The sequence below is a fragment of the Lactococcus cremoris subsp. cremoris KW2 genome, from assembly GCF_000468955.1.
Lineage (GTDB): Bacteria > Bacillota > Bacilli > Lactobacillales > Streptococcaceae > Lactococcus > Lactococcus cremoris.
In genome coordinates, this window is the sequence record NC_022369.1 from 1,153,428 (window position 1) to 1,268,770 (window position 115,343).

Genomic DNA, 115,343 nt, shown 5'->3' on the forward strand with positions numbered 1-115,343 from the left:
TTAAACGGTCATTTTACCCTTAACAATTACATCCTCTATTTCTCTAGTGGAACTTATCTATTGATGACGTGGAATTCTATTCTCTACGCACTGATTATTACTGTGGCAACCCTTGTCATTTCCTACCCTGTGGCCTATGTTTTGACCAAACTAAAAATGAAACAATTTTGGCTCATGCTTATTATTTTACCGACTTGGGTAAACCTTTTGCTCAAAGCCTATGCTTTTATTGGAATTTTTGGTAAATATGGTTCGGTCAATAACTTCTTACAGTTTTTGGGGATTGGACGGACACAAATTTTATTTACTGACCTAAGTTTTATTTTGGTCGCATCATATATCTCAATCCCCTTTATGGTTTTACCAATTTTTAATGCTTTAAATGATTTAGATGATAATTTGGTCAATGCAAGTAGAGATTTAGGTGCTTCAGCTTTCCAAACTTTTACCCAAGTCATCTGGCCTCTTTCACTAAACGGTGTGAGAGCAGGAGTGCAAGCTGTTTTTATCCCAAGCTTGTCACTCTTTATGTTGACCCGTTTAATCGGTGGAAATAAAGTCATCACGCTTGGGACTGCTGTTGAAGAACATTTTTTAACTACCCAAAACTGGGGAATGGGTTCAACTATTGCCGTTGTATTGGTTGTAGCCATGTTGATTGTCATGAGAATGACCAAAGAAAGGAGAGATTGATTTGCAAAAGAAAAATTCACTTGGTAAAGTTTACCTCACCTTTGTCCTCATCCTTTTATATGCTCCTATTTTTTACCTTATTTTTTACTCATTCAACTCTGGAAGTGACATGAGTAAATTCACAGGTTTTACATTAGATAATTTCAAAACATTATTTGCTGACAGCCGTTTGATTCTGATTGTTGTTCAAACTTTCTTTCTCGCCTTTTTAAGCTCATTAGTCGCTACAGTCATTGGGACAATCGGTGCCATAAATCTTGTAAAATTAAAAAGAAGAAGAAAAGAAGTTTTGCTTGGGCTAAATAATGTGCTGATGGTTTCGCCAGATGTTGTCATTGGTGCTTCCTTCTTGATTTTGTTTACAATTGTTGGAATGAAACTTGGCTTTATCTCCGTCTTACTCAGCCATATTGCCTTCTCCATACCTATTGTTGTGCTAATGGTCATGCCCCTTTATCAAGAAATGGACAGCTCACTAATTGATGCTGCCAATGACTTAGGAGCAAATTCAAGTCAAATCATGCGTGAAATCATTTTACCTTATCTGACGCCAGGAATAATTGCTGGTTTCTTTATGGCTTTTACCTATTCTTTAGATGATTTTGCCGTCACTTTCTTTGTTACAGGAAACGATTTTACAACACTGTCAGTAGAAATTTATTCCAGAGCCCGTGCCGGAATTTCTTTAGAAATTAATGCTCTCTCTACCCTTGTATTTCTCTTTTCAATACTGTTGGTTGTAGGGTATTATTATATTATGAAAGATTCAGAAACCGTCGGAAAATCTTCAAATCTGACCTAAATAGTTCTTATAGAAAGGAGAAACTTGAAAAAATTATTATACTTTTTTGTTGGAATTCTAGTCATTACTGCTTCACTAGGACTGATTACCAATAGAATGAAAGCTGCTGACGGAGTCAAAACTCAGAATAATAGCTTGACAATTTTTAACTGGGGTGAATATATCGATCCAGACTTGATTAGTAAATTTCAAAAAGAAACAGGTTATAAAGTTAACTATATGACTTTTGATTCCAATGAAGCCATGTATTCAAAAGTTAAACAAGGAGGAACAGCTTACGACCTGATTGTTCCTTCTGATTACATGATTGAAAAAATGGCCAAAGAAAATCTGCTCCTTAAGCTAGACCACAGCAAAATTAAAGGTTTAAAAGACGATGACCCTAAACTACTTAATCCAGCTTTCGACCAAGGAAATCAATATTCTGTTCCATACTTTTGGGGAACATTAGGTATAGTTTATAACTCAAAAACAGTAAAAACTCCTCCAAAAACGTGGAATGATATCTGGTCACCAACTTACAAAAACTCGATTTTACTGACAGACAGTGTGCGTGACGTCATGGCAATGGTTCTTAGTAAACATGGCTATTCATTAAATACAACCAACCAAAAAGAGTTAGACATAGCCTATCAAGACCTCCTTAAGCTTACGCCAAATGTAAAAGCAATTTTGGGCGATGAAATCATGAATTACATGATTAATAATGAGACACCTTTAGCCGTTGTTTATAGCGGACAAGCAGCAGAGATGACCTCTGAAAATAAAAATTTGAAATATGTCATCCCTGAACGTACAAATATTTGGTATGATAATTTAGCTATTCCGAAAACAGCAAAAAATGTCAAAGCAGCTTACGCTTTTATTAATTTCATGCAGGAACCCAAAAATGCAGCTCAAAATGCAGAGTGGATTGGTTATGCAACTCCGAACTTGAAAGCAAAAGCTCTCTTACCCAAAGAAATTCGTGATAATAAATCGTTTTACCCAGATGAAGCAACTATCAAAGATGATGAAGCTTACAAAAACCTCAATCCATATTGGACTGGAATTTATAATGATTTGTATTTAGAATTTAAGATGAATAAATAATTGGAGAGCGTTGTCCTAATTTGAATGTGTCTGCAGAACTAGTAAAACCACTAAAATTAGCAACTCTATAGTCCAGTTAAGTTCAAAATTAAAAATAAATCCTACATAAAAGTCTACAAAGTTAATTTGTAGACTTTTTCTTTTTTCAATCAATTTTTTCATTTTAAAACTGTTTATTTCGTGTTTTAAATTTTCTATCATACTTTTTATAATAGAAAAAATGTTTTATGTTAATAAAAGACCCTAAAATTGTAGACATAAAAAGTCTATATTCTGAGGGTCTAATTAGTTTGTTTTTTAATTATTTATCTATCTATCGACCATTCTTTTGGAAATGAATGCGATACTCCTTTGGCGACAAATTACTCCATTGTTTAAATTGTCGAGAAAAATGGGACAGATTCTGATATCCAATAGTTTCAGCAATTTCGCTAATTGGAAGATATGGTTGATGAAGAAGAAATTTTGACTCGTTGTAACGGAGTTGATCTAGATAATTTTTAGGACTGATTGAGTAAACTTTTCTAAAGACTTTCAACATGGTACTTTCACTTATATTTAAAGCATATGCTATCTCATGCATTGAGAGGAGTTGCTGGTTTTCTTTGATAGGTTGCTTAGTAAATGTTCGAAAATTTTGTTGTATTGTATCTGCGATTGATTTTGCTAAAATTAGCGATGAATTATCTGATAATGTAGCTATATTTTGCTCTAGTAAGGTGTAATCATATAAACTAAGCATTAATTCAATCAAAAGTTTTTCTGTCATTAATTTCTCCCTAAGAGAAAAAGTATTTGTTTCAATGAGAGTAATATACTTTTGGAGAACTGATTTTATTTTTGTAAAAGCATCATTATTTTTATTTAATTTTACTGAGCAAAGCATAAGTATATTTAATTGAATCTCTGGATCATCAATATCAAAATGGACACAAAAATAATGCATACCAGTAGGCGAAATACAAGAGTTTTCATGTGGCATTCCGGGTGGGATGAGTATGATATCATCTTGATAACAATTAAATGAACATCCATCAAATTTAGTCTGTTGAACACCATCAAGTATAATCATAATCTCGAAAGCAAAATGGGCCTCACGTTCAATTTTCCAGCCTAATGGAACACTTTGTTGGTGCCCTCCAAAAAATTTCATATTCATATTTATTTCGGGTAAGCTGATAATATTTTTTAGCCATTCGGGTTCTTTATTCATTATTGTTCACGACCTTTATTTTTAGAGGTCAGAGCTGAGAATGTGAAAATCAAAGCTATTACGACAAAAATGAAAGCTGCATATTTTATTTGTGATAAAGCGTCAGAAGCTCCAAATATTTTTCCTAAAAAACTGATTATAAAAGGCGAAAAGAAGGATCCTAAGTTACAAGCAATCATAGCTAGTGAAATAACAATATTTTTGGCGGAAGATGTCACACTAGATAAAATTAGACCGTATACATAAGGAATAACTATCATGGAAATGGAGACAAAAACTAAACCAATAAAGAATACAAGCATATTGGTAGCCGCAAGTAGTATTAAATACCCTATGAATCCTAAAACACATGCTAAAACAGGTGTGAAATTTTTAAATAACTTATGAATTTGTCCATAAAAGATGAAGCTGATACTTCCTAAAATACCGGCTACTGCTAAAGCAAGAGACAGAAGTTCAGAGTGAGCCAGTCCTAATTGTTGAATTGCAAGTGCTGATGAAGTTAGCATGACGATTACAGACACGAAGAAGAAAAATAACGTGAAAATACCTAAAAGAACAGCAGGGGATAATTTTTTATTTACATGTGCGACGGTATCGTTTTTAACTTCAACACTCGTTTCTTTCTCAATTCTTTTTGTGTATCCTAGCGAAAAAATAATAATCATAGGAATTATTGCTAAATAAACTAAGAAACTACTATGCCAATTAACTGATAATAATAGACCTGCAATAAAAGTTGCGACGCTGTTTCCTAAGGCAGCAGTAGCTGATTGTAATCCAATTAAATTTTGTTGCTCATCTCCTTCAAAACAATCTCCGATTAAAGAAATCGTTAATGAATTGTATAATCCAGTACCAGCACCGAATAAGAAACGACCTAATAAAATTAAATAAAAATTGGAAGTAAAAGCAGGTAATAGTCCGCCCAAAAGAGCTATGGTCAATCCTATAAGAACTGTATTACGTTTTCCGATGTATTTAATAATTCCAGAGCTTAGAATTATGAATAACATAATAGAGAAAGAGGGGATTGTTAACAGTGATTGAATTTCGGTTGTACTTCGATTGGCAAAGGAATCAATCATCGTCGGTACAGCAGCAGCAACAGCGCCTGCTGTTTGGATTGTTAAGGATATACATAAAATAGCAACTTTTAGTCGAACATTCTGGAAAGAAGTTGATGATTTTAACATGGGTGAAACCTCCTAGATAATAAAATTATGTTTTGTTGCAGTAATGTGATACTCAGGACAGTTTAAACTTTTTCAAAATAAAATGCAAGCGCTTTTCATTCTAAAGATAACGGTTGCATTTTATAAAAATTACCAGTATTAATCTGCTTATTTACTAATATACAAGGGAAAATGCCAAACAAAATAAGTGATTATGTTAGCTTTTTTTCCGATTATTGGTAAAAAATATCTGATTTTTGATATATAATTAATTATAGAAATTAGGTATTCTTATAGCATTGAGAAAGGTGAACAAAATGACAGAAAAAATTAAAGGAATTAATTTAGGTGGATGGCTTGTTTTAGAAAAATGGATGTCTCCTAAACTTTTTGAAGATGTAGCCGCAGAAGATGAATATTATTTGGCACATGACTTATCTGAGAGTGAATATAAGGCACGAATCAAAGTTCATCGCTCAGAGTTTATAACAGAAACCGATTTTTTACGTATTTCCTCAGCCGGATTTAATTTAATACGAATTCCAGTTCCTTATTTTATTTTCGGAGATCGCTTACCATTTATCGGTTGTATTGAGGAATTAGATCGAGCGTTTAACTGGGCAGAAGCCTATGGGGTACGTATTTTATTAGATTTACATACAGCACCTTTTAGTCAAAATGCATTTGATAATGGCGGATTATCCGGAGTTTGTAGATGGGCACAAATGCCAAAAGAAGTTGAATTTGAATTAACAGTATTAACAAGATTAGCAGAACGCTATAAAAATCATGCTGCTTTATGGGGAATCGAAGTGATTAATGAGCCAATTACTGAACGTATTTGGAAAACGATGAATCCTCAAAAACGATATATTCCTCGAGATTTAAAACTGGCTGTTGACAGTGCACCTATATCGTTAGAGTTTCTACAAGAATTTTATAAAGAAGCATATTTCCGCTTAAGAAACATACTTCCAGAAGAGATGGTTATTTCATTTCATGATGGTTTTGAACTACATTCTTGGAAGGAATTTTTTAAAGAAAATGACTTTAAAAATGTCATGTTAGATACCCACCAATATGTGATGATTGCAGAATTAAAAGGAACACCGCAAAGTTTAGAAGCTTATAAAGTGTATCTGGACGATTTAGGAAAGCAAATTGCCGAGGTACAAAAATATGTTCCTGTTTTTGTAGGGGAATGGTCACTTTTTAATTCATATACTGCTGGAGTTGATACAAAAGGAGGAATCAATCCGACTCAAGAAGAATTTTTAGATAAAAAAACAATGTCAAAAAATGAATTAGCAATGACTTATTTAGAACTATGGAATGCTTCAGTGAAAGCTTGGAACCAAGGTGAAGGTCATATTTATTGGACTTATAAATTAAATATTGATACTGTAAATGAACCAGCGTGGTATGGTTGGGATTCATGGGATATGAGCCGTTGCTTAATTAATCAGTGGGTTGATCCAATGAATGATATAAAATATTAGAAATCGAAATAATTAAGAAAGGTTTTCTTTAAATGGTGAAGATAAAAAATCCAATTATTCCTGGAATGGCTCCAGATCCATCTATTATTCGAGTTGAGAATACATATTATCTAGCTACTTCAACGTTTCATTGGATGCCAGGCATTCAATTGTATAAATCTACAGACTTAGTCAACTGGACACTTATTGATAATGTATTAAAAAAAGACAAAATCAATTTACGAGGAACAAATACACCTGGTGGAATTTGGGCTCCTCATTTATCATATGATATAAAAACTAAAAAATATTGGTTAGCCTATTCTCACATGGTAAATATGGCTGGTAGAGAATTTAGTTCAAATTCTTATATGATGTGGTCTGAAAATATTAGTGGACCCTGGTCTGAACCAATTTATTTAACATCAATTGGTTTTGACCCCTCTTTATTCCACGATGAAGATGGTAAGCACTATGCTGCAATATTAGAATGGGAGAGCAGAGAAGGTTACCAAGCTCCAGGACACATTGTCATTGCAGAAATTTCTTTGGAAAATGGAGAAGTTTTAGGTCAGTGGAAAAGAGTAACCCAAGGTTTTACTACTCGGGGATGTGCCGAAGCACCACAAATTTATAAACATGCGGGCTACTATTATTTATTACTGGCCTCAGGTGGGACAGGTTATGCGCATGGAGTCGAAATCGGTCGTTCAAAAAGTATAATGGGTCCTTATGAGCCACATCCGACGGGAGAACCAATCATTACTTCGTCACCTCGGCATCTCTTTTCTTTAGGAGATCCTGATGCAGGACATTTTGAGATGTATAATCCAAATTCTTTAATCCAAAAAGCTGGACATGGCTCCCTAGTAGATACACCAACTGGTGAATGGTATATTACTCATCTTATGTCACGACCGTTGCCAGGAACACTTTTAAATCCATTGGGACGAGAAACTTCAATACAGAAAATGCGTTGGAATGATGATAATTGGCTAGAAATGGAAGATGGTTCAAATCTAGCAAAAATTGAAGTAGAAGGTATTTCTGGTATAGAAGATTTGAAGTTATTAAATCATGATGTACAAGAATATTTTGAAGCCCCAAAGTACAGTAATCAGTTTATGACACCGTATCAAGCACAAACTATTGAATGGGTTAATACTACAGAACGACCGGGCTTTTTACGAATTTATGGTGGAGACTCATTTTTTTCACAAGTAAATCCATCAATAATGGCGACTAGAGCAACATCATTTTTGTATGAAATTGATACAAAAGTAATTTTTAATCCTAATCATTATTCAGAAACGGCAGGTGTCGGGCTCTACTATGATTCAAATAATTGGGTTTATCTCCATATTACCTATTCAGAAATTACGAAAGGCCCCGTATTATCGGTTTTACAGGCAAAATTAGGTGAGAGAAAAGAAATTTTTCAACCAATCGTCGAAGTACCTAGTGGAACTGTAGAATTAAAAATAATTTATAATATGGGCTTTGCTGAAATGTATTTTCGATTAGTGGACCAAGAGGAATGGCAACTTGTTATGGAAAAGATTGATGTGACCTATTTATCTGATGAAGGTGTAAATGGAGAATCGGGTGAAATTGGTGGTTTCACGGGATTGTTCAACTTTATTGGCACGGTAGATGCACATCAACATGATTCGTTTGCTGATTTTCAATTCTATAAAGTGGTGAATTTCGAATAAAGACTAAATATAGTTTATTGGCTTGCCATTAGTAAGGTGAAGCCCATCTATAGTGACAATATATCTGGAAGTTAGGGTCAATGAAAAAATATTTAAAAAGATTCATTATCTAATTACCTACTGATCATGTGGAAATTAAGTTCTTTTTTTAAAAAAGAACTTTTTTCTATGAAAGAATAAACTAAATAAAATCTAAGGGAAATATGATTTATGTCAGAAGAAGAAAATACATGAAAAGAACTTTTTGGAGTTGAAATAAATTCTCTGCCCTTAAGTGACTTTGGACATGTGAACTTGAAACTAGAGAGTTTACATTCGTAAAATAAAAAGGAGAATGAGTGAAATACTTATCGTTTTAGTCCAGTAAAGTTATTTGACGAATTAAGTCAATGTTAAAATAAAAAGCCAAGTAAATTTAATTGGTCAATAAGTTTGAGTCTTGGGTGCACATCAATCAATAAGAATTACTTTATCGGATAAAAATAAGTTTTATTATATATAGAAGTGCAAGCTATATAATTTAAAGTTGAAAAATAGCTAAAATAATGTATAATAAAAGGTACATGAAATATTGTAATTAGATTATAATCAAGAGAAATCATGGATTTAGTTGATTATATAGTTGGTATCATTGACTTTGTAAATATCAAACGATACTTTTTAGCGTTATTATGTAGATTGGAATGCAAAAGACTCCGAAAAATTAAGGTTTTTCGGAGTCTTTTGCATCTTTTTTTCATTAAAAGCAGTCCTTTTGTGTCGCTTGTATTATTAAATAGTAACTTATACTTACTTAAATATATTATTTTAAAAAACAAAATATTTAAAATTTAGCCAAGTATAGGCATTTATAAGTATTTTTATATCAAGAACATCACAGAGCTTTCGAGAAAACCTTAATTTTTCGTAAAACAAAAAATGAATTTTGAAAGGATTTGAGATGGAAAAAATGGACTTTTATGGGAGGATAAAAAATCTTGCAGAAGCTTCGGATAAATCTTTTAATCAAATTGAGAAAGAACTAGGATATTCTAGAAATGCATTGAGTAACTACAAAGGTAAAACGATGCCTTCCGCAATTCGATTATTAGAATTGGCTGAGTACTTTGATGTTACACCGAGATATTTAATGGGATTTGATGAAATATATCTTAAAGAAAAAAGTGAAGATAGTCTTGCCGAGTTTATTTTTGAAAATTTAAATAAGAAACAAAAATTCGAAATGTGTAGATTATCTCAAGGGTGGTTAGTACATGAAATGAAGACTAATTCAGTAGGGGATTAACTAAGAAGTGATAGTTTTTTAAACCTAAATAATATCTACAAATTTAGTTATTATGAAAATGTAAGTTTTGGAGAATTACCGTACCTCTCTGATTCAGACTTAATCAATTGCTTTTCGAATGTAGATTGTAGTTATAAAAATATGTTAAAAATTTTCAAAGCAAAATAATCTTACTTTGCACTAGAACGATACCACTCTAGTATAAATCAACAAATAGGAGATAAATCAATGAAAAAAATAACCTGTGGTTTTGTTTTAAGTACAATGTTACTTGGGACTCTTTCACCGACAATCCGAGTGATTTCAGAAACAAGTTCTGTGATTACAAAAGAAACTTCAACTATAGAATCTTCGGAGAGCACTAATAATTCACTACCCCAATCTAGTCCTCTCTTGACAACTTATAATAGCACAATCAGCGATTCTACTACTAATGAAAATCAAGTGTTACATCAAAGTAAAGAAGATACACAAAAAGAACTTTTAACTACTACCGCTCAAGCACAAAGAGATACAAATACTTTGAGTGAAGAAAGTATCACATCCGATGATATAGCTTCTGGAACCTTTGGTACCTCAGCTTGGCGAATTGATTCAAATGGTACATTATATATTGGTGCTGGTGAGTTTTCTGATACACCCCTTAACCCAAATGGAAGTACGAGTAGTAGTCCTTGGTTTCAGTGGCGATCTCAAATTAAAAGTATACATTTAGATGGACCAATTATAGCAAGCGATAGTTTGAATAATTTATTTGATTATCTAAGTAATGTAACTGATATTGAAGGAATTGAGCAATTAGATACTTCGAAAACTACTAAAATGCAAAGAGTTTTTGGGGAGTGTTCAAGCTTGGCAAGTCTTGACCTAACTTCGTGGGATGTTTCAAAAGTAGTAGATATTTTTTCACTATTTAATGGAGCAACAAATATGCAATCATTGAATGTATCAAATTGGGATACCTCAAGCATGACTAATATTACTTATGCTTTTTCAACCATGTCTAAATTGAAAAATTTAGATTTATCCCGTTGGAGGGTAACACCACTGAATGCTACTCAAGGTGTGTTCATGGGAGATTCTTCTTTAGAAGAGCTTGATCTAACAGGATTTGATATGACCAAATTGCCATCTTCATCTTATAATAAGTACGTAATGACATTGTTTTTCCAAAACACAAATTCCTTAAAGTCGTTGAAATTAAGTGATAAATTTAGGATTTGGGGCACAGATGATACAAATGTAGAACTTCCAGAAATTTTGCCAAATAATGAATACTCAGGGAAATGGGAAAATGTAGGTTCAGGTACTAATGAAAATCCAAATGGTAAAGATATCTGGACAAGTAAGGAATTAACACAAAATTTTAATTTAAATCCTAAAAATGACACTTATGTATGGCAGCCAATATCAAATAAAGCAGCTGATTTGACCGTTAAATATTTAGATACTAATGGTAATAAGATTTCTGCAGATGTTGTAAAATCGGGAGATATTGGAGACACCTATACAACAGAACAAAAGTCCATTGCTGGTTACGTCTTCAAAAACGTTCAAGGAAACGTCACAGGGACTTTAACAGACCAAGCACAAACAGTTACCTACATCTATAAAGTTGATCAATCGACGCTTAATGTAAAAGATTCAACCATTTATACAGGCGATAAATGGAAGTCTCAAGATAATTTTGTTTCTGCTACCGATGTTGATGGGAATGACTTAGATTTTAGTCAAGTTACAGTAGATGCCTCTAATATTGATACAAATAAAGAAGGAACTTATGAAGTCATTTATTCATATGCTGGATTAACTCAGAAGGCAAAAATTACAGTAAAAATAAATCAAACAAATGTAGAATCAGCAAATATCAATCCAATAACATCACAGGATGTTGTGATTACTGGAATTTTACCAGCATATGGTGAAACTAATACAGGTCAAAAAATAGAATTGAGTTATTCTAGTGCAGCAATGTTTTCCCTTAATAATAAGGTTTATAATCAAAATACCGTAAGTGGAAATCAAATGTTCAATTATTCAATAACACGGTTGAATAAGGACTATTATACCTTTACTTTTACATTACCTAATGGAGAAGTTTTTGCCTCTGGTGATAAGTTAGATTGGTTTATTATTCCAGCGACACTGCCAACCGGCTCACCTCAGTTATCACAGAAACTATCAACTGAAATTATAGTTGGAGAACTAAAGGCAGTTGTAAATGTTCATGATTCAAGTATTTACGTAGGAGATACTTGGAAAGCAGAAGATAATTTCGATTCAGCACTTGATAAAGACGGAAACAAAGTCGGCTTCAGTCAAATGACAGTAGACGATTCAAAAGTTGACATAACTACAGCTGGAGTTTATGATGTCACTTATACTTTTGATGGCGTGACAAGTAATGCTAAAGTAACTGTTAAAGATAGGCAAACAGCTGTAAATGTTCATGATTCTACCCTCTATGTAGGAGATACTTGGAAAGCAGAAGAAAACTTCGATTCAGCTTTCGATAAAGATGGCCACAAAGTTGATTTCAGTCAACTCACGGTTGATGATTCAAAACTTGACCCAAATACACCAGGTATCTATGATGTGACCTACACTTATGATGGTGTGGCGAGTACAGCTAAAGTATCTGTTAAAAATAGACAAACAGCTATAAATGTTCATGATTCAAGCATTTACGTAGGTGACAATTGGAAAGCAGAAGAAAACTTTGATTCAGCATTTGATAAAGATGGCCACAAAGTTGATTTCAGTCAACTCACGGTTGATGATTCTAAAGTACATACAAGTAAAGCCGGTGTTTATGATGTGTCTTACACTTATGATGGGGTCACTAGTATAGCTAAAATAACAGTTAAAGATAAAGAGTCAACTATATTACCATCAGAAGATGATAAGAATAAAGAGAAATCTTCGGAAAAAAATATAGAAAAGATCAATACTAAGAAGACTACATCTGAAGGTTCTGTGTCAGAAAATAAATTACCAGAAACTGGGGAGGCACGTTTAGTCGTCGTCGCTACAATGATAGGTGGTTTAGCGATTCTTTTGATTTCGGTCTTGATGGCTAAAAAGCAAGTTAAAAAATAAAAAAGGACTTTGTAAGGAGTCCTTTTTTATGAGCACCTAAAAATTGGAAGAAGAAATATTGTTAAAAAGACTTAACAAACGTTATAACTTGGAAGAATTAAGTCTAGTACAGTTTATATTTGATTTTTGACTACCGTTACGGTAGAATGTAATGGTGTTTGCTTTAAGGTACGTTATCGTAACTTAAAGCAAACACACATAAGTAGACAATTAGTAACAAATAAAAGATATATGACAGCTAGATTAGTATTAGTAGAACATAGACTCAAACAACTTAATAATGAATTTGTCAGCAACAAATCCCCTAGTGAAGAAGTGGCGCCGAAATAGTATTTCAGTTATAAGAGACTTTTGAATAATTAATACTGAAACAATGGCTTATATTAGGGGAGAATTATAGTATGACTTACAGAAAAGAATTTGATATGCCAAACATACACGGTATTGAGCCATCAGTAGTTAGAGTAAAGGGGCGCGGAGGAACTAACTATAATGTAATGCCTAAAGGTTTAGGTAATACAAACAACTTTGAAATGTACGAACGCGAGCAGGTTGTTCAACTCCTACACGAATTGACAGCTCTTAATCTCGGTATCAATGACTTTGAAGAATGTTCTAAAATTGTCGCGAGATTTATCAAAGAATAAAATGATTATTATGATAAAAGTATGATTAATATCCTAAAATATAATAATAATATTATTAGTGAATTGCCCATTTATTTGTGTTAAAATATAATAATATGTTAGAAAAATTAAAAGCAAATCGAAAATGGGAAGCTAAAAACCTTTATAAAACGAAACATGACACTGCTCGCAGACAGTCTCGTAGGTATATCAGAGATTTTGCCAATGATGAAGATATTAAAGAATTAAAAAAATGGCTTACACTTGCCGAAAATGGGATGAACAAAGAAATTAAATGACACTTAAAACTGACCAAAAGCCAAACATGAACATTAAAAAATGCTAGGAATCAGTCCTAGCGTTTTTATTTATAGATAAGCTATAATTTAGCCAATATGAACTTAGCCATCATTTAATGAAATCGTATTTTAGGTATCTATTCTCTACATATTTTTTGCAATATTTCTATGAAATATTGCAAAAAATATTATAAATGGTTCTTAAAATTGAAAGAAAACAAACTGACTTTAACATTCACGATAAAGATGTCCTAGCTTGGCAAGTGAATCCATTTAGTATGATAATGAGAGTTTGATTTGTTGAAGGGTTAACTAATTGGTTTAAAGCACAAATAACGATGTTGAATTAGAATATAACAGATGAAATTATTGATAAAGAAGCACTTAATAAAGAATAGCAAATAGAAGAGATCAAGCGAGACTCTAATTAAAAATTCATATTAGGGATTGATTGAGGGGCGTCTGAGCTTACTAAAATTGAAGTGGGAACTATTACAACACTTGTAAACCTATTATTTTTAATTGCATGTTTTTTTATAGAAAAAAATAAGAAAATCCCAGAATATCTTTTTATGATAGTTTCATTAGTTTGTTTTGGTAGTGTCATAAATTTATTTTTATACCATCTTTTGTTTAAAGTTCAGCTTGGAAGTTATTTTCTTTCAATTATCGTGTTCATTGTTGGGACAATTATTGCTGGTTACGGAACGGGTCGTTCTTTATATTATGGGATACTTAAATTTCCAATTGAAAAATGTTGTATTCTATTAGTGGAAAAGCATAATAAATCATTTTCCTACTATCGCTATGGTGTTGATATTCTTAGTATTTTGATTTCATTATCCATATCATTAGTATTTAAACTCCCTATATATATTGGGGAGGGAACAATATTAAGTTTTATTTTATTAACCTTTGTGATTAATAAAACCAAAAATAATGAATCTATCATTGTGAAAAAACTTTGGGTCACAAAAGGTGAAAAAATGTAAAAGATATAATTTACTATCTTTTTTAAACTACTGAAAATAACTTTATAATGATTCATAAAAATTTATTAGAATAGATTCTGGATATGAGGGCATGAATTTTTTAAGTAAGTTCTTTCTTAAACAAACTATTGAAGTTACATGGTCCGAGCACTAAGTATAGGGGGATTATGAAACTTTAAATATATTGATGAAATAGGATTGCTAAAAATTATAAGATATATCGGTTTTTTGTGAATAAGAATAATGAGTCTATTGACTGATGAACAAGAGAAATGGAGCAGTCAAAAGAAATATTTATAGGCTAACCACCTATCTATTTATCAAATAAAGTGTTACAGTTGGTTAAAGGGTCCCACCTTTCAAAAAAGGATAGATTTGGGGAAGATTGTTATCGAGAGAGACAAGACAAGCTGTAAAGACGCATAACGAATCTTTTGAAACTTTAACAGTTTGCAAAAACCTTGGGAAAAGGAACTAAAAATTCCTATAAAAGAGCTTATTAATGATTTAGAATTAGAAATAAGTTACAAAGAAGAGGTAAGTTACATGATCTTAGGGATACTAAAATCTAATTTTCCAGGAGAGCGACGTGTCCCTCTCTTACCGGAAGATATCAATGATTTTGAAAATGAATTGATATTAGAGGAAGGTTTTGGAGAAATGTTAGATATTGAAGATAATGCTTATAAAGAAGTCGGGTGTCTTATTGCCTCTAGAGCAGAAGTCTTTGCAAAATCCGATGCGATATTTTCGTTGAAATTACTTCAGCCTGTTGATTATCCATCAATCAAAGTTGATCAACTTATAATTGGATGGACTCATCCTTATGGTTCAGGTAAAAACTTTATGAACGACCAAGCTTTTCCTAAAGATTTGGTCGTTGTTGATTTAGATAATAATTTTCCAGGAATTTTTTATAAAAATGAAGTCATTAGTGCAAATATTCCCAAGGGGTTATTTTATAGAAATAGCTTTTATGCAGGACTTGCAGGAGTAATTCATGCCTTTACTTCGTATGGATTTTTACCAGATAATGAAACGAAAATTGCGATTCTTGGTTCTGGAAATGTTTCTCAGGGAGCGTTTAATAGTGCCTCAAAATTTTCATCTAATATTCGAATGTTTTATCGTAACACCATGCCAGTCTTTAAAAAGAATTTTAGGGATTATGATATCATTATTAATGGCATTGAAGTTGGAACTGAGAACGACCCGATCCTATCACTCTTGGAACAGAGTCAATTAAAAAAAGGAACATTAATTATTGACGTGGCTGCTGATGCAGGAAATGCCATTCAAGGGAGCCATTTTACGGATATAGAGCATCCAATTTATAAAGAAAAAGGACTTTATTATTATGTTGTCCCAAATGTTCCTTCTATTTTTCATAGAAATATCAGTCAGTTATTAAGTAAGGTACTGAGTGAACATATTTTTCGAAAAGATGTTGTTGTTTTTAATGAAATAAAAGAAAGAAGAAAATGAAAGTTTTGCGATATTTCAATTGGAAAAATACTTCAGGATGTTTTTTAATACATTTGCGAGAGGATTCCAATTTTATATAGAATCAAATATTCTGATGGACATGGAATAATTTGAGTGGTTTTACAAAAGCAAATACTTTATGTCATTTATTTTATTATGCGGGGAGCCAATTTAAACTTTATTTCTTTAACAAAAAACCTACTAGTTTGTTGCTAGTAGGTTTTTTATATTTAAGTAGAGTGTGGTCAAATATTAGAAATATAGCATAAATAATGAAGGAGGCGGGAATCGAACCCACTAATTAATAATATTCTCCCAACCATTTTGGATTTCCTTCGTAATTGATAGTTTAAGAATACCAATAAAAGATAGCGCTGTCAAAAGAAATGACTTTTTACTATTATTAACTTAAGAAAGCACTTGCAATAATAATGGAAAGTGGTATACTTGCGTTGAGAGGGTCTGATTGAACTCTCTCCTTTCTAAAGTGAGCCACTTTCTAAATTTGGAGTGGCTTTTACGATATTTTTGTAATTAATAAATAATGTGCTATACTTGGCGTAAGGTAGGTTCATCGAAAGTGCCGCCTGTCATCTTTTGCTGCTCAATTGTGAGTGGCTTTTTTTGAATTGTTATAGTTGAAATAACTCAAAATTTGACTTTAGAAACTCGTAGTGTTATGCGCGTGAGACGGGATTGAGCAGCTAGATATCTTATTGGGCACATAACCCGAAAGTCACTGGTTCAAATTCTGTTCCCGCAATATTTAAGCTTGTAATAGTTTAACAAAATGTTATACTGTGTAGAGGAAAGATTAGTTGCTTTCCCTACAGTTCATAAAATCCATGTCTTAAAGATATGGATTTTATTAATATGTGGGTAGTTTGACATTAAGTATAATTAGTGTTACTATGAGTAAGTAGATTTTGTCATGAGTAAAAGTTTTATAGATTCACTTTTCGCAAAATGAGATTTACAATTTTGTCGAAAGGAAATAAATATTATGGCAAATGGAACAGTAAAATGGTTTAACGCTACTAAAGGATTTGGTTTTATTACCTCTGAAGATGGTCAAGATTTGTTCGCACATTTCTCAGCAATCCAATCTGATGGATTCAAATCACTTGACGAAGGTCAAAAAGTAGAATTTGATGTTGAAGAAGGTCAACGTGGACCTCAAGCAGTTAATATCACAAAAGCATAAAAATCTGATAAAACAGATGAAAACCAGAGCTCTTGCTTTGGTTTTTTTATATGCCGTGCATATGATGGAGTAAGCTTGTCCTTCAAGAAGAACCACGCTTTTTATTTGTATATGGTGAACTTATCTTAAATAAATATGCCAGTATTCACTGGCATATTTTTGGTCAGGAAAATGTAGGAAGAAAACCACATATTTCTCTTTATATAAGGGAGAGTTAATTTATAGTCGTATAACTTATATTAAACATATATAAATTAGCAAGATTCACCAATAATTAATTTAGGAATGGGAAAGGCCAGATTTTCAGTATTAATTGGCTCCTTATCTAAGACTTCAAAGAGTAAGTGGATGGCTTTTTCACCTAGTTCTGGAATATTATGGTCAACGGACGTAATTCGGGGGATGTGAAAGTCACTATCTGGGAAATATTCGCAAGAGGCTACACCCTTTAATTGTGGACTGCTTGAAAAGTCTCTTAATGCTCGGAGTGCTCCTTGAGCAACACGGTCGTTGATAGCCACAATTCCATCAAAATCAACTTTTGAATTAATTAAGCGGGTCACCGCTTCATAACCATCTTTAGCATAAAAATTATTATTGATGATTCTTTTTTCATCAATCGGTAAGTGATTTTCAGTCAAAATTTCTCGAAAACTATCTGTTCTCTCCTGAGTCATCCATGTATTGGACGAACCACCAATGAAAGCTAATTTCTGATAGCCTTTTTGAATCATGTGAGAAACAAGCAGTTGAGTGGGAGTGCGTTGGTCTCTTTTTAGAGAAAAAATATTTGCTGACAGATGGGTTAAATCACGCCCAAGTAGAATAAGGGGAATTTCTTTGGCTAAATTGCTAAGAGCAGCTTGGTAGTCAGGATTAATATCAGTTTCATCTAATAATCCTCCTAAAATTAAAACTGCATCAAAGTTATTTTCTTGAATTTGTTTAAAAATACTGACTTCGGTCAGTCTATTTTTTTTGTCCTGAATCCCCTTCGCAGTTTGTGTGTCAAATAAAGAGAGCGTGTAGCCTTTGTCAATAAGTTGACTATCCAATTCGGCAACTAGTTGATTGAAGTATGGATTTGTTATATCTGAAACAAGTATGGCTAACATATTGGTTTTTTTAGAAACCATCCCACGTGCCAACATACTTGGATGATAATTAGTTTCTGAAACAATTTTTTCTATCTTTTTCTTTGTTTTTTCGGAAACTTCGGAATCGTTATTAATAGCTCTGGAAACTGTACTGACAGAAACACCAGCAAGTTTGGCGATATCTTTAATCGTTATTTTTTTCATTTATTTACCAATCTCTTTACCACTTTTACTATCTATCCTCTATTATCAATTATTTTTTTAGAATAGTCAATTCATTAAAATAAAAACGTTTGCAAAAAATCCTTGACATCTTCTTTAGGATAAACTATAATGAATTTATGGAAACGTTACCGAAAATATAAAATTTAAAAAGGAGAGCGATGGTGGAGGAGAATAAACCAACAATGATGACCTATATCAAGGAGGAGCAAGAAGTATTATCCAATATTTTAAAAAACTATCCTAATAATTGTCCAGTTATCAAAGGTAATAACTGGTTGATTCTAGCGACTGGGTCAAGTATTAATGCAGCTTATAGCGCGAAATATTATATTGAGAAAATCCTTGATGTATATTTAACGATAGAAGAACCTTTTAAATTTCATTATTATGAAAAATTAAAAGAAGAAACCGATAACGTTATCGGTATTTCTCAAAGTGGAGAAAGTACTTCAACCATTGACGCTCTTAAAGCCATTAAAAAATTGAAACCAGAACTTACCATGTACGGATTGACAAGTAAAAGGGAAAGTGAGCTTGCCCAAGTAGTCAATGAAGTGATCGAAATTGAAAATGGGATTGAACGTGTTGGTTATGTCACTAAAGGATTCACGGCAACTATTTTTAAATTAATGTTAAGTGGATTAAAAACGGCCAAAAATAAAGGTTTAATTAGTGAACAGGAAGAAGCAAAAGAACTGAGCAGTTTTGAAAAAGCTATCAATAAAATTTCAGATATTATTGAAAAAACGGAAAACTTTTATGAAAAATGGTCAGAGAAATTAGGCCAAGCAGAGCGTTTTACTTCGTTATGCACTGGTGCCTTGATTGGAACAGCAATGGAAATGCAAACAAAATTTTCAGAAACGATTCGGATTCCAAGTCAAGGAATGGATATAGAGGTTTTCATGCACGGTCCTTATTTTGAAGTCAATTCAAAGCACCAACACTTCTATATTGATAGTAATTCGCCAATGAATCAACGACTCTTTAACTTACGAGATTATGAAAAACGATATGTTGGTCAAGTATACACGATAAGTTTAAATAAAAGTCAGAATGATTCTGAACTTGGATTGGAACTGGAGATTGATGAATACAAAGCAGGACTTTTTATGATTATTCCTTTTCAAATTTTGGCACACCATATTGCGGAAGCCAGAGGAAATCATTTAAGTCAGAGGATTTATACAGATTTTGGTCTTGCAATGAAGAGTAAAACTAAGCCTGGCGATTACGCTTAGTTAAAAAGGGGAAATCATGAAAAAAGAAACGGTCTTAGGGGTAGACCTTGGTGGGACTAAGATTCTCATTGGAGAACTTGACCAAGCAGGAAATATTTTGGAAAGTAAATCTTTTCGTTCAAAGGTAACTTCTCAAGTTGAAGCAGTCGAGCAAATAAAAGAAGTGATTGCTTCATATTTAGAAAATGAAAAGCTCCAAGGGCAATTAGTAGCTATCAGTATTGATTTAGTAGGGAGAGTTGACTCTGAAAAAGGAATTTGGCATGAAATTCACCCTGAGAATGCTAAAGAGATTCCATTAGCCCAAGAAATTAGTCAAAGATTCAATTTACCAGTTGTTATTAATAATGATGTTTCTAGTGCTAGTCTTGCAGAAATGGAGTTAGGCATCGGCAAAAAAACCAAGGATTTTATTTATTTGAATATCGGAACAGGAATTGCCGGCCGAATAATTGCTGAGGGTCAATTGCTAAAAGGCGGTCATTCTAATGCTGGAGAAATCGGTCATAGTCTTGTTGGAATAAATAATCATGTAAGATGTGTCTGCGGCCGAATCGCATGTGTAGAAACTTTTGCCTCTGGTTTAGGAATGAGTAATGAGGTTCATCGTTTAAAAAATAAATATCCAACTCAATTAGAAATTACTGACAAACATCGTGTCAGCGGGGAGGAGATAATCAAAGCTTTTCAAAAAAATGACCCACTTGCTAAAGAAGTCATTGAGCAAGCTACTAAGGGAATTGCTGAACTTATCATGAACTTAGTCAGGACGTCAGACCCAGAAGCGGTAATTTTGGGTGGAGGATTAGCAAACAATGATATCTTTTATAAGCTGATGCTTGAAAAGTTAAATGCCAACACCATGCGTTTTGTGACAGAAGGAGTCCATCAAACAGAAATTGATCCGCGTTTTATTGCCTTAAAAGGGTGTGCGGTTCATGCCTTTAAGAAGCTGGCAGGAAAAGAAACTGAATAAATTCATTAACAGGAAAATAATGAGGTAAATATGAAAGAATTTTATCAAGACTTACTAGCGACTAATAATCTCCATAAACCATTGACTGTCCATAAAGAAGAAAGTTTTGAAAGTGAAAGTCTGAAAAAAGAAAAAATAATTCAACAAGTTCCAATTTTAGGGGAATGGGAACAAATCGGAAGGGGAGAGCTTGTTAAAGATGACGCACTGATTCATCTAAAAAGTCCGGCAAGGTTTGAAACTTATCCAGCAGACTGGCCGCAAGATGGGGATTATACATCATTTGGAATGATTGGGGCTAAACGAATTTTTGCCAATGAAAACTGGGAATCCTTTAATCAATTAAAATTAGTGGTGACTAGTAATTGTAAAAACATTATCAATCCTGCAATTACCATCAGTTTCACAAATGATGGCAAAATAAAAGTTCCAGATAAATATGACCGAGAAGGTCATCATGTCATTAATTTGGAAAATAAAAAGACCCAAGAATATCGTCTAAACTTAAGCAATCTTTCAAGAGATGCTATAAGTAAATTAGAAATTACTTTTAATGCTAATGGTTCCTACATGAATTTACCAGCAGAGTGGGATATTGTTGTTGAACAGATTTTCTTAGAGACTAATCAAGAAAAAACAAATGTTAAAGGCTGGCAACTTTTAGAAAATGATTTAAGCTATTCACATATTGGCTACCCGAAGGAATCAACTAAAACAGTTATTGCTCATAATAAACATATCGACGAAAAGTTTAGGCTTGTCAGTAAAGAAAATTCTGAAAATGTTTATGAAGGAACCTTCAAAAAAATTGATAAAACTGTTGGAACTTACGCAATTGCTGATTTTTCAGACTATAAGATAAGCGGTGAATATTATTTCCAAGTTGGTGATTTAAAAACAAAATCATTCAAAATTGCTGATTACGAAAATTTGTTAAAAAGTTCTTTGTGGAAAAGTTTGAATTTTGTATTTTGTGAACGTTGTGGTTGTCCAGTTTCTGGGATTCATGGAACTTGTCATCAAGATGTCTATGCTGAATTTAATGACAGAAAAATAATTTTCAATGGAGGTTGGCATGATGCAGGTGACCTTTCACAACAACTGATCCAGTCAGCAGAAGTGACCTTGGGAATTTTTGAATTAGCAGAAAAAGTAAAAAATAGTGACCCCGTCTTATATGCTCGACTTTTAGAAGAAGGGGACTGGGGATTAGATTTTATTTTTAAAACTAGACTGGGGAATGGCTATCGTATGACAAGTGCTGGTGTCAGTCGTTGGACAGATAATCAAATTGGGTCAATGGATGATGCGAAAGCGCGCGTGCATAATAGTCCTTACGATAATTTTTTGATTACAGGTATTTTATCGAAAATATATTTATCTTTGCCAACAGAATCTGACTTGAGAGAAAAAATTGCCTCAATCTTAGAAATTGATTATGAAGATGCACTGACAGAATTTAAAAAAGCACCTTTCGTGCATGAACCCATCAGCTGGGAACATACCTATTCAACCTCTAAAAGTACCTATTTAGCAACCATGATATGGACGGCTGCATTACTTTATCAAATTACTGACAAAGTTGATTATCAGCTTTTAGTTGAGCAAAAGCTTGTTGAATTACTCGCTTGTCAGGAAACTGACGGAATTTCTCTTTTTGACGGAACTTTACTAAAAGGGATGTTTTACCGGGATGAAAAGAAAAAAGTTTTTCAACATTTTAATCATCAAGCAAGAGAACACCTTTACGCTTATGCCATGACAGAAGCACAAAAGATAATTACTGACGAAGAATTGAAAGTGAAATTATCAACTTCTGTCAGTAATTATGGGTCTTATCTAAAATATTTAATGAATTTTACGGCTCCTTATCCAATGATTGCCAGTGGAATTTATGAAAAAAATGAGTGGGAAGATAAGGAATCTTTTGATAAGCAACATTTATTAGTCGGCCCAGAAGCGAAAATTGAGTTTCAAGAACAATTGGTCGCTGGCGAGCAAATTGCCGAAAATTATTATATTAAGCGATTTCCAGTTTGGTTCTCTTTTAGAGGGAATAGTGCAGTATTATTATCAATGGGTGAAAGTGCAGCTCTTTTGGGGAAACTTTTAGGAGATAAATCACTGACAGAAATCGCCTATCAGCAATTGGAGTGGCTGATAGGAAAAAATCCTTTTGGACAATCCATGATGTTTGGCGAGGGACATCAATTTCCTGAGATGTATACCGTATCATCAGGAGAAATAGTTGGCGAAATGCCTGTAGGAGTACAGACCTTTGAGAATGAAGATGCTCCTTATTGGCCCCAGTTTAATAATGCAACCTATAAGGAAGTTTGGGTTGGTTTAGCTGGGAAATGGTTTACGTTAGTATCAAAATTACTTGAAGAGGAAGAATATGAAAAAGTTATCGGTTGATCAGTTAAGTCAGCTTGCTGGAAAAATTTCAGCAAATCGTTATATTGCAGCGATTCGTGATGCATTTGCTTCTACGATTCCTATTACGATTACCGCCGCAATTTTTGTCCTAATCAATAATCTATTATTGGAAAAAACAACAGGTCTATTGAGGGGAATTCCTGGGAGAGATTTCATCTCAAATGTCTGTATTCAGGGTTACAATGGGACTTTAGGTATATTAGGTTTAATGATAACTTTCCAAATTGGATATCATTTGGCAAAAACTTATGGTACAGATGGGGCTTTAGAAGGAATTGTAGCCATTGCCTGCTATATCACTTTAATTCCAAATACTGTCAGCGTTTTGAGTGTGGGAGGTAAGACTTTTCAGGCTGCTGGGACGCTCACACAAACTTATACAAGTGCGACGACAATGCTTTTGGGAATTATTGCAGCTTTGGTAGGTGTGACCTTACTCTGTAAGTTTTCACAAAATCAAAAATTGAAAATTAAAATGCCTGAAAGTGTTCCTTCAGCAATTGAGAATTCATTTAATAAATTAATTCCGGCAATTTTAGTCATAACTATTTTTGCAATTGTCGAAGAAACTATCAAAAGCTTGAGTGGTTCCTCTGTTCCAGAACTTATTGTGAAATTCTTGCAAGCACCTTTAGTGGGTGGTTTCCAATCACTTCCTGGAATCCTACTCTATGTTTTATTATCAACTTTTGTATTTGTTCTTGGAATTCATGGTGCTTATGTTTTTGGAGCAATTTCTGGTCCGGTTTTATTGACAAGTTTGCAACAAAATATTGATGCGATTCAGGCTGGACATACAGCACCTAATATTGTCACTCAACCTTTCCTTGATGCCTATGTTTATATGGGTGGCGGTGGAACAATGATTTGTCTTGTGATTGCACTTTTCATCTTTTCAAAACGTAAAGATGAACGAACAATGGCAGAAATTGGGGGAGTTGCTAGTATCTTTAATATCAGCGAACCCATGATGTTTGGTTTACCAATTGTGTTTAATCCAGTCTATGCCATTCCATTTTGTCTTGTTCCTTTGTTATCAACAGTGATTGCTTATTTTGCAACAAGTCTGCATTTTGTTTCCCCAACTTATATTTCAATTCCATGGGTGACTCCACCTTTGATATCTGGATATTTAGCAACAGCAGGTGATATCCGTGGTTCAATTGTACAATTTATCATCATTGTTCTTGGTGTCTTAGTTTATATGCCGTTTGTTATCTTTTCAAATAAACTTGCACAAAAAGAAATGGTTGTCACAGAAGACTAAAGACAAAGCGGTAAAAGTTGATTTTTAAAGGAGAAATATGATTCCAAAAATGATTTTTATGGATATTGATGGAACCTTGGTGGATGCAAATATGAAAATATCAGCCCTTGATAAAGACAGTATTTGTCAACTTATTGATCAAGGGACTCATGTATATCTTGCGACAGGTAGAAAATATCAAGCAGCAAAAGCTGTTGCAAAAAATCTGCATTCACAAGTGAAAGTGATTGCTTCAAATGGTTGTGTTTATGATTGTGAGCAAAAATTAATAAAAAATCCATTGAATCTTGAAGCCTTAATTGAAGCTTTTGAAATTTGTCAAAGAAAAGACGTTTCCTTATTTTTCTTTGGTCTGTCAGAAACTTTTTATAGTAAAGACTTGCCGGATTACTTCAAAAATGAGGATAAAGGAAGATTAGTTTCAGAAGGAGAAAGAGAATTTATCAAAATTTCTAACCTATATGATTTACAAAAGTTTTCAAATCTGATAATAAATGGAATCATAATTTCTGAGGATAATTTTGAAATTTTAGAAGAAATAAAAACCGAATTAGAAGCATCAGAGAATTTATCTGTTTCCTCGTCAGCCATAAATAATCTTGAATTGACCCCAAAATCAGTAACTAAGGCGACAGCAATCTCAGCCTTGCAAGATTATTATGGAGTAAATAAAGAAGAGACAGTAGCCTTTGGTGATGGGATGAATGACCTTGAAATGTTTGGGCAAGTTCATTATTCGGTGGCGATGGGAAATGCCTCAGAACTTGTTAAAAAAGAAGCCACTTATGAAACTCTGTCTAATCTTGACAGTGGAATTAGTCATTTCCTCAAATTTTTAAGCAGTCAATAAATTTTGTTTTAAGTCTAGAAATAACATAAAGAATCTATCATAGAACTTTCTATGATAGGTCTTTTTTTGTTTATCATGAATTATAAAAAATTTCCATCATTATATTAAATTGTCAGTAGAACCCGACCTAAAAGTCCGAAAAAAATTGACAATAATATTTAAAAGAGATATACTTAGTTACATAACTAGTTAACCAACAAACGAAAGAGGGATTATGCAATTTGATTTTGAAAGTGATACTCCATTATATTTACAAGTAGCAGAGGAAATCTCGGAAGGAATATTTAATGGTTCTTATCGCGAAGGGGCTCAGATTCCATCAACAACAGAAATTTCCAAAGCTTATAAAATAAATCCAGCCACGATACTTAAGGGAATGAATCAATTAGTTGATGAGGACCTTATAGAGAAAAAAAGAGGTGTGGGAATGTTTGTTATGGCAGGTGCACAGGAAAAGATACTAAATAAAAGAAAAGAGAAATTTATTAATCAGGGTTTGACAAGATTTCTTGGAGAAGCCAGAAAGTTAAATATTTCTCAAGAACAATTAATTCAGTTAATTGAAAAAGGAGAGATGAAATGAGTTTGGATGTGAATCAATTATTTAAGACTTATGGTAAAAAAGTAGTCTTAAATAATGTTTCAATTAGTTTTGACGAACAGAAAATTTATGGATTATTAGGAAATAATGGTGCTGGAAAGAGTACTTTGTTAAATATTATTAACAATAGAATATTTACAACTACAGGAGAGGTTAGACTCTCGGGAGATAAACTTTCTGAAAATGAAAAATTATTAAATAAAGTCCACTTGATGAGTGAAGATAATCTATTTCCTTCAAAAATAAAAATAGAAGCATTATTTAAATTAATAGAAAAATTTTATGGTTCATTTGATTGGGACCTCTCAAATGAGATGGTTAAAGAATTTGAATTAGACGAATCAAAGGCGCTAAATAAACTTTCTACAGGATATCGTAGTATTACCAAACTTATTGTCGCACTATGTGTTCCGAGTGATTACATATTTTTGGACGAGCCAGTTTTGGGATTAGATACAAACCACAGAGAATTGTTCTATAACTTTTTAATTGATACTTATCAAGAGAGACCTCGAACATTCGTTATCTCTACACATTTAATTGATGAAATATCAAATTTATTGGAAAAGGTAGTTATTTTAGATAAAGGGAAAGTTATTAATGATGAAGAAGTAGAATCTCTATTAAAAAATACTCATGTTTTATCTGGGCCAACAAAGGAGGTTGAAGCTCTTCTCGGTACTTGTACGGTATTAAAAAAAGAAAAGCTTGGAGGTTCTACAACAGCCTACACAAAAGGTAAGTTAGTTCAAGAAAATTTGGATAAGGTAAACATAAAACCTATGAGTTTACAGGAGTACTTTATGAAAATCACAAGTAGAAAGACGGTAAAATAAGATGAAGAACATGGCAGCTATTCGATATAGATTGTTAAAACAAGCAACCTTGTTGGCTATCTTTTTTGTATGGTGGGGAATTTTTGGATTTGTTCTGCCACTGATAGCATTATTAATCACAAAGGCTCCTGGCGGGACATCTGCGGACATTACTATTCCTCTTTTGATATTTACTATAATTGCTTCATTTACTGGGATATATTCAGATTTTAAATTTTTTATACAAACTGGAATGAATAGACAAAATATTTTTCTTGTTAATTTAGTAACGACAGTTATCACTTCACTGGGTACTGGATTGCTGATGACCCTTATTTCACAAATATCATTAAAGAAGTTAGATCTTTCTCTAATTTTGACGAGTGATGGCTTCTATGATCATGAAAATCTTATCATCTATTTTATTCTTAATTTTTCGATTCTCCTAGTATTTTCTACTATGGGTCTACTTTTAGGGACTTTTAATGATATGTTCTCTGGTGTAAAAAAAATCATTATTCTTTTATCAGTCATGAGTATACCAATTATCTTATCTATTACCATGCAGCTAGCTCCTCTTGATGTTCAATTGAAATGGAGAGACTTTATCAAAGCGTTTATTGGTTATTCAAGAGAAACTGGCTTCTCTGCTTTACCCTTTATTGGAACTTTGCTCGTTGTATCTATATTTTTCTTCACTTTATTTTATATTTTGAATGGTTCACATCAGATTCGCAGAAGAGGTGCATAACTAAAAAAAGACTCTATTAAGGGTCTTTTTTGTATATTATTTAATAAAAATAAATTTGTATTTTCACAAAAATAAATTATACAAAATCCTTAATTTTAAGATGAGTTCAAACAGAAATTTATTATTAAAAATTTAGTTAAATGAATGAAAAACGGCGAATGGTGTAGTGGATATAATACGCACAAAACCCTTTGTTATAGGGTTGGCATGTTTAGGGTAAAAAATCAATAATTTCATATATTAAATTGTATGGCATACAAAATATTTGTAAAAAATAAATTAAAATCATGTACAATAAAAAGTACGTATTGCTTATCATAATTTATGATTTTTAAAATTATTGAAGTCGAGTGATATGATAAATAACTGAAAAGATGGATTTGAATGAAAAAAACTCAGACAATTGTTAGTGGACTTGTTGCCGTGACGCTTCTTGCATCAAATGTAGCACCTTTAAAAGTATTTGCAGAAGAAAAAAATTTATCATTAATTAGTTCTCAACCTTCTAAGGATATCAATCCGGAGAGTATTCCTAAATTAAATATATCAAATACCTCCACTTCTAAAGCTGATGAACCGATTGATATTTGGATGCCAGATAAAGTTGTTCAAGAAGCAGTTGCAAAAGCTTTAGGAATAGCTGTATCTGAAATAACAAAAGAAAAAATGGCAGAAATTACAGATAATATATCATTTCAAGGTGTAGGGGCTTCTAGCCTTAAGGGACTTGAATATGTTACTAATGCAAGTGGAATAGTTGTTGGGTTTACAGATGGTACTATTAGTGACCTGAGTCCATTATCTGATATTAACGTTGTTCAATTAAATATAAATAATAACAAAGTGAGCGATGTCACTCCGTTAAGAAAACTACAGTTACAAGCATTTTGGGCGGATCATAATGATATTACGGAGTTAGATTCAGTAAATTGTGATAATGTTAATGCTGATTATAACCATATTTCTAACTTATCTAATAAAGTTAGTAGTAATTCAATAGTCGCAAGAAATCAAACCATAACAAATACCCCTATCCCTAAAAATTCTACTATTCAAATCGACAGTGTTAAGCATGCTGGAAATTATCAATTAACTGATAGTGATGTTTATAATATAAGTAACAATGGAAGTTATACTCAAAATAGTAAATTACATTATGGGGAGGTTAAATGGAATAATTTAGATTCATCAGTAACTAGCCTACAATATGATTTTGACCGTCAGTACGATTGGCAAGATTCGATGACGAATCAAATATATTTTAGTGGGACGGTTATTCAACCATTAGAGGATGCACCGGTAGCAACTGGTAGTGTTCAAGTGAAATATAATGATGAGCAAGGAAATGAGATTTCTACAAGTCAAACTATCAGTGGAAATGTGGGCGAGGCTTATGATGTCAGCAGCTCACAATACAAAATAGATATCTCTGGATATACCTTTAAAGAAATTCAAGGAAATGCGACTGGAAACTTTACTGACCAAGCACAAACAGTCACTTACATTTATGAACATTCAGATGCGGCACCAGTAACAGTAAGATACGAGGACAAAACTGGTAATGAAATAGCCCCATCAGAAGAATTGAATGGAAAAATAGGAGATAGTTATCTGGCTCAAGCTAAAAACATCTCGGGCTATGCATTAAAAACAACTCCCGCGAATGCTGGTGGAAGATTTACTGATAAACCTCAATCTGTGACATTTATTTACTCAATAGATCAAACGAAACTTACGACGCATGATTCGACGCTCTATATTGGTGATAAACACTATGCGACTGACAACCTAGATAGTGTGGTTGATGAAGATGGGAATCCAGTTGACTTCAAAAAAGTTAAAGTTATTGGTGGAGACTTAATGGAGCATCAGAGTATGGGTGGCGACCATTTGGATATTGTTGAAACGGGTACATTTGACATTCAGTACGGATATGGCGGAAAGTCAGCAACGGCAATCGTTATTGTAAAAGATAATAAAACTAGTATTGAGGCCATTGATTCCACCATTTATGTCGGGGACACATGGAACGCAAAAGATAACTTTACTTCAGCAAGCGATAAAGAGGGAAATTCCGTTGATTTTAAAAAGATTACAACATCGGGTTCAGTTGATACAACAAAAACTGGTTCCTATGATATTACTTATACAAATGATAATGTGAGCAAAACAATAACCGTAAACGTGGTTGAAAACAACAGTATAACAGTACATTATCAAGATGAAAAAGGCAATCAAATTTCTCCAGATAAAGTTTTAAAAGGTAAAGCAGGTGACTCTTATAGTAGCGATGAATTAAAAATTTCAGGCTATACATTCAAAGAAGTTAAAGGTGATGCTTCTGGTAAATTCACCAATAATGCTCAGACTGTAACATACATTTATACAAAAGACCTCGTTAAAGGTGCGGAAGTTACAGTTCACTATCAGGATGAAAATGGATCAGAAATTGCCCCAGATAAGATTTTGAATGGTAATCTTGGTTCCCCATATATCAGTGAACAATTAAAGATAGATGGCTACACATTTAAAGAAGCCCAGGGAGAAATTTCAGGAAATTTCACTGACAAAGAGCAAATTGTGACTTATGTTTATAGAAAAAATCCAGTAAAAGGTACAGATATTAATGTTCATTACCAAGACGAACAAGGTAATAAATTGGCAAGTGATGACTGTCTAAGTGGTAATATAGGTGACGGCTATACATCAATTAAAAAAGAGATTGCAGGTTATACTTTCAAAGAAGTTCAAGGAAATGTAACCGGAACATTTACTGACAAAACGCAAACAGTAACTTACATTTATTCTAAAAATAAGGTAGCAAGTGTAGTAAATCCGCCGAAATCATCAGAAGGGGACAAGGACAAAGAGATAATTTCTGAAAAAAGCAATGGAAAAGGAACTACTGAAAAGATTCAATCCGTAGATTCTATGTCAGAAAAACAATTACCAGAAACTGGGGAAGCACAGTTATCTGTGATTGCTACAATGCTAACTGGTTTACTGATTCTTTCGTTTTCGATTTTGATGGGTAGAAAGCAAGTTAAAAAATAAAAAAAGGGCTATTTAGTTAGCTCTTTTTTTACTAAAATATTATCAACTACAATTCTAGTTTTGATTTATCATATATTTTAACTGATTAATATAAGCGTTCTTAAGTTCAGTAGGAAATTCGATTGTTAATTCTTTTCCAAAGGAGATTAAATAATGAGCCATTAACTCTAATTCTGTCTCACTATAATAGCCCGTAAGATGGTAAGCATCCCCATCATTTTGAAGAGACATATTAGGATAATGATTTTTTAAAAAATGCTCTTTTCCAGAAGAAGTTAAAGAACAACTAAAAGGAATTTTCCTATACTTCTTGAAATAAACGGTTCGCTCTCTTTTTAGTTGCTCTAGACTCTTGTAATGTTTCCCTAAATCAAAAATATGACAAGAAATAATTTCATCACAACGAAAATCACCCCAATTTTGGCTAACAATATCGTAGGCACTAATCATCCAAATACCATTTCGATAGTATAAAGTGGCAACTTGTAACTCATAATTCTGAAGTCCATATTGCATGGATTGGATTTTGATTCCTTTATTCTCTATGACAGCTTTCATTATTTTTGACAAAAAAATGGGAGCAGATACAGGTGCGGTTCCCCAATATTCGACAATTTCGAGCAGTTTTTCAATTTGTTTTTGTTGACCATCATGAATTATAGTCATCATTTTTTCCCTTATTTGTTTATAAGAAGCTTCAAAGGGAGTACTAGAAAGGCGGGTTAAAGCATTTAAAGCGAAAAAAATTGCTTGAATCTCTTCATAGTTGAAATAGATTGGAACATGAAAGTATTGATTGATTATTTTATAGCCGCCAGCTCTTCCTAATTCAGAATAAAATGGAAGTCCCATAGCTTGTAAGTTGTCCAAATCACGTTGGGCTGTCCGTTTAGAAATCTTAAATTCTGTCATTAAATCATTGAGTTGAAAGGTATGTTTGTTGTTTAAAAAAATTAATTCTTTATTTAAGCGTTCAGCTTTATTCATTTTCACTCCTCAAATTTTTAAGTGGTCAAAACTTGACCACTTTTTAATATATAATCATTATATCAAAAGAAAGAAGAGCCAAGAGGCTTTAGAGGTATGAAAATGAAAATTGCTGTATTAGGCGGGGATGGTACCATTGGACGTAAGATTGTATCTGAAGCTCAAAAAAGAGGGCATGAAGTTCACAGCCTGAGTCTTAGCACGGGTGTTGACGTAATGAATCTTGAATTACTGACAGAATCATTGAAAAATATCGATACGGTCATTGATGTTTTGTCAATATTAACAGCTGATAAAGAAACTGCTACAAAATTTTTTATAAACTCATCTAATAACATAATTTTAGCTGAAAAAGCAAATTCAATTAAACATCATATCACATTGAGTATAGTAAATGCCTTGACCAATGCGGAGGAAGGCGGACATTACAAGGGATATTATGCTGGTAAAAAAGCACAAGAAGAAGTAATTAGTTCAAATACTATTCCATGGACAATTTTTCGGGCAACTCAATTTAATGAGTTTGTTCCACAAAACTTAAATAATGGCTTACCAGAAGAAGCTTTGCTCAATATGATGATGCAACCAGATGATACTTCAGAGGTTGCAAGCGAATTAATCGATTTAGTTGAAAATCCAGTTTTCGGCATTCTACCAGATTTTGCAGGACCAGATAAAATAAGTTTTGCCGAAATGAATTTAATCTATTTAGAAGCAACCAATCAGTTGAATAGTGAAGATGAAATTTATTTACGAAAAATTATTGACAAAAAAGAATTCACTGATGTTTTGACTCCAAAAACAAATTATAAAGCTGGTAAAATAAAATTCACTGACTGGCTTAAAAACGAAACCACAAATAAATAAGGAGAAGAGTCTATGGAAAATAAAGATAAGGTTTTACGTGTATTTGAAACAAGCTCTGAGATGCTTGATGCAAAAGGGATTTCTGAACTTCTTGGATTAGATAAAAAAGAAGTGACAAAAATTATTGCTAAGCTTAAAAAAGAGGGTTCAATAATCTCACCCAAACGTTGTTACTATAGTTTAGCAAATAAATAAGTATTTGCTGGAAAACGTTTGTCCATACTTTTAAATATTTTATCCAATTATAAATCATCCCTAAAATTAGGATGATTACGAAAAAACAGGCGTAAAACCTGTTTTTATTTTGTTTCAATAAGTTAGATAATTACTTCCTTAAATTATTTATAAAATTCATTTTAAAATTTAATTGTTTGGTTTTTGCTCAATCCAATTTTAAAGGCTCAGTGATTATATTATTATTTCTTCTGAATTGTTTAATACTATGCTATAATTTTGTTTACAATGAAGGAGGATTAAATTTGATAATTATAACGAGAAAAAATATAACGATATCCTTAAAAAAATATACTTTGAGGACAGATAAAATATGAAAACACAGAATATATTCTATAAAAGGATTAAATGTCTTTCAATGCAACAATCCTTATCAATAAATCAACTAGAAAAAGAGCTGGGTTATCCCAGAAACTCCTTACATAGTTACAAGGAAAATAGAGAACCTTCAGCGCAACGACTTATTGAAATATCGCTCTTTTTTAAGGTATCACCGTTTTACCTTTTAGGTATTGAGGATATCGATAGTCGTCCTAAAAACTTAGAAAGCGCATTTGAAAGGCTTAGTGAAAAACAAAAGAAACAATTGGCAGAACTTATTTTTCGTTGGATTGAGTCAAAAATATGAAAAATTCCACGAACTCAAGAAACTTATTCTTTAATAAAGGATAGAGGTACTTATTAAATTAAGAAAGTTATTTTACTTGCTATTAGAATTGAAATTTAATGTTCGGAATTTCCTTTATTTCATTTAAATTCATCTTGATATATTGACATTTCATTTTATATATCAAGAATCTCATGGTATAATCTTAGAGATAAAAAATGAATTTAGGGGTCTATGGTGATTAGAATTAGCAAAACTTGGTATTTTATAGGTGGTCTAGGTTTATTTATTGGCATTTTAAGCCATTTTGTTTTTGTTGGATTTATTGATGAGGTATTTGAATTTATTGGTGTATTATTAATAAGCGGTTCCATAATTTGTGCTCTTACAGGTCTTATTATAAAATATATTAGAAAGAAAAAAGATCTACTTTTTTGATTTTGTTTTTCTTTTTTTATTATTAATGCTGTCTACGAATGGAAACAACTTCTACCTCGATTCGTAATAAATTATTTTCTAAAGGCTTGTATATATAATATACAGCTCTTTTTTTGTTGATTGAGATAGAATCATTTCTTGTACTCCCTTAAATAAAATGATTGTATTTTGGGGATTCGTAATATTTATTATACACAAAAAAATAACGTGTATACAATATTATCAAATGCTAATCAAATTATAATATTGCTCTAATTATACTTGGTTTTATGTTATTATATTTTAGGACAAAATTTTGTACTCCAACCCAAAATAGAAAAGAGATTCAAATGATTAAATTGTACTTTACGAAATCCTCATCTACTTGTCGTAAAGCAAGAGAGTGGCTTATAAATAATAAGTTACCCTTTCAGGAAATAAACTTAAATAAAGCTACATTATCGCATAAAGAAATTTATCATATTCTGTCATTAACCGAAGCAGGGACTGATGATATTATTTCTAAAAGAGCAGCATCTTTTCAAGACATAGCATACACTTTTGAAGATCTAAGCTTGACTGATGCAGTTAGTATGATAAAGCAAAATATTTCACTCTTGAGAATCCCTCTCATCGTTGATGAGAGCCATATACAAGTTGGATTCAATGAAGATGATGTAAGAAAATTTGTTCCTCGGCCAGCAAGGAAAGTTAAAAAAAGACTATTAGATAAAAAGTTATATGAAATTCACTTAGAAAAATTACAAGAACAATAAATCTCATCTCAAAATTTCATATTCTAATGTTTTTATAATTTAATTTAATAAAGAAATTAAAACTGATTTATCGGGAGTTACATAATAAATATAAAAATTTGCTTGTGATTTGCTCTGCTAATACGTCTAAATTATTATTGATTATATTGCTTCAAATCCCAGTCAAATTAAGTACAAATGAAAACAAATAACAACTATTAGATTTCATGAAAGTAGCATCATTTCTAGTATTACTAATTGGAAGCATTATACTAGGAATTTTTTAGCAGGTCCAAAACTAATATTGCTGATAGAAATAGATATCTCTAGACCGATTCGGGATAAATCAACTAATGCTGTAAAATAGTTGAGAGTGATGGATTCATTAATAATTTTCAACTGGCTCCTCAGTTATGAGATTACTTCTATAAATTACATTGCCGCTAAGTACATCATCATAGTAATTTTGTTTGTTATCAATATAATCAATTGAAGCTTCAACTGTTTTCAATTGCTCCAGAAGTTCCATTTTTTTCTTATCGAGCATTATTTTTCGTTGGTTAATTGATTCTTGTCCTACAAGACAATACTCTAAGTACTGTTGCATTTCTGCGATTGTCATACCACATTTTTTTAAACAAGTAAGACTCTTAATCCAATCTACATCATGTTTATTAAAAATTCTGTAGTTATTTTTGTCTCTTTTGACATTAGGGATTAGTCCTTTGTTGCAGTAAAATTTAAGCGTATCGTACGAGAAATCACATAAATCACAGACTTCTTTCATAGTGTACATAAAAAAACTCCTAAAATAATATATTTTTCTTGACCGGGTGTTACACCCGAGTGTTATACTTAAATAGTATCAGAAATGATTATTAAAGGCAAGATGAATATATTTTAAAAATTACTATTTTTAATAGTTCGAATGCTTTTATATTTTCAAAAATGATGAAAGAGGATAAAAATGAAAACATTTAAATTAAACAATGATGTCGAAATTCCAGTATTAGGCTTTGGAGTTTTCCAAATTCCGAAAGATCAAACAAAACAAGCTGTTTTAGATGCGATTGAAGTGGGATATAGACACATTGATACGGCCCAATCTTATTTTAATGAGGAAGAAGTCGGTGAAGCAATTGCCGAAACTATCATTCCTCGAGATGATTTATTTATCACCACTAAAGTATGGCTCAGTAACTATGGATATGAGAATACAAAAGCTTCTATTAAAACTTCACTAGAAAAAATGAAACTTGATTACCTTGATTTAGTATTACTTCATCAACCTTTTGGAGATGTATTTGGGAGCTATAAAGCATTAGTTGATTTGCAAAAAGAGGGAAAAATACGAGCCATTGGTGTCTCAAATTTCAATGAGTTACGTTTAGCTGATATTGTCGCTTTCCAAGATACTGTGCCACAAGTTAATCAAATAGAAATTAATCCTTTCCATCAGAGAGAGGATGATTTGCAAAATGCTTTATCCCGTGGTAATGTTCAATTAGAAGCATGGGCACCTTTTGCAGAAGGAAAAAATGGCATTTTTGAAAACGAAATTTTACTGGAAATCGGAAATAAATATGGAAAAAGTTCAGCACAAATCATTTTAAGATGGCTTTATGAACGAGGCATTGTCAGCCTTGCAAAATCCGTCAAAAAAAATCGAATGAAACAAAATATTGATATCTTTGATTTCAGTTTAACAGCAGAAGATAAGGTAAAAATTGCCACTTTACAAACTTCTGGAAGTCAATTTTTTAATCATGATGATCCCAAAACAGTAGATTTTTTTGAAAATTTGCTTAAAGAGCGTGATATTTAATAAGAGAAAACTTATTGAATTAAATATTTAATTTCTTAATTAATAGGTGAAAAATAGGAGCTATCAGTTACTGACAGCTTCTATTTTTATGATTAAAATTAAAGAGGATACTTACAGCTATTAATAGCGTAATTTTTATCAGCTGTCAGCTATAATTATTAAGCTTTGTCAGTAATGATAGATTTTTTGAGTAAAAAAATTAAGGAAATAGAGGTAAAACAAAAAAATATTTAAAAAATCAAGGCTATTATGATATGATATTTAATGTAATTATTTTATGAAGGAGTGCTGTTTCAATGGCAAAGTCAAAAAAGGAAATTGAGAATATTATATTAGAACAAACTAATTTTATTCCAAATAATGAAAAAGGAAGAGAAATTTATATTTCGTTAAAATCCACCAAAAACGCTAAAAAGAATCGAAAAAATAATGAAAAATTTGCAAAGAGTGCAGATTTTGATAAATTAATCAAACTTTTTGGAGAAAATAAAGTAAGACTGGTTAATGGAGCATCTCAACGTGAAGTCGAAATAATCCGTTAAAATACAGCTTCAAATTAGATTTGGAGTAACATTTTCTCTAGAAAAATATAAATAATATAAATTGTATTTGAATAAAGAATTAATAACTAGATAGATAAGAAAGACTACTCACAAATGAGTAGTCTTTCTCATGAAAATAAAATAATCCAAATGATAGACAGCAGCCTTTGCAGGCTTTTTTTATTTTATAGAATTATAAAAAATGAAAGCTGTTGACTCTGCCTGACCAATTATGCTATAAATGATTAATAGAAAAATTGAGAATTTTTGAAATAAAGCTTAAACTTTGTAGATTTATAAAATTTTAACCATTTAAAAAAGATAGTAAATCCTTAATACTTTCAAAAATGTAAGAATAATCATAAATATTTTAGGTATGATAGAAGTATAGATAGTGAAATGTTGTATTATATATATTAGTCTAGGAGGAAAAAGGGATAATGGATAAAGTAAATATGACCAAAGGACTAACAAATACCGAAGTAGAAGAACAGAAAAAACTTGGAAACGTAAATGTAACGACAATTAAAGTCGGTAATTCAAATAAAGATATTATTATAAAAAATTCAATGACCATCTTTAACTTACTCAACCTCATCTTGGCAGTTGTGCTATTTGTTATTGGTTCTTATAAAAATATGTTATTTATTTTTTCAATTATCTCAAATACCTCTATCGGAATATATCAAGAAATCAAGGCCAAGCGAATTATTGAAAAGCTTTCTTTTCTCAAACAAGAAAAAGTAGAAGTAATTAGAGAAGGTGAAAAAGCAAGCATTCATAAAGAGGAACTCGTTTTAAATGATATAATTTGTTTGAAAAAGGGAGACCAGGTTCCAGTTGATGCGATAAGTTTAGAAAATGGAATGGATGTAGATGAATCCATGATTACCGGAGAGTCTGATTTTATTGAAAAGCAGACTGGTGACTTTATCTACTCTGGAAGTTTGGTTATGCAAGGAACAGCAAAGGCACAAGTTCAGGCTGTTGGGAACCATACTTTCATAAGTAAATTGGCCAAAGAAGCTTCTGTTTTAAAGAAAGCAAAGTCAAAAATTCAACAACAAATTGATAAAATCCTAAAAATAATCGTTATTGGTATTATTCCAATTTCTATCTTAGTGCTTTTGAACCAATTTGTATTTTCATCTTTAGATTTGTCTGTGATTCCACAAAGAAAGACAGCAATCATTGGTACAGCAGCAACAATTACTAGTTTGATTCCTGAGGGGTTAGTTCTTTTAACTTCAGTCGCATTAGCTTTAGGTGTCATCAAGCTCTCAAGAATGAATGTTTTGACCCAAGAGTTGTCAGCAATTGAAACATTAGCAAGAGTTGATGTTCTTTGTTTAGATAAAACAGGGACCATTACCGAAGGGCAGATGAATGTTGAGCAAGTCCTCTATTATGCAGAAGAAAAACCAGAAGTTGATAAAATCATGTCATTTATCATTTCCTTGGATGAAGAACAGAATGCATCAATGGAGGCGCTCAAAAAATACTTTGACACGAGTCAAAAAAGTAACTTTGAATTAGAAACTTATCATCCTTTCAGCTCAGAAACTAAGTATCAATCGATTGAATTAAAAGGAGGAAGTACTTATAATCTTGGCGCCTTTGATTTAGTAGCAAAAGAACTTACAACTAAACAAAATGCTGATATTGAAAAAGCACTAGATGAAGGATACCGGATACTTGCTTTATCACAGAGTAAACCAAACGAGAAAGATAGTCTGGTTTGCTTGATTTTGTTAAAAGATAGACCTAAAAAAGAAGCAAAACGAATTCTAGAATATTTTGAAAAACAAGGGACTAAAATAAAAATTATTTCAGGAGACCACCCTAAAACTGTTTCACTCATTGCAAAAGAAGTAGGTTTAGAAGCCGATTATGTTGGCTTATCAGAACTTCCTGATGATGAAAAAGAATTTAAAAAAATTGTTGAGGAAAAAACAATCTTTGGTCGGATAACACCAGAAAGAAAAAGAGATATTATCGCTTCACTTCAAAGTAATGGACATACAGTTGGGATGATTGGAGATGGAATCAATGATATTTTGGCTCTTAAAAAATCAGATTGTCCGATTGCTTTAGGAAGTGGAAATGAAGCAACAAAATCAGTGGCTCAATTTATTCTTTTAAAAAATGATTTCTCTGTCTTGCCTGACATTTTAAAAGAAGGAAGAAAGGTAATCAATAATATTACTCGAGTGGCAAGTATGAATCTTTTACGAGTAATCTATACTTTTACTCTGACCGTTCTTCTATTGATTACACATCATTTATTTCCTTTAGAGTCAATAAATTTGATGATGATGGGGATTTTCACTGTTGGAATTCCTAGTGCCCTACTTGTACTAGAGAAAGATGAGAAGCGAAACGAAGAAGATATTCTTCAAAAAATTAGAAATAATGCGTTGCCGACTGGGATAATTATTGGAGTAGCTATCTTTGCTATGCTAGCCTTAGCCTATAAATTTCCAATCTACACAAGCTTCACAAATGGACACGTCGTAACTCATTACAAAGAGTTTATCAGTGATGTGACTTTAATTATCGGAAGTGTTCAACTTTTCTCTCTTTATCTCTTATGTAGACCCTTAAGTCGATTCAGAGCAATAGTTATTACTGGAATGACGGCACTGTTTTATGGTACTTACTTCATTGAACCCGTAACAAAATTCTTAGGAATCGCTCCCTTCACAAGCTTCAGATTTCTTATTCCGACAAGTATATGTATTTTATTGATTTTGATTATTAGAGCATTCTTTTCAAAAGAAGTAAAAATGAGAAGTAAAAAGCTTATCTTACTCATTTCTTGTTTGCTCTTAGTTTCAGGGTTCTCTTTTACAAAGTTAAGACAGTATAGCGTGAGAGCAATGACTGATAGTCCTCAATACAAAAAAATATTAGTAAATAATTGGGAAAAGTCACAGCTCAATAAAGAAAATACAAACGAGAAATAAATGCAAAAACATTATCAGTTAGATAATGTTTTTTTATTTACTCTAATTTTATATTCTTGCTTTAATGATTTTATAGATAAGTGATTATAGTTTTTCAACTGATTCAACTGCTTGAACAAAACGAGACGCGATTTCAAGAGGTCTAGTAATTGCACCACCAATAACCATTCCGTCTACTCCAATTTTTTGGACATACTGTGCCTGTTCGGGACTGTGAATCCTTCCTTCAGCGATAACGGGAATTTTTGCCTCAACTAACTTTTCAAGTAATTCAAAGTCAGGTCCATCTTGTTTTTTACTTTCTTCTGTATAGCCACTGAGAGTAGTTCCAACAAAGTCTACTCCAGCAGAATAAGCATTTTCACACTCTTTAAAATTTGAGCAGTCAGCCATTAAAAGTTGAGTTGGATATTTTTCTTTGATTTTTTTGATAAATTGATTAATAGTTAGCCCATCATGACGTTCTCTCAGAGTACAATCTAAGGCTATTACCTCACAAGAAGTAGCAACTAATTCATCAATCTCTTTCATAGTCGCTGTAATGAAGGGCTTTTGAGGCAAATAATCTTTTTTAATAATACCTATGATGGGTAAACTTACCGCTTTTTGAATTTCTTTTATATCTCTGACCGAGTTTGCTCTGATAGCGACAGCTCCAGCTTGTTCAGCAGCTTTTGCCATCAAAGGCATAACTCCTCCATTTTCAGAATATAATGGTTCACCGGGTAAGGCTTGACAAGATACGATTATTCCACCCTTTATTTTTTCTAAAAATTGTTCTTTATTCATTCTCCATTTACCCTCCATAAAATCTGTTTTTGGATAATTACTCCATAATTAATATAGCATACGCTTACATTTTTGTCAATTATGATAAAATAAATTTAAGATACAAGAAATTATGAGTTAATTACCAAAGGAAAATTATGAAAATTGAAACAGTCATTAAAGAAAAATATGAATTACTTACTAAATCAGAAAAGAAGATTGCAAATTATGTATTAGCTTCAAAGGAGCGTATTGTTTATGGAACAATGAATGATATCAAAAAAGCAATCAAGGTTGGCGATGCAACCATAGTAAGATTTTGTCAAAAATTGGGTTATTCAGGATTTTCAGATCTTAAAATAGAAGTTGCTAAGGAAAGTTATTCTCAAAAGTCTTCTAATAGAACAGATCTGACCTTATTTTTTGATGAGAATGAAAATAGCATTATTGAGATTCTTCATGAAACAAAATCAAAATTAGATTTAGAACAATTTGAAAAAAGTTCAAAATTAATTTCTGAAGCTTCGGCTATTTATATTTTTGGGGTAGGTTTAAGCGGCAATACTGCGAAAGATTTAGAAGCGATGTTTCTTCGTATTGGGGTTCCAGTTAAAGCAATTAGTGACTCTCATTTTCAATTGCAAACAGCTGCCCTATTAAAAAAGACAGATTTAATCATTGGCATTTCATTATCCGGTAAGACATTAGAATTATTTGAATCCATTAAGATTGCCAAAGAACAAAAAGCTCAGATTATTACAATTACTAGCTCAGACTATTCACCACTTGCCCAACTTTCTGATATTAATTTGCAAACAGTGAATGAAGAGTTTTTTGATGGTGGCTCACTCACTGGAAAAATCTCACAATTATATATTTGTGAAATTTTGGTTAAAAATCACGAGCGACTTTATAAAGATAAAGCAATTCAGAGTAGAGAAGCGATTATCAGAGCAGTTATGGATAAGACAGTTGAGTAACTTCTTTATTATTCAGCTTTTAGTGATGTTTGTTGAACCTTATTGAAATACTATGTTATAATATGGACATGACAAATTTCAAGAAAAACGATATATTTGAAGCAGAAGTCCTTGATTTGACACATGAAGGGCAAGGAGTGGTTAAAGTTGATTCTTACCCATTTTTTGTAGACAATGCCTTACCTGGTGAACGGATAAAAATGCGCGTTCTTAAAGTTGGAAAATCATTTGGTTTTGGGCGTGTGGATGAATTTATAAGCCAAAGTGAGCATCGCACGACTCAGTTAAATCTTGATTATTTAAGAACTGGGATTGCTGATTTTGGTCATCTGACTTATAATGAACAAGTAAAATTTAAACAAAAGCAAGTCGTTGATATTTTAAGAAAAACGGCTGGGAAGGAAGATTTCCCTGTTTCTCCAGTTATTGAATCTATTAAAACGATAAAATATCGAAATAAGGCACAGATTCCTGTTCAAATGGTTAATGGGATTTTAACTACTGGATTTTATAGAAAAAATTCTCACTCATTAATTCCAGTCGAAGATTTTTATATTCAACATCCTGAAATTGATGCAGTTGTCCTTTTTTTGCGTGATGAGTTTCGGAAAATTAATTTACAAGCTTACGATGAAAAAACGCGCAAAGGTTGGCTACGAAATATTGTGGTTAGAAGAGGTTTTCATACAAGTGAAATGATGGTTAGCCTTGTTGTAACCAGTAAAAAACTCCCAGAAAATGTTGATTTGGTAATTGACAAATTAGTGGAGCATTTTACTAATATTAAATCTGTTCAACTCAATATTAATAATGGAACTGGCTCATTTATTTTAGGTAAAGAGTTCGTTTTATTGTATGGAAAAGATTTTATTACAGATTTGATGTTGGACAAAACTTATCAAATTTCTGCACCAGCTTTTTATCAAGTCAACACTCCACAAGCTGAAAAACTTTATGAAACAGCATTTGAATTCGCAGAATTAAAACCAGGAGATATTGTTATCGATGCCTATTCTGGTATTGGAACAATCGGAATCAGCATGGCTGATCGAGTCGCTGAGGTTTATGGGATGGAAGTTGTTCCGGCTGCTGTTGAAAATGCAAAACGTAATGCTCAATTAAATGAACTTGAGAACACACATTATGAAGTAGGAACAGCAGAAAAAATTATGCCCAAGTGGCTTGATGAAGGAATAAAACCTGATGTTATTTTTGTTGACCCACCAAGAAAAGGGCTCGATGAAACTTTTATTAAATCAGCAACAGCAACTAATCCTCGGAGAATCGTTTATATTTCATGTAATCCTGCAACCTTTGCTCGAGATGTTGTACGTTTTGAAAACGAAGGCTATATTTTAGATAAAGTTCAACCAGTTGATTTATTCCCACAAACGCATCATATTGAACTTGTTGCTCGCTTTAATAAAAAATAAAAGAGGATAGTATTTTAGAAAATCCTAACCATAGAAAGAAAATCATGATTCGCATAACACAAATCAAAATTTCAATTGACGAACCTGTCAGTAAAGTTAAAAGTCTTGTTTTAAAAAAATTAAGGCTTCAAGAAGCTGACCTGCTCGATTATCGAATTTATAAAGAATCAATTGATGCAAGACACAAAGGCGAAATTGATTTTATCTATACTGTTGACATTAAACTTAAAGATGAATCCAAAATACTGTCTAAAAAAATTAAAAATGTTTCTTTAGCACCAGAACTAGACTATGTTAATCCGCAACTTGGAACTAAAAAAATGGTAAACCGCCCAGTCGTCATTGGATTTGGCCCTGCTGGAATGTTTGCTGCTTTACTTTTGGCTCAAAATGGTTATCGTCCAATTGTTTTAGAACGAGGCCAAGCAGTTGATGAACGTGTAAAATCAATTGACAAGTTTTGGCTTGAGGGGAAACTTAATCCAAAATCAAATGTTCAATTTGGTGAAGGTGGAGCAGGGACTTTTTCTGATGGAAAATTAACCAGTCGTGTTCGTGATTTACGTGGACGAAAGATTTTAGAAGAGTTTGTTGAAGCTGGTGCCCCAGAAGATATCCTTTATAAGGCACATCCTCATGTCGGGACAGATTTATTACGTGATATCGTTAAAAATATCCGAAAACAAATTATCGAGTTGGGTGGGGAAGTCTATTTTGATGCTCAAGTTGAAGAATTTTTAATTGAAGATGAACAATTACAAGCAGTAAAACTTGCTGACGGAAAAATCGTTAAAACAAATCATGCAATTTTAGCCATTGGTCATTCAGCTCGTGATACTTTTTCAGAACTTTATGATAAAGGGGTAACAATTACCGCTAAACCCTTTGCTGTTGGAGTTAGAATTGAACATCCTCAGTCATTGATTAACAAGGCTCAATATAAAGAATTTGCTGATCATCCACGTTTAGGTGCGGCAGAATATCGTTTAACTCACAAGTCATCATCAGGTCGAGGCGTTTATACTTTCTGTATGTGTCCAGGAGGACTCGTTGTTCCGGCTGCCTCAGAAGAAGGTGGACTTGTCACAAACGGAATGTCTGAACATGCCAGAGACCAAAAAAATGCAAATTCTGGACTTTTAGTCCAAGTCTTCCCTGAAGATTTCCCAAGTAATCATCCTCTTGCTGGAGTTGAATTTCAAAAAGAATTAGAACATAAAGCTTTTGAATTAGGCGGTTCTAATTATCAGGCTCCTGCACAACTTGTTGGAGATTTCCTTGACGGAAAAGCTTCCAAAGCAATGGGTTCGGTTGAACCAAGTTATGCCCTAGGAGTAAAACCAACAAATCTTGAATCATTATTCCCAGACTATGTTACACAATCTATGCGAGAAGCGATTGTTGGTTTAGATAAAAAAATGCACGGTTTTGCACTTTCTGATGCAGTGATGACTGGTGTTGAATCTCGTTCATCTTCACCCGTCAGAATTAACCGTGATGAAGAAAATTTTCAATCAGTTTCAACTAAAGGAATCTATCCTTCAGGAGAAGGAGCAGGCTTTGCCGGTGGAATTGTTTCGGCTGGAATTGATGGTTTAAAATGTGCTGAAGCACTAATTTCTGAGTTTGCAAAACCACTGACGGAGGCGTAAAATGGTTCCTAAATTTCATGATTACGAAAGAGAATCAGAAAATTTTTATGACCGTATTGCTAGCCAATTTGACCATAGTTTTGATGGATTTTTGGCCAGCTTTTTTAAAAGATTTATCCTTAAAAATCTAAAATTTGAACAAAATTCTAAGATTTTGGATGTCGGTTGTGCTAACGGAAAGCTTCTGGCGATGCTAAATGACAAAAAGAAAATTGTCGGTAGTGGCTTGGATATTTCGTCAGAAATGATTAAAGTTGCCAAAGATCAGTACCCATATTTTACTTTTGAACAAGGTTCTGCTCAAGAAATTCCCTTTAATAACGAGAGCTTTGATTTAATTATTTGTTCGGCTAGCTTCCATCATTTCCCAAAACCTGAGCGTTTTTTGATAGAAGCTGAATGCCTGCTCAGACCCAATGGAAGATTAGTGATTGCAGAAATTCACATTCCATTTATCACAAAAATTTATAATTGGTGGATTAACCGTTTCTCGACAGAAGGAGACGTGAAAGTCTATCAGCCAAAAGAACTGACAGAACTTTTCAATCAAAATGGTTGGAAAATTAATAAAAAAAAGATTTTTTTACAGATTCAATATTATGAACTTGAAAAAAATTACTGACAGGCTCCTCTTGGAACTTATTGACAAGTCTGTCAGTAATTCTAAAATAAGAATTAGGAAAAATTATGGAACAAGAACAACACCGCAGTTTTAAAGCCTCTTGGTTTTTCAAGTGGTTCATTAATAATAAAGTCGTTGCAAGTTTAGCGATTGTCCTTCTCTTTTTATTGAATATTTTATTACTCAATAAAGTTGGATTCATTTTTAAACCTGTCGGAGAATTTATTACAGTCATTTCTCTGCCAGTTATTTTAGCAGCAGTATTTTACTATTTACTTAATCCGATAGTTGATTTTTTGGAAAAAAGACGAGTTCCGCGTGTGCTGACAATTATTGTCCTTTTCTTAATTATCGCAGCTTTGATTGCTTGGGGCTTAATTGTTGCTATTCCAAATGTCATCAGTGGAGTAGACAATTTCGCGTCATCGGTCCCTCATTATGTTAACACTGCCCAAAAAGAGATTAATGCTTTAGCAAAAAATCCACACTTTGAGCAATTCCGACCACAAGTTGACCAATTTGCCAAATCAATTGGGAATCAATTGATTGATTGGTCAAAAACTTTCTCTGTTAATGCCGTAACGACTCTTTCACATCTCATCAGTAAAACTACAAGTATTTTGATTTCTTTGATTGTCTTCCCATTTGTTCTTTTTTACTTGTTAAGAGATGGTCAAAGATTAAATGGCTTTGTCACTCATTTATTGCCCAATGATTGGCGTAAAGAAACATCAAAAGTCTTGCATGAAATTAATAGTCAACTTTCAAATTATGTGCGTGGTCAAGTCTTAGTTGCCATTGCTGTTGCCATTATGTTCATGATCGGGTTACCAATTATTGGATTGCGCTATGCAGTAGCCTTGGCAATTACAGCAGGTTTCTTGAACTTAGTTCCATTTTTAGGCTCATTTTTAGCCGCTATTCCAATGGTAATCGTTGGTTTGGCGATTGGTGGACCTTTGATGCTTGTAAAAGTAATCATTGTTCTTATCATTGAGCAAACTCTTGAAGGGCGCTTTATTTCTCCTTTGGTTCTTGGAAAACAAATGTCAATCCATCCGATTACGATTTTATTTGTTTTACTGACAGCTGGTCAAATCTTAGGAGTTTGGGGAGTTCTACTTGCGATTCCATTTTATGCAACACTCAAAGTGATTATTGTTCACGTTTATGAATGGTATCGTGAAATTTCAGTCCTTTATCGTGAAGAAACAGCTACAGAAGAAGCTAAAGAGTAATTAATAGAATAAAAAATAAGGAGAAAAATGTCATATTCAGAAGATACAATTGACTTTTTACATCAGGGAGACCTGATTGGAATGCAAAATTCACTTGCAAAAGCATTAAAAAACGATAATAATGAAATGTTGGCTGACCTTGCCGAATATCTGCAAATGATGGGTTTTATTGATGAAAGTCAAAAAATTTATGACCAAATCATGTCTGAACACCCAGAGTCAACCGATTATCTGATTAATTTAGCAGAGATAGCTGAAGATAATGGTAATTTAGATGAAGCTCTGAACTATCTTTATCAAATTCCAGTAGACGATGAAAACTATATTGCTGCACTCGTTAAAATTGCTGATTTATATCAGTATGAAGGTGATTTTGAAACAGCAATTTCAAAATTAGAAGAAGCACGAGAATTATCAGATTCTCCGCTTATCACCTTTGCTTTGGCTGAATCTTATTTTGAACAAGGTGATTATTCAGCCGCAATTACAGAATATGCCAAACTTTCAGAACGTAAAATTTTGCATGAAACAAAAATATCTATTTACCAAAGAATTGGCGATTCTTATGCTCAATTAGGTAATTTTGAGAATGCCATTTCATTTCTTGAAAAATCATTTGAATTTGATGAAAAACCTGAAACTTTATATAAAATCGCTCTTCTTTATGGAGAAATTCATAACGAAACAAGAGCTATTGCTAATTTCAAACGATTAGAGAAAATGGATGTTGATTTCTTGAACTATGAGTTAGCTTATGCTCAAACATTGGAAGCCAATCAAGAATTTGAAGCTGCACTAGAAATGGCACAGAAAGGTTTGAATAAAAATCCAAATGCCGTTCCTTTACTTCATTTCGCCTCAAAAATTAGTTTCAAATTAAAAGATAAAGCAGCAGCAGAACGTTACCTCATGGATGCCTTGAACTTACCAGAATTACATGATGAAACTGTCTTTCTACTTGCTAACCTATACTTTAATGAAGAAGATTTTGAAGCGGTCATTAATCTTGAAGAACTTTTAGAAGATGAACATTTATTAGCTAAATGGCTTTTTGCAGGAGCACATAAAGCTTTAGAAAATGATTCTGAAGCGGCTGCTTTGTATGAAGAACTCATTCAAACTAATTTGTCAGAGAATCCAGAGTTTTTAGAAGACTATATTGATTTTCTTAAAGAAATTGGTCAAATTTCTAAAACAGAACCAATTATTGAACAATATTTGGAACTTGTTCCAGATGATGAAAATATGAGAAATTTGCTGACAGACTTAAAAAATAATTACTGACAAAGCTGTCAGTAATTATTTTTATTGTAAGCTAGAAAATTCACAAACTTGCGTCAAAATAATTGTAAAAGGGTCTATTATCTGATAAAATGATTGTGAAGTAATCCAAGAGATTATGAAATATGAATTAGAACAAATAGAGGTAAAATAAAAAATGTCTGAGAAACAATTTGGGGCGAACTTGGTTGTCGATAGTTTGATTAACCATAAAGTGAAGTATGTATTTGGGATTCCAGGAGCAAAAATTGACCGGGTTTTTGATTTATTAGAAAATGAAGAAGGCCCTCAAATGGTCGTGACTCGTCATGAGCAAGGAGCTGCTTTCATGGCTCAAGCTGTTGGACGTTTGACTGGCGAACCTGGTGTAGTAGTTGTTACGAGTGGTCCAGGGGTATCAAACCTTGCAACTCCACTTTTGACTGCAACATCAGAAGGTGACGCTATTTTGGCTATTGGTGGACAAGTTAAACGCAGTGACCGTCTCAAACGTGCACACCAATCAATGGATAATGCTGGAATGATGCAATCAGCAACAAAATATTCAGCAGAAGTACTTGATCCTGATACACTTTCTGAATCAATTGCCAACGCTTATCGTATTGCCAAATCAGGACATCCAGGTGCAACTTTCTTATCAATCCCCCAAGATGTAACGGATGCCGAAGTATCAATCAAAGCCATTCAACCACTTTCAGACCCTAAAATGGGGAATGCCTCTATTGATGATATTAATTACTTAGCGCAAGCAATTAAAAATGCCGTATTGCCAGTAATTTTGGTTGGAGCTGGTGCTTCAGATGTCAAAGTCGCTTCATCATTGCGTAATTTATTGACTCATGTTAATATTCCTGTCGTTGAAACATTCCAAGGTGCTGGTGTTATTTCACATGATTTAGAGCATACTTTTTACGGTCGTATCGGTCTTTTCCGCAACCAACCAGGGGATATGCTTTTGAAACGCTCTGACCTTGTTATTGCTGTTGGTTACGACCCAATCGAATACGAAGCTCGCAACTGGAATGCCGAAATTGATAGCCGCATCATCGTTATTGATAATGCCATTGCTGAAATTGATACTTACTACCAACCAGAACGTGAATTAATTGGGGACATCGCGGCAACATTGGATAATCTTTTACCAGCCGTTCGTGGTTATAAAATTCCAAAAGGAACAAAAGAATATCTTGATGGCCTTCATGAAGTTGCTGAACAACACGAATTCGATACTGAAAACACCGAAGAAGGCAGAATGCACCCACTTGATTTGGTCAGCACTTTCCAAGAAATCGTCAAAGATGATGAAACAGTAACCGTTGACGTAGGTTCACTATACATTTGGATGGCACGTCATTTCAAATCATACGAACCACGTCACCTTCTCTTCTCAAACGGAATGCAAACACTTGGTGTTGCACTCCCTTGGGCAATCACAGCCGCATTGTTGCGCCCAGGTAAGAAAGTTTATTCTCACTCAGGTGATGGAGGTTTCCTCTTCACAGGTCAAGAACTCGAAACCGCCGTTCGTTTAAACCTTCCAATCGTTCAAATCATCTGGAATGATGGTCATTACGACATGGTAAAATTCCAAGAAGAAATGAAATATGGACGTTCAGCAGCCGTTGATTTCGGTTATGTTGATTACGTAAAATATGCTGAAGCAATGGGAGCAACAGGCTACCGTGCCCACAGCAAAGAAGAACTTGCCGAAATTCTAAAATCAATTCCAAATACTACAGGTCCTGTAGTAATTGATGTACCTTTGGACTATTCTGATAATATTAAGTTAGCAGAAAAATTATTGCCAGAAGAATTTTACTGATAAAAAACAAGCAAATTGTGAAATAACAAAAATAAAAGAAGAAGTCCTTGAACCTCTAAGCGTTCAGGGATTTTTTTCATTTATTATTAATCAAAAAACAATTTAATTTAATGGAGTCCTTTAATGAGTAAAATCACGATGGCATAGGAGAAACTTGAAATAATTCCCAATATCCAAAAACCAAGTCCTTGATAAATAAGACCACCGGCTATAGACGCGAGAGTCAGTCCGAGATAAAGAGCAGATGAATTAAAGCTCATCAAAGTTGAGCGATTTTGAGTAGATAAAGTCACAAGATAGGCAGAAATCGCGGTTCCCCCCCAGCCCATAGAAAAGGCGAGCAAAATTAGAAATATAATGAGACCTAAAATACTGTTGCTAAACAGTCCTAAAGCCAATGTAAAGCTAAGTGAAGCACAAGCATTGAATAAAATTGACTTTACTCGTCCTAATTTGTTCATAATCAACCCACCAGTTGAAGCAGCAATAAAATTTGCGGTGCCGTAAATTAGAAAAACTAGACCAGCTTTCCCACTACTAAAATGGAAATGCTCTGCTAAAAAACTTCCAAGGAAAGTATAGACTAGGTAAAATCCAAACATCCAAAAGAAATCTAGAAGAAGTGTATGAATCACATTTTTAGCTTTAAAAACATTTCTAAAATTGACCAAATAGCTAATTTTTTGATTTTGAGCAGTAGTATTTGGGATAATGGCTATTATAAGAATGAGCGAGAATACTGTAAGAACGGCAGATGCCCAAAAGGCACTATGCCAATTGCTTAGTTGAGAGAGAAAAGACCCAAGTGGGACACCGACTGCCACAGAAAGTGAAAGACCCGCCATTGAAATTCCCATAATTTTATTCATCAATTGCCCATTAAAATAACTACCAATGAATGCCCAGACATTTGGGAGAAAGAGAGCAGCACCTAGTCCCGCAGCTGCACGATAGATGTAAAAAGTTGCAAGATTTGTAGCAATTGCGCAAAGAAGAGTAGCCCCTAAAAAAAGACTCATGCCGGTGATTAAAAGTTTACGTTTACTAAAACGGTCGCCTAAAGGGCCAAACAATGGAGCACCAATCATTTCACAAAGGGCATACGTTGTGACACCAAGGGCAGTTTGACTAATTGTTGCATGAAAGTCTTGAGCAATTTGAGGGAGTAATGGGCTGATGATAAAACTATCAGCCCCGACGACAAAGACACCAAGGAAAAGTCCAGTGACGATAGAAAAATTTTTAATGTTCATAAAGTCAGATTACGCTTTGTTTATTGAACTTTCAAGTGAACTTTTGGGAACTAAGTTACAAAGTTGATACTACTTGTGGGATTTTAGAAAAGTGGTAAAATGAGCTTATGGAACTTGAAACAGAAAATACTTTTATAAAACATAGTCAAATTCATGGAGAATTTTGTCCTTTAGATACAACAATCAAAATTTTGTCGGGTCGTTGGAAAACAATTATTTTAAATCGTTTGATGAAAGAGGAATTGCATTTTAATGAACTTGCAAGACGGATTCCCGATTGTACGAGAAGAATGCTAGCTTTACAACTTCATGAACTAGTTGAGGCACAAATCATTAGAAAAAATATAAACTTTGAATTGTTACCTGTACAGATTTCTTATGAATTAACAAATTTGGGAAAATCACTTTTACCGATTGTTTGGACAATGAACGACTGGGGAATACAATATATTAAAGAAGTGACAGGAATTACCGATGTGGACCCATCTTGTGAAGGAAAAAAATAAGAATTAATTCTGAACAACAATTAGATTTTATGATATATATGTATTTCAAATAAGAAACGTATCAAAAATCAATCATCTAAAACAAACAGAATTTTTTTTAGAATTTTTCATTAAATACAGCAAAAGTTCAAACTATTATGACCGGTAGACCGGTCATTTTTTTTTAGACATTTCTTACTCAAAACATCGAGTTAGTAGAAATTTAAAAATAAATCATTTCAGTTAATTATTTATAATTAACCCCCTAAAAACAGCTTTAAATCTGTGGAAATTATACAAAATAGTTAATTTATTAGATATCAGAATAAACAAATATGTTTTTATAATATATTACAATATAGAAGTAATAATATAGGAAAAATCAGTATACTATTGCACCAAATAAAAAGTTCATTCACTCTTTCAAATTTCCCTATCAATTTATCAGGAAAGTTAAGAATGAAGATGAAACAATGATTTAAAAAAATATTTTAAAGGTGAGGAAAAATAATGAAAAAATTAATCAATAAAAAGATTTATCGGATATTTTTACTAGTCGTTTTAGTGGTTATTGTGGTAGGAACAATTTGGTATATAAAAAATGAGGAAGATTTTTCTCATTTGGTTTCACGCCCCCAAGATGTGAAGATGTGGCAAGCAGATCCGCGGCCCTTACAGAGTGAGAAGGCTGTTATCAAGCAAACAAATAAGCTTAACCTTAAAAATAAGGGGCAAGATGTTTCTTTGAAGAGTATGGAACTTGTTGTGATTCCAGGACTTCGAGGCGCGTGGTCGATTAATCCTAAAACAAAAAAAGCGGCCTTTGGTGATGATTGGATTCCTCAAGGCGTGACTCAATCTGATGATAATTACTATATTAGTGTTTATGATGGGGATTATCATTTAGATTCTTTAATTTTTCAAATTGATAAAAAGACTAAAAAATATGTGAAGACAATTATTCTAAATTCAAAAGCGCACGTTGGAGGGATTGTTTACGATGAAAAATATAAACAATTGATTTACTCAAATGATACCAGTAAGTCTGCGGGTTTTGGCTATCTTTCAAAAACAGATATGGACGCATATCACGCCGAAAAAGTGAAAGCACCGATTCATTCAAAAGAAATCAAATGGCCTATAGGGTCACGAACTTCCGCTATTACACTTTATAATAATCAATTATTAGTCGCAAAGTATGGTTCAAATAAAAATGACCGTTCAATAGTGGCAGTCCCTCTTGATAGTAAGGGATTTGTTCCTGTTCCATCGAATGAAGAATTAACAAAATTAGATTCAGAAATGACTCAAGAATCTTCTAAAACAAAAGATTCAGATACGATAATGAAAAAATATGTTCAAATATTAGTCCAAATGAAGTTATTAAATTCATGGGCACCAGCTTGGGACAGGCTTCAAGGTATTGCCGTATCCAAAATTGGTGTCACTTTACTGACCCAATCAAATGGTCAAGCCCCTGGTAAACTATGGGTTCAACTGCCTAAAAAAGGGACCGACAGTTCACGATTAGACTATATTCCCCCAACAACGGGAGTAAGAGAAATTTCTATTCCAGCTTCGGTTGAAGGGATAAGTTTAGATTCAAGTGAAAATCAGATTGCTTTAGTTTTTGAAAGTGGAGCGAAAAAATATCGTAAGAATAATTCCTTATTTTTCCATTCTAACTATATGGACCGATTAATGATTCTTCCAATATCCATAAGTGGGAATAAAAATAATTAAAATCAATAAAAACTGGTTTAAAGAAGTCTTTATGGGGGCTCAGTATCTACTTAAATAAGAAATACTCAAAATTAATCATTGAGGTAGTAAATTATGCTAAAAAATAACTACGGCAAAACCGAAAAAGAAATTCGCAAGGCTAGCGGTCTTTCTTTGTCAGCATTTCAGGATTTAGGAATATCTCCTGCGACACTTTCAGAATTTGAAAATGGAAAAAGGAAACTTAATTTTAAGACGCTAACCTCATGTTTAAGCATCCTCAAAGTACCTTTTGATTCATTTATTGATTTAGCCAAACACTATCCTATTTTTTAGTCACTTGGAGTTTCTTCTTATTGGAATTGATATTTGAACAAATGTCGGAGTAACTGTTTTCATCAATAAACACGCTCAACTTTTATCAACAATGGTGATACTCTAGTAAATGATTTTTTCAAAAATGCTAAACTTTATAGTGAAAAAATTATTTTAAGAAGAAATATAAGATTTGAGGATATAGAAACTTTTCAACGATATTTTTTGAATTATTTGCGAACAAGATAATATTATACGATAACCTATTAAAACTTTAATAAAAAACTCAACATAATTTATGAGCTAATGAAAACAAGTGCCCCCTGAATATTCATAAATTCAGGGGGTTATTTTTGTTAAATTGGCTATTTTTTAGTTTACTGAATATCATTTTGGAGCAATAATAATTAGTGCTATAATGAAATCGAATACAAGTTCACTAAAATAGTATTATTTTAATACAAACTGAAAAGGATGAGGAATGAAATTTAATAAAAAAAGAGTTGCAATAGCCACGTTTATTGCTTTGATATTTGTAAGTTTTTTTACAATATCATCAATCCAAGATAACCAAACTAATGCAGCCGAACTTTCTTCCACTCGTTCAATTGATGTTGAAACAGGGGCAACAACTCTTAATCGGAGTGATTTTAATGATAACTTTACTTTATCAGGTACAGTTGGCATGCGTTATCAGGTTGGTGGTGCATTTAATCCGACAGGCCCAGCATTAACTGACGAACAGACAAAGGCTAGATACGATGCTGAAACTGGTATTATTACACTAACACCAAATCGCAATGACTGGTCAGGAAATTTTACACTTAATAATCGTATTTCGACAGAGCAACCTTTTAAGCTCAAAGGTGCTATTTATCTTGGAGATAGAACTGATGCAGATTGGAGAGATACCGATGTTGGAGAAAATGGCGGAACTCCAAGTGGTGGGGCCGATGGAATAGGATTTGCTTTTCATCCAGAAGAAGTTGGAAGTGTTGGCTTCACGGGAGCAAATATGGGTATTGGAGGCCTGAAAGGAGCTATTGGTTATAAATTTGATACCTATTGGAATACTCCTCAACAAAGTAATGATGATGATAATCATAGATTAGGCTGGGAAATAGACCCTGAAAATAAAGGAGCACATCTAGGAAACCCTTTTGGTTCTTTTATTGAGACAACAACAACACCAACCGCAGCTAATAGTCCGCTTTTAAATTCTGGGCGAACAGTAACTTTTCCCACCGAAGCAGGTTTTGCTGTAGGAGATTGGAGCCAAATTGCATGGTTAGATACGAGTAAAATTTTACAAAATTCAGGAGAAAATCGTCGAATTGAAATTGGAGATGATAACACTGGTAACCCTGTCCAAGGTTCAAATAGACGTGAAACACCAGATTATGGATATGATGCGAATGAGCTGTTGAGTCCCTCTGAAAAAGATAACACAACTGGTTTTCAAAATGTTATTTATGATTATCAACCAGATGGTGCAGGTAAAGGTATACTAAAAATTTATCTTCTTCATGGTGTGACGACTAATCCAATTGGTCCAAACGCATTGACTGATTCTGGAATTAACTATGATTTAATTGGTCAAAAGCAGATTGAATCATCTGATTCGCTAGCTTTAGCAGTCTCTGCTTCGACTGGAGCTTTTCGGAACTTACAACAATTTAGATTTGATTCTTTTGAATATTCGGCAGTAAAGAGATTAACAATTGATAAAACTTGGGACGATAACAATAATGCAAATGGGATAAGGCCCGATACTGTTGAAGTTCAGGTTTGGGCCAATCTTAAAGCAACAAGTAATAAAGAAGAGGTACGTCTTCCTTATAAGACTCCAATAAAACTAACTTCAACTGATAATTGGCATTATGTTTATGATAATCTTCCTAAATATAACAATGAAGGGCGTGAAATTTTCTATGATGTCACAGAGCTTCCCGTTGCTGGATATGAGTCAACTTACCAAAGAATGAATGGTGATGAAGTTTCTGATATTCATATTGAAATTTCTAATAAAACTCAAAATCCTTTAACCATATCAGGAGAAAAAATCTGGTTGGATGAAGGAGATACTGATTCACGTCCAGATCATATTACTATTCAACTGTGGCGCAGAGATAATAATCAGGAGCGCCAGGTTAAATTTAATGAATTATCTGCTGGTTATCAAAGCATTTATGGACAAGTAAATCCCAATGATTTCGTGACACAAGAAACCAATTCAAATAAGAACTGGGAATATTCTTTTTCTTATTTGAGCGGAACAGAGACTGTGGCAGGACTAGAGCAAGGTATCCAATATTTCTTTAAGGAGGAACTACCAGGTAATTATAAATATAAATATCAGACGCAAGTGATTGGTCATGATATTGTTAATACGCCTATTGAAGTAGAAAAAACTAGCTTAATCGTCAATAAAGTCTGGGAGGATACAGGTTATGAGAAAAATCGGCCGGAATCAATTACAGTTCAATTGTATGCAGACAACATTGCACAAGGAGAACCAACTATCATTAGTGCAAATGAAAACTGGACTAAAGAGTTTAACGATTTAATACTACGAGATGCTAAAGGAAACGAAATTTCATATTCAGTTAAAGAGTTAAACGTAACCGAAGACTATCAGCTAAGACAATCGCAAGAGGATAAGAAAATTACTCTAATTAATAAATTTGTGAAGAAAGAAGTAAAGCCTGAGGAAAAGGATAAGCAGCAGCAGAATAATAATAGTAATAATAAAGAGAAAGAGAGTAGTCCCAATAACGAAGAAATAAAGAAAGATAATGTAGAAAAAGAAACTACAAATAGTCTTCCAATTGTTGGTCAATATCCAGAAGTTTGGATGATTTTATTAGGAACTGGTTTATTATTTATTGTCCTGATCTTAATAAAATATAAATCAAAGAATAAAAAATCTTCTAATAAAGACTAAGCGTTCTCGTAGTATAAATCAAATATAGTGAACATATTTTGAACAATATACAATCATTGTTGGCAAAAAGGAGAAAAAAATGTATAATATAGAGTACATGACATCAATGTAACAATTTTATAATCAAAAAAGAAGCCCAATAAGTCTTTATAGTTAAACATTAAGTTGTTTAACTATCACTGTGTTTATAAAAAAGAATAAAAAGACTCCGAAAAATTAAGATTTTTCGGAGTCTTTTTTAGCTCAAATTCCCAAATAAGAAGCTTATACGTCTTTAGTGTTTTCATTTAATGACTTTTATTTACCTATCTATAATATTTTAAATACGATAATTTTGATTCAAAGTTAGTAAATGTGAGTACTAGCCAATTTAAACAAATGATTATAACAGAATAATCACAGTACTTTCAGAAAAATCTTAATTTTTCGGACAAATTAAATTTTGATATTTCGAAAGGAAAAATGATGGAAGAGAGCTTATTTTATAAACGTGTTAAAAAACTTGGGGAAGACTTAGGTAAATCTTTTAATCAAATTGAAAAAGAGTTGGGTTATTCGCGAAATGCCTTGAGTAATTATAAAACAAAGACAATGCCCTCGGCTATTCGCTTATTAGAGTTAGCAGAATACTTTGATGTAAGTCCACGTTATCTACTCGGAATGGACGAAATGTGCGAAAATAGTAGAGAAAAAAATAGCTTTACAGAATTTCTTTTTGAAAATTTGGATAAGAACCAAAAACTTGAGATCTGTAAACTTTCACAAATCTGGATGATGCACGAATTAAAGGAGAGTTAAGTTCAAATTTAATGCTATTTGGTTCCACTCATAGATTGTAATGAAAAGACAATGGGTTCTTTTTAGAATTTATTTATATTAAAAAATTTATAATTAAAAACTGAAAAGGCCTCTGAAAAGGTCTTTTTGTTTACTGATAGTCGAATATTACTTACTGATTATGTTATGATAGAATGAAACAACTGGAGGAAGAAATAAACATATATGGTTCAGCTATCAGAATTAGCATCAGCACTTAAACAAACAGAAAGTAAAGGAGTATTTTCTAAACATCCTAAAGGCTTTGGTTTTGTACATCCAGAGGGTGAGACAGACAAAACTAATGATATCTACATCGGTCAAAACGAAACTAAATTTGCAATGGATGGAGATAAGGTTACTGTTAAGGTTTTATACCCTAAGACAGAAAGACGGGGCGCAAGCGGACAAATTATTAAAATCAATGAACGAGCAGTCGTTGATACAGTTGGAACTTACCGTTCTTTATCTAATCGTCAAGCCAAAGCTTTGGGATATAAAGGTCGAATCGAACTCTTTAATGACCGTATTTCAGATACTCTTTACATAAAACAGCCCTTAACAGGAGTACAAGAAGAAGATGTAGTAAGTATTAAAGTTACTCAATATCCAACAGATACTAAAGCATTTGAAGGAAAAATTACGAAAATCATTGGTCATAAAGGTGAAGTTGGCCTTGATATCTTAGAAGTTTTGTATGCTATGAAAATTCCACAAGAATTCTCAGCTGAAACATTAGCTGAGGCTGAGTCATTTTCTGAAGAATTAACCCAAGAAGACTTGCAAGGACGTGAAGACTATCGTAATGAAATCACTTATACCATTGATGGAGAGGATTCTAAAGATTTAGATGATGCGATTCATGTTAAGAAATTATCGAATGGACATTTTGAATTAGGGGTCCACATTGCTGATGTCAGTCATTATGTGACCGAAGGTTCTTCTTTGAATGAAGAAGCTTATGCGCGAGCAACCTCGGTTTATGTGACTGATAGAGTAGTTCCAATGTTACCTGTCAGATTGTCTAATAACCTGTGCTCACTTAATGAAGCTCAAGAACGGCTAACAATGTCTTGCCTAATGGAAATTGATGATAAGGGCAAGATTGTCACTTATAAGATATCTCCATCAGTCATAAAAACAACTTACCGCATGACTTATAGCAATGTGAACAAGATGATTCATCAGGGGCAAGAAGGACACCGCGAAGCATTAGAAAAATATTCTAAAATTGCTGATTCGATAGAAGTAGCCGTTGAACTTCATGAAATTCTCGAAACAATGCGAAAAGACAGAGGGATGATTGAATTTGATGAGAGTGAAGCAAAAATAATTTTAGATGATGAGGGTCACCCAATTGAAATTGTAAAACGTGACCGTGATACTGCAGAACGCATGATTGAATCCTTCATGCTTATGGCAAATGAGACTGTTGCTCTTGATTTCCAAAAGAAAAAATTACCTTCATTGTATCGTGTCCATGAAACTCCTAAGGAAAAAGCATTTGCTAAATTGATGGAAGCTGCCGCAGAAGCTGGATTTTCTTTGAGTTCTGACTCTCATCAAGCCATAAATTTCTTTGCTGATGAGATTAAAGGTACAAGTTTTGAAAAAGCCTTAACTTATCAACTTCGTCATACCATGTCAACAGCGGTTTATTCTGAAAAAAATACAAAACATTTTGGACTTGCAGCGACTAACTACACACATTTCACAAGTCCAATTAGACGTTATCCTGACTTAATTATTCATCGTTTATTACATTTATATCCTTCTGACCATTCCAACCGTACTAAAGACGAATGGAAAGAACGTTTGCCTGAAATTGCTAGTCACTCTTCCGATATGGAACACCGTGCTGTTGTCACTGAACGGATTATTGATGCGATGAAGAAAGCAGAATACATGTTAGAACGTATCGGTGAGGTTTATACTGGTACGGTCACAGGAGTACAAAAGTTTGGTATTTTTGTAGCACTAGATAATACCGTTGAAGGTTTAGTTCGAGTACCAAATTTACATACTGGGACAACAGAAGAACTTGAATTTGACGAAGAAATGAGTATTATTAAAGGGAAAAAATCGGAAACAATTTATCAAGTTGGAAAAGAAATAAAAATTCGTGTTATTGCTGCCAATAAACGAAAAGGAACTGTAGATTTTGAACAAATCGCTCCTGAAAAAAACTAGCAATTTGCTAGTTTTTTTTCTTATGTTTTTTATTAGCTAATATCGTCTTTACAGTATATTTTACATAACATAAATTATGTCAGTTGTGTTATTTTGAGTATAAGGGAGCCTTATTTTTGATTACGAATTGATTTAGTCACGGATATCAGTAGAAAAAATGAAATCAAAGTATTGCTTGAATTTTCTTGATAAAAAGATTGTTGCTATTTAAATTAAGTTATATAGTTATCAAGCGAATATGCTAGCTTAACAAACTATTTATGTAATAATATAGGTATGGTAATCAAAAAAACGCATACATAGTTTTAGGGAGGGAACGTATGACTAGTAAAATAAAATCATTGACATATCTTCTATTATTTATTGTGGGAATCGAAATTATTGGTGGCTTATCTGGTTTCTTTGCGGGAAATATCAAGGAAATTTATAATAATCTCATACTTCCGCCGCTGGCTCCGCCAGATTATTTATTTGGAATTGTTTGGCCGATACTCTATGCTTTAATAGCTATTGCCGCTTATTTGATTTTTTATAATCTTAAAAATCAAAAGAGTGATAGCCAAATTGCTTTGTTTTATTTTGGAATACAACTTATTTTAAACTTCATCTGGAGTATTATTTTTTTCAAGGGATATTTTTGGTTGGGAGTCATTATTATTCTCCTACTAGATTTCATTGTTTACCTCTGTATCATCAAATTTTCAAAAATTAATAGGTTATCCTCTTTTTTCTTAATTCCTTATTTTATTTGGATTGTTTTTGCAACTTATTTAAGCATTTCAGTTGCCATTTTAAATTAGATATATTTTTAGTAAGAATAAGCTATTATTAAGCATACTTACGGGAAATCGAATACTTTAGATTGGAGAGAAACAATGAATTTTATCAAACCATTTATTATAAGTGGAATAATCTTTTTGGTTTTAGATATTTGCTGGCTATTTTTTGCAAATAAGAAAATATATCAAACAAATATTGGCAACTTGATGGGAGATTTTAAAATTGTTCCAGCTATTATCTTTTATATTATTTATCTTGTAGCTTTAACATTTTTTGTATTAATGCCTGGACTTGAAAAAAATAGTGTTGGTTATGTCTTATTTAGTGGTGCTCTGCTGGGTTTAGTATGCTATTCTACTTACGATTTAACGAATTTGGCCTCCCTTAAAAACTGGTCACTAACTGTAACGATAATTGATATCATTTGGGGAACTTTTGTAAGTTCACTGAGTGCTAGTCTTTCATTTCTCGTGATTACAAAGTTTATGAAAGGATAAATAATGACAAAGATAAAATCTGAAGATCGTCTATTAGAAAGCGTTATAGCTGGTGCACAAAGAGTTATTAATGGAAAAGATGAATTAAATAAAATAAATGTGTTTCCAGTAGCCGATGGAGACACAGGGAGCAATTTAGCCTCTTTAATGCAAACAATCGTTGATAATTTATCTAATAATAAATATTCAACAAATCTCTTGCTTGACGAAGTAGCTTCGGCAGCTCTAATTGGAGCTCGGGGGAATTCTGGAATTATTTTTGCCCAATACTTAAATGCTGTTTCAGATTATTATGGTGTCTATGAAACTAATTTAGAAATACTAGTTGTGGCTTTCAATAAGGCAGTCAGAAATGCTTATGATTCGTTAATTGAACCTAAAGAGGGAACAATTTTATCGGTCATGAGGAGATGGGCAGATGTATTACTGATAACCTTTAAAGAAAGTTCATCTTTTGAAAATGCCCTCTTAGAAGCAAAAGCAGAAGCTTGGAAGGCTCTAAAGGAAACACAATTCCAGATGTCAATTCTAAAAAAGAACAAACTTGTTGATTCTGGCGCAAAAGGCTTTTACTACTTTGTCTCAGGTTTTACTGACGCTTACTGTGGTGAAAGTTTGGGTGGTCAACAAGAAGAGATTATTCCTAATAAAAAAGAAGAAGACAAACCATTTATAAAAGAACACTTTATATCTGAAGCACCTAAAAATCGTTATTGTTCAGAATTTATTATCAAAGAATCCCAAAAACAAGAAAATGACTTAAAAGAATTGCTACGAAAGTGGGGAGATTCTTTGGTTATCGCTGGAAATAAAAAGCAATTAAAGATTCATATTCATACTAATCATCCGGAAAGTATATTAGCATTATTAGAAAACTGGGGAACAATCATCTACCAAAAAGTTGATGATATGCAATTACAATATGAAATTTCTCAAAATAGGAAATCTTCGATAGCTATCGTCACAGACTCTGTTGCCGATTTATCCGCGGATTTTATACTTGAAAATCAAATTTTTGTTTTGCCTCTAAATATTTCAGTAGGGGAGCAAAATTTTCTAGATAAACTTACAATCAATCCTCAAATTTTTGAAGAAAAGTATAATAAGAATCTAAAAATGACTACTTCTCAACCAAGTATCCAATCGGTTGATTCACTTTTTTCTTTTTTGGAAGGAAAATATGACCACATAATTGTTATTTCGGTTTCTTCTCAATTAAGCGGAACCTATCAACTGATTAAACAAAGGATTAGAGAGAAGAAAGTCACAGAGAACCAAGTACATCTTATAGATTCCAAATTAAATTCAGTTGCTCAAGGACTATTAGTTAAGCAAGCTGTTAAAATTATCAGTGAAGAAAAGCCTATTGAAGCAATCCTTAATGAAATAGAGAATATCATTGACCGGGTATTTATTTATGTTGCTGTTGCAGATTTATCACCAATGATTAACTCAGGAAGAATTCCAAAGTTTCTGGGAGAAGTTGCACAAAAAATATCAATGCATCCAATTATTAGTCTTGATAAAAGAGGAAATGGAAAGCTTATCGGCGGTTCATTTAGTCAAGCTAGGAGTATGGATAAGATTTTGAAAAAAATTGTTTTGTTGTCAAAAAAAGGACAAATTGAAGAATTAGCTTTGACACATGTTTTATCAAAAGAAGCGGCTTTAAAGTTAAATGAAATAATCAAAGAAAAAACTACTAAAAACTCTGAAATCTTAGACAGTTCAGCAGCAATTGGAATTTCTGCAGGACTTGGAAGTTTAGCAGTTGCAGGACTTTTAAAGGAGGTTCAATGATTTATATAACCGTTTTAGTCACACTATTGCTATATTTTATCTGTTGGTTTCTTATTGCGACATCTAAAAAGAATTATGGTTTGATAGATATTGCCTGGGGAGGAGGATTTGTCCTTACAGCTGTGGTCACTTATTTATCTTCAACTCGAATCACGATGCAAAATAGTTTAATCTCAGTATTAGTGATAGTTTGGGGACTACGCTTAGCAGTTCATTTAGGAAGAAGAAATTGGAATAAAGCAGAAGATTATCGCTATACAAATATGCGTAAAAGATGGGGGAATAATTTTCCAAAATTAAAGGCTTTTCTCACGGTGTTTATGGTGCAATTTCTTTTATTATTTCTTATTGCCCTGCCAATTATTCAGGTAAATGCAGATACTAATTCTCATTTTTATTGGTGGCAAATTTTAGGAATAATAATCTGGTTAATTGGCTTTATTTTTGAAGTTATTGGAGACCGTCAGCTAGAAGCCTTTAAAAAGCTCCCAAAAAATAAAGGTAAACTATTAACTAGTGGACTTTGGTCACTGACAAGACACCCTAATTATTTTGGCGAGTCGATGTGTTGGTGGGGAATATTTCTAATTTCTCTGACCGCTTTATCAAGTTTTTGGTTGGTTATCAGTCCTCTATTGATTACCAGTTTACTTTTGTTCGTATCCGGTGTACCAATTCTTGAAAAAAAATATAAAAATCGACAAGATTTTAGAGAATATGCCAAAATCACACCAAAGTTTGTTCCTTTTATTGGAAAAAAGGGATTATAAAAAAGTTAATCTAGTATAATGCAGAGTCTTACTGTATTTTATAAATGTAAATTTGTGCTTGCACACCAAAAATTTATTTTGGAGGAAGATTTAAAAAAACAAGAAAAGCCATAACTAATATGGTTTTTTTTGAGAGACAAAAAGTAATAAGGCTATTTATATAAGATCATCCAATATTATTTTATAATAAGAGAGATATTTTATAAAAATAAATGTTGACTTTTAAAAATATAAGTATTATAATTCAGATAATTAAGAATTTACAAACAAGAGATGAAAGAGTAGTCTTACTTATCAGTAGAGAGAGCCTTGTTGCTGGAAAAAGGTCTGATGCTAAGATGAACCACACTCATCGCTATCTTACTCACCAAAAAATCGTGAGCGTTGGCTACGTTACTGCTGAGTTTAATATAAACTCACTGAGTCTACTTTTGTGAAAAAGTAGTAAATTAAGGTGGAACCACGACATTACCGTCCTTTAAGCCAAGTGCTTAAAGGCTTTTTTTGTATTATATTTATCATTTTTATTCTCGAAAGGAGAAACATATGAGTTGGCAAAATAATCTGCGTTCTGTAAGCCCCTATATTGCAGGAGAACAACCAGAACTTACTGACATGATTAAATTAAACACTAATGAAAATCCCTATCCGCCCTCTTTGCAGGTCCAAAAAGTAATTGAAGATTTCAAATCTGACAACTTGCGACTTTATCCAAGTACTGACGCAAAAGTTTTGAGAAAAGCGTTGGCTACGTATCATCATTTAAATACTGACCAAGTCTTTATTGGAAATGGTTCTGACGAAGTTTTATCTCTTAGTTTTCTGACTTTTTTTAATAGTGAAAAACCACTTTTGATGCCTGATATTACTTATTCTTTTTATCCAATTTATTGTGGACTTTATGATATTCCTTATCAAAAAATTCCTTTGGCTGATGATTTTAGTCTGTCAGTAAAATCTTACTTGCAAGAGAATGGTGGAATTGTCATTGCCAATCCTAATGCGCCAACAGCTTTAGCAATTGAACTTCAGGAAATAGAAGAAATTTTACAAAATAATCAGGATTCTATTGTTTTAATTGACGAAGCCTATATTGACTTTGGCGGGGAATCTTGTCTTCCTTTGCTTGAAAAATTTGATAATTTAGTAGTTGTACAAACTTTTTCTAAATCTCGGAGTTTGGCTGGAATTCGTTTGGGAGTCGCCTTTGGCTCAGCCGAAGCAATTGCTCATTTGTATGATGTGAAAAATTCTTTTAATTCTTATCCGATTGATAGCTTGGCACAAAAAATTGGCGAAGCGAGTTTAAATGACGAAACTTATTTTCAAAAGTCTGTCAGTAAAATTATTACTACTCGTGAGAATTTCAAAAATGAATTGATAAAGCTTGGTTTTCAAGTGACTGATTCTAAAACAAATTTTGTTTTTGTCCATCATCCAAAAATAGATGCTACAACACTTTTCAAAGTACTCTATGAAGCAAAAATTATTGTCAGACATTGGAATCAAGCACGAATTTCTGATTGGTTACGGATTACTATCGGCACTGATAGAGAAATGAACACAGTGATTCAATTCTTAAAGGAATATTTAAAAAACAAGGAGAAAAGTTACTGATGGAAAAAATGAACTATTTGCTCCCCGAAGAATCGGGTGAAATGACATTGTCAGGAATTACGACACTTCGCAAGATAGAACAGAAGTTGCGGAACTTGTTTGAAAGTCAAAATTATCAGGAGGTCATGCCACCGAATTTTGAATATGTTGAGCTTTATACAGGACTTGACGCAGGATTTGAGCAAGAGAAGATGTTTCAATTTATCAATCATGAGGGTAAATCGATTGCGCTTCGTTATGATTTTACAGTCCCTTTGGCACGAAATTTTGCCTTATCAGAGCTGACAGAAGCTCGGTATAGTTATTTTGGTAAGGTATTTCGTAAAGAAAAGCGTCATAAGGGACGTCGGACGGAGAGCTATCAGGTCGGGACAGAATTGTTGGGATTGTCAGAAGTGACAGGAGATCAGGAGATTTTAGGACTGACTTTTATGATTTTAGAGGCTCTAACATTGAAAAACACGATCGTAGAAATTGGTTCGGCTGCTTTTTATAAACGTTTGTGCGAGCTGTCAGGTGGAGATGCGCAACTTTTTTCGGAACTTCTTGAGAAAAAATCACTCTCAGGTATGAAAGCTTTCGTGGACAAGCACGAAATGACAGGCGCCCCACGTGACTTGTTGCTTGCTTTGATGACCACGACCGATTTGCCAACCATGAAAAAATTAGTTTTGGCAACAAAGGATAGCGAATTGTCTCAGGCATTCGAAAGGCTAGAAGCACTAAAGATGACTGACAAGACAACAAGCTGCCAAATTCATTACGATTTTGCCATGGTACCTGCGATGGGCTATTATACTGGGCTGATGTTTCAGGTTTATGTAGAAGGTGTGGCGCAGGCGATTGTGTCGGGCGGGCGCTATGACAAGCTGCTGAAACAGTTCGGTAAAACCACGGGCTCAATTGGCTTTTGCGTCCATATGGACAATGTTGTGAAAGGATTGAATAATGATTAAAATAGCAATGACCAAAGGGCGCATTCAAAAGCAGGTCACGATTTTGCTAGAACAGGCAGGATTTGATATGACGGCGGTGCGCGAAATGGGACGTGAGTTGGTGGTAACCATACCAGATGATTTGGAAATTATTTTTGGAAAAGCCAATGATGTCATAACTTTTTTGGAGCATGGAATTGTTGATATTGGATTTGTCGGTAAAGATACGCTTGATGAAAATGATTTTGATGATTATTATGAGTTATTAGATTTAAAAGTTGGTCAGTGCATCTTTGCCCTTGCTTCCTATCCAGATTTTTTAAATAAAAAATTTCACAGGCGTAAGCGAATTGCTTCGAAATATCCAAGAATCACTAAAAATTATTTTGCTCAAAAGCAAGAGGATATTGAGATTATCAAATTAGAAGGGTCTGTTGAGCTTGGTCCAGTCGTTGGTTTAGCAGATGCCATTGTTGATATTGTCGAAACTGGAAATACACTGTCAGCAAATGGCTTAGTCGTGATTGAAAAAATCAGTCAAATTTCAACCCGAATGATTGTTAATAAAGCAAGTTTCAAATTCAAAAAAGATAAAATCATAGAAATAGTGGAGAGATTAGAAAATGCTCAAACAAATTGATTATCAAGGAAGTCTTGAAGAAGTTGCAAATAAATTTCAAGGACGAAAAGCCGAAGTTTCAGAAGAAGTAAATAAAAGTGTTCAAGAAATTGTCAATGCTATTCGTAAAGAAGGTGATTCTGCCTTATTTAGCTATGCAAAAAAGTTTGATGGATATAATGCTGACAAAAATAATTTACTTGTCACGCGCAAGGAGCGCGAAGAAGGATTAGAAAAAATTGATGAAAATTACTTTAGAATTCTGCGTCGTACCAAATCACAAATTGAAGAATTCCATAAGCATCAATTAGGAAATTCATGGAGCATTTATAAAGAAAATGGGGTTATCATGGGTCAAATTGCACGTCCTTTAGAACGTGTCGCCCTTTACGTTCCAGGTGGCACAGCAGCCTATCCTTCAACAGTTATTATGAACGCAGTGCCCGCACTTTTAGCAGGGGTTAAAGAAATTATTATGATTACACCAGTTAAGTCTGACGGGCAAGTGAATGCAAATATTTTAGCCGCCGCTGAAGTTTGTGGAATTGAAACAATCTATAAAGTCGGTGGCGCTCAAGCTGTGGCTGCCGTTGCTTACGGGACAGAGTCTATTCCTAAAGTTGATAAGATTGTCGGACCCGGAAATATTTTTGTAGCCACGGCCAAGAAAATTTGTTACGGTGTGGTTGATATTGATATGATTGCAGGGCCGTCAGAAGTTTTGGTCATTGCTGACGAAAAGGCAAATCCAAAATATATCGCTGCTGATTTAATGGCGCAAGCCGAACATGATAAACTTGCGTCAGCAATTTTAGTGACAACTTCTGAAAGTCTTGTTCAAAAAGTAGATGAAGAATTAGAAAAACAAGTTCAAAGTTTAGAACGTCGTGAAATTATTGAAAGTTCTGTCAGTAATTATGGCGGTGCCATTGTTGTCAAATCTATTGACGAAGCCTTTGAAGTTTCTAATCAATTGGCTCCGGAACATTTAGAAGTTTTGACTAGTGATCCTTTAGCCCAACTTCCAAAAATCAAAAATGCTGGTTCAATCTTCCTTGGAGAATACACGCCAGAACCATTGGGCGACTATATGTCAGGAAGTAATCATGTCTTACCTACTGGCGGAACGGCCAAGTTTTATTCTGGCTTAGGCGTCTACAATTTTGTCAAATATTCAACTTATAGTTATTATCCTAAAGAAATTTTGGCGGATTTCAAAGAAGATGTTGTAACTTTTGCTAAATCAGAAGGATTGAGTGCTCATGCCAATTCAATTTCTGTGAGATTTGATGATGAAAAAAAGGAGAAATAAATGCGTACAGCAACAATAACTCGTGAGACAAAAGAAACACAAATCTATCTAACGCTTGATTTAGATGGCTCAGGAAGAAGCGAAATCGATACCAATATTGGTTTCTTAGACCACATGTTGACACTCCTTGCTTTTCATAGCGATTTTGATATTAAACTCACTGCTCATGGCGACCATGAAAATTCAGGCATGGACCCACATCATCTAATTGAAGATGTGGCAATTTCTCTTGGAAAATGTATCAATGAAGCTTTAGGAGATAAACTTGGAATTCGTCGCTATGGCAGTTTTACCATTCCAATGGATGAAGCACTGGTTACCTGTGATTTAGACATTAGTGGACGCCCTTATTTGGTATTTAATGCCGATTTATCAGGAAATCAAAAACTTGGTGGCTATGATACCGAAATGACTGAAGAATTTTTCCGAGCCCTTGCTTTTAATGCTGGGATTACTTTACATCTTAATGAACATTATGGGAAAAATACGCATCATATCATTGAAGGAATCTTTAAATCTACGGCACGTGCCCTTAAACAAGCGATAAGTATTGATGAGACTAAAGTTGGAAAAATACCAAGCAGTAAAGGAGTTTTGTGAGCGAGTTAAAAGAGTTATACATTAACATTGAGGAATTCCCTGAAAAACTTCAGAATACGTTAAAAGATGCAAAAGTTTATGATAGCAGTTCATCTCCTGAAGCCCAAGTGTTGTTCATTGATAAGAAAGACGGTTATTATTTAAAGATAGCTTCAAAAAAATCATTAGAGCGAGAAGCTGAAATGACAGACTATTTTAAAAAGAAAAATTTAGGCTTAGGATATATTTCTTATTTATCAGACCAGTCACAAGATTTTCTGCTCAAAGAAAAAATACAAGGAGACAATTATCTAGCAAAGCAGTATCTCAAAAATCCAAAACAACTATGTGATAGCCTTGCTGAAAATCTACGATTCCTTCATGAACAGAATTTTGAAGATTGTCCGATTTTAGACCATTCTGAACGTTATCTGAAAAAAGTTGAAAATAATGCAAGACTAAAGAAATCAAATCTAGATTTTGTAACTAACTATAATATTCATACACCCGAAGAAGCTTATGATTATATAAAAAACAATCAATTATTATTAAAGGATGATACGCTTTTACATGGAGATTACTGTCTACCTAATATCATTTTAGATAATTGGCAATTTAAAGGCTTTATCGATTTGGATTGTGCAGGTGTTGGTGACCGACATATTGACCTCTTTTGGGGAGCATGGACGCTCAATTTCAACATTGGGACTGACCAATATCGTGATCGCTTCTTTGATGCCTATGGTCGGGATAATATTAATATTGACCGATTGAAATTAATTGGCTGTTGTGAGGTTTTTGGATAATTTTAAATATAAATAGGAATTTATTTCCATTTATTATTGAAAGGAGAAGTATGGCAAATATTGTTATCATCGACTACAACCTTGGAAATCTTCAAAGTGTCCAAGCAGCATTTTTACGATTGGGACAAGAAACAGTAATTTCGAGAGATTTAGAAGAAATTCGCAGGGCAGATGCACTTATTCTTCCAGGAGTGGGGGCTTTTCCTACCGCAATGAATAACCTGAAAAAGTTTAATTTAATTGATGTTTTAAAGGAGCGAGCTGATGCCGGAATACCTATATTAGGGATTTGTCTAGGAATGCAAGTGCTGTTTGAAAAAGGAATGGAAATAGAAGAATGCCAAGGGTTAGGGCTTTTAAAAGGAGAAGTCATTCCAATAAAATCAAGTGAGAAAATTCCACACATGGGTTGGAATCAATTAAAACTAGTCAAAACTAAGCCAATAACTGCTTATTTGGCTGATAGTGATGAAGTTTATTTTGTTCACTCCTATCAAGCGACTTGTCCTGATGATGAACTCATTGCCTATACAACATACGGAGAAGCGATGATTCCTGCCATTGTGGGGAAAAATAACATTATCGGTTGCCAATTTCACCCTGAAAAGAGTGGAAAAATTGGCGGAAAAATACTAAGAGCATTTTTGGAGGAAATTTAATGGAAATTATCCCAGCGATTGATTTACAAAATGGAGAAGCTGTGCGTCTCTACAAGGGGGATTATGATAAGAAAACGGTCTACTCTAAAAATCCACTAGAAATTGCTCAAAAATTTGAACAAATGGGAGCAAAATATTTACATTTAGTCGACTTAGATGGTGCTAAGCTAGGGCAAACCAGAAATTTAGAGATTGTGCGAAAAATAAAAGACCAAACTAATTTAAAAATCGAAATTGGTGGTGGAATTAGAAATTTAGATACAGTTAGCCTTTATCTTGAACAGATTGGCGTAGAACGTGTGATTTTAGGGACGGCAGCAGCAGAAAAACCTGATTTTCTTAAAGAACTATTGGTTAAATATGGTTTGAGCAGAATTGTTGTTGGAGTGGATATTAGGGAGGGTTTTGTCTCAACGAGTGGTTGGTTAGAAAAAACAACTCTTCCTTATCTATCATTTTTAAAAGATTTAGAGAAAATAGGTGTTAAAACCGTCATTGTCACTGATATTTCCAAGGACGGTACGTTAACTGGACCGAATTTTGAACTTTATGATGAGATTTCAAAAGAAACTTCTTTAGATGTCATTGTTTCTGGTGGGGTAAAGGATAGTTCGGATATTCAACGAGCAGCAGATTCTGATTTCTATGGAATCATTGTTGGAAAAGCTTACTATGAAGGAAAAATTAATCTTGAAAAGGAGTTCAATCATGCTAACAAAAAGAATTATCCCTTGTCTTGATATTAAAAATGGTAAGGTCGTTAAGGGAATCAATTTTGTTGGTCTAAAAGAAATTGGTGACCCAGTGGAGATAGCAAAAATATATGAAGAACAATGTGCAGATGAAATTGTTTTTCTTGATATAACGGCTTCTTTTGAAGAACGTGAAATTATTGGTGAGTTAATCGGACGTGCAGCACGTGAGCTTTCAATTCCATTAACCGTTGGTGGAGGAATTCGTTCTATTAACGATTTTAGAAGAATTCTTGCTAGTGGAGCTGACAAAGTGTCCATAAATTCGGCGGCAATAGAAAATCCTGAACTTATCCATCAAGCGGCTAATGAATTTGGCGTTCAATGCGTTGTGGTTGCGATTGATGCCAAGGCGAATGAATCGGGGTCTAGCTTTGAAGTTTATATCAAAGGTGGGCGAGAAAATGCAGGAATTGATTTAGTTGAATGGGCCAAAAAATGTGAAAAATTAGGTGCAGGGGAGATTTTATTGACCTCAATGGATAAAGATGGTACAAAAACAGGCTATGATTTAAAAATGTTAAATGCCGTTTGCTCTGCAGTTAATATTCCCGTTGTTGCAAGTGGTGGTTGTGGTTCTATTTCGGATATTATTGATGTTTTTGAAAAGACAAAAAGTGATGCGGCCCTTGTTGCTTCTTTATTTCATTATGGAGAAGCAACAGTGGATGAAGTTAAAGAAGAACTCATAAAAAATCGTATTCCAGCAAGAATAATTAAGAAGGAGATTATATGAAACCAGATTTTCAAAAGCAGGCGCTCATTCCTGTCATTGTGCAAGATTATCAAACGAAGCAAGTTTTGATGATGGCTTATACAAACGAGGAGGCCTATCAGAAAATGCTTGAAAGTGGCGAAACTTGGTTTTGGTCACGTTCAAGACAAAAACTTTGGCATAAAGGGGAAGAATCGGGTCATTTTCAAAAAGTAAAAGGAATGCGCTTAGATTGTGACCAGGATACTTTACTTGTTTTTGTTGAGCAGACAGGTAATGCTTGTCATACTGGTGCCTATTCTTGTTTTTATGACGAAGTCATTCCTTTTGATGACTCGGATATTTTTGCTGATTTAGAAAAACAAATCGCTGACAGAAAAGCACATCCAGTAGAGAAATCATATACAAATTATTTGCTTGACCAAGGCGTTGACAAGGTTTTAAAGAAAGTTGGTGAAGAGGCCAGTGAGGTAATTATCGCTAGTAAAAATTCGGATAAGACTGAACTCTTGGGTGAAATTGATGATTTGCTTTATCATTTGTTTGTTCTGATGAATCAAACTGATCTTTCTCTTGAAGAAGTGCGGAAAAAAGCGCGTGAGCGTCATCAGATTGAAGGAAATAAAAAGGAATTTCACACAAGGACGGCAGATTAAATGAAAAAATTAGATTATCATTTGCATTCTTATTTTTCGGCTGACAGTGAGGAAAATCCCAGAAATCATGTCTTAGAAGCGATTGAGCATGGTTTGGAGGAAATCTGTTTTACAGAACATCGTGATTTTTATTTTCCTGAGATTGATTTTTCGTTGAATGTAGCCAAGTATTTTCGAGAAATCGATAGATTACAAGTAGAGTTTAAAGATAAAATTACAATAAAAATTGGTTTGGAAATGGGAATAGATTTACGATTTAAATCAGAAATTAGTGAATTTATCAATTCGGCTCCATTTGATTTTGTGATTGCTTCTGTCCATGAAATTGATGATATAGAAGTCTATGATGGAACGGATTTTTATCTAAATAAATCTAAAGAAGAAGCTCAAAAAGAATATCTTTTAGCTTGTTTAGGTATTGTTCAAAATTTTGAGTTATATAATTCTTTTGGACACTTGGATTATGTTGCTAGATATGGCGCATACGCTGATAAATCAATAAATTTTGTGGATTTTGAAGTGATATTGCTAGAAATTTTAAGAAACTTGGCTTCAAAAGGTAAAGCCTTAGAAGTGAATACGAGATTGTTTAGTGAATCAAAAACTCAGCAATTTTATAGTGATTTATTGATTAATTTTAAAAAATTAGGTGGAGAATTTGTTACTTTAGGAACGGATAGTCATGTCGCAAAGCGTGATTGGGCGGCAATTGATAATGCAAGAGAAATAATTAAAAAAGCTGGTTTTAAAGAATTAGCGACTTTCAGCAAGATGAAAGTAAAATAAAAAAAGTCTATTTGCAAATAGACTTTTTTATTTTATGATGCCAAATCTTTCTCAAGTAGAGCAAGGCGTTCTTGAACTTCTTGATTTGAAAGCTGATGAGCTTTGATATAGCGGTTATCTGGATGAACTCGACATTCATGTGAACAAGCACCAAGATATTTAGCTTCATTTTCTTTGGAAGCTAACATTTGTCTGTTGCATTCTGGATTTCCACAATTAATATAACGTTCGCAAGGACTTCCATCAAACCAATCACGTCCGACGATGACGTGTTCTTTTTGATTAATCGGAACTGCAATTCGGCTATCAAAGACATACATTTGTCCATCCCAAAGGTCCCCTTGGACTTCTGGGTCTTTACCGTAAGTAGCTATTCCGCCATGAAGTTGACCAACATCTTTAAATCCTTCACGAACAAGCCAACCTGAGAACTTTTCACAGCGAATTCCACCTGTACAATAAGTTAAAACTCGTTTTTCCATGAATTGTTCTTTGTTATCCCGAATCCATTGAGGAAGTTCGCGGAAACTTCTAATTTCAGGGCGAATTGCTCCTCGGAAATGACCAAGGTCAAACTCATAATCATTTCGTGCGTCAATGACAACTGTATTTTCATCAAGCATAGCTTCACGAAACTCTTTGGGATCAAGGTAAGCACCTGTGAGTTCCAAGGGATTAACATCGTCTTCTAAACTCAAGTTAACCAATTCTGGGCGATAACGAACATGCATTTTCTTAAAGGCATTTTGTTTGGCTTCATCAATTTTAAAAATTGTTGACGTGAAGCGAGAATCATTTTTCATGAGTGACATGTAAGCATTCGTTTGTTCAACAGTTCCTGAAACAGTTCCGTTAATTCCTTCGTCAGCAACTAAGATACGTCCTTTTAAGCCTAGGGCCTTACAGTCTGATAGGTGTTTTTGAGCGAAAGATTCTCCATCTTCGATTGGGACATATTGATAATATAATAAAACTCGATAATCTTGAGTCATTTTTTCTCCTTATTCTATTGGTACATCATAATCCATTATAATTTAATCATTTTAGCCCTATCAAAAGCAACAAAATTGCTTGTCTATTTATTAACAAGCAACTGATCCATGGACTTTATAAAAGATATTTAAAAGAAATTGTAATCTTTTTGTTGTTAAATTCTTGTTAATACAAAAAAATGCATTAAATATTATTATTTTATTGACAATTTAAAATATTAAGAGTATTATAATGTAAATTAACAAAAAAGAGGAACTTGAAATGACATACACACAATTTTCATTGTTGTTGATCAAGGTGGACCTACATTAGCTTTTTGGCTAAAATATGTAGGTCCTATTTGACAACAGTCATTTCGAGGACCAAGAGACGTCCTCAGGGCGTCTTTTTTGTTTCTTAATAAAAAATAGAGGTAATATTATGCGAAAAATTGAATTCTTTGACACTAGCCTAAGAGATGGCGAACAAACACCTGGCGTGAGTTTTTCCATAGCCGAGAAGGTAACTATTGCAAAACAACTTGAGAAATGGGGGATATCTGTGATTGAAGCTGGCTTTCCTGCAGCGAGTCCGGATAGTTTTGAAGCTGCAAAACAAATTTCTAAAGCTTTAAAGGAGACGGCGGTAACAGCATTAGCTCGTTGCGTTATAACTGACATTGATAAAGCAGTAGAGGCAGTAAGAGAAGCTCAACATCCGCAAATTCATGTTTTTATTGCCACTTCACCCATTCACATGAAATATAAGCTCAAAATAAGTCCTGATGAAGTTCTAAAAACGATTGATAAATGCGTAAGATATGCTCATGAGCAGGTTGAAGTTGTTGAATTTTCGCCGGAAGATGCGACACGTACTGAACCAGAATTTCTCTTGAAAGCCGTTCAAACAGCAGTAGATGCTGGAGCAACTTACATCAATATTCCTGATACTGTTGGTTATACAACTCCGGAAGAATATGGAAAAATATTTAAAATGTTGATTGATAATATTAAAGCTGACCGTGAAATTATTTTTAGTCCGCATTGTCATGATGATTTAGGGATGGCTGTAGCAAATTCATTAGCAGCAATTAAAGCTGGAGCGGGTAGAGTAGAAGGTACGGTCAATGGAATTGGCGAACGGGCTGGAAATGCTGCGCTTGAAGAAATTGCAGTTGCTTTGCATATTCGTAAGGATTATTATCAGGCGAAAAGTCCCTTAGTCCTTGCGGAAACAATGGCAACAGCAGAATTAATTTCGCAATTTTCAGGAATTGCTATTCCTAAAAACAAGGCGGTTGTTGGGGCAAATGCATTCGCTCATGAATCTGGAATTCATCAGGATGGTGTTCTTAAAAATGCCGAAACTTATGAAATCATTAGTCCAGAACTTGTTGGAATAAAACACAATTCACTACCACTCGGGAAACTGTCAGGTCGGCATGCATTTACTGAAAAACTGACCGAACTTAATATTTCATATGACGCAAAGGAACTTCCAAACCTGTTTGAACGTTTTAAACGTCTGGCTGACAAGAAAAAGGAAATTACTGACGCTGATATTCATGCTTTATTCACGGGCGAAACGGTGAAAAATCTGGCTGGTTTCATTCTTAATAATGTTCAGATTGATGGGCATAAAGCACTAGTCGAACTCAAAAACCAAGATGCTGAAATTTATGTCAGTCAGGGAGAGGGTTCTGGTTCAGTTGATGCAATTTTCCAAGCCATTGATAAAGTCTTTAATCATCAACTAAAATTAATTTCTTATTCTGTTGATGCTGTGACTGATGGGATTGATGCACAAGCAACAACCGTTGTTTCTGTCGAAAATCTCGCTACCGGTACAATTTTTAATGCTAAAGGGGTCGATTATGATGTCTTAAAAGGTAGTGCGATTGCTTATATGAATGCGAATGTACTGGTACAGAAAGAAAACTCACAAGGAAAGGTTGAACAAATTTCAGCTCATGATGGAATTTAAGGTGAAGGAAAATGACTAAAAAAATTGTGACACTTGCAGGTGATGGGATTGGACCTGAAATTATGTCAGCTGGTTTAAGAGTTTTAAAAGCTGTCAGTAAAAAAATTGCTTTTGAATATGAATTAGAAGCCAAAGATTTTGGAGGAATTGCAATTGATAAGCATGGTCATCCTTTACCAGAAGAAACTTTGCAAGCAGTTAAAAATGCTGACGCCATCTTGCTCGCTGCCATTGGTCACCCTAAATATAACGACGCAAAAGTAAGACCAGAGCAAGGACTACTTGCTTTGCGGAAAGAATTGGGGCTCTATGCAAATGTGCGTCCTTTGAAAATTTACCCAGCTTTGAAAAACCTTTCGCCAATCCGAAATGTTGAAAATGTTGATTTTGTCGTGATTCGCGAACTGACAGGTGGGATTTATTTCGGTCAGCATGAGTTATCAGATGAAAAAGCCCGTGACATCAACGATTACACTGCTGACGAGATCAGAAGAATTCTACACTTTGCTTTCAAAATAGCTCAAAATCGTCCAAGAAAGTTACTGACTTCTGTTGATAAGCAAAATGTTCTTGCGACCTCTAAACTTTGGCGAAAAATTGCTGACGAAATTGCTGTTGAATATCCAGACGTTACTTTGGAGCATCAATTGGTTGATTCATGTGCCATGCTATTGATTACAGAACCACAAAAATTTGATGTGATTGTGACCGAAAATTTATTTGGCGATATTTTGTCTGATGAGGCCTCTAGTCTTGCGGGAACACTGGGCGTTATGCCCTCTAGTTCTCATGGATTTAACGGACTGTCACTATATGAGCCAATACACGGCTCTGCGCCTGACATTGCAGGAAAAGGCATTGCCAATCCTGTCAGCATGATTTTGTCAGTCGCCATGATGTTGCGAGAATCATTTGGTCAAGAGGAGGGTGCTACTCTGATTGAAAAAGCAGTAACCCAGACTTTTGCTGACGGAACTTTGACACAGGATTTAGGAGGCAATGCAACGACTGCTGAGATGACAGAAGCTATTTTGAAAAATTGTCAGTAAAATGCGATTGAGTAAAGAGCATTTTATCAGTCGTCAGCGATTGAGTAAAGAGCATTTTAATTGTAGATAAAAGAACTTTCAGCATAGATGAGAGTTCTGTCAGTGAATTTTACTGGCGAAAAGTTAAAAAAATACTGACAGCTCTGTCAGTAAAATTTTATAAAGAAAAGAGATATAAAATGTCAGGTCAAACTATATTCGATAAACTTTGGAACCAGCATGTGATTGCTGGACAGGAGGGTGAACCTCAACTTTTGTATATTGATCTTCATGTGATACATGAAGTAACGAGTCCACAGGCATTTCAAGGTCTGCGTGATGCAGGGCGTAGCGTTCGACGCAGGGATTTAACTTATGGAACACTTGACCATAATGTTCCAACAAAAGATATTTTTAATATTCAAGATTTGATTTCTAAAAAGCAAATTGATACCTTTACTAAAAATGTCAAGGAATTTGGTATACCGGCAGAAGCACATGGCGGCAAAGGACAAGGAATTGTTCACATGGTCGCCCCTGAATCTGGGCGTACGCAACCCGGTAAAACAATTGTCTGTGGTGATAGTCATACCGCGACAAATGGGGCTTTTGGCGCTATTGCGTTCGGAATAGGAACCAGTGAAGTAGAGCATGTCCTTGCGACTCAAACCATCTGGCAAGTCAAACCTAAACGTATGAAAATCGAATTTCAAGGTCATCCTCAAAAAGGAGTTTATAGTAAAGATTTTATTCTCGCTCTCATTGCCAAATATGGGGTTGATGCAGGTGTAGGTTATGCGGTTGAGTATACTGGGAATGCCATTAGTGATTTAAGCATGGAAGAACGGATGACAATTTGTAACATGTCCATTGAATTTGGGGCAAAAATGGGCCTGATGAATCCTGACGAAAAAACTTATGATTATGTCAAAGGACGCGAATATGCTCCTGAAAACTTTGACGAAGCTGTCAGTAAATGGGAAAAACTTGTCAGTGATTCTGACGCGGTTTATGACAAGGTCTTAACCCTTGATGTTAGTCAATTAAAACCCATGGTGACTTGGGGAACCAATCCGGGCATGGGACTAGAATTTGGTGAAGAATTTCCTAAAATTAATGACGATTTAAACTACGAACGTGCTTATCAGTATATGGATTTAAAACCGGGACAAACCGCTTCTGATATTGACTTGGGTTATATTTTCATCGGTTCTTGTACCAATGCACGGCTTGGCGATTTAGAAGAAGCAGCAAAAATTATCAAAGGCAATCATATTGCTGACGGACTGACAGGAATTGTTGTACCCGGCAGTCGCCCTGTCAAAATCGCTGCCGAAGAACTGGGTCTTGATAAAATCTTCAAGGACGCAGGTTTTGAATGGCGTGAACCCGGATGTTCGGCTTGTCTGGGCATGAATCCTGACCAAATCCCAGCTTATGTCCATTGCGCATCTACAAGTAATCGAAACTTTGAGGGGCGTCAAGGACATAATGCCAGAACGCATTTATGCTCTCCAGCAATGGCGGCCGCAGCCGCAATCGCTGGTAAATTTGTTGATGTTAGAGAAATTGTCTAATGAATACGAACCAATTTAATCAGGTGCTCAACACTGACATTCAAGCTTTCATTCAGAACTTTGCACCAGCGATTTTGGGGATTCTCATCATCGTCTGGGTCATTAGTCGTCAGCTTCGTGCGCGTGTCGTGACTGCGCGCATGACAATCTATCTCATACTTATGGCATTTGGGGCTATCGAGATTTTCCAGTATGTTGAAAAGTCAGGATTGACGATTGGTTTTCTGGGTAATCTTCTGATTTACAGTCTGGTTTTGCCGCCTCTCTTTGGCTGGCTACGGGTCTTGACCTATACTTACTGGGTCAATGATGACCAGCAGGTTATGCGCAAAGGAAATCTTTTGACCGCTCTTTTTTGGATTATTTATATGGCTTTGCACTTGGGACTAGATCATTTCACAAAAGCGCCAGGCAATCTCTTTTTGCTCTTTGACATTGGCTTTTCTTTATTGGTGCAACGCTATCTCGCCTATAACAAGGCGCGTAAGCAATTTCCAAAAGAAATTGAGAATAATCGAAAAGCAAAAGAATGAAAATCAACTGACAGTTATTTAAAAATAAAAAATAATAGAAAGATAAAAATGGAAAAATTCACAATTTACAAAGGAACAAGCGTTCCATTGATGAACGACAATATTGACACTGACCAAATTATTCCTAAACAATTTTTAAAAGCGATTGATAAAAAAGGTTTTGGGAAAAACTTATTTTATGAATGGCGCTATAGCAAAGATTATGAGGAAAATCCCGATTTTGTGTTAAATAAGCCGCAATATCGAAAAGCCAGCTTGTTAATTTCTGGCGACAATTTTGGTTCAGGATCTTCCAGAGAACATGCGGCTTGGGCACTGGCAGATTATGGTTTTCGAGCCATTATTGCTGGCTCTTACTCAGACATTTTTTATAATAACAGTTTGAAAAATGGACTTTTACCCATTGTCCAACCCAAAGAGGCGCTAAAAAGTCTAGCCCAACTTTCAAGCCAAGAAGAAATCACAATTGATTTGCCTCATCAGTTAATTCAAACGAGCACAGAAAACTTTTATTTTGAGATTGATCCCATTTGGAAAGATAAGCTGATTAACGGTTTAGATGATATTGGGATTACTTTGCAATATGAACAAGCTATTACTGCCTATGAGCAAAAACATCAATAAAAGAGAGAAAAAGATGACAATTATTAGCTTAAAAAATGTGAATCTTACTCGAAATAAAACAGAAATTCTCAAAAATATCACTTGGCAGGTTAATCAAGGGGAAAATTGGGTGATTCTGGGTTTAAATGGTTCTGGAAAATCAAGTTTGTTGAAATTAATTTTGGCCGAAGAATGGAAAAGCTCAGGCCAATTAAGAGTATTAGGGACTGAATTTGGTAAAGGAGAAATTCCAAAACTTAGAAAACGAATCAGTGTGGTTGGCTCATTTATCGCCGAGCGATTCCATTCAAATATCAAAGCCGAAAATCTAGTCTATACAGGTAAATTTAATTCAAGTATGCTCTATAAACCTTATAGAGACCAAGAACTCGACGAAGCCCGTAATCTTTTGATAAATATCGGAGCCGAAGCACTTATTGGTCGAACTTACGGGAGCCTTTCACAGGGAGAAAAACAAGTTTTACTTATTGCTAGAAGTCTAATTTTAAAGCCTGAACTATTGATCTTAGATGAAGCAACCAATGGTTTAGATTTATTTGCAAAAGAAAATTTATTAAAGCAACTTGAACAAATTAATAAATTAGAAAATGGGCCAACAATCATTTATATTACTCATCATCCTGATGAAATTTCTGATACTTTTACGCACCTTTTACTTTTAAGAGCAGGAGAAGTCGTTCAAGCAGGCAAAAAAGATGACTTATTAAATGAAAAAATACTGACAGATTTTTATCAAGAAAAGATTGAAATTCAACGAATTAAGCATAAGTATTTCATTATTCCGATGAATTTTTAAAAAGAAAGCAAAAGTATTTTATAGACTTTATTGAATATTCTGACAAATTATTGTATTTTCAATTTTTTAATGATAAAATAACTCTATAAAAATTTACGGGGAGGTCAAAAAGATAACATATGGAATTCAAATATAACGGAAAAGTTGAATCAATAGAGCTCAATAAGTATTCAAAAACATTGACACAAGACCCAACACAGCCAGCGACCCAAGCCATGTACTATGGCATTGGTTTTAAAGATGAGGACTTCAAAAAAGCTCAGGTCGGAATCGTCAGCATGGATTGGGACGGAAATCCCTGTAACATGCACTTGGGCACACTCGGTAGTAAAATCAAAAATTCTGTCAATCAAACTGACGGACTGATTGGACTTCAATTTCACACCATTGGGGTTTCTGATGGGATTGCCAACGGAAAACTTGGCATGAGATATTCCTTGGTCAGTCGTGAAGTTATTGCTGACAGCATTGAAACCAACGCTGGTGCCGAATATTACGATGCAATTGTCGCTGTTCCCGGTTGTGACAAAAATATGCCAGGCTCAATTATCGGTATGGCTCGGCTCAATCGTCCGTCAATTATGGTTTATGGTGGAACGATTGAACATGGCGAATACAAAGGCGAAAAGTTAAATATTATTTCGGCTTTTGAAGCGCTTGGACAAAAAATTACAGGAAATATTTCCGAAGAAGATTATCACGGCGTCATTTGTAATGCCATTCCGGGACAGGGTGCTTGTGGGGGCATGTATACAGCAAATACACTGGCTTCGGCAATTGAAACTTTGGGAATGAGTTTGCCTTATTCATCTTCAAATCCAGCGGTCAGTCAAGAAAAAGAAGACGAATGTGATGAAATTGGTCTGGCAATCAAAAATTTGCTAGAAAAAGACATCAAGCCAAGCGATATCATGACCAAGGAAGCTTTTGAAAATGCGATAACAATCGTCATGGTTCTCGGTGGTTCAACTAATGCTGTTCTGCACATTATTGCTATGGCTAATGCCATTGGTGTCGAAATTACGCAAGATGATTTTCAACGTATTTCCGATGTCACGCCTGTGCTTGGCGATTTCAAGCCAAGTGGCAAGTACATGATGGAAGATTTGCACAAAATTGGTGGCGTGCCTGCTGTTTTGAAATATTTGCTCAAAGAGGGCAAGCTTCACGGCGACTGTTTGACGGTTACTGGTAAAACTCTAGCTGAAAATGTTGAAACAGCACTGAATTTGGACTTTGACAGCCAAGACATTATGCGACCACTTGAAAATCCTATCAAAGCAACAGGTCATTTGCAAATTCTCTATGGCAATCTTGCTGAAGGTGGTTCTGTGGCAAAAATTTCTGGAAAAGAAGGGGAATTTTTCAAAGGAACAGCCCGTGTCTTTGATGGCGAACAACATTTTATTGACGGAATTGAGTCAGGTCGTTTGCACGCAGGAGATGTCGCTGTCATTCGTAATATCGGCCCAGTCGGAGGCCCAGGAATGCCAGAAATGTTAAAACCGACCTCAGCCTTGATTGGAGCAGGTCTTGGAAAATCTTGTGCTTTGATTACTGACGGACGTTTCTCTGGTGGCACACATGGCTTTGTGGTTGGCCACATTGTCCCCGAAGCGGTTGAGGGCGGATTGATTGGCTTGGTCGAAGATAATGATATTATCGAGATTGATGCGGTCAATAACAGCATTAGTTTGAAAGTTGCTGACGATGAGATTGCTAGACGTCGTGCCAATTATCAAAAACCTGCTCCTAAAGCAACGCGTGGGGTTCTTGCCAAATTTGCTAAACTCACGCGCCCAGCCAGTGAAGGCTGTGTGACTGATTTATAGAAAGGATTGCATGAAAAAAATAAAGTTAGAAAAACCAACTTCTGGCTCTCAGCTCGTCCTTGAAACTCTAAAAAATCTTGGAGTAGAGATTATATTTGGCTACCCCGGTGGAGCTATGCTCCCTTTATATGACGCGATTCATAGTTTTGAAGGAATTAAGCACATTTTAGCTCGTCATGAGCAAGGGGCGACTCATGAGGCTGAAGGTTACGCCAAATCTTCTGGAAAAGTTGGAGTGGTTGTGGTTACTTCTGGGCCGGGCGCAACTAATGCGGTGACGGGAATTGCTGATGCTTATCTTGATTCCGTTCCACTGCTCGTTTTTACTGGACAAGTCGGGCGTCAGTCTATCGGTAAGGACGCCTTTCAAGAAGCAGATACTGTTGGCATTACCGCACCCATCACAAAATATAATTATCAAATCAGAGATACAGCCGATATCCCAAGAATCGTGACCGAAGCCTATTACTTGGCCCAAACAGGGCGTCCCGGACCAGTAGAAATTGATTTGCCTAAGGATGTTTCAACACTTGAAGTCACTGAAATCAATGACCCAACAATAAACCTGCCCCATTACAGTCCTACTGAAACTGCAAACAATCATCAATTGAACGAATTACTGACGAAACTTTCTGTCAGTAAACGTCCAGTTCTTATTGCGGGTGGTGGCATTAATTATTCAGATTCTGTCAGTGAATTTCGTGAATTTGTTGAAAAATATCAAATCCCCGTGGTTTCAACTTTACTAGGTTTAGGAACTTTGCCGATTGATCACGAATTACAATTGGGTATGGCAGGAATGCATGGTTCTTATGCAGCCAATATGGCTCTGGTCAAAGCTGATTATATTATCAACTTTGGATCCCGTTTTGATGATCGAGTTGTTTCCAATCCATTAAAATTCGCTGAGAATGCAGTCGTTGCTCATATTGATATTGACGCTGCCGAACTTGGAAAAATCGTAAAAACAGATATTCCCATTCATTCAGATTTGAAAGATGCACTGACGAAACTTCTGGATTTTCCTAAAGTTGATACAGATTTTACTGACTGGGTTCAATTGGTCTCACAAAACAAGAAAAAAGTACCATTTGCTTACGAAACGCCACAAGATGAAATTCGTCCACAAGAAGCTATCGAATTAATTGGAAAATATACTGACGGAAACTCAATCATCGTTACTGACGTTGGACAGCACCAGATGTGGGCAGCGCAATATTATCCTTACAAAAACGCTCGTCAGCTGATTACGTCTGGCGGAATGGGAACAATGGGCTTTGGAATTCCAGCTGCAATTGGTGCCAAGCTTGCCAATCCTGATAAAAATGTCATCGTTTTTGTCGGAGATGGTGGTTTTCAAATGACCAATCAAGAACTGGCTTTACTTAATGGCTATGGCATTGCAATCAAAGTGGTGTTGATTAATAATCATTCGCTAGGAATGGTTCGTCAGTGGCAAGAATCTTTCTATGAGGAGCGCCGCTCACAATCCGTTTTTGATGCCGAACCCAATTTTCAATTATTGGCCGAGGCGTACGGAATCAAACACTTGAAGCTAGAAAATCCCAAGACTTTGGCTGAAGATTTGAAAATCATTACAAAAGATGAACCAATGCTTATCGAAATTGTCATTTCAAAATCTGAACATGTTTTGCCAATGATACCAGCAGGATTACATAATGACGAGATGATTGGTCTGACTTTTACTGAGGATAGGGAGGTGGACAATGCGTAGAATGATTATTGCAAAGCTTCATAATGTCACAGGAATCATGAATCGTTTTACGGCTGTACTCAACCGTAGGCAGGTAAATATCATCTCAATTACCGCTGGTGTGACTGAAAGTCAGGATTTAACTCATACCACTTTTGTCATTGAAGTAGACTATCTTAATGAGGTGGAACAAATTATCAAACAGTTAAATCGTTTAATAGATGTGATTGAGGTTGCTGACATTACTGATTTGCCTCATGTAGCTCGTGAAGTGGTTTTAATCAAAGTATCAGCTCCACCAACGATACGTGCAGAAATTTTTACAATGATTGAACCTTTTAGGGTAAATGTCGTTGATGTCAATCGTGAGAATGTCACCATTCAACTCACTGGTGACTCAGCAAAGATTGAAGCGCTCATTGATGTGGTCAGTCCTTATGGTATTCTCAACATGGCTCGGACAGGTAGCGCAGGTTTTGAGCGGGGCTAAATTTAATTAAGTTAACAAAAAAAATAGAAAAATAGAGGAAACAAAATGTCAGTTACAATGTATTATGAAGACGACGTAGAAGTAGCAGCACTTGCTGGAAAGCAAATTGCAGTAATCGGTTATGGTTCACAAGGACATGCTCATGCACAAAACTTGCGTGATTCTGGTCATAACGTTATCATTGGTGTCCGTCAGGGGAAATCTTTTGATAAAGCAAAAGAAGATGGTTTTGAAACATTTGAAGTAGGAGAAGCAGTAGCTAAAGCTGATGTCATTATGGTTCTGGCACCTGATGAACTTCAACAATCTATTTATGAAGAGGACATAAAACCAAATTTGAAAGCAGGTTCAACACTTGGTTTTGCCCATGGTTTCAATATTCATTTTGGCTATATTGAAGTCCCAGACGATGTTGATGTCTTCATGGTGGCACCAAAAGCACCTGGACATCTCGTTCGGCGGACTTTTACCGAAGGTTTCGGAACGCCAGCTTTGTTCGTTTCGCATCAAAATGCCACTGGTCATGCGCGTGAAATCGCTATGGACTGGGCGAAAGGCATTGGTTGTGCCCGTGTGGGAATTATCGAAACAACTTTCAAAGAAGAAACAGAAGAAGATTTGTTTGGCGAACAGGCCGTGCTTTGTGGCGGTTTGACAGCACTTGTTGAAGCTGGTTTTGAAACACTGACAGAAGCTGGATATGCTGGCGAATTGGCTTACTTTGAAGTGCTGCATGAAATGAAATTGATTGTTGACCTTATGTACGAAGGTGGTTTCACTAAAATGCGTCAGTCAATCTCAAACACTGCCGAATTTGGCGATTATGTGACTGGACCACGCATTATTACTGACGAAGTTAAAAAGAATATGAAACTCGTGTTGTCTGACATTCAATCAGGAAAATTTGCGCAAGATTTCGTTGATGATTTCAAAGCTGGACGTCCAAAATTAACTGCTTATCGTGAAGCAGCTAAAAATCTGGAAATTGAAAAAATCGGTGCAGAACTACGTAAAGCAATGCCATTTACACAATCTGGTGATGACGACGCCTTTAAAATTTATCAATAATTTATCTTTTTAACATAATAAAGAAAACATAAAACTACTTTATGGAGGAATAAGATAAATGATAAATGCCAAAGAGGTCGAAGAAGCCTATGATTTGTTAAAGCCAGTTGTCACTAAAACCCCTTTACAACTAGACCCTTATCTTTCCAACAAATATCAAGCAAATATTTATTTAAAAGAAGAAAACTTACAAAAGGTTCGTTCCTTTAAGTTGAGAGGCGCCTATTATTCTATCAGTAAATTAAGTGCTGACCAACGCTCTAAAGGTGTGGTTTGTGCCTCTGCGGGTAATCATGCACAAGGAGTAGCCTTTGCAGCCAATCAATTGAATATTTCTGCCACAATTTTCATGCCTGTCACCACCCCTAATCAAAAAGTTTCACAAGTTAAATTTTTTGGTGGTCATCATGTCATGATTCGGCTGATTGGCGACACTTTTGATGAGTCAGCAAAGGCAGCCAAAGAATTTTCGAAAGATAAAGGAAAACCATTCATAGACCCTTTTGACGATGAAAAGGTAATCGCTGGACAAGGGACAGTAGCTTTGGAAATATTTGCTCAAGGTCAAAAACTTGGGGTTAACTTTGATAAAATACTCGTCCAGATTGGCGGAGGGGGCTTAATTGCCGGAATCACTGCCTACAGTCACGAACACTATCCTGACACTGAAATCGTGGGAGTTGAAGCAAAAGGTGCACCGAGTATGAAAGCAGCTTACTTGGCGGGTCATCCAGTCACTTTAGAACATATTGATAAATTTGCTGACGGAATTGCTGTGGCAACTGTTGGCCAAAAAACTTATCAAATCATTAATGACAAAGTCAAGCAATTAATTGCTGTTGACGAAGGATTGATTTCACAGACCATTTTGGATTTATATTCTAAGTTAGGAATTGTCGCAGAGCCCGCTGGTGCAACCTCTGTTGCCGCACTTGAACTCGTCAAAGATGAGATAAAAGGCAAAAATATCGTCTGTATTATTAGTGGTGGAAATAACGACATCAGTCGAATGCAAGAAATTGAGGAAAAAGCTTTGGTTTATGAGGGCTTAAAACATTATTTCGTCATTAATTTTCCCCAAAGACCGGGAGCTCTACGGACTTTTGTCAGTAATATTTTAGGACCCAATGATGACATTACAAGATTTGAATATATAAAAAGGGTGGACAAAGGTAAAGGGCCTTGCCTTGTTGGTATTCTACTCGAAAATCCCAAAGACTACGACGCTTTGATTGAGCGAATTGAACAATTTGATAGCCGTTATGTAAATTTGCATGGAAATGAAAGTTTATATGAATTATTAGTTTAAGAGATAGTTCATACTAAATTGCTTTTATTTTCCCATTAATATTTTCTAGTCTGCGTTTCTTTTAAATCACTAGAAATTTGATATAATTTAATTAATAAATTATTTAAATTTAATGAGATAGAAAAGAGAAATATCATGTCAGAAATCACACAACTTTTTCAATATAATACCCTTGGGGCATTAATGGCCGGACTTTATGAGGGGACAATGACGATTGGTGAGCTCTTGAAACATGGTGACTTAGGAATTGGAACTTTAGATTCAATTGATGGAGAATTGATTGTCTTAGATGGTAAAGCTTATCAAGCTAAGGGAGATAAAACGATCGTCGAATTAACTGACGATATCAAAGTTCCTTATGCTGCAGTTGTTCCACATCAGGCAGAAGTTGTTTTCAAACAAAAATTTACTGTAAGCGATAAAGAATTAGAAGACCGAATTGAGGGCTATTTCGATGGTCAAAACTTATTCCGCTCAATCAAAATTACCGGTGAATTTCCAAAAATGCATGTACGAATGATTCCACGTGCTAAATCAGGAACAAAATTTGTAGAAGTTTCACAAAACCAACCAGAATATACCGAAGAAAATGTCAAAGGAACAATTGTCGGAATTTGGACTCCTGAAATGTTCCATGGTGTCAGCGTTGCTGGTTATCATCTTCATTTTATTAGTGAAGATTTCACTTTTGGTGGACATGTTCTTGATTTTATTATTGATAATGGGACTGTTGAAATTGGAGCAATTGACCAATTGAATCAATCATTCCCTGTTCAAGATCGCAAATTTTTATTTGCCGACCTTGACATTGAGGCTTTGAAAAAAGATATTGACGTAGCTGAATGATAATTGCTTAAATTTCTTTAGCTACAAAGGAGAAATTTAATGAACATTATTGCAACACCCAATGCTCCCGCAGCGATTGGCCCTTACGTTCAAGGGAAAATAGTAAATGGCTTACTTTACGCCTCTGGACAAATTCCTTTGAATCCTCTTGATGGAGAAATCGTCGGTGATACAATCGAACTTCAAACTGAACAAGTGATGAAAAACATTGCCGCAATTTTGAAAGAGGCTCATTCAGATTTTGATTCCGTTATTAAAACAACTTGTTTTTTAAAGAACATCGAAGATTTTTCCAAGTTTAACGCGATATATTCAAAATTCTTTGATAAAAACTTTCCAGCTCGCTCCGCTGTAGGAGTTGCTGGATTGCCCAAAGAAGTTCTCATTGAAATCGAATTTATCGCTGAGATTAAGTCCTAACGTAATAGCATATTAACTATAAAAATTACTGACAAAAAAGCTGTCAGTAATTTTTTTTAGTTACAATTAAATATTTTTATCGTATAGAAAGATATAAGCAAATTTAAAAGTGACTGACTCATCCTGTCAGTAATATTGGAGGTAGATATGATTACAAATTTTGATTTATTTCGTTGGAAAAAAGCAGGAATGACCAATCTTGGTGTAAATAAGCTCTTAAAATTTTTCCGCAAATATGATAGAAAAATAAGCTTACGACAAATGGGACAAGTGGCTCAAGTCAAATCAATCCCTAACTTTATCGAACAATATAAAAATCAAGATGTAAAAAAACTAAGAGCAGACTATAAAAAATTCTCCTCCTTTTCTATTCTTGATGACCTTTATCCCGAGCGCCTAAGAGAAATCTATAATCCACCTGTCTTAATTTTTTATCAGGGAAATATTGATTTATTAAAAAATCCTAAACTTGCCTTTGTTGGAAGCCGCCTAGCAGGTCAATCAGGGATAAAATCTGTCCAAAAAATTGTGACAGAATTGAATCAATCCTTTACAATAGTAAGCGGGCTTGCTAAAGGGATTGACACAGCCAGCCATCTGTCAGCAATTAAAACTAAAACACCAACAATTGCTGTTATTGGTACAGGATTGGATATTTTCTATCCACTAGAAAATCGTAAAATACAGGAATATCTAGCAAAATATCAATTAGTTTTAAGTGAATATTCATTAGGCGAAAAACCACTTAAATACCACTTCCCAGAGCGCAATCGAATTATTGCTGGTCTTTCACGAGGAGTTGTTGTCGTGGAAGCAAAATTAAGAAGTGGCAGTTTAATCACCTGTGAAAGGGCACTGGAAGAAGGAAGAGATATCTTTGCCATCCCTGGAAATATTGCAGATGGAACATCTGATGGCTGTAATCATCTTATTCAACAAGGAGCAAAACTTGTTTATCAAGCTCAAGATATTTTAGAAGAATATTTGTACAATTAAAAAATAGCTATAAGCCCTTAAATATAATGCTCTTAGCGGTGTTTTATTATCTCAATTAATAACAAGTTTTACTATAAGAAAACTAAATAGCTTGACATATTGAAGAAAAGCATTTATTATGGGAGAGTGAATTTAATGTAGGAAGTCAGTAATTTAGACCAAACATTAGTTCAATTTCCACTTTCTAATCACTAAATCCTCTATGAACTGTATAACATTTTATAGATAGTGGATATTTAAAAATAGATAAATAGGAATATTAATTATGCCAACTTCAACTAAAACTAGTACAAAGAAAAAAACAACACGAAAGAAAGTGACTCCTGGGAAAAATCTCGTAATTGTCGAATCCCCTGCTAAGGCCAAAACAATTGAAAAATATCTTGGACGAAACTATAAAGTTGTTGCTTCTGTCGGTCATATTCGTGATTTAAAAAAATCAACGATGTCTGTTGATATCGAGAATGATTATGAACCACAATATATCAATATTCGAGGTAAGGCACCTCTAATCAACTCACTCAAAAAAGAAGCCAAAGCTGCCAAAGCTGTCTATCTCGCGAGTGACCCGGACCGTGAAGGAGAAGCAATTTCATGGCACTTAGCTCATATCTTGAATCTTCCACTCGAAGAAAAAAACCGTGTGGTCTTCAACGAAATTACTAAAGACGCCGTGAAAAACGCCTTTAAGGAACCACGTCAAATTGATGTAGATTTGGTTGATGCCCAACAAGCACGTCGCGTTCTTGACCGCCTAGTTGGATATTCAATCAGTCCAATTCTTTGGAAAAAGGTCAAAAAAGGACTTTCTGCGGGTCGAGTTCAATCGATTGCTTTAAAATTAATCGTTGACCGTGAAAATGAAATTAATGCCTTTATCCCAGAAGAATACTGGTCAATTGATGGGGAATTCAAAAAAGGAACCAAGAAATTTAAAGCTTCATTTTGGGGAATTGATGGAAAAAAACATCCATTAAAAAATAATGAAGATGTTATTAAAGTGATGGAGCGTTTAGACGGTCCTGATTTCAATGTCGATAAAGTTGAAAAGAAAGAACGTCGCAGAAATTCACCACTCCCTTATACAACAAGTTCAATGCAGCAAGATGCGGCAAATAAGCTTAACTTTCGTACCCGTAAAACAATGATGGTTGCCCAACAGCTTTATGAAGGACTGACACTCGGAAGTCAAGGACATCAAGGTCTGATTACCTATATGCGTACCGACTCAACACGTATTTCGCCAGTCGCACAAAGTGCAGCTCATAGCTATATTGCGGAACAATTTGGCGAAAAGTACAGCAAGCACGGTTCAAAAGTTAAGAATGCCTCTGGTGCTCAAGACGCCCACGAAGCCATTCGACCTTCAGATGTCTTTAATACACCTGAGTCCATTGCTAAATATTTGGACAAAGACCAATTAAAACTCTATACACTTATTTGGAATCGTTTTGTTGCTAGCCAAATGGTTGCAGCCATTTTTGATACTGTGAAAGTGAACCTTTCACAAAATGGTGTCATTTTTATCGCCAATGGTTCACAGGTCAAATTCGATGGTTATCTTAGAATCTACAACGACTCCGATAAATCAAATATGCTTCCAGAAATGGAAGAAAACGAGACAGTGAAAAAAGCAAATGTTAAACCAGAACAACACTTCACACAACCACCGGCTCGATATTCTGAAGCAACACTCATTAAAACATTAGAAGAAAACGGTGTAGGCCGTCCCTCAACCTATGCTCCAACCTTAGAAACAATTCAAAAACGCTATTATGTAAGATTATCAGCAAAACGATTTGAACCTACGGAACTTGGAGAAATCGTTAACAAGTTGATTGTTGAATTTTTCCCTAACATTGTTAATACCGAATTCACTGCCGAAATGGAAAAAGATCTTGATCAGGTTGAAGAAGGAAAACGCCAATGGATTGAGGTTGTTGACCAATTCTACAAACCTTTTGCTAAAGAACTTGAAAATGCTGAAGAAGGTATGGAGAAGATTCAAATCAAGGATGAACCCGCTGGTTTTGATTGTGATGTGTGTGGAAGTCCAATGGTCATTAAATTAGGACGTTTTGGTAAGTTTTATGCTTGTAGTAACTTCCCAGATTGCCGAAATACCAAGGCTATCGTGAAAGAAATTGGCGTAAAATGTCCACTTTGTCATGAAGGAAATATCATTGAACGTAAAACTAAGAAAAATAGAATTTTCTATGGTTGTGACCGCTATCCTGAATGTGAATTTACAAGCTGGGACAAACCAATTGGACGTGATTGTCCTAAATCTGGTCATTTTCTCGTTGAAAAGAAAGTTCGTGGTGGTGGTAAACAAGTCGTGTGTTCAAATGACGAGTGTGACTATCAAGAAGAAAAACAAAAATAAAAGGCGCAATAGCGCTTTTTTATTATATTAATCAATGGTAAAATTCAATAAAATTAGATATAATTGGGACTATGAGAAAAACACATATTAATGTTATCGGAGCAGGCCTTGCCGGCTCTGAAGCCGCTTATCAAATTGCTAAACGCGGTATCCCAGTAAAACTTTACGAAATGCGCGGTCTTAAACAGACCCCTCAACATAAAACAGACAAATTTGCTGAACTTGTTTGTTCAAATTCTCTTCGTGGAGCCGCAATAACCAACGCGGTTGGGCTTCTCAAAGAAGAAATGAGAAGACTCGACTCAGTAATTATTAAAGCTGCTGAATACACTCAAGTTCCTGCCGGTGGAGCTCTAGCCGTGGACAGAGAAGGTTTTTCTGATTTTGTTACTAAAGAAGTATCTAATCACCCATTAGTTGAGGTTATTCGTGAAGAAATCACTGAAATTCCTCAAGATGAATTGACGATTATTGCAACCGGTCCCTTAACTTCTGACAGCTTAGCAAATAAAATCCGTGAATTTAATGGCGCTGATGGTTTTTACTTTTATGATGCGGCAGCTCCAATCATTGATGCTAATTCGATAAACTTTGATAAAGTTTATAAAAAATCACGTTATGACAAGGGTGAAGCCGATTATATTAACTGTCCAATGACTAAAGAAGAATTTCAAGCTTTTCAAGAAGCCTTGATTTCTGCAGAAGAAGCTCCTCTCAATTCTTTTGAGGATTTAAAAGTCTTTGAAGGCTGTATGCCCATTGAAGAAATGGCTAAACGTGGCTATAAAACAATGCTGTTTGGTCCCATGAAACCTGTTGGACTGGAATACCCAGATGAATACAAAGGTCCTAGAGATGGCGAATTTAGAACACCTTATGCAGTTGTTCAACTTCGCCAAGATAATGCCTCCGCCTCTTTATATAATATTGTCGGATTTCAAACTCACTTAAAGTGGGGAGAACAAAAACGAGTTTTTCAAATGATTCCAGGACTCGAAAATGCTGAATTCGTTCGCTACGGTGTAATGCATCGAAATTCTTATATGGATTCCCCTAATCTTCTTAAACAAACATTTCAATCACGTAAACAAGAAAATCTCTTTTTTGCTGGGCAAATGACAGGAGTAGAAGGATATGTTGAATCGGCTGCCTCTGGCTTAGTTGCTGGGATCAATGCGGCTAAACTTTTTAATGATGAAGAAGTGGTGATTTTCCCTAAAACAACTGCAATTGGAAGCCTCCCTTACTATATTACCCATACTGATAGCAAACATTTCCAACCGATGAATGTCACTTTTGGAATTGTTGAGGAGTTAGATGGTCCACGGATTCGTGATAAGAAAGAACGCTATACAAAAGTTGCTGAACGTTCGTTAAATACTTTAACAGATATCATCTCAAAAGAGAATTTAGCATAGTATATAAAAAAAACGCTTGAAGCTTATCAAGCGCTTTTTTATATATTACTTTAAAGACTATCTAAGGCATTTTTTTGCTCCTCATTAATGATATGCGTATAGAGGTCGGTTACCTGAGTTGAAGCATGACCTAGCTGATTACTCACCAACACCTGAGAATTTGTCTGAGCGTAAAGCCGAGTTGCAAGAGTATGTCTTAGTTTGTGAGGTGTTACCCTAACTTTAAAAGCTTGTGAATATTTAGCGACTAACTTTTCAACACTAGACGGATCGATTCGACTGGCTATATCACGATAAAGAGTGACAAAAAATGCAGTATCTTTGGCAGTTGTTTTATAACGTTGACTGCGCACCTCTAAATAGCGCTCAAAATAAGTTTTGGCAAAAGGAGCAAAAGGAACAGCATCCCTTTTACCTCCCTTACGAGTAACTTCAACAATCATAGTGTTAAGATTTAAATCTCTTAAATCAACATTAACTGCCTCAGATAAACGAATACCAGAAGCTAAAATAAGGGCAATAATTGCTAAATCCCGTTCTTTATTTTTGAAAAAACTAGAGCGGGCTCGATTTGATAATGTTTTCTCATATTCACTATCAATATAATCAAGGAAACCCTGAGTTTCATCTCCTAAAAATAATTTTCCTTTGATATTTTCAGCACGAGAAGCTAAAGTTTCAGATTTTTTCTTCGTTTGTACTTTTTTCATAACATTACGATAGAAGTAAGGCTCACCATCTTCATTTTCAACCTCCTCAGTAAGGTATTTATAAAGACTAGAAAGAGCTGATAAAGTACGATTAATCGTCGTTTGGCTAACCCCATAGCGTGTAGAATGGGTATTTAAGCGTGGCCTTTCCCTAAGATAGAGAATAAACGACTCCAAATCTCGTTTAGTTAAGTTTTCCAGAACAGAGAGTGAAACGTCAGTTATTTTATCAACATCAGCAACCCCCGAGTCCACCAACCAGCTAAAAAAGCGTTCATATTCTTTTAAATATTCATAAAGTGTATTTAAACTATAAGGAATAGTAAGTTTAGATTGATAATATTCAAGAACATAAGGAGGCATAACATGCTTTAGTTTTTCAATATTTTGTATTAATTGTTCACGTTTCATAGATTAAGTATACCAGAAGAGATATCCAATTGTCAAGAAAATTACAGTTTTTCGGAAAGATGTTACTTAAAACATATAGGAGTTCTGTGTCATACCTTTTCAAAAGGTTTCTTAAACCTTGCTATTATAAGGTTTTTTTGACACATTGCTCTCCTGCTTTTTGTTTTAATTATCTTTTCGGAAAAATTTTTCAAGAAAGTTTTTTACATATAAACGAAACAGTTAATTAAAAAAAGAGAGATTCCGATCTCCCAACATAAAAATTCATCACATGAGGTCCGACATCAACGATTTATATCCTTTGTGGGTCCATTTGCTGTCAATGGCCGTCTTCCATCACCTTTACATAGTCTAATGGTTTGTAGGTGATCCGGGTTCCTTCCGGTAACGATTATGTTTGTCAGTTCCATTAATATGGGAATACTTGAATGGTTTACTGATTCCCCTCTGTCATTTGAATACGTTATTTGATTATATCAAAAATTGCTTGGTAAATAAATTTCAGATAGTTTGTGAATTTTAAAACTTATTTAAGCACCCATATGTTGAGGAATTCCCTGAAAATGTATCTTAATTTCTTGCTTTATTTTAATCAATAGTAATTATATGATAATCTATAAACTAATATATCCAAATCCCTTTTAGTAAATATACTAATGAATCGATAAAAAAATAAATACCAATACCTAATACGAATAGTGAGATTATTATTCTAGTGATATTGCTTAATTTTTTTCTTCGGTTATTTTTATCTAAATACCTACTTACTACTTTAATCAATTTTTCATAGACATTAAATATTAATGATACTACTAAAGTATATAAAGGAATCTGACCTAATAACATCCAAATTGTCAAACACAATATTGTTAATAATATATTCCCTTCTTTTGCGCTTAGTGCAACTACCGCCCAAAAAGTCGGATCTGACATAGCCCAAAATCCAAAAATAAAACCTGCAAGTGGCATACTTCTTTTGGCAAATTGCATAAATTTTGATTCTTTCTTGTCGTCTTCTCTTTCTTTATTTCCTTTCAGAAAAGTCGTTCTTATAAACCAAGCCACACATACAATGGATATCAAAAAACCTGTGAATACGTAAGCCATGTCTGGAATATGATTCATTATATTTGTAAAGTAATCCAAGCCAATACTGGCACCGTATGAAAATATTAATCCAAAAATGACCGTAGAAAGTAGGGCCATTAAAGCAAATAAATATATTTGTTTTTTCTTTGTTCCCTTTGCCAATGCAGCCATTATAAGGATTGCTCCCATTGGATCAAATCCGCCGAATCCTAACAAAATTGATGATAGTATTAGTTTCATATCTCATTGCCTCCATGCATCATTTTCTGTAATAACAATCTCTTAAATTTTTTTAAATTCACTAGGTTTGCATGTCTTGCTGCAGCCTATCGTTAAAAAGTATAGAAAGATAACAAAGTCAGTCCGTATCCTAAGCTCTTGTTCAACACAAGCATATTCTAGCAAATAGAAATGATAATTACCAGTAATCAAGCAAATTATAATAAGAAGCTAATAAAACTACGACTTTTTGATAAGCATAATCACTAATCATTGGTCTAAACCATGGTGAGTCAACTTATTGATGTTTATTTTAATTGCTTTCTCCGCTCCTTTTAGTGCCACATTTTTACCAAATGAGCAGTTTAGACAAATGAAAAAGCCCCCAATGGGCTTTTTATTGTTTCTGTAGTTGCAAAACTTGAGCATTATTAATTTCTTTAAAAAGTTTATTACTAGTTTCTTTAGAAATCATATCAGATTTTGCTTGATTTAGTACAAATTGGTATTCAAGTTGAAATGCCTCAATGAGTAATTCATTTGGAATAATTGTATCTTCTTGAATGTCATTACGGATACGATAGTGTCTGTTTTCTAAAATGTGTTTAACTTCCTCAATATCACTAAAATCAATAGTTTTATTTTCTAAGCGTTCTTTTTCTAATTCACTCAGTCTTTGCATTGTTTTCTGGTAAAGAATATCTTCTAACCTACTTAAGTCATTTCTTAATAGAGTAAATTCTTCCATCTCGACTGAATCTGTTCTTCTACCCCGTCCTCTTTTTGAAAATAATCGTCTTATTCTCTTGCTAGTTGAGTGCTTACTAATATTTTCCAGATAAATCCTAAAATAATCAACAATTGTGGGTGAAAATTGTGTTTTTATAGTCGGTGTATCAAGAAGTGTTTCTTGCCAAGTTATAATGTCATCCATTAGCTTACTACTCTTGTTATGATCAGGAATTTGTAATCCTTTTTGTGATTGCAACTGTTTAGTGAGGCTACTACGCACTTTACTATCTTCAATCTCTTGTGCCATATGTAAAATTGCATAATCAACCATCTCATTACGGACTTGGTTGATATCGTCAGAACTTTCTACACCAAGTGCGGGTAATAATTTTGGAAGAATGAGTGTCGGTACAATGAGACTCAAAAGAATGACAATAGCAGCCATTGTAATAATAATTTCTCGGTTCTCATTACTCAAGATATTAGTATTTAAAGGCAAGGAGAAAGCCATTGCTAATGTCATTGTTCCATGCGCTCCTGATAAAGCAAAGATTGTCGAATCACTATTACGTTCTCTTTTGTCATTAGAGAAAAAATGTTCTATTGAACGATTTCCCTTTTTATTAGTCCAAAATTTTCTGATAAACAACATGAGTAAGTAAACCAGAATGCTTATTAAAAAGAGTACGATTGATTCTTGCCACCCAAGTGACTTAAAGATATCCCAAATACCAAATAAACTCACTCCCAAGAGAATAAAAACAAAGTTATTAAGAATATCACTTAAAATTTCCCAGATTGTATTATTGGTTAGTTGAACATTCGTTGAAGTCAGCTTTAGCATATCCCCTTCAAAATTATGAATTAATCCTGCAGCAACCACTGCTAAAACACCAGAAGTCCCAAAATGTTCTGCTAGCAAATAAATGAAAAACGGAGTCAGGATTGAAATAGGAATTATTGTAGCTTCTGGGCGAGTCGCCCGAAGATTAATTGCCGTCCTAATTCTTACCAATAGAGCACCAACGACCAAGCCAATAATTATGCCACCAATTGAGACAAAGACAAAACGTCCAAGTCCTTCCCAAATACTAAAATGTCCACTCTCTAAAACAGATAATCCCAAACTCAGTAATACCAATCCGGTCGCATCATTAAATAAAGACTCAAATTCAACTGCTTCATTGACTCCTTGAGGCATTTTCTTTCCTGAGATAATTGATTTTACTGCAACCGCATCTGTTGGAGTTACAATTGCCGCAAAACATATAGCTAAAGCAAAGACCCAACTGCCCATTATATTATTTGTCAACATTGCTACCAAAAGTACAGTAACTACTGCTAAAGTGATAGATAAAAAAAATATTCCTCTAAAATTTTTTCGAACTTTTTTTAATGACGTTTTACTTCCTTCATAAAACATCAATGGAGCAATAATCAACATCATGAAAAACTCTGGTTCTAATTCAAAGTGCTGAAATTCAGGTAAAAAGCCTAACACAATACCTACACCTATTAAAATAAAGGTTTCAGACACTTTTGGAAAAAATTCTTTGATTACATTTGCACCGATAACGCCAATCATCATCACAGCAACAAAACTAATAGCTGACATAAACCACCATTTCCTATTTTTTATACTCTTTTAGTATAACATGTTCAAGATTGAGTTTCCAAGACTAATATTAAAAGATATGAAATATAGCGATAATTTGTAGTTTGCTTATTTCATTAAGAAATTATATTATCTTAATGAAATAAACATTTAATATATTTTAGATTAATTTTAAATAAGATTCTCCTTGACCTTTTATACTTTAAGGTTTATAATGAAAGCGAAACAAAGGAGTATAAAAATATGAAAAAGAAAATCGCTATTACTACATTGGCTTTGACAACAATACTTGCAAGTGCTGCAAGTTATAAAGCTCATGCTGATGTCCAAAATCCCTCTTCAAACCTCCCTGTTTATCGTCTGTATAACATACATTCTGGTGAGCACTTCTACACAACAAGTAGCTTTGAAAAAAATAGCTTGGTTGTTTCTGGTTGGGCTTATGAAGGAACTGGTTGGACCGCACCTTCAACTGGACAAGCTGTTTATCGCTTATATAATCCTAATGTTACTGGTGGTGACCATTACTATACCGAGAGTGTTTACGAATCAAATAGTCTGGTAAAACAAGGTTGGAAATTGGACAATCAAGGTAAAGCTGTTTTCTATTCTGGTGGTAATGTAAATAACTATGTTGCCTATAACCCAAATGCAAAATCTGGTGCCCACAACTATACGACCAGTCTCTTTGAACAAAATAGTCTTCTTAATGCTGGATGGACTTACGGAAATATTGCATGGAAAGTTGCTGGTCAAGGACAAAGCGTTACCCCAATGAACTTAAAACAAATGCTTCAAGGTGACTACTCATCTGTCCAAGGTACTTGGAGAAACTCTGAAGGTGAAACCTTGACTTTTAAGGGAAATAAAGTAACTGGTTCGGTTGATATAACTCAAGAAGGCGTTAAAGAGGTAACGCTTAATGCTGGTAAGCTTTATAATAATACAGTAATGGCTATTTCTGAACCAAAAACTCATTTTGATGCAAGAATTTTCTTATTTGCGGCTAAAAATACAAGTCCTAGTGATTATAAGGATAATACAGATAAAACAAGAGACCGTCTATTTATCGAAACAAATGGCGGAAATGCTTACTTTGAAGAAGTTACTGAAAAAGCCTTTTATCGAATCAATTAATAAAGCTGAGGGGATTTCACTTAAAGAACCGCTTGAAATTACAAAAGCACTATCAATTTGATAGTGCTTTTGTTTATTCTAGTTTTTCTATGCAAGTTTAAAAAATTAATAATCAAGTAGGCTATCATGATATTCAATATTCAAAAGTTCATTTTCAACTGATGAAAATCTTTCAAACCAATTTTTACTTTCGAAAAGCTTGATTTTCTCGTATTCTATTGGATAATAATCTCTTTTTAAAAACTGTGATAAATCATCGATAGAATCTTCTCCTAATATAAAAATATTGTCTGGATGATAGAATAGGTAATGTTTGATTGCTTTATTGGTAGTGACCAATTTTTTCTTAAAAAAGATAGATTCCATTGTTCGCAAGGTCAGTCCAGTCTGATTTTCTTGCATGATTTCAAGGATACCATTACTTTTTACTAAAAACTCAAGAAATTTCGGATATGGTAGATATCCTTCATTTTTATAACCTTTTTCCCCATTTATAATGTAAAGTAATATTGAAACATCTAGATTTGCACATTTATCTAAAATAGCATCTGCAAGCTTACCTCTTCCTTTATCATTACCACCAAAAAATAAATCGTAATCTGGCAGTTGCGAAGGGAGTTGTACACAAGGGGTATAAAAAGTGGAATTGTGATATAGTTCGTATTTCTTAGCTTCAATTGGGTCAAAACTATAATAGGAATCGATCAACCCAATTTTTCTTGAAGCCTCTAATAAGTTTAAATATTTTTGAGTCAAGTGATTCCAGAAAAAAAGTATCATTTTAGCTTGAGTAAATTCTTTGATAACACTTGGATAATTGACCTTAAATCCTGAATCTAAAAATATGATAAGTTGATAATGGAATAATCTTTTTCTTCCAATCTCATTTTTTGTTAAGTGTACTAACCGACGACCTGAAATTACATCAATGCCTTTTAAGCTATCAAAAAAATAAAGATGTGCATTTTTAGCCACTAAGAGTGTATTACTATAGAAATTATCATTCATTTTGTAACTCCTTTCAACTTAGTATAAACTTATTGTATGATTAAATGTCTGAATATTCAAAAATATCGTCTTATAAAAAATACAAAACATTCAATTATCTGATTTAATAAAATAAAAAAAGCACCCTTTATAAGAGATGCTTTAAGTTTTGCTCTGATTAATCAATTAGTGCTGTTCGTTTTACTTCATCAATATTTTTAGTGCCAGCTAATTGCATTGTGATACTTAATTCTTTATTTAAATGTTCAAAAACTGATTGAACTCCCTTAGCACCACCCAAGTTAAGACCATATAAAACTGGACGCCCAATAGCAATGATGTCAGCTCCTTGAGCCAAGGCCTTAAAGACATGTTCTCCACGACGAACCCCACTATCAAAAATAAGAGGAACACGATGATTAACACTCTTAGCCACAAGTGGCAAAACATCAATTGAGGCAGGACCACCATCTAATTGTCGTCCGCCATGATTTGAAACCCATATACCATCTGCACCAGCCTTAATAGCATCGTCTGCATCAATAGGAGACTGAATACCTTTAACAATTACAGGGAGTTTGGTTATCTCTTTAATTTTTTTAATATCTTCCAAAACAAGCCCTTGTTTTGCGGCTGCATAAATCTCACTTATTCCTTTTCCTGTTCCATCACTTTCGGAAAAAGCAGCTAAATTTGGCATTGGTAGAGGAAATTGGAAATGATTAACAATATCTTCTTCTCTATAACCACCTAGAGTTGAATCAGCTGTCAAAATAATTGCTTTAACTCCTGCAGCAACAGCTTTTTTCAACAAAAATTCATTAAATTTATCATCTTTACTCATATACAATTGGAAAAATTGCGGAGCTCCTGGTGCAGCTTTGGCTGCATCTTCTACAGAAGTGCTCCCATAAGTACTGATAGAAAAAATTGAACCAACTTCTGCCATTGCTTTTGCGGTCGCAACTTCGCCTTCTTCATGTGCAAGTCCTTGAGCAGCAACAGGTGCTTGGATAATCGGTGTAGACAAATCAATTCCAAATAGTGATGTACTTAAATCAGCAGAATCAATCCCTCTTAAAACTCGAGGCATTATTTGTTTTTTATTAAATGCTGATGTATTTTCACCCATTGTCCATTCATCTTCTGCACCACCTCGTATATAACCAAATGCTCCTTTATTCCCAGCAGATTCCATGCTTTCTTTCACTTTACCTTCAAGTGATTTGATGTTTACAATTTCAATAGCCTTGTTTTCAGTACTTGTTTGATAAGTCATTTTATATCTCCTATTTTCTTAAAGTTTACATCTGTAGATGATAAATATATTATACATCTTATTTCAAAAAAATACACAAATACAGGATTTTATTTTATTATTTTTTTTAAAGACTAATTTTGAAATTTGTAAATCATCTCTGAAATGATAATTTGCTCCCATTATGCTTAATAGTAATCACAGTTTTAGTTTTTATTTAACTAATATCTGCTTTATTCCTGATTCAAAAGATGTTACAGGAAAACTTGGAAATCGCTTTTTAAATTTATCAGAATTAAAAAGATTGTCAAATTCATACCGTGGAAGTAACTCCAACAATTCTTTGGCATTTTTGTTGAATAAGCTGCCTACCTTAAATTTCCATAATTTAATAATGGAGTAAGATAATTTTTCGTTTTCTATTTTGTCAGCAATATTAATCATTTCTTTGTAGGTAAGGCTCCTATCACAAGGCAAATGCCAGGTTTGTCCGTATGCATCATCAGTATTACCAACAAGTGCCATTGCACGGCTTGCATCAGGAGTCCAAATTAAGGTTCTGAGAGTGCTATCACTAATAGGAATTTTTAATTTTCGCTTAGCTTTGATATTGCTGAAAATCATTGTATTGGTAATACTTTGGTTTTTTTCTGGTCCGTAGAATTCAGGTGCTCGACAGACAACTGCCTTCAATTCATTAGCTTCCATCTCTTTAATAATCTTATCAGCTAACTGAGCTCTTACAAGTGATTTTTTACCACTTGGACTAAAAATTGTATTTTCATATTGAATAGCTGAAGTTTTAGGATACATATAAGTATTATCAAAAAAAACTAGCTTACTTCGGTGAATTTTACAAGCCTCAATAACATTATCTAAAATCTTTGAAAATTGCTTCATCCACATTTCCGAATCCATAGGTAATCCTACGGTAAAATAGACTATATCACTTCCAGAAATTGCATTATTCGTTTCATTAAAATCTAATAAATCAGCCGAAACTAATTCATCACTATCATGTATTTTCTGAGGTTTTCGACTAACTAATCGAATTTCTTTTGTATAGTTTTCATATAATTCTTTTGCGAGCTCATGGCCAATTTGGCCGTTACTTCCTAAAATTGTTTGCATTATATCAGCTCCTTTATAAGTATTTTAGCAACAGTTCGTACTGAAAATGGATTTTGACCAGTTATTATATTTCCATCTTTAAGAGCATAATCTTTGTAAAAACGTTTTTTAGTCCAGATTGCCCCATGTTTTTCTGCTACTTTTTGATTTAAAAAAGGAACAACAGTTCTCTTGCCAGCAATTCTTTCCTCAGCAGTTGTGAACCCTGTAATTTTTTTCCCAGAAATAAGATATTTTCCATTTTCATCTTTGATATTTAAGAGCCCAGCAATCCCATGACAAACCGAAGTTAGATAGCCTCCATCATTGTAAATGACTCTAGCAATGGCCTGAATTTTTTCATTATCTGGAAAATCCCACATCACGCCATGACCGCCAGTGAAATAAATAGCCACATAATCTTTTGGATTAATATCCTCTGGCCTCATCGTATTTCTAATTGCTTTGTCAGCAAAATCTGAGGAATCATAAATGTTCCAAATTGAGGAATCTATATATTTCATACTTCGAGGATCTAACGGAACTAGGCCACCTTTTGGGCTGATAACATCATAATCTATATTGCACTTTTGAAGCTCATCGATAAACTCGGCGCTTTCACCTAACCATAATCCCGTTGCTTCGTCAGTTCCTTTGTATCTGTTAACATTTGTTTCTACAATTAATACTTTTTTCATTATTTTTCTTTCATATTCATGATTTTTGAAACTTCTGCTAAAAAGTTCTGTAATTTGACAATCTCAGAGCTATTATGGTCCAGATAATAATAATTCTTAGTTCCTTCTGAACGATAATTTACTATTTTTGCTTGCTTTAAAATTTTCAAATGATGTGAAATTGCGGGGCGAGACAATCCGGTTTCTTCAATTAATTCACCAACTTGAATTCCTTTGCAATCCATCTCTTCTAAAAGTCTAATGATAATTGCTTGTCTTTTTTCATCTCCCAAAGCAATTAAGAAATCGCTAACTTCTGTCAGTTCTTTTTTTAAATATTTATAATCTGTCATGGTACATCCTTCATTCGTCAGTAATGGTTTATATTTTTAAACCATTAAACCATTATTTTTATCATTAGTCAATTATTAATAACTACATGTCAATATTTTTTTCAAAATAATAAAAAAATAGCCTTTTAAGACTATTTTTCATACTGATAATTGTAGATTTTATTAGTTAAGCTCTTTATGTTTTCTGTTATAAAGTACACTAGATAAAAATGATGCTCCTATGAGAATTGCTCCAATCAATCCTGTAATAATTTCAGGAATCTCGACATTAATTGATATTAACAATAAAACAGATAAAACTAAAATTGCCCAATGTGCACCATGATCTAAATAAACAAAGTCATTCAAAGTTCCTTTTTCTACTAAATAAACTGTTAGTGATCTTACAAACATTGCACCAATCAATCCCAAACCTAACATAATGACAATCGGATCTGAGGTAATGGCAAAAGCGCCAATGGCACCATCAAAACTAAATGAAGCATCTATCATTTCAAGATAGAGGAATAGTACGAAGGCTTGTTTTCCTGTCGCAAGAACAGTTTGAGCAATTAGTGGTTCGTCATTTTCTATTTCTTCTGCCACCTCAGCCAAGGTCCCATGATGCTCCATCAAACTTCCTAAACCTTCAACGGCCATATAGAGCACCATTCCAGCTGCACCTGCGAAAAAAATCAAATATGATTGACTACTTACCCATTTTGAAATTCCCATCATGACTATTAAAACAATCATTGACGTTGCCATTGGAAATTTTCCGATTCTAAAAAGGAGTTTCTCAGGAATTACAATCCAATGATAATCATTCTCATCAAAAAAGAAATTTAAAGCTAGCATCAATAAAAATGCTCCCCCAAATGCCGCAATCATTGGATGGGCATGTTGAAGAATATAGCCATAAGTACCTATAGTCTCTGGATCACCTTTTTCCATTGCTAAGTGCAATGCTTCCAAAGGACTCAACTGAGCAGAAATAGAAACAACTGCCAACGGGAAAATAAAACGCATTCCAAGTACAGCAATAAGCATTCCTACAGTTAGGAAAATATTACGCCAACGATGACTCATTCGTTCAAGGATACGTGCATTTACGATTGCGTTGTCAAATGATAAAGAAACCTCCATAATTCCTAAAATAGTTGCCAAAACAAGTGCATCCACTCCGCCATAAACTACGGCAATAATCAATGCAATAATTGTTACAATAATCGATTCTCTAAAATATTTCAAAATTCCCCTCCACGGGCTTATAAATTAATTGTTCTTTATCAGTGAATAAGAAAACTCCAATTTACTTCAATCAGAGCTTCTTCATAGTTCAATAATGCCTAAGTATTGATAACCTGATGTAAATTTATCAATTTCTATTTCTTGATTTTGTGAATTAGTTTTACTAGATTCAGATTACAGCGTCAATCATTTTATATATAAGAAAAGTAATCCAATCCCATAATTATAACTTATTTGAAAATGCAATTCAACCATCGTAAATATATTATCTTAGAAGATAGTTATAAGTGATAAGTTTCTCTAATTATTTAATTGCTAAAAATAGTAATCATGAATCATTGCTGTTATTTTAATTTTTTTAAGAGAGTTCAATACTTATTACTTATACTCAACAAAAAAGCAGCATCAGAGAAAATGCTACTTTTTTTAATTTCTTACTATAATAAATACAATAATCTAAAAATGTTTAATTGTTTTTTATATAATCAAACGCTGCTTTTTCTTCTAACACTAGCACTTTCTCCGTCTGATTATCTCCATCTTCTTTATAATTGAGACTTGCAGTATAACCCTTCTTCGTTAGTTTAATATTGTCAAGTTGAGCATAATCCCAGCCAGTAACTACATCTCCACCACCAACTTGTTTTCCTTTTTCCTTATGTTTAAACTCAAAAACTAATTTTGCTTTTGAATTTTTTACTGCTGTGATTGTTACCATTCGAACAAGTTCTTTATCAAAATTTTCTTCATCAGAAATATGTTCTTTACTCATTTTTTTAAAAGTGTACTTCCAATTATCAATTTCTTTATCCATAGATTCATCACTACTAAAATCTGCATAATTACCGATAAATGCAAGAGGGACTTGTGTTATTTTAGGGTATAACTTAAATCCGAACTCTGTAGTATTTGTGTCATCATCAATAACAAGATAATTTTTATTTACCATAAAAGTACTTTGAGTTTTTGCTTTCTTTTGAAAATATCCAAAAACCCCTACCAACAAAATTGCTAATATAATAAGACCTGTCCATAATCTAGCTTTAAAATTACTGACATCCGTAGATTCTATTATTTCTATCTTTTTGTCGTCATTTAATTCTTGACTTTGATTATCAAACACTACCTCTTCAGGAATTATCTTTCGATTTTCTTGCCAAACATCAATGATTTGATTTGCTACCCATTCCCTATTTTTAATGTTTATTAGTGGGATGGCAAAAGCAGTATCTTCTCCAAATCTATTAATATTTTTGCGCCATTCTTCTATTATAGGATGTTTATCCCTAAAGGCTTTCTGTTTTTCTGTTTGATAGTTTTCTGGATGAAAAACATCAACGTAGAGATAATACTGCTTTGAACGTCCAGCATGTACAATTTCATATCGTAAATTTTTTATTTCATACCAAGGAATTATTCCGAAATTTTTGAGCGATTGTGAGGATAAGCCCTCATCCAATGCTGTAATTACTGGATTTTTTCTATTTTTTACTCCGATGAATAAAATAAAAAGTCCAAAAAATAATAATAAGAGACCAATTATAATTATCGTAACATTTATTTCAGAAAACAAAGTAGCCAAACAAAAAGCAGAAATAGCTATCAGGATCAAAGAAATGAGCAACATTTTAAAAAAGGAATTATACACTTTCAAAGGTAATTTATCATTCATAATACAATTATATACAAATAGTTAATAAAACTCCACAATTATTATATTGCGATATAATAATTAAATCAATTAGTAGTCAAAGGTAATATTTAATGATTAATATTCGTTTTAAAAAGCTAAAAATTTTCAGCAACATATTTTCTTCATATGGTTCGCTTTATTCTTTAATAAAAATGATTTTGGGCCTTCCTTAAGGATAGTAGGACTGACAGCAGGCATAATTATCGTTTGTGTCATCAAATTTGACTCCCTTAGTTCTTTATTCAAATCGTCAGCACTCTCTTATAATGAAAATTACTGTCAAGTATATTTAAAAGACAAAAATTTAATAAAACAAAAATTGACACATATTTACTTCAACGAATTAAAAAAATTGATATCTTGATCAGTAATAATGAGGTTGTTTCAGCTGGTAAAGATATGGAATCAATAAAAAAGGCAAAATTAGAATCTATTTTTATTTTACAAATAACTCAAGTAAAATCACCGAATTCACAAACAAAAATATCATTAACAAAAATGACTTTAAAAACTTTATTATATTTTTAAAAAATAATCATGTAAAAGTTAATTTAGGAAGAGGGCATGATATAAATGTTTGATCAATTTACTTCTGCTCTATTATCAATCTTAAAAGTATTTTTACTTTTGGTAGTAGTTAATTATTTTGCTAAGCTAATGTAATAAAAGATAGTCATCATGTTTGTGCTGACTATCTTTTATTATTATGAATTGTAAATTTCATTTATGAGTTGTTCTGTTTTATCCCAACCTAAACATGGATCAGTAATTGATTTTCCGAAAACATCTGGATGGTCTTGTCGCCCGTCCTCAAGATATGATTCAATCATAAATCCTCTAACATATTTATGAATTTGTTCATCCCAATTACGATTTACCAAAGTTTGGCGGACAATTCTGATTTGCTCCATATATTTTTTTCCAGAATTATCATGGTTGGTATCAATGACGATAAATGGATTTTTTAATCCCATTTTTTCATAGATTTCAATACTTTCCAGAAGGTTATCCGTGTAGTAATTTGGATGATTCTTGCCATTTTCATCTTGACCACCGCGAAGAATTGCATGAGCAAGTGAATTTCCTGATGTTTCTACCTCAGCATTTCCAAAAAGAAAATCTTGTGATTGTTGAGCCGCATAAATTCCATTGAACATCACTTTTAAGTTCCCTGATGTAGGATTTTTCATTCCAGTTGGTGCATCAATACCAGATGCAACGAAACGGTGTTGTTGATTCTCAACGGAGCGAGCGCCAACTGCGTAATAACTGACCAAGTCATCAACAAGTGGCAAATTTTCTGGGTAGAGCATTTCATCAGCAGTTGTCAAACCAGTTTCAGTAATGACTTTATAATGTAAGTCCCGAACCATTTTTATTCCATTAATTAAATCAGTATGGCCGTCTGCATCTGGTTCGTGAATCAATCCTTTATATCCATCACCATTTGTTCTTGGTTTAGCCGTATAAACACGCATGACAATAAAGATTTTATCTTCTACTTTCTTCTGAAGCTTTGATAATCGATGAGCATATTCCAAAACAGCACTTTCATTATCCGATGAACAAGGACCAATAACTAACAAGATTCGTTCATCTTCTCCTTTAATAATGGCTTCTAGTTCTTTATCTCGTTTATCTTTCTTTTCTTGTTGCTCACTATTTAAGTGGCTCAACTCTTTTACATCACTGATGTTAATCTTTTTACTCATTTCTTTGAATGACATTTTCTACTCTTTTCTACAGTTATCTTCTAAGTAAAATCTATTTAACTAAGATCTTACCTGCAACATATTTCTTTTTTTCTTTTTATCATTACCTCCAAATATAATAAAAAAAGACGTCCCCAGAGGACGTCTTCTTTATCCCCTAGATGATTAACGAACATCAAAGAGGACCCACATTTTATTAGCCAAAACTAATGTGGATCATTTATAAAGAAAAAATAAAATTTTTTACTGTTGTTAATCATCTTGGAACCTCAATATTTTATATTAATAGCTAGTATAATTAAAATTTTTTGATTTGTCAATTATTTATCTACTTTTTCTAAATTTTTCTCCAATTTCAGTAAATACATAACAATAATTATGTATTTATTTTAAATAAAGATGAGATTGAAGAATGAATGGAACGTGCGGTTTCCGAATTATTCATTGTATATAGATGAATTCCGGCAACATCTTCAGTTACTAAATCTACTATTTGGTCTATTGCATAAGCGATTCCTGCATCTCTTAACGCAACAGGATTATGTTCATACTTTTCCAGTATTCTGATAAATTTTGCTGGTAGAGGCGTATTGCAATTTTTTAATAAACGCAGAATCTGATTACGGTTTATGACGGGCATAATCCCAGCAAGAATGGGGACATTTATTTCCGCAATGGCACAACGTTCTTGAAAATCATAGAAGCTATTATTATCAAAAAATAACTGAGTAATTAACTTATCAGCCCCTGAATCAACTTTCTCTTTCAAATGATGAAAATCACTGATACGATTTATTGATTCAGGGTGAACATCTGGATAACAAGCGCCCAAAACTTCGAAACTACTATCATAATCCTTTATAAATTTTACCAAGTCACTAGCATATTTGAAGTCTTTTTTAGTTGCTTCATCACTTATATCACCTCTCAGTGCTAAAACTTTCATAATCTGCTTTTCTCTTAAACGTTCCAAAATCTCTATCACTTGGGTTTTGTCGATATAGGCCGCGGGTAAATGAGCAACAGCAGGAATATTTAATGTATTATTAACATAATCTGCAAATTTTATGGTTGTATCAGCAATATTCTCATAATTATTATTACTACAGGTAACGCTGATAAAGTCAGGAGAAAGTGCTCTTAAACTATCAAGTGTTTTCACTAAATGAGAACTGCCAACTTGAGTTGTTGGAGGAAAAACTTCAAAAGATAGAATTTTAGAATCACTTGTCATATGTTATCTTTTCCTTTCTTACCTCTTTTGTTGCCTCAACCAGGTGAGTCAAACTAGGGATTGTTTCCTTATTTCCTCTTGTTTTAAGACCACAATCAGGATTAACCCAAACTTGCTCAATTGGTAATTTATTCAAAATCTTTTCTAGTTGAATTTTTATTTCTTGACTACTAGGAATTCTTGGGGAATGGATATCATAAACTCCTGGCCCTACCAAAGTTTGAAAATGATGAGCTTTTAGTGCATCAATAATTGATAACTGGCTGCGACTAGCCTCAAAAGAAATGACATCGGCATCCATCGCATCAATAGAAGGAATAATATCTTCAAATTCAGAATAACACATGTGTGTATGGATTTGAGTTTCAGCTTTCACCTTAGAATGGACCAATCGAAAGGCTGGAATCGCCCAATCTAAATATTCACTATACCAATCACTTCGACGTAATGGTAGTTTTTCTCTAAGTGCTGCTTCATCGATCTGAATGATTTTAATTCCAGCCTTTTCTAAATCGAGTACTTCTTCTTGGACAGCTAAGGCTAACTGTAAAGTGCTTTCCTTTAAGGAAATATCTTCTCTTGGAAAAGACCAATTTAGAATAGTTACAGGCCCTGTCAGCATCCCCTTTACCGGTTTAGAAGTCTGAGATTGAGCATAAGCTGACCAGCGAACGGTCATAGCTTGCGGTCTTGTGATATCTCCCCAAACAATTGGCGGTTTAACACATCGTGTTCCATAAGATTGAACCCATGCTTTTTGTGTAAAAATATAACCATCTAATTGTTCTCCAAAATATTCTACCATATCATTTCTTTCAAATTCACCATGAACTAAAACATCTAACCCAATGTTCTCTTGAAGTTCCAAACATTCTTTAATTTTTTCTTCCAAAAATGCTTCATAATCACTTTTGCTCAGTTCACCACGCTTATACTGCAATCGAGATTTTCTTACTTCTGGCGTTTGAGGAAATGAACCGATAGTCGTTGTTGGTAGCAGAGGAAGCTTGAGTGCTTTTATTTGATCGGCACGTCTTTCAACTAAGCTAGGCGTTCTAATAAAATCTTTATCAGTTAAATGAGTAATTTTTTGTTTAAGTTGAATATTTTCTTGGACTCTATTTTTATCAAAAAGTGCAATATTCTTATCTAACAGGGAAGTATTTTTCTTAACATAAATTTCGGAAATTTCATTAACTTCCACCAATTTTTCTTTGGCAAATGCGAAATGGTTGAGAATTTCTTTGCTTAATTTGGTTTCATTCTCAGTTGTTACTGGAACATGCTGTAAAGAACAACTTGTATTGATTACAATATTGTCAATGTTTCCTAAATCTTTTAGCAAACTCAGTGTTTTTTGATAATGATTACGCCAAATATTTTTCCCATTGACAACTCCTGCAAAGAGTAATTTATCTTTAGGAAAACCATACTTTTGAACTAGTTTTACAGACTCTCTTCCTTCAACAAAATCAAGGCCAATCCCATCAAAATCGAGCTTTATGATTTCTTGATAACTATCACGTAGGTCACCAAAATAGGTTTGAAGGAGAACCTTAAGCTTATTTTTATTCTTAAGTAGCTCTTGATAAATTTTTATGAATAACTGTTGTTCTTCTTCTGTTTGATCTAAAACTAGAGCTGGCTCTTCAATTTGTAACCATTCCCCTCCTAAATTATTCAGTTGGTCAAATAATATTGTGTAGGCTCCAATGAGGTCAGACAATATCGCGTCCTTGGTTACTCCAGAAAGGTAATCCGCCAAAATTAAAAAGGTATATGGACCAATAATTGTCGGTCTAGTTTCAAAACCGGCAGTCTTTGCTTCTTGATATTCGTTTAATAGTTTTGAAAAATTTGCTTTTATTACTGTTTCTTTGCTAATTTCTGGAACGATATAATGGTAATTTGTATTAAACCATTTTTTCATCGGCCTTGCTTTCACGTCATTTTCTTCGTCTTGAAAACCACGCGCTAAAGCAAATAAAGTATCTAATTCATTGAGTTTTAATTTTTTATAGCGTTCGGGAATTACCCCAAGTGCAATAGATAGGTCTAAAGTTTGGTCATAGAAAGAGAAATCGTTGGAAATGGGGTAATCAATTCCAGCTTCTTTTTGACTTTTCCAATTTTCTAAACGAAGCTCTTTGACCACAATTTGTAATTCATCCTCAGAAATTTCCTTACGGAAGTATTTTTCCAGAGCAAATTTCAATTCACGATTTGAACCGATACGAGGGAAGGCAATAATTGATTTTTTCATAGTAGCTGTCTCCAATTTTTAATAGGTCTATCTTATCAAATTTAATAAAACTTTAATAATACCTTTTTGATATGATGACCTATAGTTTTTAACTATATTAAAGTCGTAAAAACAAAAAAGTCCAAGCAAATTTGCTTGAACTTTTATTGTTTAATAATCTATCGTCTGTGCATCAAGTGAATGCTTGATTGGATAAATGAAGGAATGACAATTGAGCTTTCTCTATCTTCTTTTATGATTATCGAATTATCTTCTAGTTTTTCAATAACTTTAATTAGGTGTGGGAGAGAGAGCTCTAATTTTTCAAAAAAAGCTTTTCCTTTTTCTTCTATCGCCGTAACATGATAAGTTTGTGCTACTTGCGCTTCATCAAGCGTTAGCTCTACTTCATTTTTTAACCAAAATGACTCCGTAGGAATTTCCGACCCGTGAGGATCAGTCTCAGGATAGCCCATTAAAACATATAATGATTCAATCAATCTCGGAGATGATGCATGCTCTAAATTTTCAGCTTCATCATGAACTTCTTCCATCGTATAACCAACTTTTTCAAAGAGAAAACTTTCCCAGACCCGGTGACTTTTTAGAATGAATCGGGCTTCATGTGTCCCTAAATCAGTCAACAATACACCATAATAAGGTTTGTGAATAACAAGTTCTTTTTTGGCTAGACGTTTAATCATTTCAGTTGCACTTGGAGAAGAAACTGAGAGCTTTTGAGCTATTGCATTGATACTTACTGATTCATTATTTTTATTTCTCAGACTATAAATCGCTTTAAGATAGTCTTGTTCATTTTTTGATGTTTTCATTTTTTTACCTTACTTTTCTCCATTTAATTATAACATAGACTATTTCAAAGTAAAATCAAAGAGAAAATATTCTATCATCTTTATTTTTAAATTTATAGTAACTCACCATATTTTGAGACAAAAATTTTCTTAAATAGGGTAACAAGAAACATGTACATGACTACTGTTAAAATTAACCAAGGGAAAAAGGTGAGTGGCAAAGCCATTAAGCCAATTGATTTCCCAAAACTTGTGAATGGAATGATTGTGAGACCAATAATTCCTAAAAAAGTAAGAAGAGTCAATGGAGCTGAGGCACGACTTTGTAAGAAAGGAATTTTTGGAGTCCGAATCATATGAATTACTAATGTTTGTGTCCACATCGATTCAACAAACCAACCAGTATGGAAGAGAGCAATAAAGCCAATATAGGCTGCACTTCCTGGAACAAGAGCGCTGAATGGGCCAAATGTTGCTGGACAGATAACGAAAAACATTAGGAGATATGTCGTGATATCAAAAACTGAACTTGTTGGGCCAATCCATAACATAAATTTACTTACAGAACTTGCATCCCATTTTCTTGGAACAACTAAGTATTCTTCATCAACATTATCCCATGGAATTGCTGTACATGAGAAATCATAAATTAAATTAAGTAAGAGAATATGGATAGATAACATTGGAATAAATGGTAAAAAGGCACTCGCAATTAAAACCGAAAACATATTACCGAAATTAGAACTTGCAGTCATCTTTATATACTTAATCATATTAGCATAGGTTTTTCTTCCTTCAATGATTCCTTTTTCAAGGACCATTAAATCTTTTTCTAACAAGATGACATCCGCAGATTCTTTGGCAATATCTACGGCACTATCTACTGAAATTCCAACATCAGAGGCTTTCATTGCTGCTGCGTCATTAATACCATCTCCCATATAACCTACGCTATTGCCTGAATTTCTAAGAGTTGTGACAATTCTTGCCTTTTGTTGGGGAGATAACTTAGCAAAGACAGAGGCTCCTTTAGCAACTTGTGCCAGTTCTTCATCATCAAGTTGATCAATGTCAGAACCTAAAATTGTTTTATCAGCAGGAAGCCCAACTTGTTCACAAACTGAACGGGTTACTTTGTCATTATCACCAGTCAATATTTTTACTGATACGCCATATTTATTAAGTGCCTTAATTGCCTTTGCTGTTGACTCTTTTGGTGGGTCTAAGAAAGCAAGATAGCCCATTAGTACCATTTCAGATTCATCTTGAACAGAAAAGCTATCTATTGGAGAGGGATTGGTTTTCTGAGCCACCAGAATCACGCGCATTCCTAGTTCATTTAATTCATCAACTTTTTTGAGGATGTATTGTCTTAACTCAGAATTTAAGGGAACAATCTTTCCTTCATCTTCAACTAAGGTACAAATGTCTAACATTTCTTCAGCTGCACCTTTAGTAATCATTTGTGTTTTTGAGTCTGTACCATTTCCGTTACTTTGAACCACAACGCTCATCCGACGTCTTTCAAAATCAAAGGGGATTTCATCAACTTTTGTATATTTACTACTTAAACCAGATAATTCAGGATTTTTTTCTTGCTTGGCCTCTGCTCCTTCAATAATAGCCAAATCCATTAAATTTTTCAAACCTGTTTGGTAGTAACTATTCAAAAATCCATGTCTTAATACCCGAATATTTTCTTGACCATGAATATCAAGGTGGCGCATCAATACAACCTTATCTTGAGTCAATGTTCCAGTCTTATCTGTACATAGTATATTCATTGAACCTAAATTTTGAATAGAATTTAGATTTTTAATGATTGTTTTTTCTTTCGACATTGTAACTGCACCTTTTGCCAAGCAGGTTGTCACAATCATTGGCAACATCTCTGGTGTTAATCCAACCGCTACTGCTAAGGCAAATAGTGCGGCTTCCATCCAGTCGCCTTTAGTAAAACCGTTTATCAATAAGACAAAAGGAACCATCACTAACATAAAGCGAATGAGTACCCAAGATACTGAATTCACCCCTTTTTCAAAAGTTGTTTTAGTAGAATCTTCGGTCACACTTCTAGCCATTTCACCAAAAATAGTAGTATCTCCAGTAACAATCACTATCCCATAAGCACTCCCACTAATAATATTCGAACCCATGAAAGCAAGATTTGACGATTCTGTAATCGAATCATAAGCCTCTGATGTTGCTAAATCTAATTTTTCTACTGGTTCACTTTCGCCAGTCAATGAGGCTTGACTGATAAATAAATCTTTAGCTTGGATAATTCTCAAATCAGCTGGAACCATATCTCCTGCTGATAGGTGAATAATATCTCCAACAAGGACTTCTTCAATTGGAATTTCTTGACTACCCGTTTCTAGTCTATGAACGTTTGTGGTTGTCGTAATCATTTTTAGGAGATTTTCGGCAGCATTTCCACTTCTTGTTTCTTGAACAAATCGTAAGATTCCAGAAATTAAAACCATTGTGGTAATGATGATCAGTCCTTGTGGATTTTTTTCTCCTGGAGCAGCTAATATAATATCAGTAAAAGCTGAAACGAGTGCCAAAACAAATAATATAATAGTGAAGGGATTGATGAAGGCTTGATAAAGGCGCTTAATTAGTGAGGTTTTTTTACCTCTAGTAATACTATTATCGCCGTATTGTTCATGAGAAATTTCAACTTGTTCTTCACTTAAGCCTTTATCTGATGTCTTAAATTTTTGAAACAATTCTTCTTTGCTTGATACTCTGGCAAATTCAAGTCTTCTTTTTATTTCGTTGTTGTCTACAAAATTTGTAGCTCTTTTTGTGTTTTCGAGTGTTTTTCTAAGTTTTTTCATTGGTCTGTACCTCATATTTTTTAATATTTTTGCTGTACAGTCCTAAACCTTAGGCACTTTAAAGAAGGTGATAAGAACGGAAAATTGCTCTTATCACGTTAATTATCTGCGGCCTTTCGGGCTCGGGACTATTAATACTCTGGGATTCCATTTCCGTTCTCACCTCCTTTAAATACAAAAAACCTTGCCTACAAAACTTGAACGTAGGCAAGGGAATAATTCCAAAAAAAGATAACACTATAAAGCGAATCAGTTACAAGCTATCGTTCAAGCTTTAGCTCCGCAGGGCAATGTTGTTGCACTATTTCACGCCTTCTTTTTCGACATGAACTGTTGGCCCTCTCATCGTGTCTCCACGACTCTGCGGCAGCAACCCGTATCCCTGCGGTAGCCTCACCTACCGATGGCTATGCTTATGGCATAACCAAATCCATTATAGCTGTTCTATCTTTTTTTGTCAATCTTTTTATTTTTTTATTTTAAGACAGACTCTGTTGCACCATTCATCGCCCAATCTTTTGATAAGAATAATGAGTTATCAATATGATATTTAAGATTACTTGGTGTTTTCATAAATTTTTCAATTGCTTTGTCTGTCGCTAACCAGCCTTTTGTTCCAAAATGGACTGTATCGCCGGAAGCATAAGGAGTATTATACATGTCTGTTAAATCAGCAATCTGATTAAATCCTTGACTTCGCAATTGTGTTTTAATTTTAGAACTGAAATTTTGTAATGTTTCTTCAGAGACACCTGTATATGATGACCAAGAGCCATTGACAGGTTGAATAACAAATAAAACGTCAT

The 115,343-nt window shown here is 33.9% G+C and carries 97 protein-coding genes, 1 pseudogene and 1 riboswitch (2 of these 99 cut by a window edge); of the genes and pseudogenes, 74 read left to right on the plus strand and 24 right to left on the minus strand.

Features of this window, described 5'->3' with window-relative positions:
* The 3 genes in view from KW2_RS05545 to KW2_RS05555 are tightly spaced (at most 24 nt apart) and all read left to right on the plus strand, a layout consistent with a single transcriptional unit that may run on beyond the window.
* On the plus strand, positions 1–693 hold the 3' portion of the coding sequence (locus KW2_RS05545) for an ABC transporter permease (RefSeq protein WP_021037200.1). 96 nt of this gene lie to the left of the window's left edge; 693 of the gene's 789 nt are visible here — the last part of the coding sequence; the start codon falls outside the window, past its left edge; its stop codon occupies positions 691–693.
* Between the two features lies 1 nt (position 694).
* On the plus strand, positions 695–1,495 hold the full coding sequence (locus KW2_RS05550) for an ABC transporter permease (RefSeq protein ID WP_021037201.1): 801 nt from the start codon (positions 695–697) through the stop codon (positions 1,493–1,495).
* Positions 1,496–1,519: 24 nt separating this feature from the next.
* Complete coding sequence (locus tag KW2_RS05555) at positions 1,520–2,587, plus strand: ABC transporter substrate-binding protein (RefSeq protein WP_011835198.1); 1,068 nt, start codon at positions 1,520–1,522, stop codon at positions 2,585–2,587.
* A gap of 313 nt (positions 2,588–2,900) precedes the next feature.
* Here the strand turns inward: KW2_RS05555 and KW2_RS05560 are convergent, their stop codons facing one another.
* Together KW2_RS05560 and KW2_RS05565 are read right to left on the minus strand one after the other, a co-directional pair.
* The gene (locus KW2_RS05560) at positions 2,901–3,800 is read right to left on the minus strand and encodes an AraC family transcriptional regulator (protein WP_021037202.1); all 900 of its coding nucleotides are present in this window, start codon (positions 3,798–3,800) and stop codon (positions 2,901–2,903) included.
* Positions 3,800–4,996, minus strand: coding sequence for an MFS transporter (locus KW2_RS05565; protein WP_021037203.1), 1,197 nt, complete (start codon positions 4,994–4,996; stop codon positions 3,800–3,802). Before KW2_RS05565 ends, KW2_RS05560 begins: the two co-directional genes overlap by 1 nt.
* 296 nt (positions 4,997–5,292) lie before the next feature.
* Here KW2_RS05565 and KW2_RS05570 point away from each other — a divergent pair, with 296 nt between their 5' ends.
* From KW2_RS05570 to KW2_RS05610, 9 genes and pseudogenes are all read left to right on the plus strand, one after another.
* On the plus strand, positions 5,293–6,474 hold the full coding sequence (locus tag KW2_RS05570; RefSeq protein WP_021037204.1) for a glycoside hydrolase family 5 protein: 1,182 nt from the start codon (positions 5,293–5,295) through the stop codon (positions 6,472–6,474).
* Between the two features lie 32 nt (positions 6,475–6,506).
* Positions 6,507–8,168, plus strand: a complete 1,662-nt coding sequence (locus tag KW2_RS05575; protein WP_021037205.1) for a glycoside hydrolase family 43 protein — start codon at positions 6,507–6,509, stop codon at positions 8,166–8,168.
* A 940-nt stretch (positions 8,169–9,108) separates the two neighbouring features.
* Complete coding sequence (locus KW2_RS05580; RefSeq protein WP_021037206.1) at positions 9,109–9,453, plus strand: helix-turn-helix domain-containing protein; 345 nt, start codon at positions 9,109–9,111, stop codon at positions 9,451–9,453.
* 228 nt (positions 9,454–9,681) lie between these two features.
* Positions 9,682–12,552, plus strand: coding sequence for a bacterial Ig-like domain-containing protein (locus KW2_RS12260; protein WP_021037207.1), 2,871 nt, complete (start codon positions 9,682–9,684; stop codon positions 12,550–12,552).
* Positions 12,553–12,977: 425 nt separating this feature from the next.
* Positions 12,978–13,199 carry a hypothetical protein gene (locus KW2_RS05590; RefSeq protein WP_143468384.1) on the plus strand — a complete coding sequence of 74 codons (222 nt, stop codon included), beginning with the start codon at positions 12,978–12,980 and terminating at the stop codon, positions 13,197–13,199.
* 95 nt (positions 13,200–13,294) lie between these two features.
* Complete coding sequence (locus tag KW2_RS05595; RefSeq protein ID WP_041168620.1) at positions 13,295–13,477, plus strand: hypothetical protein; 183 nt, start codon at positions 13,295–13,297, stop codon at positions 13,475–13,477.
* A gap of 470 nt (positions 13,478–13,947) precedes the next feature.
* Positions 13,948–14,469: pseudogene (locus KW2_RS05600) on the plus strand (DUF6198 family protein); the annotation flags it as partial.
* A gap of 546 nt (positions 14,470–15,015) precedes the next feature.
* Positions 15,016–15,954, plus strand: coding sequence for a Rossmann-fold NAD(P)-binding domain-containing protein (locus KW2_RS05605; protein WP_021037211.1), 939 nt, complete (start codon positions 15,016–15,018; stop codon positions 15,952–15,954).
* Between the two features lie 1,003 nt (positions 15,955–16,957).
* Positions 16,958–17,158, plus strand: coding sequence for a cold-shock protein (locus KW2_RS05610; protein ID WP_011835124.1), 201 nt, complete (start codon positions 16,958–16,960; stop codon positions 17,156–17,158).
* Between the two features lie 254 nt (positions 17,159–17,412).
* Here the strand turns inward: KW2_RS05610 and KW2_RS05615 are convergent, their stop codons facing one another.
* Positions 17,413–18,459 carry a LacI family DNA-binding transcriptional regulator gene (locus KW2_RS05615; RefSeq protein ID WP_021037212.1) on the minus strand — a complete coding sequence of 349 codons (1,047 nt, stop codon included), beginning with the start codon at positions 18,457–18,459 and terminating at the stop codon, positions 17,413–17,415.
* Between the two features lie 179 nt (positions 18,460–18,638).
* Between KW2_RS05615 and KW2_RS05620 the strand changes: the two genes are divergently transcribed.
* The 9 genes from KW2_RS05620 (at position 18,639) to KW2_RS11775 (ending at position 30,474) form a co-directional block, all read left to right on the plus strand.
* Positions 18,639–19,721, plus strand: coding sequence for an SIS domain-containing protein (locus KW2_RS05620; protein WP_021037213.1), 1,083 nt, complete (start codon positions 18,639–18,641; stop codon positions 19,719–19,721).
* Positions 19,722–19,737: 16 nt separating this feature from the next.
* A complete protein-coding gene (locus KW2_RS05625) occupies positions 19,738–20,697 on the plus strand; it encodes an ROK family protein (RefSeq protein ID WP_021037214.1) in 960 nt (319 codons plus the stop codon).
* 30 nt (positions 20,698–20,727) lie between these two features.
* Complete coding sequence (locus tag KW2_RS05630; RefSeq protein ID WP_021037215.1) at positions 20,728–23,115, plus strand: glycoside hydrolase family 9 protein; 2,388 nt, start codon at positions 20,728–20,730, stop codon at positions 23,113–23,115.
* The gene (locus KW2_RS05635; protein WP_021037216.1) at positions 23,096–24,403 is read left to right on the plus strand and encodes a PTS sugar transporter subunit IIC; all 1,308 of its coding nucleotides are present in this window, start codon (positions 23,096–23,098) and stop codon (positions 24,401–24,403) included. Before KW2_RS05630 ends, KW2_RS05635 begins: the two co-directional genes overlap by 20 nt.
* Positions 24,404–24,440: 37 nt before the next feature.
* Complete coding sequence (locus tag KW2_RS05640) at positions 24,441–25,253, plus strand: Cof-type HAD-IIB family hydrolase (protein ID WP_021037217.1); 813 nt, start codon at positions 24,441–24,443, stop codon at positions 25,251–25,253.
* A 214-nt stretch (positions 25,254–25,467) separates the two neighbouring features.
* Positions 25,468–25,836, plus strand: coding sequence for a GntR family transcriptional regulator (locus KW2_RS05645; protein WP_021037218.1), 369 nt, complete (start codon positions 25,468–25,470; stop codon positions 25,834–25,836).
* Entirely contained in the window at positions 25,833–26,690 is an 858-nt protein-coding gene (locus KW2_RS05650) for an ATP-binding cassette domain-containing protein (RefSeq protein WP_021037219.1), read from the plus strand. The genes KW2_RS05645 and KW2_RS05650 overlap by 4 nt, the downstream gene beginning before the upstream one ends.
* Before the next feature lies 1 nt (position 26,691).
* Positions 26,692–27,420, plus strand: a complete 729-nt coding sequence (locus tag KW2_RS05655) for a hypothetical protein (RefSeq protein WP_021037220.1) — start codon at positions 26,692–26,694, stop codon at positions 27,418–27,420.
* A gap of 384 nt (positions 27,421–27,804) precedes the next feature.
* A complete protein-coding gene (locus KW2_RS11775) occupies positions 27,805–30,474 on the plus strand; it encodes a MucBP domain-containing protein (RefSeq protein ID WP_021037221.1) in 2,670 nt (889 codons plus the stop codon).
* Between the two features lie 54 nt (positions 30,475–30,528).
* On the opposite strand, the gene KW2_RS05665 is transcribed toward KW2_RS11775, so the two are convergent.
* Positions 30,529–31,461: a helix-turn-helix transcriptional regulator gene (locus tag KW2_RS05665; RefSeq protein WP_021037222.1), complete on the minus strand. Its 933-nt coding sequence runs from the start codon at positions 31,459–31,461 to the stop codon at positions 30,529–30,531.
* Between the two features lie 102 nt (positions 31,462–31,563).
* Here KW2_RS05665 and KW2_RS05670 point away from each other — a divergent pair, with 102 nt between their 5' ends.
* The 5 genes from KW2_RS05670 to KW2_RS05690 all read left to right on the plus strand — a co-directional run bounded on the left by KW2_RS05670 (position 31,564) and on the right by KW2_RS05690 (position 34,362).
* Positions 31,564–32,328 (plus strand): SDR family oxidoreductase, encoded by a 765-nt coding sequence (locus KW2_RS05670; RefSeq protein ID WP_187288332.1) that lies wholly within the window; start codon positions 31,564–31,566, stop codon positions 32,326–32,328.
* A gap of 12 nt (positions 32,329–32,340) precedes the next feature.
* A complete protein-coding gene (locus KW2_RS05675) occupies positions 32,341–32,523 on the plus strand; it encodes a hypothetical protein (protein WP_021037224.1) in 183 nt (60 codons plus the stop codon).
* A gap of 352 nt (positions 32,524–32,875) precedes the next feature.
* Positions 32,876–33,190 (plus strand): helix-turn-helix domain-containing protein, encoded by a 315-nt coding sequence (locus tag KW2_RS05680; RefSeq protein WP_021037225.1) that lies wholly within the window; start codon positions 32,876–32,878, stop codon positions 33,188–33,190.
* A gap of 213 nt (positions 33,191–33,403) precedes the next feature.
* The gene (locus KW2_RS05685) at positions 33,404–33,607 is read left to right on the plus strand and encodes a hypothetical protein (RefSeq protein WP_021037226.1); all 204 of its coding nucleotides are present in this window, start codon (positions 33,404–33,406) and stop codon (positions 33,605–33,607) included.
* 329 nt (positions 33,608–33,936) lie between these two features.
* Positions 33,937–34,362 (plus strand): Spx/MgsR family RNA polymerase-binding regulatory protein, encoded by a 426-nt coding sequence (locus KW2_RS05690; protein WP_021037227.1) that lies wholly within the window; start codon positions 33,937–33,939, stop codon positions 34,360–34,362.
* A 364-nt stretch (positions 34,363–34,726) separates the two neighbouring features.
* Here KW2_RS05690 and KW2_RS05695 read toward each other — a convergent pair whose 3' ends face one another.
* Entirely contained in the window at positions 34,727–35,137 is a 411-nt protein-coding gene (locus KW2_RS05695) for a MerR family transcriptional regulator (RefSeq protein ID WP_021037228.1), read from the minus strand.
* A 171-nt stretch (positions 35,138–35,308) separates the two neighbouring features.
* On the opposite strand from KW2_RS05695, the gene KW2_RS05700 reads away from it, so the two are divergent.
* The 3 genes from KW2_RS05700 to KW2_RS05710 all read left to right on the plus strand — a co-directional run bounded on the left by KW2_RS05700 (position 35,309) and on the right by KW2_RS05710 (position 39,674).
* Positions 35,309–36,166, plus strand: a complete 858-nt coding sequence (locus KW2_RS05700; RefSeq protein WP_021037229.1) for an aldo/keto reductase — start codon at positions 35,309–35,311, stop codon at positions 36,164–36,166.
* Between the two features lie 296 nt (positions 36,167–36,462).
* Positions 36,463–36,708 carry a hypothetical protein gene (locus tag KW2_RS05705; RefSeq protein ID WP_021037230.1) on the plus strand — a complete coding sequence of 82 codons (246 nt, stop codon included), beginning with the start codon at positions 36,463–36,465 and terminating at the stop codon, positions 36,706–36,708.
* A gap of 440 nt (positions 36,709–37,148) precedes the next feature.
* A complete protein-coding gene (locus KW2_RS05710) occupies positions 37,149–39,674 on the plus strand; it encodes an HAD-IC family P-type ATPase (protein WP_021037231.1) in 2,526 nt (841 codons plus the stop codon).
* 84 nt (positions 39,675–39,758) lie between these two features.
* Here KW2_RS05710 and KW2_RS05715 read toward each other — a convergent pair whose 3' ends face one another.
* The gene (locus KW2_RS05715) at positions 39,759–40,463 is read right to left on the minus strand and encodes an N-acetylmannosamine-6-phosphate 2-epimerase (protein ID WP_021037232.1); all 705 of its coding nucleotides are present in this window, start codon (positions 40,461–40,463) and stop codon (positions 39,759–39,761) included.
* Between the two features lie 137 nt (positions 40,464–40,600).
* Between KW2_RS05715 and KW2_RS05720 the strand changes: the two genes are divergently transcribed.
* The 7 genes from KW2_RS05720 (at position 40,601) to alsS (ending at position 49,470) form a co-directional block, all read left to right on the plus strand.
* Positions 40,601–41,422 carry a MurR/RpiR family transcriptional regulator gene (locus KW2_RS05720; protein ID WP_021037233.1) on the plus strand — a complete coding sequence of 274 codons (822 nt, stop codon included), beginning with the start codon at positions 40,601–40,603 and terminating at the stop codon, positions 41,420–41,422.
* A 62-nt stretch (positions 41,423–41,484) separates the two neighbouring features.
* Positions 41,485–42,855: a 23S rRNA (uracil(1939)-C(5))-methyltransferase RlmD gene (gene rlmD, locus KW2_RS05725; protein ID WP_011835190.1), complete on the plus strand. Its 1,371-nt coding sequence runs from the start codon at positions 41,485–41,487 to the stop codon at positions 42,853–42,855.
* A 44-nt stretch (positions 42,856–42,899) separates the two neighbouring features.
* On the plus strand, positions 42,900–44,507 hold the full coding sequence (locus tag KW2_RS05730) for an NAD(P)/FAD-dependent oxidoreductase (protein ID WP_021037234.1): 1,608 nt from the start codon (positions 42,900–42,902) through the stop codon (positions 44,505–44,507).
* Position 44,508: 1 nt separating this feature from the next.
* Positions 44,509–45,129, plus strand: a complete 621-nt coding sequence (locus tag KW2_RS05735; protein WP_021037235.1) for a class I SAM-dependent methyltransferase — start codon at positions 44,509–44,511, stop codon at positions 45,127–45,129.
* Positions 45,130–45,194: 65 nt separating this feature from the next.
* Positions 45,195–46,367: an AI-2E family transporter gene (locus KW2_RS05740; RefSeq protein WP_011676167.1), complete on the plus strand. Its 1,173-nt coding sequence runs from the start codon at positions 45,195–45,197 to the stop codon at positions 46,365–46,367.
* 27 nt (positions 46,368–46,394) lie between these two features.
* Entirely contained in the window at positions 46,395–47,651 is a 1,257-nt protein-coding gene (locus tag KW2_RS05745) for a tetratricopeptide repeat protein (RefSeq protein WP_021037236.1), read from the plus strand.
* A gap of 154 nt (positions 47,652–47,805) precedes the next feature.
* Complete coding sequence (gene alsS, locus KW2_RS05750; protein ID WP_011835185.1) at positions 47,806–49,470, plus strand: acetolactate synthase AlsS; 1,665 nt, start codon at positions 47,806–47,808, stop codon at positions 49,468–49,470.
* A gap of 107 nt (positions 49,471–49,577) precedes the next feature.
* On the opposite strand, the gene KW2_RS05755 is transcribed toward alsS, so the two are convergent.
* Positions 49,578–50,723: an MFS transporter gene (locus KW2_RS05755; RefSeq protein ID WP_021037237.1), complete on the minus strand. Its 1,146-nt coding sequence runs from the start codon at positions 50,721–50,723 to the stop codon at positions 49,578–49,580.
* 107 nt (positions 50,724–50,830) lie between these two features.
* Between KW2_RS05755 and KW2_RS05760 the strand changes: the two genes are divergently transcribed.
* From KW2_RS05760 to KW2_RS05865, 21 genes are all read left to right on the plus strand, one after another.
* Positions 50,831–51,229 (plus strand): winged helix-turn-helix transcriptional regulator, encoded by a 399-nt coding sequence (locus KW2_RS05760; RefSeq protein ID WP_014572641.1) that lies wholly within the window; start codon positions 50,831–50,833, stop codon positions 51,227–51,229.
* A gap of 489 nt (positions 51,230–51,718) precedes the next feature.
* The gene (locus KW2_RS05765) at positions 51,719–52,951 is read left to right on the plus strand and encodes a hypothetical protein (RefSeq protein WP_021037238.1); all 1,233 of its coding nucleotides are present in this window, start codon (positions 51,719–51,721) and stop codon (positions 52,949–52,951) included.
* Between the two features lie 93 nt (positions 52,952–53,044).
* Positions 53,045–53,266, plus strand: coding sequence for a helix-turn-helix domain-containing protein (locus KW2_RS05770; protein WP_021037239.1), 222 nt, complete (start codon positions 53,045–53,047; stop codon positions 53,264–53,266).
* Positions 53,267–53,726: 460 nt separating this feature from the next.
* A complete protein-coding gene (locus KW2_RS05775; protein WP_021037240.1) occupies positions 53,727–56,189 on the plus strand; it encodes a Cna B-type domain-containing protein in 2,463 nt (820 codons plus the stop codon).
* A 465-nt stretch (positions 56,190–56,654) separates the two neighbouring features.
* Positions 56,655–56,987 (plus strand): helix-turn-helix domain-containing protein, encoded by a 333-nt coding sequence (locus KW2_RS05780; protein ID WP_011676161.1) that lies wholly within the window; start codon positions 56,655–56,657, stop codon positions 56,985–56,987.
* A gap of 204 nt (positions 56,988–57,191) precedes the next feature.
* Positions 57,192–59,195, plus strand: a complete 2,004-nt coding sequence (rnr, locus tag KW2_RS05785) for a ribonuclease R (RefSeq protein ID WP_021037241.1) — start codon at positions 57,192–57,194, stop codon at positions 59,193–59,195.
* Positions 59,196–59,515: 320 nt separating this feature from the next.
* Positions 59,516–59,995 carry a TspO/MBR family protein gene (locus KW2_RS05790; RefSeq protein ID WP_011676158.1) on the plus strand — a complete coding sequence of 160 codons (480 nt, stop codon included), beginning with the start codon at positions 59,516–59,518 and terminating at the stop codon, positions 59,993–59,995.
* 75 nt (positions 59,996–60,070) lie between these two features.
* Positions 60,071–60,472 carry a DUF2177 family protein gene (locus tag KW2_RS05795; protein WP_021037242.1) on the plus strand — a complete coding sequence of 134 codons (402 nt, stop codon included), beginning with the start codon at positions 60,071–60,073 and terminating at the stop codon, positions 60,470–60,472.
* 3 nt (positions 60,473–60,475) lie between these two features.
* The gene (locus KW2_RS05800) at positions 60,476–62,272 is read left to right on the plus strand and encodes a DAK2 domain-containing protein (protein ID WP_021037243.1); all 1,797 of its coding nucleotides are present in this window, start codon (positions 60,476–60,478) and stop codon (positions 62,270–62,272) included.
* Complete coding sequence (locus tag KW2_RS05805; protein WP_021037244.1) at positions 62,269–63,042, plus strand: DUF1295 domain-containing protein; 774 nt, start codon at positions 62,269–62,271, stop codon at positions 63,040–63,042. Before KW2_RS05800 ends, KW2_RS05805 begins: the two co-directional genes overlap by 4 nt.
* Positions 63,043–63,588: 546 nt before the next feature.
* Positions 63,589–64,659 carry a histidinol-phosphate transaminase gene (gene hisC, locus KW2_RS05815; RefSeq protein WP_021037245.1) on the plus strand — a complete coding sequence of 357 codons (1,071 nt, stop codon included), beginning with the start codon at positions 63,589–63,591 and terminating at the stop codon, positions 64,657–64,659.
* Positions 64,659–65,615 carry an ATP phosphoribosyltransferase regulatory subunit gene (locus KW2_RS05820; protein ID WP_021037246.1) on the plus strand — a complete coding sequence of 319 codons (957 nt, stop codon included), beginning with the start codon at positions 64,659–64,661 and terminating at the stop codon, positions 65,613–65,615. Before hisC ends, KW2_RS05820 begins: the two co-directional genes overlap by 1 nt.
* A complete protein-coding gene (hisG, locus tag KW2_RS05825; RefSeq protein ID WP_021037247.1) occupies positions 65,608–66,234 on the plus strand; it encodes an ATP phosphoribosyltransferase in 627 nt (208 codons plus the stop codon). Before KW2_RS05820 ends, hisG begins: the two co-directional genes overlap by 8 nt.
* The gene (gene hisD / locus KW2_RS05830; RefSeq protein WP_021037248.1) at positions 66,218–67,525 is read left to right on the plus strand and encodes a histidinol dehydrogenase; all 1,308 of its coding nucleotides are present in this window, start codon (positions 66,218–66,220) and stop codon (positions 67,523–67,525) included. The genes hisG and hisD overlap by 17 nt, the downstream gene beginning before the upstream one ends.
* On the plus strand, positions 67,526–68,125 hold the full coding sequence (gene hisB, locus KW2_RS05835; RefSeq protein ID WP_021037249.1) for an imidazoleglycerol-phosphate dehydratase HisB: 600 nt from the start codon (positions 67,526–67,528) through the stop codon (positions 68,123–68,125).
* Entirely contained in the window at positions 68,122–68,910 is a 789-nt protein-coding gene (locus KW2_RS05840; RefSeq protein ID WP_021037250.1) for an aminoglycoside 3'-phosphotransferase, read from the plus strand. The genes hisB and KW2_RS05840 overlap by 4 nt, the downstream gene beginning before the upstream one ends.
* A gap of 50 nt (positions 68,911–68,960) precedes the next feature.
* Complete coding sequence (gene hisH, locus KW2_RS05845; RefSeq protein WP_021037251.1) at positions 68,961–69,569, plus strand: imidazole glycerol phosphate synthase subunit HisH; 609 nt, start codon at positions 68,961–68,963, stop codon at positions 69,567–69,569.
* Positions 69,569–70,309, plus strand: a complete 741-nt coding sequence (hisA, locus tag KW2_RS05850; protein ID WP_011676147.1) for a 1-(5-phosphoribosyl)-5-[(5-phosphoribosylamino)methylideneamino]imidazole-4-carboxamide isomerase — start codon at positions 69,569–69,571, stop codon at positions 70,307–70,309. Before hisH ends, hisA begins: the two co-directional genes overlap by 1 nt.
* Positions 70,278–71,057 carry an imidazole glycerol phosphate synthase subunit HisF gene (gene hisF / locus KW2_RS05855; RefSeq protein ID WP_021037252.1) on the plus strand — a complete coding sequence of 260 codons (780 nt, stop codon included), beginning with the start codon at positions 70,278–70,280 and terminating at the stop codon, positions 71,055–71,057. Before hisA ends, hisF begins: the two co-directional genes overlap by 32 nt.
* Positions 71,054–71,692, plus strand: a complete 639-nt coding sequence (hisIE, locus tag KW2_RS05860; protein ID WP_021037253.1) for a bifunctional phosphoribosyl-AMP cyclohydrolase/phosphoribosyl-ATP diphosphatase HisIE — start codon at positions 71,054–71,056, stop codon at positions 71,690–71,692. Before hisF ends, hisIE begins: the two co-directional genes overlap by 4 nt.
* Positions 71,693–72,478: a histidinol-phosphatase HisJ family protein gene (locus tag KW2_RS05865; RefSeq protein WP_021037254.1), complete on the plus strand. Its 786-nt coding sequence runs from the start codon at positions 71,693–71,695 to the stop codon at positions 72,476–72,478.
* Positions 72,479–72,510: 32 nt separating this feature from the next.
* Here the strand turns inward: KW2_RS05865 and trhO are convergent, their stop codons facing one another.
* Positions 72,511–73,470: an oxygen-dependent tRNA uridine(34) hydroxylase TrhO gene (gene trhO / locus KW2_RS05870; RefSeq protein WP_011835164.1), complete on the minus strand. Its 960-nt coding sequence runs from the start codon at positions 73,468–73,470 to the stop codon at positions 72,511–72,513.
* Positions 73,471–73,891: 421 nt separating this feature from the next.
* Here trhO and KW2_RS05875 point away from each other — a divergent pair, with 421 nt between their 5' ends.
* From KW2_RS05875 to trmFO, 16 genes are all read left to right on the plus strand, one after another.
* Positions 73,892–75,433 (plus strand): 2-isopropylmalate synthase, encoded by a 1,542-nt coding sequence (locus tag KW2_RS05875; RefSeq protein WP_021037255.1) that lies wholly within the window; start codon positions 73,892–73,894, stop codon positions 75,431–75,433.
* Between the two features lie 11 nt (positions 75,434–75,444).
* Positions 75,445–76,482 carry a 3-isopropylmalate dehydrogenase gene (gene leuB, locus KW2_RS05880; protein WP_021037256.1) on the plus strand — a complete coding sequence of 346 codons (1,038 nt, stop codon included), beginning with the start codon at positions 75,445–75,447 and terminating at the stop codon, positions 76,480–76,482.
* Between the two features lie 179 nt (positions 76,483–76,661).
* Positions 76,662–78,038: a 3-isopropylmalate dehydratase large subunit gene (leuC, locus tag KW2_RS05885; RefSeq protein ID WP_021037257.1), complete on the plus strand. Its 1,377-nt coding sequence runs from the start codon at positions 76,662–76,664 to the stop codon at positions 78,036–78,038.
* Positions 78,038–78,571 (plus strand): hypothetical protein, encoded by a 534-nt coding sequence (locus tag KW2_RS05890; protein ID WP_021037258.1) that lies wholly within the window; start codon positions 78,038–78,040, stop codon positions 78,569–78,571. Before leuC ends, KW2_RS05890 begins: the two co-directional genes overlap by 1 nt.
* Positions 78,572–78,619: 48 nt before the next feature.
* Entirely contained in the window at positions 78,620–79,195 is a 576-nt protein-coding gene (gene leuD / locus KW2_RS05895) for a 3-isopropylmalate dehydratase small subunit (RefSeq protein ID WP_021037259.1), read from the plus strand.
* Between the two features lie 13 nt (positions 79,196–79,208).
* Positions 79,209–79,991: an ABC transporter ATP-binding protein gene (locus KW2_RS05900; protein WP_021037260.1), complete on the plus strand. Its 783-nt coding sequence runs from the start codon at positions 79,209–79,211 to the stop codon at positions 79,989–79,991.
* A gap of 119 nt (positions 79,992–80,110) precedes the next feature.
* A complete protein-coding gene (ilvD, locus tag KW2_RS05905; RefSeq protein ID WP_021037261.1) occupies positions 80,111–81,823 on the plus strand; it encodes a dihydroxy-acid dehydratase in 1,713 nt (570 codons plus the stop codon).
* A 10-nt stretch (positions 81,824–81,833) separates the two neighbouring features.
* A complete protein-coding gene (locus KW2_RS05910; protein WP_021037262.1) occupies positions 81,834–83,558 on the plus strand; it encodes an acetolactate synthase large subunit in 1,725 nt (574 codons plus the stop codon).
* Complete coding sequence (gene ilvN / locus KW2_RS05915; protein ID WP_021037263.1) at positions 83,551–84,027, plus strand: acetolactate synthase small subunit; 477 nt, start codon at positions 83,551–83,553, stop codon at positions 84,025–84,027. The genes KW2_RS05910 and ilvN overlap by 8 nt, the downstream gene beginning before the upstream one ends.
* 45 nt (positions 84,028–84,072) lie before the next feature.
* A complete protein-coding gene (gene ilvC, locus KW2_RS05920; RefSeq protein ID WP_021037264.1) occupies positions 84,073–85,095 on the plus strand; it encodes a ketol-acid reductoisomerase in 1,023 nt (340 codons plus the stop codon).
* 58 nt (positions 85,096–85,153) lie between these two features.
* A complete protein-coding gene (ilvA, locus tag KW2_RS05925) occupies positions 85,154–86,404 on the plus strand; it encodes a threonine ammonia-lyase IlvA (protein WP_021037265.1) in 1,251 nt (416 codons plus the stop codon).
* 135 nt (positions 86,405–86,539) lie between these two features.
* Entirely contained in the window at positions 86,540–87,250 is a 711-nt protein-coding gene (budA, locus tag KW2_RS05930) for an acetolactate decarboxylase (protein WP_021037266.1), read from the plus strand.
* Between the two features lie 39 nt (positions 87,251–87,289).
* Positions 87,290–87,670, plus strand: a complete 381-nt coding sequence (locus tag KW2_RS05935; RefSeq protein WP_021037267.1) for a RidA family protein — start codon at positions 87,290–87,292, stop codon at positions 87,668–87,670.
* Between the two features lie 147 nt (positions 87,671–87,817).
* Positions 87,818–88,666 (plus strand): DNA-processing protein DprA, encoded by an 849-nt coding sequence (gene dprA / locus KW2_RS05940; RefSeq protein WP_021037268.1) that lies wholly within the window; start codon positions 87,818–87,820, stop codon positions 88,664–88,666.
* Between the two features lie 265 nt (positions 88,667–88,931).
* Entirely contained in the window at positions 88,932–91,052 is a 2,121-nt protein-coding gene (gene topA, locus KW2_RS05945; protein ID WP_021037269.1) for a type I DNA topoisomerase, read from the plus strand.
* A 71-nt stretch (positions 91,053–91,123) separates the two neighbouring features.
* Positions 91,124–92,470 (plus strand): methylenetetrahydrofolate--tRNA-(uracil(54)-C(5))-methyltransferase (FADH(2)-oxidizing) TrmFO, encoded by a 1,347-nt coding sequence (gene trmFO, locus KW2_RS05950; RefSeq protein WP_021037270.1) that lies wholly within the window; start codon positions 91,124–91,126, stop codon positions 92,468–92,470.
* A gap of 50 nt (positions 92,471–92,520) precedes the next feature.
* On the opposite strand, the gene xerS is transcribed toward trmFO, so the two are convergent.
* The 3 genes from xerS to KW2_RS05965 all read right to left on the minus strand — a co-directional run bounded on the left by xerS (position 92,521) and on the right by KW2_RS05965 (position 97,246).
* On the minus strand, positions 92,521–93,591 hold the full coding sequence (xerS, locus tag KW2_RS05955; RefSeq protein WP_011835149.1) for a tyrosine recombinase XerS: 1,071 nt from the start codon (positions 93,589–93,591) through the stop codon (positions 92,521–92,523).
* 621 nt (positions 93,592–94,212) lie between these two features.
* Complete coding sequence (locus tag KW2_RS05960; protein WP_021037271.1) at positions 94,213–94,920, minus strand: hypothetical protein; 708 nt, start codon at positions 94,918–94,920, stop codon at positions 94,213–94,215.
* A gap of 376 nt (positions 94,921–95,296) precedes the next feature.
* Complete coding sequence (locus KW2_RS05965; RefSeq protein ID WP_021037272.1) at positions 95,297–97,246, minus strand: cation:proton antiporter; 1,950 nt, start codon at positions 97,244–97,246, stop codon at positions 95,297–95,299.
* 243 nt (positions 97,247–97,489) lie between these two features.
* Between KW2_RS05965 and KW2_RS11780 the strand changes: the two genes are divergently transcribed.
* The gene (locus KW2_RS11780; RefSeq protein ID WP_021037273.1) at positions 97,490–98,383 is read left to right on the plus strand and encodes a DUF6287 domain-containing protein; all 894 of its coding nucleotides are present in this window, start codon (positions 97,490–97,492) and stop codon (positions 98,381–98,383) included.
* Positions 98,384–98,488: 105 nt separating this feature from the next.
* On the opposite strand, the gene KW2_RS05975 is transcribed toward KW2_RS11780, so the two are convergent.
* The 13 genes from KW2_RS05975 to dltD form a co-directional block, all read right to left on the minus strand.
* Positions 98,489–99,391: a WaaS/CpsH family glycosyltransferase gene (locus KW2_RS05975; RefSeq protein ID WP_021037274.1), complete on the minus strand. Its 903-nt coding sequence runs from the start codon at positions 99,389–99,391 to the stop codon at positions 98,489–98,491.
* Positions 99,392–99,548: 157 nt separating this feature from the next.
* The gene (locus tag KW2_RS05980; RefSeq protein ID WP_021037275.1) at positions 99,549–100,649 is read right to left on the minus strand and encodes a lactate oxidase; all 1,101 of its coding nucleotides are present in this window, start codon (positions 100,647–100,649) and stop codon (positions 99,549–99,551) included.
* A gap of 192 nt (positions 100,650–100,841) precedes the next feature.
* The gene (locus KW2_RS05985; protein ID WP_021037276.1) at positions 100,842–101,759 is read right to left on the minus strand and encodes an NAD-dependent epimerase/dehydratase family protein; all 918 of its coding nucleotides are present in this window, start codon (positions 101,757–101,759) and stop codon (positions 100,842–100,844) included.
* Positions 101,759–102,436, minus strand: coding sequence for a type 1 glutamine amidotransferase domain-containing protein (locus KW2_RS05990; protein WP_021037277.1), 678 nt, complete (start codon positions 102,434–102,436; stop codon positions 101,759–101,761). Before KW2_RS05990 ends, KW2_RS05985 begins: the two co-directional genes overlap by 1 nt.
* Positions 102,436–102,768 carry an ArsR/SmtB family transcription factor gene (locus KW2_RS05995; protein ID WP_021037278.1) on the minus strand — a complete coding sequence of 111 codons (333 nt, stop codon included), beginning with the start codon at positions 102,766–102,768 and terminating at the stop codon, positions 102,436–102,438. The genes KW2_RS05990 and KW2_RS05995 overlap by 1 nt, the downstream gene beginning before the upstream one ends.
* 162 nt (positions 102,769–102,930) lie before the next feature.
* Positions 102,931–103,998, minus strand: coding sequence for a DUF475 domain-containing protein (locus tag KW2_RS06000; RefSeq protein WP_021037279.1), 1,068 nt, complete (start codon positions 103,996–103,998; stop codon positions 102,931–102,933).
* Between the two features lie 466 nt (positions 103,999–104,464).
* On the minus strand, positions 104,465–105,670 hold the full coding sequence (locus KW2_RS06005; RefSeq protein WP_021037280.1) for an STM3941 family protein: 1,206 nt from the start codon (positions 105,668–105,670) through the stop codon (positions 104,465–104,467).
* Between the two features lie 725 nt (positions 105,671–106,395).
* The gene (locus tag KW2_RS06010) at positions 106,396–107,418 is read right to left on the minus strand and encodes a 3-deoxy-7-phosphoheptulonate synthase (RefSeq protein ID WP_021037281.1); all 1,023 of its coding nucleotides are present in this window, start codon (positions 107,416–107,418) and stop codon (positions 106,396–106,398) included.
* A gap of 361 nt (positions 107,419–107,779) precedes the next feature.
* Positions 107,780–108,637 (minus strand): methylenetetrahydrofolate reductase [NAD(P)H], encoded by an 858-nt coding sequence (gene metF / locus KW2_RS06015; RefSeq protein WP_021037282.1) that lies wholly within the window; start codon positions 108,635–108,637, stop codon positions 107,780–107,782.
* Positions 108,627–110,900, minus strand: coding sequence for a 5-methyltetrahydropteroyltriglutamate--homocysteine S-methyltransferase (gene metE / locus KW2_RS06020; RefSeq protein ID WP_021037283.1), 2,274 nt, complete (start codon positions 110,898–110,900; stop codon positions 108,627–108,629). The genes metF and metE overlap by 11 nt, the downstream gene beginning before the upstream one ends.
* A gap of 158 nt (positions 110,901–111,058) precedes the next feature.
* Positions 111,059–111,712 carry a metal-dependent transcriptional regulator gene (locus KW2_RS06025; protein ID WP_021037284.1) on the minus strand — a complete coding sequence of 218 codons (654 nt, stop codon included), beginning with the start codon at positions 111,710–111,712 and terminating at the stop codon, positions 111,059–111,061.
* A gap of 92 nt (positions 111,713–111,804) precedes the next feature.
* Positions 111,805–114,537, minus strand: a complete 2,733-nt coding sequence (gene mgtA / locus KW2_RS06030; RefSeq protein ID WP_021037285.1) for a magnesium-translocating P-type ATPase — start codon at positions 114,535–114,537, stop codon at positions 111,805–111,807.
* Between the two features lie 251 nt (positions 114,538–114,788).
* Positions 114,789–114,949: riboswitch (M-box (ykoK) riboswitch) on the minus strand.
* Positions 114,950–115,011: 62 nt separating this feature from the next.
* A protein-coding gene (gene dltD / locus KW2_RS06035; RefSeq protein ID WP_011676183.1) for a D-alanyl-lipoteichoic acid biosynthesis protein DltD crosses the window boundary here: on the minus strand, positions 115,012–115,343 show its end. 955 nt of this gene lie beyond the right edge of the window; 332 of the gene's 1,287 nt are visible here — the last part of the coding sequence; its start codon lies off the right edge, out of view; its stop codon occupies positions 115,012–115,014.

Bases quoted from the DNA above. Each gene is read 5' to 3' on its own strand.
- KW2_RS05560 (WP_021037202.1), bottom strand. From the start codon at position 3,800: ATGAATAAAGAACCCGAATGGCTAAAAAATATTATCAGCTTACCCGAA.
- KW2_RS05565 (WP_021037203.1), bottom strand. From the start codon at position 4,996: ATGTTAAAATCATCAACTTCTTTCCAGAATGTTCGACTAAAAGTTGCT.
- KW2_RS05570 (WP_021037204.1), top strand. From the start codon at position 5,293: ATGACAGAAAAAATTAAAGGAATTAATTTAGGTGGATGGCTTGTTTTA.
- KW2_RS05575 (WP_021037205.1), top strand. From the start codon at position 6,507: ATGGTGAAGATAAAAAATCCAATTATTCCTGGAATGGCTCCAGATCCA.
- KW2_RS05580 (WP_021037206.1), top strand. From the start codon at position 9,109: ATGGAAAAAATGGACTTTTATGGGAGGATAAAAAATCTTGCAGAAGCT.
- KW2_RS12260 (WP_021037207.1), top strand. From the start codon at position 9,682: ATGAAAAAAATAACCTGTGGTTTTGTTTTAAGTACAATGTTACTTGGG.
- KW2_RS05590 (WP_143468384.1), top strand. From the start codon at position 12,978: ATGCCAAACATACACGGTATTGAGCCATCAGTAGTTAGAGTAAAGGGG.
- KW2_RS05595 (WP_041168620.1), top strand. From the start codon at position 13,295: ATGTTAGAAAAATTAAAAGCAAATCGAAAATGGGAAGCTAAAAACCTT.
- KW2_RS05605 (WP_021037211.1), top strand. From the start codon at position 15,016: ATGATCTTAGGGATACTAAAATCTAATTTTCCAGGAGAGCGACGTGTC.
- KW2_RS05610 (WP_011835124.1), top strand. From the start codon at position 16,958: ATGGCAAATGGAACAGTAAAATGGTTTAACGCTACTAAAGGATTTGGT.
- KW2_RS05615 (WP_021037212.1), bottom strand. From the start codon at position 18,459: ATGAAAAAAATAACGATTAAAGATATCGCCAAACTTGCTGGTGTTTCT.
- KW2_RS05620 (WP_021037213.1), top strand. From the start codon at position 18,639: ATGGTGGAGGAGAATAAACCAACAATGATGACCTATATCAAGGAGGAG.
- KW2_RS05625 (WP_021037214.1), top strand. From the start codon at position 19,738: ATGAAAAAAGAAACGGTCTTAGGGGTAGACCTTGGTGGGACTAAGATT.
- KW2_RS05630 (WP_021037215.1), top strand. From the start codon at position 20,728: ATGAAAGAATTTTATCAAGACTTACTAGCGACTAATAATCTCCATAAA.
- KW2_RS05635 (WP_021037216.1), top strand. From the start codon at position 23,096: ATGAAAAAGTTATCGGTTGATCAGTTAAGTCAGCTTGCTGGAAAAATT.
- KW2_RS05640 (WP_021037217.1), top strand. From the start codon at position 24,441: ATGATTCCAAAAATGATTTTTATGGATATTGATGGAACCTTGGTGGAT.
- KW2_RS05645 (WP_021037218.1), top strand. From the start codon at position 25,468: ATGCAATTTGATTTTGAAAGTGATACTCCATTATATTTACAAGTAGCA.
- KW2_RS05650 (WP_021037219.1), top strand. From the start codon at position 25,833: ATGAGTTTGGATGTGAATCAATTATTTAAGACTTATGGTAAAAAAGTA.
- KW2_RS05655 (WP_021037220.1), top strand. From the start codon at position 26,692: ATGAAGAACATGGCAGCTATTCGATATAGATTGTTAAAACAAGCAACC.
- KW2_RS11775 (WP_021037221.1), top strand. From the start codon at position 27,805: ATGAAAAAAACTCAGACAATTGTTAGTGGACTTGTTGCCGTGACGCTT.
- KW2_RS05665 (WP_021037222.1), bottom strand. From the start codon at position 31,461: ATGAATAAAGCTGAACGCTTAAATAAAGAATTAATTTTTTTAAACAAC.
- KW2_RS05670 (WP_187288332.1), top strand. From the start codon at position 31,564: ATGAAAATTGCTGTATTAGGCGGGGATGGTACCATTGGACGTAAGATT.
- KW2_RS05675 (WP_021037224.1), top strand. From the start codon at position 32,341: ATGGAAAATAAAGATAAGGTTTTACGTGTATTTGAAACAAGCTCTGAG.
- KW2_RS05680 (WP_021037225.1), top strand. From the start codon at position 32,876: ATGAAAACACAGAATATATTCTATAAAAGGATTAAATGTCTTTCAATG.
- KW2_RS05685 (WP_021037226.1), top strand. From the start codon at position 33,404: ATGGTGATTAGAATTAGCAAAACTTGGTATTTTATAGGTGGTCTAGGT.
- KW2_RS05690 (WP_021037227.1), top strand. From the start codon at position 33,937: ATGATTAAATTGTACTTTACGAAATCCTCATCTACTTGTCGTAAAGCA.
- KW2_RS05695 (WP_021037228.1), bottom strand. From the start codon at position 35,137: ATGTACACTATGAAAGAAGTCTGTGATTTATGTGATTTCTCGTACGAT.
- KW2_RS05700 (WP_021037229.1), top strand. From the start codon at position 35,309: ATGAAAACATTTAAATTAAACAATGATGTCGAAATTCCAGTATTAGGC.
- KW2_RS05705 (WP_021037230.1), top strand. From the start codon at position 36,463: ATGGCAAAGTCAAAAAAGGAAATTGAGAATATTATATTAGAACAAACT.
- KW2_RS05710 (WP_021037231.1), top strand. From the start codon at position 37,149: ATGGATAAAGTAAATATGACCAAAGGACTAACAAATACCGAAGTAGAA.
- KW2_RS05715 (WP_021037232.1), bottom strand. From the start codon at position 40,463: ATGAATAAAGAACAATTTTTAGAAAAAATAAAGGGTGGAATAATCGTA.
- KW2_RS05720 (WP_021037233.1), top strand. From the start codon at position 40,601: ATGAAAATTGAAACAGTCATTAAAGAAAAATATGAATTACTTACTAAA.
- rlmD (WP_011835190.1), top strand. From the start codon at position 41,485: ATGGACATGACAAATTTCAAGAAAAACGATATATTTGAAGCAGAAGTC.
- KW2_RS05730 (WP_021037234.1), top strand. From the start codon at position 42,900: ATGATTCGCATAACACAAATCAAAATTTCAATTGACGAACCTGTCAGT.
- KW2_RS05735 (WP_021037235.1), top strand. From the start codon at position 44,509: ATGGTTCCTAAATTTCATGATTACGAAAGAGAATCAGAAAATTTTTAT.
- KW2_RS05740 (WP_011676167.1), top strand. From the start codon at position 45,195: ATGGAACAAGAACAACACCGCAGTTTTAAAGCCTCTTGGTTTTTCAAG.
- KW2_RS05745 (WP_021037236.1), top strand. From the start codon at position 46,395: ATGTCATATTCAGAAGATACAATTGACTTTTTACATCAGGGAGACCTG.
- alsS (WP_011835185.1), top strand. From the start codon at position 47,806: ATGTCTGAGAAACAATTTGGGGCGAACTTGGTTGTCGATAGTTTGATT.
- KW2_RS05755 (WP_021037237.1), bottom strand. From the start codon at position 50,723: ATGAACATTAAAAATTTTTCTATCGTCACTGGACTTTTCCTTGGTGTC.
- KW2_RS05760 (WP_014572641.1), top strand. From the start codon at position 50,831: ATGGAACTTGAAACAGAAAATACTTTTATAAAACATAGTCAAATTCAT.
- KW2_RS05765 (WP_021037238.1), top strand. From the start codon at position 51,719: ATGAAAAAATTAATCAATAAAAAGATTTATCGGATATTTTTACTAGTC.
- KW2_RS05770 (WP_021037239.1), top strand. From the start codon at position 53,045: ATGCTAAAAAATAACTACGGCAAAACCGAAAAAGAAATTCGCAAGGCT.
- KW2_RS05775 (WP_021037240.1), top strand. From the start codon at position 53,727: ATGAAATTTAATAAAAAAAGAGTTGCAATAGCCACGTTTATTGCTTTG.
- KW2_RS05780 (WP_011676161.1), top strand. From the start codon at position 56,655: ATGGAAGAGAGCTTATTTTATAAACGTGTTAAAAAACTTGGGGAAGAC.
- rnr (WP_021037241.1), top strand. From the start codon at position 57,192: ATGGTTCAGCTATCAGAATTAGCATCAGCACTTAAACAAACAGAAAGT.
- KW2_RS05790 (WP_011676158.1), top strand. From the start codon at position 59,516: ATGACTAGTAAAATAAAATCATTGACATATCTTCTATTATTTATTGTG.
- KW2_RS05795 (WP_021037242.1), top strand. From the start codon at position 60,071: ATGAATTTTATCAAACCATTTATTATAAGTGGAATAATCTTTTTGGTT.
- KW2_RS05800 (WP_021037243.1), top strand. From the start codon at position 60,476: ATGACAAAGATAAAATCTGAAGATCGTCTATTAGAAAGCGTTATAGCT.
- KW2_RS05805 (WP_021037244.1), top strand. From the start codon at position 62,269: ATGATTTATATAACCGTTTTAGTCACACTATTGCTATATTTTATCTGT.
- hisC (WP_021037245.1), top strand. From the start codon at position 63,589: ATGAGTTGGCAAAATAATCTGCGTTCTGTAAGCCCCTATATTGCAGGA.
- KW2_RS05820 (WP_021037246.1), top strand. From the start codon at position 64,659: ATGGAAAAAATGAACTATTTGCTCCCCGAAGAATCGGGTGAAATGACA.
- hisG (WP_021037247.1), top strand. From the start codon at position 65,608: ATGATTAAAATAGCAATGACCAAAGGGCGCATTCAAAAGCAGGTCACG.
- hisD (WP_021037248.1), top strand. From the start codon at position 66,218: ATGCTCAAACAAATTGATTATCAAGGAAGTCTTGAAGAAGTTGCAAAT.
- hisB (WP_021037249.1), top strand. From the start codon at position 67,526: ATGCGTACAGCAACAATAACTCGTGAGACAAAAGAAACACAAATCTAT.
- hisH (WP_021037251.1), top strand. From the start codon at position 68,961: ATGGCAAATATTGTTATCATCGACTACAACCTTGGAAATCTTCAAAGT.
- hisA (WP_011676147.1), top strand. From the start codon at position 69,569: ATGGAAATTATCCCAGCGATTGATTTACAAAATGGAGAAGCTGTGCGT.
- hisF (WP_021037252.1), top strand. From the start codon at position 70,278: ATGCTAACAAAAAGAATTATCCCTTGTCTTGATATTAAAAATGGTAAG.
- hisIE (WP_021037253.1), top strand. From the start codon at position 71,054: ATGAAACCAGATTTTCAAAAGCAGGCGCTCATTCCTGTCATTGTGCAA.
- KW2_RS05865 (WP_021037254.1), top strand. From the start codon at position 71,693: ATGAAAAAATTAGATTATCATTTGCATTCTTATTTTTCGGCTGACAGT.
- trhO (WP_011835164.1), bottom strand. From the start codon at position 73,470: ATGACTCAAGATTATCGAGTTTTATTATATTATCAATATGTCCCAATC.
- KW2_RS05875 (WP_021037255.1), top strand. From the start codon at position 73,892: ATGCGAAAAATTGAATTCTTTGACACTAGCCTAAGAGATGGCGAACAA.
- leuB (WP_021037256.1), top strand. From the start codon at position 75,445: ATGACTAAAAAAATTGTGACACTTGCAGGTGATGGGATTGGACCTGAA.
- leuC (WP_021037257.1), top strand. From the start codon at position 76,662: ATGTCAGGTCAAACTATATTCGATAAACTTTGGAACCAGCATGTGATT.
- KW2_RS05890 (WP_021037258.1), top strand. From the start codon at position 78,038: ATGAATACGAACCAATTTAATCAGGTGCTCAACACTGACATTCAAGCT.
- leuD (WP_021037259.1), top strand. From the start codon at position 78,620: ATGGAAAAATTCACAATTTACAAAGGAACAAGCGTTCCATTGATGAAC.
- KW2_RS05900 (WP_021037260.1), top strand. From the start codon at position 79,209: ATGACAATTATTAGCTTAAAAAATGTGAATCTTACTCGAAATAAAACA.
- ilvD (WP_021037261.1), top strand. From the start codon at position 80,111: ATGGAATTCAAATATAACGGAAAAGTTGAATCAATAGAGCTCAATAAG.
- KW2_RS05910 (WP_021037262.1), top strand. From the start codon at position 81,834: ATGAAAAAAATAAAGTTAGAAAAACCAACTTCTGGCTCTCAGCTCGTC.
- ilvN (WP_021037263.1), top strand. From the start codon at position 83,551: ATGCGTAGAATGATTATTGCAAAGCTTCATAATGTCACAGGAATCATG.
- ilvC (WP_021037264.1), top strand. From the start codon at position 84,073: ATGTCAGTTACAATGTATTATGAAGACGACGTAGAAGTAGCAGCACTT.
- ilvA (WP_021037265.1), top strand. From the start codon at position 85,154: ATGATAAATGCCAAAGAGGTCGAAGAAGCCTATGATTTGTTAAAGCCA.
- budA (WP_021037266.1), top strand. From the start codon at position 86,540: ATGTCAGAAATCACACAACTTTTTCAATATAATACCCTTGGGGCATTA.
- KW2_RS05935 (WP_021037267.1), top strand. From the start codon at position 87,290: ATGAACATTATTGCAACACCCAATGCTCCCGCAGCGATTGGCCCTTAC.
- dprA (WP_021037268.1), top strand. From the start codon at position 87,818: ATGATTACAAATTTTGATTTATTTCGTTGGAAAAAAGCAGGAATGACC.
- topA (WP_021037269.1), top strand. From the start codon at position 88,932: ATGCCAACTTCAACTAAAACTAGTACAAAGAAAAAAACAACACGAAAG.
- trmFO (WP_021037270.1), top strand. From the start codon at position 91,124: ATGAGAAAAACACATATTAATGTTATCGGAGCAGGCCTTGCCGGCTCT.
- xerS (WP_011835149.1), bottom strand. From the start codon at position 93,591: ATGAAACGTGAACAATTAATACAAAATATTGAAAAACTAAAGCATGTT.
- KW2_RS05960 (WP_021037271.1), bottom strand. From the start codon at position 94,920: ATGAAACTAATACTATCATCAATTTTGTTAGGATTCGGCGGATTTGAT.
- KW2_RS05965 (WP_021037272.1), bottom strand. From the start codon at position 97,246: ATGTCAGCTATTAGTTTTGTTGCTGTGATGATGATTGGCGTTATCGGT.
- KW2_RS11780 (WP_021037273.1), top strand. From the start codon at position 97,490: ATGAAAAAGAAAATCGCTATTACTACATTGGCTTTGACAACAATACTT.
- KW2_RS05975 (WP_021037274.1), bottom strand. From the start codon at position 99,391: ATGAATGATAATTTCTATAGTAATACACTCTTAGTGGCTAAAAATGCA.
- KW2_RS05980 (WP_021037275.1), bottom strand. From the start codon at position 100,649: ATGACTTATCAAACAAGTACTGAAAACAAGGCTATTGAAATTGTAAAC.
- KW2_RS05985 (WP_021037276.1), bottom strand. From the start codon at position 101,759: ATGCAAACAATTTTAGGAAGTAACGGCCAAATTGGCCATGAGCTCGCA.
- KW2_RS05990 (WP_021037277.1), bottom strand. From the start codon at position 102,436: ATGAAAAAAGTATTAATTGTAGAAACAAATGTTAACAGATACAAAGGA.
- KW2_RS05995 (WP_021037278.1), bottom strand. From the start codon at position 102,768: ATGACAGATTATAAATATTTAAAAAAAGAACTGACAGAAGTTAGCGAT.
- KW2_RS06005 (WP_021037280.1), bottom strand. From the start codon at position 105,670: ATGAATGATAAATTACCTTTGAAAGTGTATAATTCCTTTTTTAAAATG.
- KW2_RS06010 (WP_021037281.1), bottom strand. From the start codon at position 107,418: ATGTCATTCAAAGAAATGAGTAAAAAGATTAACATCAGTGATGTAAAA.
- metF (WP_021037282.1), bottom strand. From the start codon at position 108,637: ATGACAAGTGATTCTAAAATTCTATCTTTTGAAGTTTTTCCTCCAACA.
- metE (WP_021037283.1), bottom strand. From the start codon at position 110,900: ATGAAAAAATCAATTATTGCCTTCCCTCGTATCGGTTCAAATCGTGAA.
- KW2_RS06025 (WP_021037284.1), bottom strand. From the start codon at position 111,712: ATGAAAACATCAAAAAATGAACAAGACTATCTTAAAGCGATTTATAGT.
- mgtA (WP_021037285.1), bottom strand. From the start codon at position 114,537: ATGAAAAAACTTAGAAAAACACTCGAAAACACAAAAAGAGCTACAAAT.